Below are 115,343 nucleotides of genomic sequence, written 5' to 3'. Positions count from 1 at the left end.
TTCGAGTCGCTGAAAGCTGAAATCGGCGTGTTGAAGCAGCGAATTGATGTCTTTGATAACAATGCGCAGACGCTCTTTTTCTTCGTCTGGAATCATGGTGCTTTTGAGCAGAGAGGATACTACCCGCTGTTTGTCTATGATGCTTTCGCGGATAAGGATGGTGTTTTCTTGCAGTTCGGTAAGTTTGAGCAGTATTTCTTCTTGATATTCTTTGTCTCGGATGATTTTCTTACTGATGTGGTTGGTTACTCGGCTCAAATACTCGATGAAGTCAGCATCCAAGTCGATGCGTGTTTCCAGTATCATCATCCAGATTTGTGTGCCGCGGGTAATATAACCGGGCGACATGGTCTTGAGTCGGCGCACCACGTCGGCAAAGGCTTTGAAGTCGTTGTTGCGCAGGGTAAATAAAATGCCGTTTTTCAAGATGAAAGACACCTGCCGTGCTACGTAGAATTTGTTTTCATAGACCACGAAGGTGTTGTTGGCTTCTATGACTCGTTGGTCTTCATAGTAACGCGAGCTACTTTCGATTTCGGCGGCTTCTTGAGGGGTGAAAAATTCAATTCCGTAGAGCTCTTCTACTGTGCGTTTTTCCTGCTCGCTGGGCGATTGCAGGTCAATCCATATAACGTTTTGAAAGTCTTGGATTTCAGTTTCTGGATTGTTGAGCTTCACCCATTTGATTTCTTGTGCTTCGTTGAGGTAAAAAATGCGAATCATCCCCCTCGTTGTTTTAAAGATTTCACTATGCGCAAAAAAGGCAGCGGCAATTTAACACGAATTTAGTTGTCATCATAACGGGAGGTCGTGTTTGTTTTTGCTTTTGGTTTTTCAACGCCGCCTATTACCAATACAAATTCGCCTTTGATGGTGCCGCCTTGCGCATAGTGGGCAAGCACCGAATCGATGCTGCCGCGCACGGTTTCTGCAAACAATTTACTGATTTCGCGCACGACGGCTATGGGACGCTCGCCCCCAAAGTGCTCTTTGAGCTGCTGTAGGGTCTTGAGCAGGCGATGCGGCGACTCATACAGCACAATGGTGCGGCTTTCGTTTGCCAGCTCTTGCAAGCGCGTTTGGCGCCCTTTTTTGTGAGGCAAAAAACCCTCAAACACAAAGCGCTCACAAGGCAGCCCCGATTGCACCAGCGCAGGCACAAAAGCGGTAGCCCCGGGCAGGCACTCCACAGACAGCCCCGCTTGCACGCAAGCACGCACCAGCAAAAAACCCGGGTCGGAAATGGCTGGGGTGCCTGCATCCGAAACCAAGGCAAGCCGTTCGCCCTGCTGCATGCGGGCAATCAAGCGGCTGATTTGGGCGTGCTCGTTGTGGGCGTGGTAGCTCTGCACAGGTTTTTGAATATCGAAATGCTGCAACAGCTTTTTGGTGTTGCGCGTGTCTTCGGCAAGGATGGCATCTACACTCTTGAGCACTTCCACAGCTCGGAAGGTCATGTCTTGTAAATTGCCGATGGGCGTAGGCACCACTGTAAGGGCGGCAAGAGCGGGTTGCTGTTCAGCCATAAGATGCAATTGCTTGAATGTTTTTGCAAAGGTAGGGCTTTCTTTGCGTGAAAAGAAGTCTTTTTCGAAGCCTACTTTGCTTTTTGCTGCCAAAAGCTTGCGCAAACGTTTTTCTTAGCCTGTCGAAATGTTGTAGATTTGAAGGCTTGATTTTTTGAAATCGCAGATTATGAAAACAGGTGTTTGTACTATAAGAGCCGCCATGCTTGACGATATGCCGGCAGTGCATGCCTTGATTGCCGAGCTGGCAGCCTACGAAAGGGCTGCCCACGAGCACACCAACACGCTGGAGCAGCTCAAGCACGACTTCGTTCATGGTTATTTTGGCTGTTTGGTGGCAGAGCAGGCAGCTGAGGTCGTTGGCATTTTGCTGTATTGCTTTCCTTATTCCACTTGGAAAGGGCGTGTGTTTTATATAGAAGACATCGTGGTAAAAGAAAGCGCACGAGGGCAGGGCATTGGCAAACGGCTTTTCGATGAGGCGTTGCGTCTGGCAAAAGCTGCCCATGTGGGGCGCGTGGCGTGGCAGGTGTTGGCATGGAACGAGCCCGCCATTCGCTTTTACAAACGCATGCCAGTAACCTTCGATGCCGAGTGGGTGAACTGTCGCATGACCCCCACACAGGTAGAGGACTATCTGAAAGGGCTCGAAACAGCATAAGCAACTCACATTCATCAATGTTTATACGTTATGAAAGACATTCAACCCAAAGTAGGCATCATCATGGGCAGCAAGTCCGATTGGCAGGTGATGAAGGAAGCAGCTTCTTTTTTGGAAGAAATGCAAGTGCCTTATGAAGTGCAAATTGTGTCGGCACATCGCACGCCCGAACGCATGTTCGATTATGCTCGCCAAGCCCGTGGGCGTGGCATTCGTGTGATTATAGCCGGTGCCGGTGGAGCGGCTCATTTACCGGGCATGGTGGCTTCGCTCACTACTTTGCCGGTCATTGGGGTGCCTATCAAATCACGCAATTCCATAGACGGATGGGATTCGGTCTTATCTATTTTGCAGATGCCTGCGGGCGTGCCCGTAGCGACGGTAGCCCTCGACGGCGCACGCAATGCAGCTATTTTGGCAAGTCAGATATTGGCTGCTTTTGATGAAACCCTTGCCCGCCGCCTCGAAGATTTTAAAGCGGCTTTGAAAGAAAAAATTTACCGTCAGCAACAAGAATTGGACGAAGAACTGGATGTTTAGTTTGCTGGAAGCGCTCTTTTGTTTATGCAAACCAACAAGCTTTTGGAAATAGTAGTCTTGGATAGTCATCCGTTGGATGTGGGCGACTTGGATTGGTCTGAGCTACGCAGCTTGGGAACACTGACCCTCTATGAACACACTGCGCCCGGTGAAGTAGTTGCTCGTGCGTCTTCTGCCGAGGTGGTCTTGGTCAATAAAGTGGTGCTCGACCGCCCCATCCTCGAACAACTGCCCCGCCTCAAATACATAGGGCTGCTGGCGAGTGGCTATAACAACGTGGACATAGCCTATGCCCGGGAGCGGGGCATCGTGGTAACCAACGCTTCGGGGTATGGCACCATGTCGGTAGCACAGCACACGTTGGCGTTGATGCTGGCTGCTTGCAATGAAATTCCTTTGCACAACAGCAGCACCCACGAAGGCGAATGGAAAGGTGGCTGGTGTTACTGGAAACGCCCTATTGTGGAGCTTGCAGGCAAACAACTGGGCATCGTAGGTTTGGGCAATATAGGTTATCAAGTCTCGCGCATGGCACGGGCATTGGGCATGTGGGTAGTGGCGCATCACCCCGACAAAGCAGAGGTGCAGCGCAAAGGTGCCCGTTGGGTGCCCCTCGATGAACTGTTTGCCACCAGCGATGTGGTGAGTTTGCACTGCCCGCTGACAGCCGAAACTGAAAAGCTGGTGAATGCCCAGCGCCTGTCGTTGATGAAGCCCACGGCTGTGTTGGTCAATACCGCACGCGGTGCCCTCATTGATGAGGAGGCTTTGTTCGAAGCTTTGAAAAACCACCGCATCAAAGCCGCCGCCTTGGATGTGCTCACACAAGAACCACCGCCGCCCGGGCATCCGCTGCTTACTTTGCCTAATTGTATTGTAACGCCCCACAATGCATGGAGTAGCTACGAGTCGCGCAGCCGTTTGCTGGCTATTGTCGTGGACAACTTGCGTGCCTTCATAGAAGGGAATCCTAAAAATGTGGTCAATTTCTGATAAGGAGGTGGTTTTATACTATGCCAAGGGCGTGGATGGGGGGATGTGCATAGCTCGTTTTATGCCGTTGAGCGCTATCTGAGGACTACCACTGTACATTGGGTGAGCAATCAGCACCCTTTGGAAGTGCTTTTGCTCAGACTTGTGAAGCTGTTTGTGTTCCCGTCTTTGGGCAAGTGCCTTATCGTTTGTTTATGGAAAAAGCAGATGGTTGGGGGGTGGCAGAAGGCTTCAACACTATGAAAGCACTTGCGCCTTTTTAGGATGAACCTCCTTTGTTGCTTCTTGCCCGACAGTATAATGTTCCGTTTGGGTGTTGGGCACATTGTTGGTTGGGCAACGGCTGCTTTCTCGGTAGTGTTTGAAGTGGGTCCATGCCAGCATGACCGAAGAGAAGTAAGAGACATAATCAAAGAAAAGATAGCCAAGATGCCCCATGATAAGCGCCACAGCAAAAACACTTGCCCAAAGCCACAGGCGGCGCACAGTGGGAGAGGGGGGCACTTTTCGACTGGCTCGATACACGGCAAAGTAACTGATGGCAATAAACAGCAGGTCCAGCCAAAGGCTTTCGAGCAGTAAGCTGCTTATGTTTCCTATGGTTGCCAGCATGGGCAGTGCCAGGCAATGTATCAGACAAATGAAAGCATTGAGCATTCCCAAGCGGTCTGCCCAGTGCGAATCGGACGCAGGAGAAGAGGGTGCAGCCATGAACGATAAAAGTTAAGCGTTTGATGCCATTGGGGGCACTTGCATAACCATTTTTTTTGCAACAAAGTTGCAAAAAAAGGAGACAATGAGCAAGTGTCTCAGGAAGAAGTGAGGAAATAGCCCTGTAAATCAATGAGTTTTTGCATGGGGAAGCGTCGAAAAAGCGGATGCTTTTCTTGCGAAGGCAGGCGGCTGAGCGCTTCGTGGTCAAAGAAGGCAAGGCGGTCTATGAGCGGGCTTTTTACTTCCGGGTCGTAGCCTACTTTCAGATTTTCGGTAGAGTAGCGTGGGGCGCTTACCTCAAAAAACAATTCCACGCCGTGCAAGGGAGGCAGCAACAACTCATGTACAAAAAGAAAGCGGCAGAAATCCACTTCCAATCCACATTCTTCTTTAAATTCACGCTTAAGGCACTCTTCTGCCGTTTCGCCAAAGAGCATACCGCCGCCGGGGGGTGTCCAAAGGTAGCGCTCTTTGCCCATACGGTGCCGTATAAGCAGCAGTTTGTTTTCTTGGAACAGCAAACCACAACAGCGTACACGCAGACGGTTGCCAAATGTATCGACGACTTCTTGTGAGAGCTCAGACATAGTGAATGATTTTCTTTGCTTTCAATGCTTCTAATTGTGCTGTGTCTATGCCCAGCGCTTGCAATACACTTTGGGTGTGGGCGCCCAAGTCAGGGGCGGGAGCAGGTGGTGGCAGTGGGTGGTTGCGGAAACCAATAGGTAAGGCAATGCTTTTGTAGCTGCCCAGCACGGGGTGAGGGATTTCCACAAATGCCTGACGTGCCTGTAAATGAGGGTCTTGTTCCAGTTCATCGAGGCTATAGATGGGACTGATGAGCAGCTCGTGTTCGGCATCAAGGCGCAACCACTCTTCTCGGCTTTTACTTTCAAACAAAGCAGCCAATTGTGCTCGGCAGTGGGCTTTCTTTTCGGCAGAGGTGTTTTGGTCCAGCCCCAAGCCCAGCAGTTCGGGTTTGCCTATAGCTTCACAAAAGCGCATCCAGAATTTGGGTTCAAGTGCGGCAAAGGCTATCCATTTGCCGTCTTTGCAGCGATACACCTCGTAGTTGATGAGCCCACCAGCGAGAGGCATGGTTTCGCGCGTGGGCAGCTGTCCGTTTGCCCAGTATTCTGCCATTAAGAGGTGGAGCATGGGCAGCGCCCCTTGAGTCATCGACACATCGACATGCTCGCCTTGTTGGCTGCGGTGGCGTGCCAGTAGGGCGGTAAGCGTGCCCATGACTGCCATATAACTACCGCCCGCAATGTCGGCAATTTGCACAGGGGGCAAGAGGGGTTTGTCTTGGTGTGTGTTCAATCCCAGAATGCCGCTGTAGGCAAGGTAGTTGAGGTCGTGCCCTGCCCGGGAGGCGTATGGTCCGTTTTGCCCATATCCGGAAATGGAAACATAAATAAGGCGGGGGTGGATTTGTGCCAATGACTCATAATCCAAGCCATATTGAGACAAATAGCCGGGACGGAACTGTTCTACCACCACATCGGCAGTTTTGATGAGCTCTATGAGTAGCTGCCGTCCTTCGGGGCGAGTGTAGTCAATGGCTACATTTTTCTTCGAACGGTTGAGGGCAAGGTAGTTTGCCGAAAAACTCTCGCCTTTGTCTGTGGTGTAAAAAGGTGGGTAGTGGCGCACATAGTCGGGCTGTTGAGGTAGCTCTACTTTGATGACTTCTGCGCCCAAGTCTGCCAGAAACAGGGTTGCCAGCGGACCGGGCAGCAGCCGGCTCAGGTCTATCACGCGGATGCCACGCAGGGGGGCTTCGCTCATAAGGTATCAGATTTTTTCTTTAACATTGCTTTGAAAATACAAAAACGCATGAAGTGCTGCTACTTTTTGCCCTTGTTGTTGTTTGCTTGCCTTGCTTTGTGGGCGTGCGAGGACTATGAAGCAAGTGATGACCGTATGTATGGTGTGCCCAACGAGGCGGCTATAGGCAACGTGAAGATAAAGGAGTTGTTGGAAGAAGCGGCTGAAGAAGAGCCTTCGGCATATGTATATACCAAGCTGGCACAGTGGGTGTGGCACAACGAAAGACGTCTACCTTTGGCTTTGAGTTATACCAGTCAAGCCTTGCGCTTGGATTCTACCTATGCTTGGGCGTGGTACCTGCGTGGACGCCTGCTCTTGGAACAGAAAAAGCCGCAAGAAGCGCTCATTGCCTTAGAGAAAGCGCGTGATTATGGCTATGCCGATGCTGCACTCTGGCTGAGTCTGGGAGAAGGCTATCGCAGAACGGGCGACTCGGCAAGGTGTATGCAAGCTTTGTTGGAAGCTCGCCGTCGCTTGCCCTATAGCCCACTCACTTTTTTAGCCTTAGGCAAGGCATATTTTCAATTTGGTGCACCAGCAGAAGCCGAACAGGCACTGCGCACCGCCTTGGCAAAAGAGCCCCGGCAAGTAGAAGGGTATTATTTCCTGTTGAAAACATGGGAAGCACAAGACAAGCAGCAAGAGGTAGATAGCTTATTGGCAAGGGCGTTGCGCCGTTTGCCCGCTTCCGATACATTATGGTACTACCATGCACAGCGGCTCGCCGGCAAACGCATGACAGATAGTGCTTTGGTATGTTATAGAAAGACCTTGCAGCTAAATCCACTGCATGTAGCAGCACGTTATCAATTAGCAGAACAGCTCACTTTGCGTTACGCTTGGGATGAAGCCTGCGAGCACTTCCGTTATTTGGCAAACCACGACCAACTGCCAGCACGCACGGCTTATTATTTGGGGCTTTGTGCCATCAAAGCCAAGGAGTATGAAGAGGCTGTCGAATGGCTGGAAAGGGCAGTAAAAATCAATCCGGGCGATACGCAAGCCAAAAGTTATTTGTATTATGCCCGCAGTTTGCGCGATGGCACTTGGGTGCCCCCTGCACAAGATTCGACCAGGGCTACTGGCAGCGAAACAGAAATATTGCGCACGCCCATCGTGCCTTCTGTGGAGATGCCCAAGCCTAAAATTCAATTGCCGGCACTAAGCAAAGACACACTACCCTAAGAGGCGCTGTGGCTTGACCAAACTCGGCAAATAAGTTCATTTTTGCGCATTTGAAGTGTTTTTAGCATTGAAGCTTTCTTTCGGCGATGAAAATAGACCGGAGCGGCATCAATAAGAAGTTGAATGTGAAAACTGTGTTTTGTGTTAGCATTCGCGAGGGAGGCGTGCTCGAAATGAAAGCTTGGCTAAAAAAGACGGGCATCAGCTTCGGTGCTTGTTCCTTATCCAGTTGTGTTCGAAAAAAGCTTGCCTAAGTCGTGCTTCGTTGCCCGATGCTTTGGGCAACTCCTTTCGCTTCTTTCGCACTTCTTTCATAAAATTTTTAGCTTTGCAAACCAAAGACAAACGAAAACAGGAATCCTGCAATGGAAGAAAAAATAAAAATCACACTGCCCGATGGCACTGTACGGGAGTATCCCAAAGGAGTTACCGGCTTGGAAATAGCCCAGTCGATTAGCGAGGGCTTAGCCCGCAATGTATTAGCCGCTTTGGTAGATGGTGAAATATGGGATGCTACCCGTCCTATTGAAAAAGATGCCCAAGTACGTTTGCTTACATGGAACGATGAAGGAGGTAAATATGCCTTTTGGCACTCATCGGCGCACTTGCTTGCCGAAGCGCTCGAAGCGCTGTATCCGGGCGTGAAGTTTGGCATTGGACCGCCTTCTGAGCGTGGCGGTTTTTACTACGACGTGGATTTGTCGGCAGTGGAAGCGCTCAAAGGGCGGGGGCTTTCCGAAGAGGACCTGCCCAAGATAGAAGCCAAGATGAAGGAGCTGGCACAGCAGAAGAACCCTTATGTTCGTAAGGAGGTACCCAAAAAAGAAGCCATAGAGTTCTTCCAGAAAAAAGGCGACCCCTATAAGTTGGAGTTGCTCGAGGAGCTCAACGATGGGGAAATTACCTTCTATCAACAGGGCAACTTTATTGACCTCTGCCGTGGTCCCCACATTCCACATACAGGATTGATTAAGGCGGTGAAGCTGCTCAACGTAGCCGGTGCCTATTGGCGCGGCGATGAAAAGCGTCCGCAGCTTACCCGTATTTATGGCATTACTTTCCCCAAAGAATCGGAGCTGAAAGACTATTTGCACAAGCTGGAAGAAGCCAAAAAACGCGACCACCGCAAATTGGGCAAAGAGCTGGAGCTCTTTACCTTCTCCGACAAGGTGGGGGCTGGTTTGCCTTTGTGGTTGCCCAAAGGGGCAGTGATGCGCGAGCGACTGGAGAACTTCTTGCGGCGGGCACAAGTAAAAGCAGGCTACCAGCAAGTGGTTACCCCGCATATCGGAAAGAAAGATTTGTACGTAACCTCGGGGCACTGGGAAAAATACGGTAAGGATTCTTTTCAACCCATACGCACCCCCGAAGAGGAAGAGTATTTACTCAAACCGATGAACTGCCCGCATCACTGCGAGATTTACAAATCGCGCCCGCGCTCGTATCGCGACTTGCCTCTGCGCTTGGCAGAGTTTGGTACGGTATATCGTTATGAGCAAAGCGGCGAGCTGCATGGCTTGACCCGTGTGCGTGGCTTTACCCAAGACGACGCCCACATTTTCTGCCGCCCCGACCAAGTGAAGGAAGAATTTGGCAAGGTGATAGACCTTGTGTTGTATGTGTTCAAAGCTTTGGGATTCGACGACTACACGGCACAAATATCTCTGCGCGACCCCAACAACAAAGAAAAGTACTTCGGCAAGGATGAAGACTGGGCGCGTGCCGAGCGTGAAATCATAGAGGTAGCTCAGGAAAAAGGGCTCAATACCATTACAGTGGAGGGAGAGGCTGCTTTTTATGGTCCTAAACTCGACTTTATGGTGAGCGATGCGCTGGGGCGCAAGTGGCAGCTGGGCACCATTCAGGTAGATTATCAATTGCCGGCGCGCTTTGAATTGGAATACATCGGTGCCGACAACCAGCGCTACCGTCCGGTGATGATTCACCGTGCGCCTTTCGGTTCGCTGGAACGCTTTGTGGCGGTCTTGCTGGAGCACTGTGCTGGCAACCTGCCGCTTTGGCTGGCTCCCGAACAGGTGGCTGTGTTGCCTATATCCGATAAATATGCCGACTATGCCGACCAAGTCATGAGCCGTCTGATGGAAGAGGACATACGCGGTTTTGTGGACCACCGCGCCGAAAAGATAGGGCGCAAAATCCGCGATGCCGAAGTGAAGAAGATTCCTTATATGCTTATTGTGGGCGAAAAAGAAGCAGAGGAGGGAAACGTAGCGGTTCGCCGACACGGTGAAGGCGACAAGGGAACTTTCAGCTTGGAAGACTTTATCAAGCATTTTAAAGAAGAAACCAAAATCGCAGACTAACCCATGAAGCTTTATTTCCAAGAAGTAGGGGCGGGAACGCCCCTCTTGATTTTACATGGTTTGTTTGGCTCGGGCGACAACTGGATGACCATTGCTCGGCGTTTGGCAGAGGAAGAAAATTATCACATTTATCTGTTGGACCTGCGTAACCACGGGCGTTCCCCTCACAGCGAAGAGTGGACCTACGAAGCTATGAGTGAAGATGTGCGCCAGTTTATTGAGGAGCATGGCTTGCAGCGCCCCATTGTGTTGGGGCACTCTATGGGAGGCAAGGTGAGCATGTGGTTGGCTTGCCGCCATCCTGATTTGTTGCGAGCCCTTGTCGTTGCCGATATTGCTCCACGGGCTTATCCGATTCATCACGATGTCATCATAGAGGGATTGCTGGCTATTCCTGTGGAAATCATCAAAAGCCGCGGGGAAGCCGACCAAATACTGAGTCGCTATGTGCCAGAGATGGGCGTACGCCAATTCCTTCTGAAGAATCTGTACCGCACGGAAGAGGGGGGCTATGCTTGGCGTATGAACCTCAAAATCATAGCGAGTCAGCTGTCCAATGTGGTGGAGGGGTTGCCCAGCGATTGTAGGGTCGATTTGCCGGCACTTTTCATCAGAGGTTTAAACTCCGCTTATGTGCGTGACAAAGATATCGCTGTGATTCAGCGGCATTTTCCACATGCACAGATTGCCGACATAGCCGATGCGGGGCACTGGTTGCATGCCGAGCAGCCCGAGTTGTTTTTACAGCATCTGAAAAGTTTTTTACGAGAGTTGGACGCCTAAAACGAGCACGTCGTCTGTTTGCGGCTGAATGCCTTTCCACTGAAAGAAAGCCTCTTTGATGTAGTCTTTATGCTCATTGAAAGGTTTGCCGAAAAGCCTTTCAATGAGCTTTACGAAGCGCCTGCGTTTGAACCGGCAATTGGCTTCAGAGCCTATTTGGTCAATATAGCCGTCACTGCTTAAAAAAAGCTCTGTACCTTGAGTGTAGGGGATGCGCTCGCTTTGATAGCCCGTTCCATTATTGAAGATACTACTGATACCAGCTTGTTGGGGGCGAATCATCGATACCTTACCTGCATGCAGTAGGTACAAGGGGATGCCCGCTCCGGCATACTCAATGTATTGCTCTGATTGGTGAATACGCAGTACTGCCAGCTCCATGCCATCACGCACGACTTTGTCGGGCGAGCTGTTTTGGGTGTGGTCGAAAAGCGAATGTATGTTCTCGTCTATAAGCTGAATAAGTTGGTGCGGGGGGATGTCTGGGTTGAGAAGCAATGCCTGACGCAGTGCCATGATGCCTATGCTGGTCAGTATGCCACCGGGCACGCCGTGCCCAGTGCAGTCACCTAAGATTATGTAAGTAAAGTCTTTGGAGTAATGCAGATAATAAAAGTCGCCGCTGATAAGGTCGCAAGGTTGCCAAAAGACAAAGAAAGGGAACGGCATTTGTTGTAGTGTTTGTTGTGAGGGCAGCAAGGCTTCTTGTATGCGTTGGGCGTAGTTGAGGCTTTCAATGATTTTGCGTTTTTCTGCTTCTGCCAAGTTTTTTTGCTGCTGTATTTCTTCAATCTTTTTACGGATGTTTTCTTTTTGTTGCTCTTTGGTTTTTTGTAGCTCTTGCAGTTCTTTTTCTATGAGGGCTCTGTTTCTTTCGTTTTGTACCTGAAACAGATAGTAGTTCTGGTCGGAAGTGTCTGTAATGGTGCAGAGTATAAGGGGTTCACCCTCTACCCACTCGGCATGAAAGCTATAGTCATAGATGCCTTTTTCTTTGCCCAGGTGGGTAGTCTCTACTCTGGGAAAGAAGATAGGAGCATCACCGGGTGTCAGATGCTCAAAGATGCTTTGCAAACTGCCTATGAAAGGGTCAGCGTCATAAATAGACACTGCCTTTTGCAAGCATGCTTGAAGGTCGGGAGTTACTTCTACGATGCTGCCATCTGTTTTGAACAGAATGCCGCTGCTATAATAAGCCTTGTGTGTATGTTTCAGAAGATGCTCCAAGTGGCTATATGTTGACTTTTTTTCCATCTTGTTCTAATAACTTTTGTGCCATGCTCCGGAACATAGCTTCGACATTTTCGCCAGTTTTAGCACTGGTTATGAAATCACAGGGCACTGGGGCTTCCTCTACGAGGTCTTTTTTGTTGCCAACAATCATATATACCGCTTCGGGCAGTATGTTTTTTACATAGGCTAAGTCTTCTTCTATGTGTTCATAGGTAGAGGGGCGGGTCATATCAAACACATAAAAGACGCCCTTGGACCCCAAATAATAAGATGGAGGTACTTTTTCTTGACGCACTTCGCCAGCTATATCCCATATCATCATGTTGAGTATGCAGTGGTCGAACTCCACTACCTTTTTGTCTACCTTTACTCCCAAGGTGGTGTGGTATTGCTCAGAGAAACGCGAGTGCACGTATCTTTGCACCAGTGATGTTTTACCAACGCCAAAATTGCCAATCAAAATGATTTTTTTGCTGTAGCTTTTCTTGGATGTCATGGTATTTGCCTTTTAGTTTGTAAAAGTAGTCTTCCGATTTTTCGCAGTGTTCTATAAATGCTTCTTTTAATTGCAGCCCGTCTATTGTTTCTTTGGGTTTACCAGCCAGATGCCTGCGTTCAAACTCTATCAGGTAGTCCAGCAGCTGCTCTTTGTACTGAGTCGTTACAATGCCCGACACAACCACTGCCAGATAATAGCTGAATGAGTCTTTCAGTATGATGGTCGTATCGCCGTATTCGATGGAACCCAGCTCGCCTTTATCTTTATGAAAGGCGTCTTTCACAAAGCTTTTGATGGCGGTGAGCATGCCGGCAATCAAATCTTCGTCCACGGTATCGTTGCGGGTATAGTGTGCCAACAAAATACCCGATTCTTGTTCTATAATAAAGCCCTCTTCTATGATAGGGCGCTGTGCTTGTGCCAGTAGTACGTCTTTCTGTTTAATGCCAAATAAGGAAAGGAACTCACGTTTGATGCTGCTCCACGAAAAGGTGTCGTTCAGCTGTTTATCTATCTTTTCCGAGAGCTTGGCAAGCTCTACCTGTATGTACTTACGCACCAGCTTGCCAATGATGGGGTAGAGGGCATCTACCATTTCGTGTTGAGAGTTTTTGATTTGTTGGCGGATGGCTTGGGCTACGTTGCTGCCAGACATCTCTGCCAAGCGCTGCTCTATGACTTGTATTTTTCGCTCAACCACTGGCTCCAGCACTTTGGGCAATTCTTTTTCTTTGAGCAAGCGAAGCTCTTGAAATATCATCTGTTTTACCGCTTCGTTTTGCCGCTCTATGACCTCTTCGAAGAGGCTGAAAAATATGTCTACTTTATGTTCATCACTCATTGCGGTTGCTGTTTTGTAGTAGCTTATGCATAAACTCTGAGTCGGCTATGCCGGAAGGATACATGCCCCACTGGCTTTGTAGCTCTTTAATCGCTTCTTCGGTTTCTTGGTTGAAGATACCATCGATTTTTATGGGGCGGTGCTGTTTCGAAATCAGTTTTTGCATCTGCCATACGGTTTCGCCTGTGTCGCCGCGGCGCAGTACTTTACCATTTAACAAACGATGTGCCCTGTAAAGTTGCGGTGCTATGCCCTGTTCTTCTATGTATCGAATGGATTGATTATCAAAGCCTTTTCCTTTGAGCTCTTTGGATTGCATAAGGCGGCTTTCTAAGATGTTTAGTTCTTTGAGTAGTTGTTGGTAATGAAGAGATGCCTGTACACTCTGAGGGTTTGACTCGTCGGGGAAGCGCACATCGATGTCGTGGTTATACCACGCCTGACGGGCAAAGCGTCCTACTTCATAGCATAGCTCAAAATAGCGCTCCACCACTTGCCTGTCGTAGTAGTTGACGTCGATGGCTTTTGTTTTCGCCTCGTAGTCGTAGTCGTTAGGAGGCGAAAATTTACGCAGTTGCCGATATTGATTGTATCCGATGGTGCCCAACACAATGAGAATTAAAGGGAATAAAATTCTTTTCATGTTTCCTTGAATTTAGAGGATTGACAAACCAATAATAACAAAAGTCGATGAATTTACTCATCGACTCGACGAACGAATGGACAAACTCTTTGAACGAATTGCGAAACTCTTTAAATGAAGTACTGTTTTACAGCTTGTTGAGCTGGTTAAGGAAGTCTTCACGGTAGGTTTTGCCTATGGGGATGTGCTTCTTGCCAATGATGACGCTATTGTCTTCTATGGCTTCGATTTTTTCCTTGTCTATGATATAGGAGCGGTGAATGCGACGAAAACGACCGGGGGCGTGCTTTTCTAGTTCCGTCTCGAAGTTTTTCATGCTGGAATAGACCACCAACTGCCGCCCAGTGGTGGTATGAATCACCGCATAGTCTGCCATAGCTTCTATATAGAGAATGTCGTTGAGGCGCACTTTTACTAGCTTCTGGTCTATCTTTACAAATATCTCCTGCTCACTGCCCTCTTCGTTGCTTGCTTGCTTGTTTTTGTTGGAGGCGCCTTTCAAAAAAGCGTGTGCTTTGTTCAGCGCTTTCAGGAAGCGGTGAAATTCAGGCGGTTTTACGATGTAGTCCACGGCATCCAGCTCGAAGGCTTCTACGGCAAAATCGGGATTGGCAGTAACCAAGATGGTTGCCGGTGGATTTTTGAGCGATTTGAGTAGTTCAATGCCTGATAGTTGTGGCATTTCTATGTCTAAAAACATGATATCGACCGACTCCTCGTGGAGAAAGCTGTATGCCTCTTGTGGATCGTTGAATACTTGTTTGCATTCGACTATGCCAGACTTTTCTGCAAATCCCCGCAGGATGGTAGTCATTACGGGATTGTCGTCTACAATGATGCAACTGAGCTTTTTCATATCGGATATGTGTAGTTTATACGTATTTTGGGTTATACTGCTTCTATTGGGTAGTGGTTGCTTCTAAGCGAGAAGCGGCTTTTTTCCTTATTTTTTCTATTTTATTTTTCAACAAACTATCAGCTTTTTTCGGTTCTCTAAATACAGGGCGAGGTTTTGACTTTTGTGTAGTGTTTTGTTTCAAGTCCCACAAATCGAAGCGTTGAGTGTTGGCGCGTAAGTTCAATGAATCGACTACCGCGCTGTATATTTGGTTCATGTGAGAGAGGTCGTGCTCCATATAGTAGTTATAGGTACGGTAAAACTGTGTGGAATCGGTGTGATATTTGGCAAGTAATTCGTTGCGTAGGGCTTTAAATGCCGCTTTGGCGGTATCGTTGTTGGGCTGCGAAAACAGATAAGGTGTAATGGCGTCGAGGGTGTGTAGGTCTACGAGTATGCGTATCATGGTAGAGTCGTCCAAGAGTTCAAACTTGCTTTGTTCGGGCTGTTGTGGGCTTGTGCAAGCAAAGAACGTAAATAGCCCAGCTTTCAATATAAAAAAAAGATTGATTTTGTTCATCTTGCGTATCAATGTGTATGAAAGCGATAATTGAATAAGATGCAAGAAAGCCTTTATTACATAGTTGCGAAAATAAAAAAAATAGAGTTATCTATTCGGCGCAATGTGTTCAATGAGTTGAAGGGCAATTATCGTTCCTTTTTCAAAGGAAGCGGTTTGGAATTTAGTGCTCTGCGCGAATATCAATATGGCGACGACGTGCGCTATATCGACTGGATGGCATCGGCAAAAGGGCATGGGGTGTTTCTGAAAGAGTACAAAGAGGAGCGGGAGTTGAGCGTATATATACTTTTAGACATGAGTGCTTCGATGGCTTATCCTGGCATGTGTAAATGGGTAACTGCCCGTGAAATAGCTGCCGTGCTGATGTGGCTGAGTTTGCGCGAACGTTGCGAAGTGACGCTGTTGGGTGGGCAAACGAGCACCCCCATCGTGTTGCCAGCCTTGCGTAAACACCATGCCCTGATGGCTGCACTCGAGAAGCTGTGGACCTATACCCCCGTACAGGAAGATGCTTATTTCTCTTGGCGGCAGGCTTGCCGGCGCCTGCGTCGTCATTCGGTGGTCATTGTCATTTCCGATTTTATTCATCCGCAACGTCAATTCCTTGACTTGGGGGCTTTGCTTTCTTTCCATGAGCTGTATTTGGTGCACCTGTTCGATGAGAGTCACTATTGCCTGCCCCCGCTGGGTTTGGTGTCCGTCGAAGCAACGGAAGCCCCCGGGCAGTGGCTTTTGCCTTTCAATAAGCAAGAAAGCGAGAAGTACCGCCGCTTCTTTGAACAACGCTGCCGCCAGCTGAATGCCTTGGCAAAACGAGGACCTGCCCGCATTGCGCATGTGCATATACGCCGCCCTTATGAGCGGGCACTCTCACAGTTGTTTATTCAGCCTTGATGGTACTTTACAGACTAAATCTTTACCTTTGCAAAGAATTTTTGTTTAAAAAAGCGCTTTTCAAAACAAAATGCAAACTATATGAGTGAACAGACATCTACGCCCATTCCCCCTCTGGGTATCGCCCTTATTCCTATTTTCTTTTTGATAGCTTTGCTTGCCATTAACATCAGCATTTTTGGTGATGATGGTTTGAGTGGCTCCAATCAGATAGTCTTGATACTGTCGGGTGCGGTGGCAGCTTTGCTGGCAGGCTCACAAGGGGTATCTTGGAAAGTAATGCGGGCAGGGGTGCTCAAAAGCATCGATTCCTCTATGGGCGCGATTCTTATCCTTTTGCTGATTGGCTCGCTGGCAGGCACTTGGATGATTAGCGGCGTAGTGCCTACCATGATATATTACGGCTTGAAAATACTGAACCCTACCATCTTTTTGTTTGCTGCTTGTGTAATCAGCGCAGTGGTTTCTTTGGCTACTGGTAGTTCGTGGTCCACGATTGCCACGGTGGGCATCGCGCTCTTTGGTATTGGCAAAGCTTTGGGTTTGGAAGAAGGCGTTATTGCTGGTTCTATCATATCTGGTGCTTATTTTGGCGATAAAATGTCGCCTTTGTCCGATACAACCAACCTTGCACCAGCAGTATCAGGTACCGATTTGTTTACCCACATCCGCTATATGACCTATACCACAATACCTTCTATGCTCATTACTTTGCTTATTTTCTTAATCTGGGGGCTTAACTTAGACCTTGCCAACGAGTCGGTAGATGTCAGTCATATACTGCATGCCATTGAGCAGAAGTTTTGGGTACATTGGAGTTTGCTTGTTGTGCCACTCATCGTTATTTTCATGATAGTGAAAGGAGTAGCCGCCTTGCCTGCTTTGTTGGCAGGTACTTTGCTGGGCATAGTGGCTGCTTTGCTTACTCAATCGCCGCTGATTGTGGAACTGGGAGGGGGCAATGCTGTTTGGCAAACCTACTATGAAGTGTTGATGAAGGCTGTTTACACAAGCACAAAGATTACTACTTCTGAGCCAGTGGTAACCGACCTTTTGAGTACCAGAGGGATGGCAGGCATGTTGCCCACCATATGGCTTATTCTGTCGGCTATGGTCTTTGGTGGGATTATGGAATCGAGTCGAATGCTTGAAGCCATCACCCGGCACATCGTGCGTATGGCTCACTCTACGGGTGCGCTGATTGCTTCTACCGCAGGTACTTGTATCTTTTTCAATATTACAGCTTCCGACCAATACCTCTCTATTGTGGTACCCGGGCGTATGTTTGCCGATACGTACCGCCAACGGGGTTTGGCGCCCGAAAACCTGAGTCGCACCCTCGAAGACTCGGGTACGGTTACTTCGGTCTTGGTGCCTTGGAATACCTGCGGTGCCACGCAATCGTCAGTTTTGGGCGTAGCTACACTCACCTATGCGCCTTTTACTTTCTTCTGCTTGCTAAGCCCGCTGATGACCATGCTTTTTGGTTTTCTGAACATTAAGATACGCTATTTAAAGGAAAACCAAACGCAGGCAACAGAGTCCCAAGAAACAGAAGGTTACGTGCTGAAGTCATAAAGGCTACATCAAAAAAGCTTCGCTGCAAGACCGGTTCATAGAAGCCGGTCTTTGTTTTTTGCATACGTTCTACCGTTTCCATTGGTAGAGCTGGTAACTTTCTATAACTTTGCTTTGTTGTTATAGCAAAAAATTTAAGACTATGTTTCGAAAAAAAATCAGACTTGTTTTTTTGGCATTGGCACTGACAGCCTGTGGGGTAGAGGGGGAGCAGCACGATAAAAAAGAGGTAGCAAGCCCTGTAGAAGCAGCCCGTGAAAGTGTAGAACAGCTGCACGACAGCATCATGATGCGCATGGGGGAAATACACCGCTTGCAAGAGCAGTTGGCATACTTTCGCGATTCCCTGTCTGTGGACAGCAGCCGAGTGGCGTCGCAGCTCAAGATGCTTGATGAAGCCGAAGAAGCCATGATGCGCTGGATGCGCGAATACAAAAAGCCAGAAGATGCCACAAAAGAGGAGCTCTTGCGCTTTTTTGAACAAGAAAAAGAAAAAATAGAGCAAGTAGGAAAACAGATGGCAGAGGCTATTGACAAGAGCCGTGCTTTCGTGGATTCCGTTCAACAAAGCAAACAGAAGTAAAACTATGTATCGTCAATTGAATCTGTACCTTTTCATTTGGGCGCTTGTCGTGGTGTTTTATGCATGCAAGCAAGAAGAGCGTCGCTTGCCCTATCTGGGGGAAAAGCAAGTAGTAAGCCGTACAACTGCCGACGGACAAACCATAGTAGATACGGTTTACCATCGTATTCCGCCCTTCCGTTTTATCAATCAAGAAGGAGACACCATTACTGAGAAGAACTTTGAAGGCAAAGTATATGTTGCCGACTTCTTCTTTACTACCTGCCCGACCATCTGCCCAAAAATGTCGGCAGAGATGCTTAAAGTATATGAGCACTTTCAGAATGACGACCGTGTACTCTTCCTTTCGCACAGCATCGATACCAAGTATGATTCAGTGCCAGTATTGAAAGCTTATGCAGAAAAATTGGGCGTAACAGCACCCAAATGGCATTTCGTGACAGGCAACCGCAAAGATATTTATGCTATTGCAGAGCATTATATGGTTACTGCCAGCGAAGACCCCGCTGCTCCCGGAGGCTATGTTCATAGCGGTGCTTTGCTACTGATAGACGGTCAGCGCCATATACGGGGCGTTTACAATGGCACTGACCCACAAGACACAAAAAAACTGATAGAAGACATCGAACTGTTGCTGAAAGAAACCGCTTCTACCCATGATGAAAAATGAAATATGGTGGTGGAGCCTGATACCCCTGCTTTTTGGCGCTCTGTTCCTGCTGAACTTGTATGTATTCAGCGGAGAGCATAAAGGCAAGGCACTTTATACACGGCATTGCGCAAGCTGTCATGGAGAACGGGGCGAAGGCTTGCGCCAATTGATTCCACCACTTAACGCCTCTGACTTTGTGCAGCGATACCCCGACCGAATCGCCTGCATCATTCGCTATGGCATGCAGGGCGAGATGGTGGTCAATGGCAAAACCTTCAACCAACCTATGCCGGCAAATACGCAACTGTCGGAGGTGGAGATAGCCAACATCGTGAATTATGTGCTGACGGCTTGGGACAACGACCTGCCCGAACGCTCGCCAGCACAAATAAAAAAAGACTTGCAGCAGTGTAAAGAATAAAGCCAGAAATGAAAGTTCATACCTCACAAGCAACAGCAGTCTGAGTAGGCTGCTGTTTTTGCTATTTTGTCCGTTGTTTTATGGTTAAAACCTGTGTTTATTATGAATCTTCAGCAAATACACTACTTGGTAGCCTTAGACGAGCACCGGCATTTTGCCAAAGCTGCCGAAGCCTGCTGTGTGACTCAGCCCACACTGACCATGCAGCTGAAAAAACTGGAAGAAGAAATCGGCTTTCAAATTTTTGACCGTAGCAAGCGCCCCATAGAGCCTACCGAACATGGGCGCATGGTAATAGAAAAAGCCAAGCACATATGGAATGAATTGAATCAACTAAGGGCATGGTTGTCCGAAGAACGCAGCCGCTTGGAAGGGCGCTATAAGGTGGGGGTGATTCCTACGCTGGCGCCCTACTTGCTGCCGCCCTTTTTGAAAGCATGGAGTCGTCAACACCCCGAAGCTTACTTTGAAATCAGTGAAATGACAACCGAGCGCATCATCGAGGCACTACGCAGTGGCGACTTGGATTGGGCTTTGGCAGTAACTCCGCTCGATGAAGCAGACTTGCGGGAAATACCGGTGTTCTATGAGCCTTTTTTGCTCTATTTACCCCCTAAAAGTCCTTTGCTAAACAAAAAAGAAATAAGCTTAGAAGAGCTGAACAATCAAACGCTTTTGTTGCTGCAGGAAGGGCACTGTTTTCGAGAGCAAGCATTGCGCTTATGCGGACAGGACCGCCCTCAAACGGCAGCCTCTTTTGAGTTGGCTGCCGGAAGCATAGAAACCCTAAAAAACATGGTGAAAGAAGGGCTTGGTTATACGCTGGTGCCTTATTTGAGTGTACAGCATGAAACAGATGTGGCTTTTGTGCGTCCGTTAAAAGGACTAAACGCCGTGCGGGAGGTGAGTCTTGTTGTGCATCGCTCTTTCATTAAAGAGCAGCTTTTGGCGTCGGTGCATGCGCTCTTGCGTGCTTTGGTGCCTGCCGAGTTGATGGAAGCCAAGGCTTACCGGAAAGTTGAGTGGCGATAGGGGCGAAGCGTTGAGCGCAAAGACTGTGATTCATCAAGCGAGCGTGCGCCCCTTAATGAAAAGCGCTGCCTCGCCTTCGATGGCTTGTCTGCTTTCAACAAAAATACTAAGACGTTTTTTTTACAGAGTTGTAAACTACTTTGCCGGGCAGTTCTTCTCAACTTTTGTGCTTGTCAAGCATGATGGAAGCAACCCCAAGCCGGCATTGTGTAGGTGCAGCCGCGCCCGTTGGTTTCAATATTTCGTACTCAAGCTGGAACCGCCGCGCTGAATATTTGTCAAAAGCTTGTGGCGAAGAAGTTCGCTCGAGGCAGCCTGAGCATGTTTTCCAATAAGAGATATTTGAAAAAATAGCTAAAACTTGTTTTTTTTTTTTGCTTATTATATTTTTCCCAAGTTGAACTAAACGCTACAGAGTCATGAAAAAAGTAAAGCAAATTACCCGCAGTTTACTCTTGCTTACAGCAACATTCGTTTTATTGCTGTTGCTGTCGCCTACTACTAAACCTCTCAAATCACAAATCTCACTTTGTGAGATTAAGGGGATTAAGGAAGAAGGCACTGGTAAGGTTTACTGCTTAAACGTGGGCGAAAGCATCTGTGTGATACCCTGTTCCGGTGACGGTGGAGGAGGAAGACCACCTGTTTTGAGCGGACAATGACTTGAGGGGCTGTTTTATTTATAGTCTTTCGGGAGGGGTAAAAAATAGACATTTAATGCCCTTCTCTCTTTTTATTTCTACAATTTTTTAAATTACGCAACAACAATACTTGCTAACACTAAAAAAATAAAACTATGATGAGGTACTTTACTCTCCCCGTACTTTGCTCTGTCTTTTTATGCCTTTTTCTGCTCTCTTGCGCTGGTCTGGAAGGCACGAAAGAAGAGTCGCGGCTCTACAAGTGGCGTCAGGGCAAGACGTATGTCATCGAAGAGTCAAATCTAATGCCCGAAGGCTTGCGCAACGGGCGTCTTTTCTTGTTTAGAAACCCACAGGCTCAAAGCGTTACGGTGTTTGATTTGGAGAAGCAGAAAACCTATACCTTTAAAAAACAAGGCAATACACCCGACGCTTACCCTTTCCTCTTTCAAAACATGGGCTTTTTTAATGACACTTTAGTGGCAGTGTCTCATATTTCAAAGCTCTTACTCTATGACTACCGGAAAGGCGATTTTGCAACTTCTATACCCGTAGAGCGCAGGCGTCAAACTTTTGCGCCGTTTCTGTGGCCGCGCGTCATAGGGCAGCAAATAGTAGCTATCGACCCACCACAAGGCGGTTGGAGTGACCCGCAACTGTATCAACAAAACACCCCTTACCTATGGGTTTATGACCTTTCCACAGGACAAGCCCATTGGTTAGGAACCTTCCCCGAAGAAGGTAGCTTGCTTAAAGGTGGAAAGTTTTACTATCTAAATGCCGGCTTGTATTTGTTCGATGGAAATGAACGCTATCTCTATGTGGTGCCGGTAAGCGAGCCTTTATTGGTGATATTTGACTTGCAAAGCAAGCAAAAAGTAGCAGTAGAACGGCTGCCAATAGATGCTTTCACGGTGCAGACCTATAAGACCGGTAGTACCGAGTTTATCATAGACGACTATGCTGACCTTTATCTGACCAGCCGCTTTGTGCGTGTGCAGTTGTTAGGAAAAGATACCTTGGCACTCATTTACCGTAAAGCATATACCAAGGAGCGATTACAGCAATTCATAAAAGAACATCCGGGCTTTCCAGAAACGGAACAGCCGCCTTTATTTTATGGTATGGTGTATTATCGTCTGTCTGACAAGCGGGTGGTCTTAAATGTTGACCTGCCCGAAGATATAGACAAGCCGGTAGCTTTGCTTGGTCCCGATAAGCTGGCGGCTTTGTTGTCCCCCACAGAAGAATCGGAACAGAAAAATCATAGCTTGCTGAAAATATATACCTTGAGCAGTGAATGATACCACGCTCAATAAGAAGAGAAAAGACAGCGCAGGCAGCTGTCCTTTCTCTTCTTCGTTTCTTAACAATCGTCCTTCAAGCTTAACAAAACCCTAATGCTTTTCTCATAGTGCGGTGATATGCTCTCTTTACTTTTATGCCAGAACCAACAGAGGCATGACTATGAGAAAGCCTGCCAAGCAACACTTCAAGACCATTGTGATTTCAGACGTGCACTTAGGTTCTTCGGGGGCTAAGTCCAAGGCATTGGTGCGCTTTTTAAAGCAATACAGTTGCGAAACCCTCATCCTGAATGGCGACATCATCGATGCATGGCAGCTGAAACGCTATGGGCGCTGGCGCAAACGCCATACTCGCTTCTTCAAGCTCATCTTGCGTATGATTGAGAAGCATAAAACAAATGTGATTTATCTGCGTGGCAACCATGACGACTTCCTAGATCAGATTTTACCCTTGCACATCGGCAGTTTGTCTATTCTGCGCGACTATGTTTATGAAAGCCATGGGCGTCGTTTTTACGTTACCCATGGCGACGTATTCGACAGCATCACCTCCAACTTGCGTTGGCTTGCCAAACTGGGCGACATAGGATACACTTTCCTGCTGTGGCTCAATAAAAAATACAACCACTATCGGGCAAAACAAGGCTTGCCTTATTACTCTCTTTCTCAAAAGATAAAAAGCAAAGTAAAGACAGCGGTCAACTACATCTCTGACTTTGAAGAGCAGCTGGCTGCTTTGGCAAAAAGCAAAGGCTGCGACGGCGTCATTTGCGGGCATATTCACTGCGCGGCTATCCGTGAAATTGACGGTGTGCTTTATATGAACTCCGGCGACTGGGTCGAATCTTTGACCGCCCTTGTAGAAGACGACAGAGGCAACTGGCAAATTCTTCATTATGCCGATGAGCAAAGCATCGCAAAAGAAGTGATGCAAGAAAGCGTAGAGGAAACCGATGAGCTCGATGAAGTAGAATCCTTTTATGTAGCCACTTGGCTGGACAAGATGACTGCCCCTTCGAACTTTTAGTGGCTGTCTATGGCACGTTTTTTATTTATTGTGCAAGGCGAGGGCAGAGGGCATATGACACAAGCTTTAGCCCTGCGTAGCATGCTTTTGAAAGCCGGTCATACCGTAGCCGCTGTCTTGGTGGGTAGGGTAGAAGGAAGGGCGCTGCCTGCTTTCTTTACTGCTGCTTTAACCGAGCCCCTGCATTTGTTCGATAGCCCTAATTTCTTGAAAGACAAAGAGAACAAAGGCGTAGCTTGGGGCGATACTCTTTCGCATAACCTATGGCGGCTCAAGCACTTTTTGCACAGTGCCCAGCAAATAAGGCAATGGGTGAAACACTACCGTCCCGACCTGATTGTGAATTTTTATGATTTGCTTGCTGGCATAGCTCACGGACGCCGTTCCTTGGGGGTGCCTATGGTTTGTATCGGACACCAATACCTGCTCGAACATCCCGACTTTCGGCACCCGTATTGGGGGCTTGACCGTCTGGGGCTTACCCTCAATACGCGCATGACCGCTCGCGGGGCACTGCTGCATTTAGCCCTTTCTTTTGATGACGCTTATGCCGATACTGGCAAAATTAAAGTAGTGGCGCCCCTCTTGCGCCCCGAAGTATATGAGCAGCAGCCGACAGAAGGCAATTTCATTTTAGCCTATGTAAACAATGCCGGATACGGCAAAGAAATTATGGAATGGCAGCGGGCAAATCCTCACATAGAAGTGCACTGCTTCTGGGACCGCCCGGGAGCACCACCCCGCTATTCTCCGCAGCCCAATCTCACGCTGCACCGTCTGGACGGTACTCTTTTCCTGAAAATGATGGCTTCGTGTCGGGCGTTGGCAACTACCGCCGGTTTCGAGTCGGTGTGTGAAGCCATGGTGATGGGCAAGCCTGTTTTGATGGTGCCTATCCGCAGGCAATATGAGCAGGTGTGCAACGCCCTTGACGCCGTGCGTGCCGGTGCCGGCATCTGGGCAGAGCGTTTCAATTTAGACCTGCTGTTGCAATACTTGCCCCAACACCAAGCCCGCATCAAAGAAACCCGTGCATGGCATATGCAGGGACAGCAAAAACTGTTGCAACTATTGGATGCAGCGACCGGAGGAAGTCTTATGGCTGCCAACGCTCAGGCATCAGGCGCCAACGGTTCAATAATTGCCGAGTAGCTTCGTCCATACCTTCCTGCTGCGCATAGACTTCTATGATTTGATTATAGTCGGTGAGTGTATAATAAGTAATGCCTGCCTGCTCGAAAGCTTCGTGGGCATGCTCAAAACCATAGGTAACAACAGCAATGACGCCCAACACCCGGGCACCGACAGCCCGCAGCGCTTCCACAGCTTTCAAGCTGCTGCCACCTGTGGAGATAAGGTCTTCGACCACCACAATAGCTTGCCCTTCATCGAAACGCCCTTCTATTTGATTGCCCATGCCGTGCTCTTTGGGCTTGGAGCGCACGTAACAAAAAGGCAAGTTTAGGGTGTCGGCTACCAAGGCGCCTTGTGGAATGCCGGCAGTGGCAACCCCAGCTATCCCTTCTGCCTGCGGAAAATGCTTGCGCACAAGTCCTGCCAGCCCTTCTTTTATCTGACTGCGCAAAGCAGGATAGGAAAGCGTGAGCCGGTTGTCGCAGTAAATAGGCGAGAGCCAGCCGGAACTCCACCGGAAAGGCTCATGGGGGCGTATCTTTACAGCACCAATGTGCAGCAATTCATGAGCAATGCGGCGTGATAAGCTATTTGAGTCCATGTTGTTGTTTTTTTGCTCCTCCTGGGGCAAAACTACTAAAAAAACTACTTGGGCTTCGTTTACTTTGTTTGCCAGTAAACGTATATATATCTGCAATATCATAGGGGAGCTTATGTGTAAGAAAAGAATCCACCGTCTGCTTTTTTTGCAGCTATGTCTTGCCTCTGTATTTTTACATTTCGCCTGCAATTTGTCTTTTGAGCGGGTGTCCAAAGTGGCTACTTTGCCTACGCTGCGCGCTACGCCTCGTGAAATTGAACTGCGGGGCGCCTTGATGGATGTAAGCCCTGCTGATACCATCGTAGAGTATGGTTTTTTGTTGGCTATCGACAAAGACCCGACAGCATTTGAGCCCGATACGGTATTGAAGGTAGCACAAGGTGCCTTCACTGAGCCGCGGGTTTTTAGCAAGCGGTTTCCGGTAGCTGCCCTCATAGGTGTCAAAGAGAAAGCCATAATTGCACGTGCTTATGCTGTCAAGTCGTCGGGTGAAATTCTCTTGGGAGGGGTAGAACGCTATGTGCTTTCCTTTGCTTTTGTCAATAATGTAAATCTTACACCGACGTCTTTGAGTTTCGATATAGTGCTTTTCTTTGGTGATTCCTGCAGAGCAAATGTACTCGAACTGTTTGGTTCACCTTATGGGGTATTGTTGGGTAGCGGTCGTGAAGTAACCTTGCTAAATGCCTTGGATAAACGAGAGTTTGTGATAGGAGACGATGAGTTGAGTGCTTGCTTATTTGCTTCTGCTTTGGTGAAACAAGTGAGTTTTAATAACTTGAAGCCCGCTACGCTCTATTTTCTGCGTTTTTACTGGGTGGATTCGTTGCGTGTGCCGCACTATGGCGAGCCGTATCCATTGGTAACTCCGAAGCAATGAGTCAGGCAAAAGTCTCTTTGTTGAAAACATTGTTTTTTACACCCGGCAGAGCAAAGTTACTAAAAAAAGTACTTGTGTTTCTTTCACTTTGCTTGCCAGTAAACGTATATACATCTGCAATATCATAGGGGGAGCTTATGTGTAAGAAAAGAATCCACCGTCTGCTTTTTTTGCAGCTATGTCTTGCCTCTGTATTTTTACATTTCGCCTGCAATTTGTCTTTTGAGCGGGTGTCCAAAGTGGCTACTTTGCCTACGCTGCGCGCTACGCCTCGTGAAATTGAACTGCGGGGCGCCTTGGTGGATGTAAGCCCTGCTGATACCATCGTAGAGTATGGTTTTTTGTTGGCTATCGACAAAGACCCGACAGCATTTGAGCCCGATACGGTATTGAAGGTAGCACAAGGTGCCTTCACCGAGCCGCGGGTTTTTAGCGAGCGGTTTCCGGTAGCTGCCCTCATAGGTGTCAAAGAGAAAGCCATAATTGCACGTGCTTATGCTGTCAAGTCGTCGGGTGAAATTCTCTTGGGAGGGGTAGAACGCTACGTGCTTTCCTTTGGTTTTGTCAATAATGTAAATCTTACACCGACGTCTTTGAGTTTCGATATAGTGCTTTTCTTTGGTGATTCCTGCAAAGCAAATGTACTCGAACTGGTTGGTTCACCTTATGGGGTATTGTTAGGTAGCCGTCGTGAAGTAACTTTGCTAAATGCCTTGGATAAACGAGAGTTTGTGATAGGAGACGATGAGTTGCTTGCTTGCTTATCTGCTTCTGCTTTGGTGAAACAAGTGAGTTTTAATAACTTGAAGCCCGGTACGCTCTACTTCCTGCGTTTTTACCGGGTGGGCTTGTCGGGTGTGCCACATTATGGCGAACCGCATCCATTGGTAACTCCAAAGCAATGAGTCAGGCAAAAGCTTCTTTGAAACCAGAGCAAAGTAAACTCTCTTGGCACGAACTGCAGCAGCTAACCCGTGGATTTGAACATTGGCTGTGCTCTTTCGCCAATGCAGCCCATACGCCCGAGTATCCTTATGGGCGTTTTCGGGAACTCTTGGCAGTAGGGGCACGCCGTGTCATAAAGTTGTCCCGTCCCGACAGGCAGGCGCTGCATCGCTTGCAAGAAACGCTTGCCGGCAACTGGTGGTTTGGTGTGATTGCTTATGACGTGAAGAATGCCTTCGAGCGGCTGCATAGTCGTAATGCCGACTTCTTGGGTTTTCCTGACCTTTATCTGTTCAGTCCGGAATGGGTATTTGAGCACCGCAACGATGAAGTCGTTTGCCTAAGCGGCTCACTTGAAGACTTCTTAGCACAAGCTTACTGCCTGCCGTCTGCCGGGCAAGCCACAGCCGCTTACGTAGGAGCAATACATGCCACCACTTCGCAAGAGCGCTATGAAAAGACGGTGGAAGCCATCCGCTGCGACATCCGCAATGGCGAAATTTACGAAATGAATTATTGCATAGAGTTTCAAGCCGAAGCTTACCTACCAGACCCCTTTGCTCTGTTTCAGGCATTGAACCAGCGTTCACCCATGCCCTTTGCTGCCTTTGCACGCTTGGGGCAATACTATGTGTTGTCGGCTTCGCCCGAACGTTACATGAAGCGGCAAGGAAATCGCCTTGTTTCACAGCCTATCAAAGGCACCGCCCCCCGAGGACAGACGCCCCAAGAAGACGAAAAAATAAAGCAAGCATTGTTTTACAGCGAAAAAGAGCGTGCCGAAAACATGATGATTGTGGACTTGGTGCGCAATGACTTGGCACGTGTGGGCATAGCAGGCACGGTAGAAGTAGAAGAGCTTTTCGGTATTTACACCTTTCGGCGCCTACACCAGATGGTATCGACCATCTCGGTGCAGCTGCCTGCACAAGCCACCTTTATCGACTGCCTGGCAGCTACCTTTCCTATGGGCAGCATGACCGGTGCGCCCAAAGTCAGAGCTATGGAGTTGATAGAACATTACGAAACACAAAAAAGAGGCTGGTATTCTGGAACTTTGGGCTACATCACCCCCCAAGGCGACTTCGATTGGAACGTACTCATACGCACCATTTTTTACAACGACCACAGCCGCCGCCTGTCTTTCCAAGTGGGCAGCGCTATTACCTACGATGCTTCGCCGGCACAAGAATGGGCAGAGTGTTTGCTCAAAGCCGAAGCCATGCGCGAAATCTTAACAGGCATATGAGCACTATTTCTTAAATTGCCTGCCCTAATTTTTTCAAATCAGAAGCAGTACTCCCTTATGGCAGAAATAAGACCCTTGCGTGCTTGGCGCTATCATCCCCGTTTTGCAAAGCAAATAGAAGACTATACCTCGCCTTTGTTCGATGTGATTTCAGAGGCGCAGTGCCGTATGCTCTACCAAAACCCTTACAACAGCATCCATCTATCGGTACCGCAAGACGTACCCCCTTACGAAAATGTAGCCCGCCGCCTGGAGGCATGGAAGCGGGAAGGTATATTGGTACACGACCCCGTGCCTGCCATTTATGTGTATTATCAATACTTTTCGTTGCCCGGCATCGATAAGACTTTTTGTCGCAAAGGTTTTATTGCTAACATTAAAGCCTATGACTGGGAGGAAAGAGTGGTGTTGCGTCATGAAAACACCATACCGCAGTCGGTAGAAGACCGTCTGGAAATGCTGCGGCACACACGCCTCAACGTGGCGCCCACTCACGGGCTCTATACCGACCCATCGCACTGCCTCGAGCCCCTCATGGATGAAGCCATGCAGGCACCCCTCTATGAAACCGAAGACTATCAAGGAGTAGTGGACAAGCTGGCAGTCATTCATGATGCCGAAGCCATTCGTTGTTTTATCGACCTCATGCGCGACAAAGCTGTAATATTGGCAGATGGGCACCATCGCTATTCGGCTTCTCTGGCATACAGGAAAGAGCGTATGCGCCAAAACCCACACCACAGCGGGCACGAGCCCTACAACTACCACCTAATGTATTTCACCAACACCGAAGCCGATGATATCCGCATTCTGCCCACCCATCGATTGATTTCAGGTTTAGAAAACTTTGACCCACAAAGCTTCTGTGCGGCACTTGAACCTTATTTTACCATAAAGCCCGTCGCTGACCCTTACACCTTGCAGGAAATCATCACGGGCAAACCTTGGGCGTTTGGGGTGATATTGCCCGGACGCTATTTGAAAATCCGCCTGAAAGCCGAGCTCACCGACAAGCTGGAGGACTTAGTACCTTGGGATTTCCCTGACCTCATCAAGCGTTTAGACTTGACGGTATTGCATGCTTTGGTCATAGAAAAAGCCTTGGGCATTCCCGGCAAGGAACAAGCCAAGAGCAAAAGCATACACTACACACGCAGCTTGGGCGAGTGCGTTGATAAAGTGCGCAGCGGGGAGGCACAACTTGCGCTCATCAATCGCGAAATCAGCATAGAAACGGTTAAGGAAGTGTGCTATAGTGGGCATACTTTGCCGCAAAAATCTACTTACTTTTATCCAAAAGTAGTGTGTGGCTTTTTGTTTGGCAGCGTACACGACGACGAATTTAACGCCCTTGCTGACCGTTTGTTCTCATAGCAGGCAGCCGCTGTCTTGCTCACCTTGCAAAGGATGCTTGTGGTCTTGAAAAAACAAAGCAAGAGAGATACCCAATCAAGGCATGTTGTAGGGAGGATTGTATTAAAAATATGAAAAAAGAAGCTTGATTTTATGGATATTACAGCAAAAATCAAAGGAATTGAATACGAGCCGAAACTGACAAGCCAATTGAAAATGTTTGACTTCAGCGGTTTTGACATAAATAGATTGCCAGCAAATTGTTTAATCAATTTTGACGGATTTTCGTTTGGTTTATCAAAATGGGTTTCACCTAAAAGAACCCGGTCTTATCCTTATGAAAGAGTCTATAACACACTTGGAACTGCCAAACGAATTACAGTTATTCCAATAATCAAAGATGAAGGCAAAAACGGCGACAGAGACTTTGTTCAATGGGATACTATTTCATTGATGAGTTTGCTTGACGTTTTTGTGGTTTTTGCCTACTATAATGCAGCTGAAAAGCACAAAAAACAAGAAGATAAAATTACCAAACAACAATTTGATAATGAATTAGTAAAGCAAAAAATTGCTGAAATCAAAAACTATCACAGTTCGGCTTTGCATTGGAATTTAAAAGAAATTGAGCAATCGTTTCCATATTTAATTCAGAGGGTAAAAGAAAGTTACAATGAAATCGGAAAACGATTAAATGTGGCATTTCACAATGAACAAGGAATTGACCGATTTGCCAATCAATTTATTAACGGTGTTAAAGACTTTATGCAAACATCACGACAAAAAGCACAAGAAGCACAAAAACGTGAAATGCAAACTATTCAACCGAAAGAAGCTTTATCAACTTTTACAAAAGCAACTATCACCATTGAAAACTATCTTGGCGGAAAATATTATTTTACCACAGATGAAATTAGAATAGAAAACGATAAAATTTATTTGATTGAAGCCAAACATTCTCGAACCTCTATTTTGCCAAGCATTGGCGACATTAAAGACGGTTTGCTAAAAATGATGCTTTATACGAATTTGAAAAACGTATCTGTAAATGACAAAGAGTATGATGCAATCCCTGTTCTAAAACTCACTTCGTCAAAATTGACAAACGATATTTACCTAACTGATTTTGAGACAAATCTTGAATTGAACCACAGACAAAAAGAAATGCTAAAACGACTATTTGACGAAGCAAACGAAAACAATTTTAAAATATTGATTGAAAAAGCCGAATAAAAATGATAAAAAGTCCGTTAAGATATCCCGGTGGAAAAAGTCGAGCCATAAAATTCATTGCCCCTTTAATTCCTGAATTTGATGAATTTAGGGAGCCTTTTGTAGGTGGTGGTTCTGTTTTTGTATATCTCAAACAAAAATTTCCAAATAAAAAATTTTGGATAAACGATATTTATGAAAATCTATATCATTTTTGGAAACAAACACAACAAAATCCTAAAAGACTCATTGAACAAATTCAACATTGGCGCGATAACGCAACTGCTGGTAAAGAATTATACAAATATTTACTTGACAATATTGATAAGTTTGATGCCTTAAATAAGGCAGCAGCATTTTTTGTTATTAACAGGATAACATTTTCAGGAACAACCGAAAGTGGTGGTTACTCAAATGCAGCGTATAATAAACGCTTTACGCAATCCAGTATAGAAAGAGTGAAAGCATTATCAAAGATTTTAGATAATACAAAAATCACAAATCTTGATTATCAAGAAGTCATCGAAGCAGAAGGTGAAAATGTTTTTATCTTTTTAGACCCACCATATTATTCGGCAACAAAATCTGCCCTTTACGGTAAAAAAGGTAATTTACATAAAATCTTCGACCATAAAAGATTTGCAGAAGTATTAAAGCGCACCAATCATAAATGGCTTGTTACTTATGACGATAGTGAATATATCAGAGATTTATTTTCGTTTGCCAATATCAAAGAATGGAACTTGACTTACGGAATGCGAAACATAGGAAATAACGGAAACCAAAAAGGAAACGAGCTGTTTATTTCCAACTATCCGTTAGAAACAAAAAAACAAAAAATCAGAACATTATTTGATGAATGTGAAAAAAGAAATACTACCCAGAAAAGTTTATAAATAATGCCGAGTAATTGCAAATATTAAAGCTTATGAATTTTTTACATTTTTAACAAGAAACAAATGGCACTATATAAAATCATAGGGAATCATTTAGAATACATTAAAGAAAAGCCGTTTCGCCTTGAGAAGGAGCTTCAGGAATTGACTGAAAACAACCTGAAAACAATATTCGGGCTTGAACTTGTAAAATCTGAATTTGTATTGAAGAACTTCCGAATCGATACCCTTGCTTTTGACAGAGAGTCCAATGCTTTCGTGATAATCGAATATAAACGGGATAAAAATTTTAGCGTAATAGACCAAGGATACGCTTATTTATCTTTAATGCTGAATAATAAAGCAGATTTCATATTGGAGTTTAACGAAAACCTCGGCAAGACATTAAAGAAAACCGATGTCGATTGGTCGCAGTCGAGGGTTTTGTTTGTTTCACCATCTTTTACCGATTATCAAAGGGAAGCGATAAACTTTAAAGATTTGCCTATTGAATTATGGGAAGTTAAACGCTATGAGAATGGAACTGTATCGTTTGAACAAATACGAAAAGCCGATGCAAAAGAAAGTATAAAGACCATTTCAAAATCTGATGCAAACATTGACACAGTAGCAAGAGAAATTAAAATTTATACAGAAGAAGAGCATTTGGCAAATGCAACCCAAGAGATAAAAGAGCTTTATGAGAAATTAAAATCTGCTATTTTGAATTTAGACAATCTTGAAGTTAAGCCTACAAAGCTTTATATAGCATTTGTTTCTGGAAGAAATGTTGTTGATATATTACCGCAAAGAAAGGCATTAAAAATTTGGCTCAATTTGGCTAAAGGCGAACTTGACGACCCAAAAGGAATTGCAAAAGACGTTTCAGGTATTGGACACTGGGGAAATGGAGATTATGAAATAAAAATCCAAAATGATGACGATTTAGAATACATTTTGAGCTTAATAAAACAATCTTTGAAAAAGAACAAAAAATAACGGATGTCAACAAAGTGTGTAAAAAAATAGCTTCCTAATGTCGGCTACTTTTTTCATGCACTCACCAACATTGCAGAAAGGAAACCAATGTGGGTTTAAGAATGGAAAGAGAACTAACTTGAAATGGTTGAATTTTTTAGTGCTTGTGGGTAGTGTTGTTAGCTTATTGCTTGCGATAGGAAGTTACTAAAACTGTCCTTGATAATAGCCAAATTGGTTTTTCTGTTCAAAAAAAAATTACGTCCCTCATTTCGAAAAGCGTAGGCTGCCGCTTAGAGCGTAGCGAGTAATTTTAAGCTAAGCGACAAAGAAATCGAAAAGAACTTGCTCGCTTGCGCTTGAAAAAGCAAGGGCAAAGAAACAGAAACACAAAAAGCACAAACTTAGAAAGAAGCCTGTGGCTTAAAAAAGCAAAAACCGATGCAGCAAGCATCGGTTTTTTAGTACCCGAGGCGGGACTCGAACCCGCACGGTGTTGCCACCACCAGATTTTGAGTCTGGCGCGTCTACCAATTCCGCCACCCGGGTTTTTTGTTTTGCTCTTGGGTTTTCCGTGAATTGGTGATGCAAATTTAGAGAGCCTTTTCAAAACCGCAAAATATTTTTGAGAAATTTTTTTTAGAAAAAACAGCAACTGCTTTGCTTTCAAATAGATAAAAGAGCTTTTTTCTTTGGGTTTTGCTGCTGAAAATTAAGGCAGGCAGTGGTGTCGTTTGAGGCTCCAGGCTTGCGGCTGCCGGTTGAAATACTTTTTGGTTTCGCCCCATACCTTACGAAAGAGTTCCGACTGGCGATAATTCTCTAAAGCAGCCTCATCGCGCCAATGGCTGTAGGTGAAAAAGACCGAAGGGGTGCTTTCTTGTTGCAGCAGCTCTAAATGCAAACAGCCGTCAAAACTGCGTATTTGCTCTTTGTAGCTGTCGAACAGCCGCAAGAAAGTGTCGATATGGGCTTCGTCAAAGCTCATGCAAACGATGCGAACAATCATGCTTTTTTTCGTGTTTTCTAATCAAATCACTGTTCAGGAATCAAAAATAAAGAATAAATTTGCTTGTGTAGTCCAAAATATTCATCACAAAACCTAAAACAAGAGAGCGCTTGATAGAGAAAGTAATTATTTTAGAAAACGTATCCTTGGTTGACTTTTTAGGCGTAGGCAACGCCAACATCAAAGAAGTAGCAGCGGCTTTTCCTGCCAGCCGCATCATATCCCGAGGCAACGAAATCCGCATTCAGGGACGACCGCCCGAAATCATCAAAATCAACGCCATCATACAAGCTCTCTTGGAGCACTACCACCGTTACGGTCATCTGAGCGTGGACAAGGTGCAGACCTTGCTGCGCGAAGACCATTCCCACGAGCGGCAAATAGAAGAACTAGAAGACTTTCGCGACGAAATTTTGTTGTATGGCGTGCAAGGGGCACCCATCAAGCCACGTACGCTCAATCAAATGCAGCTGGTCAAAGCTTCTTTTGAAAACGATTTGGTATTTGCTTTGGGTCCGGCAGGGACGGGCAAAACCTACATATCGGTAGCTTTGGCAGTGCGTGCTTTGAAAAACAAATTGGTGAAAAAGATTATCATCACACGCCCTGCCGTCGAGGCTGGCGAGCATTTGGGTTTCCTGCCCGGCGACCTCAAAGACAAAGTGGACCCTTATCTGCGTCCTATTTACGACGCTTTAGACGACATGATACCCGCCGAAAAATTTAAATTTTACGAAGAGAACCGGGTCATTGAAATTGCCCCGCTGGCATACATGCGGGGGCGCACCCTGAACGATGCCTTTGTGTTGCTGGACGAGGCACAAAATACAACCCCCATGCAGATGAAAATGTTCTTGACACGCATGGGACCCAACTCGAAAGTCATCGTAACCGGTGACCAATCGCAAATAGACTTGCCACCAAAGCAGCGCTCCGGGCTGGTCGAAGCCATGGAGGTATTGCGTGGCGTAAAGGGGATTGGCTTTGTGGAGCTGAACACTCAAGACGTGGTGCGTCATAAGTTGGTGCAGTCCATCATCAAAGCATATGAGAAATACGAGGGTAAAGAAGGCAACAACAGTGCATAAGGCACAAGTCGTTTTTGTTGTAAATTGCGCCCTCGTAAGAAAACAAGATACACCGTACTTCTTAATACACAATTTATCAAAGCTATGATTACAAAAGAACAAGTGTTGCAAGCCTTGAGCACCGTGCCGGAGCCTGATTTGAAGGGAGACCTGGTTTCGCTCAATATGATACGAGATGTAGAGATAGAGGGCAAGCAAATACGTTTTACCGTAGTGCTGACCACGCCCGCTTGCCCCTTGAAAGAAAAAATAAAAAATGACTGTGAAGAAGCTCTGCGCCGTCATTTGGGCGACGACCTGAACATCGACATTCACATGACTGCTGAGGTGGCACCTTCAGCCAAAGCTCCCTTGATTCAGGGGGTGAAGAATGTGATAGCCATTGCTTCTGGTAAAGGGGGCGTTGGCAAATCGACCGTTACGGTCAATCTTGCTGTAGCATTAGCCAAAACCGGTGCCCGTGTGGGTATCGTAGATGCCGATATATTCGGTCCTTCTATCCCTACCATGCTTGGCGTGGAAGGGGAGCATCCGCCCGTGCAAGACATCGATGGCAAGCAATACATCATCCCCGTGCAGGCACATGGAGTGAAAGTCATTTCTATGGGCTTTCTTGCCCCCGAAGAGAGTGCCATTGTGTGGCGCGGACCTATGGCAAGCAAAGCGCTGATTCAATTCTTTGGCGATGTATATTGGGATGAACTCGATTATCTGCTGGTTGACCTGCCGCCCGGCACCAGCGATATCCACCTCACTTTGGTGCAAGCCATTCCCTTGAGCGGGGCAGTGGTGGTAACTACCCCCCAAAAGGTAGCTCTCGCCGATGCCATCAAAGCCATTGCCATGTTCCGGCAGCCGCAAATACAAGTACCTCTTTTGGGCTTGATTGAAAACATGGCTTACTTCACGCCTGCCGAACTGCCCGCAAACAAATACTATATCTTTGGAAAAGACGGCGGCAAAGTGTTGGCAGAACGCTTCGATATACCTTTCTTGGGCGAAGTGCCTTTGGTGCAAGCCTTGCGTGAAGGCGGTGATGTCGGCACGCCCATTGCTATCGAAGAGGAGCATCCCGTAGGGAAAGCTTTTGCCGCCATAGCGGCTTCTTTGGCACAACAACTGGCAGTGCGCAATGCTCAAGCCGAAACAACCGTCTAAAACAGGAACAGCCTCATTGGAAATAATGTTATCCTTGTAACTGACTTACAGGCAAACACTATGTCTATCATTGAACGAATAGAAGCTGCTCTTGACAACATCCGCCCCTATTTGGAGACCGATGGCGGCAATATACGGGTAGTGGAAGTAACCGACGACCTAGTAGTAAAACTGGAACTATTGGGGGCTTGTAGCTCTTGCCCTATGTCTTCCATGACTTTCAAAGCAGGCGTAGAGGAAGCTATTCGTAGGGCTGTACCAGAGGTGAAGGCAATTGAGGCGGTCAATGTGAGTATAGGCTAAAGTTGCTTCACTGGCACAACGATACCTCAAAAAAAGCGCCCTGCAAGGGGCGCTTTTTTGCTGTAGGGGGAGGATTCGAACCTCCACGGGGCGGTTAGGTGCATCTGCCATGGCACAGACTGCCCAAAAGCACCCGGCAGACGACTTTCTCCCTTATCCCCACCCGCGAGACCGGCGGGCATGGCTGCCAATTTCATCACCCTACAATTTTGTGTCTTTGCTTGTTGCAAATATATAACAAAGTTTATTTTTGCTAAAAATTATTCATTTAAATTTTTAAAAAAATAGATTTTATTGTGTTTGTGCGCTGTTTTAGTAAATAATTTTTAATTTTTTGTAAAAAAAGGAGCCGCTTATGAAAAAATATTCAATAGATGAGGTCGATCGTGCCATCCTGAATCTGCTGCTGCAGAACAGCGACTTGTCGTATCAGGAAATAGCTGAACGTGTGTTTATCTCACCGGGTACGGTGCACCTGCGCATCAAGAAAATGAAACAAGCGGGCATCATATTGGGCAGCCGCCTCCAAATAGCTGAAAACCTGCTCGGCTTCGACATCACCTGCTTCATAGGCATATTTTTGGAAAAAAGCGCCTACTACGAGACTGTAGCCGACGCGCTGGAGGCAATGCCCGAAGTGGTAGAAGTGCACTATACCACAGGAGCTTACAGCATTTTTCTGAAGGCGATTTGCCGTGATACGGCGCACCTACGCACTTTCCTGCACGACCGCCTGCAAAAACTGCCGGGTGTGCAGCGTACCGAAACACTCATATCGCTCGAAGAGCGTTTCAATAGACCGCATTTATTATCTGATAACTAAGATTTTTCCAATGTAGAAGAAACATTATCGGAGAATTTTTGTTAATTTTGCAGTGATTGAAATTAGTCTAAATAAGAAAGATACTCTATGAGTAAGCCTCATTCAACCGACGACGTTTTGCAAAAACACATCAACTCGGACTATAAATATGGTTTTACGACCAATGTAGAGATAGAAGCCGCCCCCAAGGGCTTAAATGAGGATATTATTCGTTTGATTTCGAATAAGAAAAACGAGCCCAGCTGGATGCTGGAGTGGCGTCTAAATGCCTTCCGGCAGTGGCAGAAAATGGAAGAGCCCCATCATTGGGCAAATATTCAATATCCTCCCATCAACTACCAAGATATTATTTACTATGCGGCGCCCAAACAAAAAAAGCGCCCCAAAAGCCTCGACGAGGTAGACCCCGAACTACGCCGCACTTTTGAAAAGCTGGGCATTTCGCTCGAAGAGCAGAAGCGCCTTACCGGCGTGGCAGTAGATGCAGTCATGGACAGCGTATCGGTCATTACTACCTTCCGCGAAAAGCTGGCAGAGCTGGGCATCATCTTTTGTCCTATCAGCGAAGCTATACAAGAATACCCCGACTTGGTGCGCAAGTATTTGGGCAGTGTGGTGCCAGTCACTGACAATTTCTTCGCTGCTCTCAACTCGGCGGTATTTAGCGATGGCTCTTTTGTGTATATTCCCAAGGGGGTGCGTTGTCCTATGGAACTCTCTACCTATTTCCGTATCAACGCACAAAACACAGGACAGTTTGAGCGCACGCTCATCATTGCCGAGGAAGGGTCCTATGTGAGCTATCTGGAAGGATGCACTGCCCCCATGCGCGATGAAAATCAGCTGCATGCTGCCGTGGTGGAGTTGATTGCCTTAGACAATGCCGAAATCAAATACTCCACGGTGCAGAACTGGTATCCGGGCGATAAAGAGGGCAAAGGAGGGATTTACAACTTCGTAACCAAGCGGGGCATCTGTGCCGGCAAAAACTCTAAAATCTCTTGGACACAAGTAGAGACCGGCTCTGCCATCACTTGGAAATACCCCTCAGTAATACTCAAAGGCGACAACTCTGTAGGCGAGTTCTACTCGGTGGCAGTAACCAACAACTACCAACAGGCAGATACCGGCACTAAGATGATTCACATAGGCAAGAACACCCGCAGCCGCATTGTGTCGAAAGGTATTTCTGCCGGTAAGAGCCAAAACTCATACCGTGGCTTGGTGCAGGTGCACCGCCGTGCAGAAAATGCCCGTAATTTCTCTCAATGCGACTCGCTGCTCATTGGCGACAAGTGCGGTGCCCATACCTTCCCCTATATAGAAGTAAAAAACAACACAGCCATAGTAGAGCACGAAGCAACCACCTCGAAAATAGGCGAAGACCAGCTGTTTTATTGTCAACAGCGAGGCATAGACCCCGAAACCGCCGTGGCGCTGATTGTCAATGGGTATGCCAAAGAGGTGCTCAAGCAGCTGCCTATGGAATTTGCCGTGGAGGCGCAAAAACTACTGGCTATCTCTTTGGAAGGCAGCGTGGGTTGATGCCGCTTGTCTTGCCCTTTTGTTTATCTTTCTTTCTTGTTGAATCAAACCAAATCTAAACATTGAACATCCTATGTTGTCTATAAAAGATTTAAAAGCGCGCGTAGAAGAAAAGGAAATCCTCAAAGGTCTGAATCTGGAAGTGAAACCGGGCGAAGTGCATGCCATCATGGGACCCAACGGTTCGGGCAAAAGTACTTTAGCCAATGTGTTGGCGGGGCGTGAAGACTATGAAGTAACTGGCGGCGAGGTGTTGTTTATGGGAAAAAACCTTTTGGAACTGGAGCCCGAAGAAAGAGCTGGCGAAGGTATCTTTCTTGCTTTCCAATATCCGGTAGAGATTCCGGGCGTTACCACTGCCAATTTCCTAAAAACAGCCCTGAATGCTGTGCGTGAATACCGTGGATTGGAGCCGCTCGATGCCGTGCAGTTCTTGAAACTGCTCAAAGAAAAAATGAAACTCGTGGAGATGGACAGCAGCTTGGTCAACCGCTCGCTCAACGAAGGCTTTTCGGGCGGAGAAAAGAAACGCAACGAAATCCTGCAGATGGCTTTGCTCGAGCCCAAGCTGGCTATCCTCGACGAAACCGACTCCGGCTTAGATATCGATGCTTTGCGCATTGTGGCAGAGGGTGTAAACAAACTGCGCTCCAAAGACAACGCTTTTATCGTGATAACCCACTATCAGCGCCTGCTCAACTACATAGAGCCTGACTATGTGCATGTACTTTACAAGGGGCGCATCGTGAAGTCCGGCACCAAAGAGTTGGCGCTTGAACTCGAAGAGCGCGGATACGATTGGATTAAAGAAGAAGTAGATGCCAACGCTTCATTTTAATTGACGCAGATTGAACTATGACAACAAAAATAACAACCGGTATAATTGACCAACAATTGGCAGCTCAACAACGGCAGTTAGCCGCTGACGTGCCCTTGATGGCAGAATGGCGCAAAGCCGCTTTGGGCAAACTCGAACAACAGGAAGTGCCTGCCTCCCGCCATGAAGAGTGGAAATATACCAACATACGCAGCGTGTGGAAAAAATTGGGCGAGGTAGCGGGCGAATCTGTGGCGTCAACCCTGCCCCAATGGCAGGGCGATGCTTTGAATGTGCGTTTTGCCGCTGGACAGGCAGTCGAGCTGCCCGAAATAGAAACGGCAAACTATATAGTATGCAGCTTGCAAACGGCTTTTGAAAAATATCAAGAAAAAATACAGGACCATTTTGCCAAGCACACCCACTTGCAAGACGACTATTTTGTTTTGTTGAACGAAGCACTGTGGACCAGCGGTTTGTTCGTCTGGGTAAAGCGTGGACAGGTGCTGCCGCAGACCTTGGCGGTGTACTTCGAAGAAGGTCAAGAAGTATTAGAAAACACACACCACCTTTTTATCTTGGAAGAAGGCGCACAAGCCGAATGTGTTTATTTCTTTCATGGCGAGCGCAACCTATACAGCCTGCATAACTGTCTTACAGAGGCTTATTTGGCAAAGGATGCTGTATTGAAGCACTATATTGCCGAAGCCGAAGCTTTCCATCACAGCCGTGTGCTGCGTACCTTTGCCGATGTAGAGCAAAATGCCCACTACCACAATGTAACTTTCGTACTGGGGGGCAATATGACACGTCATGATTTGTGTGCCGCTTTGAAGGGACACCATGCCGAAGCGCATTTTTACGGCTTGAACTACCTTCGTGGGCATGCCCACGCCGACCACCATACGATAGTGGACCACATCGCTCCCAAAACACAGAGCAACGAATTGTACAAAGGGGTGTATGATGAACAATCAGCCGGAGTATTCAACGGCAAGATATACGTACGCCCCGATGCGCAGCAAACCAATGCTTTTCAGTCGAATCGCAGCATACTGCTCACACCAGAGGCAAGCATCAACACCAAACCCCAGCTGGAGATATGGGCTGATGATGTGAAGTGTTCGCATGGGGCTACCATCGGGCAAATCGACGAAGATGCGCTTTTTTACCTGCGGGCAAGAGGCATTCCCCAATCACAGGCGAAGGCGCTGCTGCTGCAGGCATTTGCTGGTGAAGTGCTCGAGCATGTAGGCAACGATTCGTTGAAAGAATATTTGCTTGCACGTCTCCAAGAGCGATTTTCTTGAAACTATAAGCCCTTTTTTTACGTTGGTTTTTTAAATTGAAGGGCTATTTTCAACCTAATATGAAAATTTAAATATTTGAAGCCATGGAAAAACTAACGGAAAAAAAAGCGCTGGAAATCGAGCGTATCCTCAAGGAAGCGGTGATGCAGTGCACCCGTGCCGATGGCTGGGCAAACCTTGCCGAGGTAGGAGGGGTGTTGCGAAGCAAAGGGATACAGTACGGCAAGCTGTCGCGCTTTGTAAGCAACTATCCGCATTTGGTAGAGCTGAAACTGGACACCTCCATTTCACCGCCTGCGGTGTATGCTCGCTTAAAGAAAAAATAAGGTGCCTTGGCATTTCTTTCTCTCATAAAAGCATAATTTTGCCCCACGGGCTTGGCGCTCGTGGGGTCTGTTTTGCACTAAGCGTTGGAGAGATTAGAAGAACAATAAGCTCATGAATAAAAAATATGCACGCAATCCCGTGCGGGCAGTGCTCATAACTTTGCTTGCCTTGCCTTTGTTGGTATGGGGCGTGTGGAATCCTGTCCATCACCCGCAGGCAGATGTTTTGTGGATGACAGCCGTCCTGTTTTTGGTATATGCCTTCTGGCTTTATGCCGCTCCTTTGGTGGTTTGGCAAGATGACCGCCTATGGGTCAATACCGGCTTACTTTCAAAAAATGATTTAGATTTGAACCGGGTAACCGAAGTGGACATTACGCCACATATGGTTACTTTCATCGTGGACAAATCCAAAAGGCTGTGGGTGCGAGTGCCGCTGCGTCTGTTGAGTCCGGATGACCGGAATGCCTTCTTGCGGGATGTGGAAAAGTACATGCGCGACAACAAGGGCATAGATGTACTGTAAGGCGAAAAGAAGAGCACTCTGCTTGCTTTTTTTTCTGGCAGCGGCTTTTGGGGGGTATGCACAGGCTCCAGCACTTTCTTTTGTTTTCGAAGAAGAAAAGGAAGGCATCCGTTTATATACTGCTTATGATGCACGCCATCAATTGGTGGTTGTTAGAGGAGAGGTGAGCGTAGAAGCCTCTTCACAAGCGGTTTTGAACCTCTTGCGCGACAGTAAGCGCGGACATCTGTGGGTGAATGAAGTGTATCGTATGGAAACACTTGCCGTGCAAAGTGATTCGGCATGGGTGAGTCGGGCTTTTATTCACTTCCCTTTTCCATTCAAAGACAGAATATTGGTGTTGAAAAATATTTTGAAAAAGGAGCCGAAAGGGGAGGAGGTGGTGGTTCAGCGCGTAGAGCGAGATTACTATTCCGCAAGTACTGGGTATGTCGAAATTTTAAATGCCTATGGCTGGTGGAATATACAAAGTAGGGGTAATGGCATTTCGAAAATCATATACACCTTTGCCGCTGATGTACGGGTATCGCTGCCTGCGTATGTGGAGAAAAAAATGGCGCTGGCGGGTATGTATGGTACGCTGAAAAGGATGCGCTCTTTATTGGAAAAGCCACGCTAACCTGTGCCTGTGTGTTGTGCGAAATAGCTCTAAATAAAACTTTTTACTCGATTTGGGGTTGTATTATGAAAGCATCTCAGGTAAAAATCATTCGGCTTCTGTGTCTCTGAATAGGAAAGCTTGTAGTGTCATGAGTCGTATTTGCGTTTTTCCCTTGCTTGTTTTTTTACATTTTAACACGTTTTTTATGAAACTGCATCTTGTCTCGAGGGGGAGGAAGTGAATCTGCTACTTAATGAAATACAATCGTCTTACCACAAGCAAATGCCGGAAGGCATGCTGTCTTCATATCGAAAGGTAACCAATAAAAAATTGCACAAAATGGAGATTCAATCACTTGTTTCGTGGTGTTCCGAACACCTAAGTCCGATGGCTTGGCAACGGGTAGCTACCGAGTTGAGCCCTTATTTTCAGAAGAAGTATGGGTGGAGCATTGCGGCTCTTTTCAAACCTCAAGCGAACATGCACCTCGACGATGAAGATTTGATACATATCAATGAGGTGCTGCAATCGCTTTACGGACAGACTGTAGAGGGATAGCTGTAATCGCCTGTATGAACACAAATAGGGCGGGAGGTCTCTTTCAAGGGGGGCTTCCCGCCAACTTTTTTCTGGCGCCTTTGTTTTACTTTTAAAATCAAGCAACAAAGATGAAACAAGCAATTGCCATTTGCTGGCTGCGCCGCGATTTGCGCCTGCACGACAACGCAGCCTTGTATCATGCACTGCGTAATCACTCTGCGGTATTACCCGTTTTTATTTTTGACCGCAGTATTTTGGATGCCCTGGAAAAACCATTCGACTTGCGTGTGCAATTCATTCACGAGCAGCTCAGACACTTAAAAGGACAACTGCGTGCCTTAGGGAGCGATTTATGTGTACTTTATGATTATGTCGGGCAAGCATGGCGGCATATATTAAATGTCTATGAAGTGGAAGCCGTATATACCAATGATGACTATGAACCCTATGCGCGCAAGCGCGATGCTCAAGTAGCGGAATTACTGAAAACACACCATACTCCTTTTTACAGATTCAAAGACCAAGTGATATTCGAGAAGTCGGAGGTAGTGAAAAGCGACGGCACCCCCTATGTGGTTTTTACACCCTACGCGCATAAGTGGAAGACACAGCTCAATGATTTTTATTTGAAGCCTTACCCCACAGAAAAATACTTTTCTTCTTTTTTGAAACTGAGCGAGGAGCTGCCTTTCCCTTCTTTGGAAGCCATGGGGTTTCGGGCAAAGCCCTTTGTTTTTCCCCCTTGCGAAATTCGTGAAGATATTATACGCAATTACCATCAAACGCGTGATTTGCCGGCACTTGATGAAGGCACAAGTCGATTGGGTGTGCATTTGCGCTTCGGTACGGTCAGCATACGGGAACTGGCACATAAAGCCAAAGAATGGAATGCCACTTATTTGAATGAGTTGATTTGGCGCGAGTTCTTTATGATGATTTTATGGCATTATCCAGAGGTAGTAACGCATGCATTCAAAAAAAACTACGACAATATCCCCTGGAGCCACGATGAGGCAGCGTTCCGGCGTTGGTGCGAAGGCAACACAGGCTACCCGTTGGTAGATGCAGGCATGCGGCAACTCAATGAGACGGGGTATATGCACAACCGCTTGCGTATGCTTACGGCTTCTTTTCTTTGCAAACACCTGCTGATTGACTGGCGTTGGGGAGAAGCCTACTTCGCTTCTAAACTGCTGGATTATGAGCTGTCGTCTAACAATGGTGGGTGGCAGTGGGCAGCGGGCACCGGCTGTGATGCTGCACCCTATTTTCGGATTTTTAACCCATGGACACAGCAAAAGAAGTTTGACCCGCAGTATGAATTTGTGAACCGCTGGGTGCCCGAATGGCGAAGCAAAGACTATCCCAAGCCGATTATAGAGCATGCCGCTGCACGCAAGCGCGCCATAGACTACTATAAGCGCTACATTGGTTAACAAGAAGTGGTATTTGCCGATAGCTATTTTTATGTTTATATTTCAAGGAAAGTAACTTATTGCAACAGAACATCTGAAAGCGAATATAAACACTATGCAACAGCAAGAAGAGTCTATTTCTACCTTTTTCCGGCGGGTAGGTTTGCAGCAAGAGCAACTAGACCTACTTTCCTTGCAGTGGTATGTAGCTACTCTTGGCTTGTTGGTATCGATAGAGCGAGGGGTAAGTTATTGGTATTTGAAGCAAATACCTTCCCCTTTTCTTTTTTTAACTATTGGGTTGGGATGGGTACTGGTGTTCATGTTGCTTCGCTACGATTGGGTGAAGCTCTCATCTGTGTTTATTGTATTGCTGCTCTATGCCCAGTCGGTAGACCTACTCAATGGAAGTATTTTTTTTACTCATTATGAAGAGGTTATAAGTGCAGTTTACGCCTTAGTTGCCTGCTTTTTTTCTTATTTTCTGTTTTCTTTTGTCGAAGATAGAAGGAAAAAGCGTATTCTTTATTTTTTACTCACCTCTGTGTGGGTAGCGACGCTTGTTTTTTTGACCAAAAAATATTTACCTGTTTTAGTGTTCGCATCTTATTTTATGATTGTGTGGGTGGACAGACTCAAAGAAAATTTTTTAAAACGAGAAGCAGATGCATTCCAGCGCGTGGCTGCGCTTACTTCGGAGGTAGAGGCACTCAGAATGCGCTTGTTGCAAACAAAGCAAACTTTTTCACTGCAGCAAAAGAAAATAGAAAATCAAAAGGAGTTGCTTGAGCGGCAATATGAAGATACCCTGAGACGTAGCAACCGTATTCGGTTCTATAGTCAGGTACTGTGGGCGATGGCACATTACAAATACGTGCGGGAGGGGATGTGGCAAGAAGGCATGGAGTACTTACTGCCTACATCTGCCGAAGCGCTGAGTGTAACCCGCATTTCTCTTTGGAAATGGCATGAAGAAACAAACATCCTTCACTTGATAGCTGCTTATGAAGAAAGTAGCGGAAAGGTATCTTTTGAAAAAGAGCAAGTTGTTTTGCATGCTTTGAGCGAGCGGATACCTCAATTGTTGATTGAGCAACATTGGTGTGTAGAGGATGTAGAAAGTGCTGCCATTCCAGAAGGCGATGTGGCATTTTTGGACTACCTCAAACGGCATCACATCCTGTCGTTTATGTGGTTGCCTGTGGTGCGCAAAGACCGTCTGTACGGCTTACTTTGTTTCGAAAATCAGGGGCAGCGGCGCGGTTGGAAGCCCGAAGATGTATTGTTTGCTCGTTCGGTGGTCGATGTTTTAGACATGGTAAGTCATGCAGCCGAACGGAGGGTGTTTCAGGAAGAAATCAAGAGACAAAAGGAAGAGATAGAGGAGCAAAATGAGTTGCTCAAACGCCAACAGGAAGAGATATTGGAAATGAACCGGCGCTTGGAGGCATTGGTGCAGGAGCGCACCCGGCGCTTGGAAATTCAAAACAAACAATTGGCTGAGTATGCTTTTGTGAACGCCCACTTATTGCGTGGTCCGTTGTGTAATATATTGGGTATAGTTCACATTTTAGAGCAAGAAGAAAATCAAAAACCAGAGCAGTTGGCTATTTGGTTGCCCTTACTGCGCGAGGCAAGCAACCGATTAGATGAAATTGTGCAAAAGATAGCCCACTTTTTAGACGACAAAGGCTATTTTGACCGCTACGACCTGAAACCGGGAGATTATCACCAATTTTGATGTAATTTTTTTGATTTTTTTTGTGTATTTTATTACACTTCCTTATCTTTCAAAAAGATTGAGCAAGTATAACGCTATCATTTTAAGCAAGCAGTATGGTTAGAGGGAAATATTGGTTGGTCGTAGTATGGAGTGTAGCCTTGAGCCTGAGTGCACAAGCCCAGCAAGACAAACAGCTCAAGCGTTTGGGCGATGAGTTGTTTCAGCTTTCTATAGAAGAACTTATGGACATACCGGTGAGTGTGGCTACCAAAAAGGAGTTGAGCATACGTGAAACCCCCGGGATAGTGAGCGTCATTACTCAGGAGGAGATTCGCAACAGTGGTGCCCGTGATTTGATAGATGTGCTTCGTTTGGTACCCGGATTTGAGTTTGGCGGCGACGTGCAGGGGAGTGTCGGTTTGGGGGTGCGTGGCATCTATGCCTTTGAAGGCAAAGCCTCGGTCTTTTTAAATGGTACCCCCATGAACGATTTGTTGTTTGGTAATGTGCTATTTGGGCATCGTTTCAATCCGGACCAAATCAAGCGCATTGAAATCATACGTGGACCCGGCTCGGCTATTTATGGAGGTACTTCTGAGCTTGCCGTTATCAATATAGTAACAGTAGATGAAGAGCTGAACGGGGCAGAAGCTACCCTTATGCACGGGCAAATGCAGGAAGTGCCCGGGCGCAGTCGCCTTACCCTTTCTTGGGGGCAGCCCTTGGGAAAAGATTGGGAGGTGTCTCTTTCAGCGTCCTACCTGCAGGGGGTGCGCAGCGACAAAACTTACCGCGATGTGTATGGCAACACCTTCGAAATGGAAGACAATTCGGCTATTCGGACAAGGAATGTTTTCGTTGGCGTAAAAAAAGGTAATTTTCAACTGAATTACCTAAACGACAGCTATCATTTGCGCCACCGCAACGGTTATGGTAGGGCTCTGAGCGAGGATACCGACCATCTGACCGACTATCACCACTTGCAGGCAAAATATCGCTGGCAACTCTCTGAAAGGTGGGAATTGCGTCCGTTGTTCCAGTATCTTTGGCAGCACCCTTGGGTATCTAACGACCCGAATGTGTTTGAATGGAGCAACCGCACCGCTCGCCGTACGCTGTTGGGCTTGGAAAGCAATTTCCAAATCGGTAAGGAAAGAAACGGTTGGGACATTACTTTTGGCGGGCAAGTTTACCAAGATTACGCCAAAGTACTGTATTATGGACCCGACCCCTCGCTTTCTACCCAAATACCCAGTCCCGACGATACCTCTCGCTTGCCCAAAGTAACTTATTATAACTACACTGCTTATGTACAAGCCATCTGGCAACGTAACCAATGGACCTTCACTTTGGGGGCGCGTGACGATTACCACACAGGCTACGGCAATGCTTTCGTGCCTAGGGTAGGGCTTACTTTCGTGGATGCTAAATTCCATTCTAAGCTCTTGGCTTCGCGAGCATTTCGAGCACCTAATATCTGTTCTACCAACCCCACAGTGCAGCCCGAATATGCCACCGTCTTAGAATTGGAGTTGGGTTATCAGCTAATGCGTTCTTTGTTCTGGACTTTGAACCTCTACGACATCACCATTGACAAACCGCTGTACTATACCGGAGGGCTCTATGGTTATGAAAACGGTAACAAACTGGGAACACGCGGTTTTGAAACAGAACTCAGATGGGTACAGTCCCATTTGAAAGCTTCGTTGAATTATTCGTTTTATACTACCGATGGTAAAGAAAATGACAAGCTCTACAATGTGTTGCCGGAGTATTTTGCTAATCCTACTACAGATGTACCGGCAGCCATGCAGGCATTTGCTCGCCATCGTATCGGCTTGACTTTAGACTATGCCCTCAGCCGAAAAATAAATCTGCATATAAATAACCTGTATTTGGGTGAGCGCTATGCTTTCGATTATTACGATGGTATTGAATACCGCATGCGCCGCTTCGAGCCTGTCTTGTTGACCAATGTATATGTGCGTGTCAAAGAGATACTCAAAGGCTTGGAGTTGGGGGCAGGCGTATACGACCTCTTGGGTTCCAACTATGCTTTTTTAGTGCCATATGATGCGGGCGGTATGGCACCCACACCTGCGCCTTCGCGTGAGTGGGTCGTGAAGCTACGCTATGCTTTTACAAGGAAGTAGGGAAGTAGCAATAAAAAAGACGGGCAAACTCCCGTCTTTTCTGTTTTATTTACTGTGTCGTTTGCTGTTTAAATCGAAATTTGAGGTAATGAATTTTGTGTCCTTGTGCAGTAAACTCTTCTTCGTAGCGGGTGCATATGCCGTAATGCTCTGCATAGAGAGGGCTGTTATACAGGTCGTCGGTATGTTCAAGGTCACGAATAGGATACTGGCTTAGCACTTCAAGGGTATATTCGTACAGCAGGGCGCTATCTGTTTTTAACTTTACCCACCCGTCTGCTTTCATAATCCGGCGATAAATATCCAAGAAGCGGGGATTGGTGAGCCGACGCCGTATATCACGCTTGCGCGGGCGCGGGTCTGGGTGTATGAGCCATATTTCATCTACTTCATCCGGTGCAAAAAACTTATCCAAGTCATGAATGAAAGTGCGTAAGAAAGCTACATTCTTCAAGCCTTCGTGTAGGGCAATAGAAGCACCCTTCCAGAGGCGCGCCCCCTTGATGTCGATGCCTATATAGTTACGGTCGGGAAACAAGCGCCCCAAGCCCACCGAGTATTCGCCTCGTCCACAGGCAAGCTCAAGGCATATAGGGTTGTCATTTTTAAAAAAATCGCTGCGCCATTTGCCTTTACAAGACTCAAAAAAAGGTTTTCCGGCTTGTATTACCAAAGGATTTTCTTCGTTTTCTTTGAAACGAGCTAATTTATTTTTTCCCACTGCAATGCTGTTTTTTGCCTGCAAAAATAGATATATTTTTTGTTAGACCATTAAGAAATGCAGCAGTCATATCCTCAGCATCATCAGCATGGGCACAACTACGCCGAAGCTGCTGCCCGGCGCAGACGGTCATTGATAGCTCGTCCTAATTGTTCTTCGGGCAGAAGAGGAGTGACCACTGCCTGCACTGGTAGTTGCTCTATGTCGCGTAGGGCAGCGAACAACCTATGAGCTGCTTCGAGGTAGCTACCCTTAGACGATAGAATGAGTTGGTGCTTCATGGGGATTTGCGGTATTGGCTCCCGGAAAACGATGGCACCCAAATCTTGAGGGGAATGGTGTTGCAAGGCTTCTGTAAGTGAGAGAAACACTTTCTTTCGTGGGGCGTAGTGTGCCGACAACATGCCCGGTGCTTTGGGATTGGAAGAAGAGTGGGTTTGCAGCATCACCTTGCCGGCGACCGCTTCGATGTCTTCAAGAGAAATGCCCCCCAAGCGTAAGATGATGGGCTGCTGAGCCTCATGGTGCCAGCCTACAATAGTAGACTCAATGCCTACACGACAGCTGCCCCCATCCAGGATGTAGGGGATTTGCTCGCCCAGTTGGGCATTTACATGCTGGGCAGTGGTAGGGCTTACATAACCGAAAGGGTTGGCACTGGGAGCTGCCAAAGGAAAATCGAGCGATGCTAAGAGTTGGCGCGTGAGCGGGTGGTCTGGCACCCGTACGCCCACAGTAGGCAAACCGGCAGTAACGATATCTGGGATAAGGGCTTTTTTGGGGAGGACAAGCGTCAACGGACCGGGCCAAAAAGCCTCTGCCAGCTTTTTTAGCGTTTCCGGGATATGTTCAACCCACTGGAATGCCTTTTCCATTCGGTCGGTGTGTATAATGAGCGGGTCGAAATGAGGGCGCTGCTTTATGGCGAATATCTGTGCTACTGCTTCGGCATTCAGGGCATTGGCAGCCAATCCATAAACGGTTTCGGTAGGAATGGCTACCACCCTGCCCGATGCCAAGTAATTGCGTGCTTGTTCTATGTCGCTTCCTATCTTTGCCATCGCTTGTTTTTTTCTTAGCGAATACAAAGATAGGGGATTCCATATGAAAAAGAGGGTGCTTTGTGCAAAAGGCGTTTTTGCGGGGCTGTCATTCTGTTGTAGCCTTGCGTTTTATGGCTCAAATCGAAAGCCGAGCACAGTCACGTCGTCTGTCTGTTGGTAAGCCCCTTTCCATTGCTCGAAGGTGTCGGTTAAGCGAGCTTTTTGGGTGTCGAAGGGCAGGTTATGGATTTCCTGAATAAGCGATACGAGGTTTCTGCTATAAAAACGCTTTCCTCTTTCGCCTCCAAATTGGTCTTGAAAGCCATCGGTATAAAGGTAAATATGCATGGGTTCATAGGGCAAGATAATTTCCTTAAAAAGGGTGTCTTCTTGCTCGTACCCTCCTATAGTCTGCTGGTCGCCTCTGAGTATTTCAACTTCTTCTTGGCGGATGATAAGCGCTCCCAAGTTGCCGCCTGCCAATTTTACTTTTTTCGCTTTGCGGTCAATACACAGTACTACGCCATCCATTCCGTCACGAGATACATTTTCTTCCTGTCGCAGTCTTTCTATGATGCCTTGGTTTACAAACGAGAGTATTGCGGCAGGCGAGTGAATTTCACGGTCATGGACAGCTTGAGCAATCAGGTTGATGCACACCATGCTCATCATAGCACCGGGTACGCCGTGTCCTGTGCAGTCGCCTACAACCAAAATGATTTTATCCTCTCCCTTTTCGGTTTTGTGCGCTACCCAGTAGAAGTCGCCCGATACGATGTCACGAGGACGGTAAAAAAGAACATGTTCACCAATGATTTCCCGAAGCTCTTCTGTTGAGGGAAGCATGGCTTTTTGTATCCGTTGCGCATAACGGATACTGCTTTGTACTTTTTCGAGTAGGTTTTCTACTTCGGCAGTGCGTTCACGCACTTTTTCTTCAAGCGAGGCATTCAACTGGCGCAGCTCTTCGATGAGTCGTTCGCGCTCTTCTTTGAGACTGAGCGTTTCAATGGCTTTTTCAATAATCATTTCCAGTTCGCCGCGGTCCCAAGGCTTGGTGATGTATTGATAAATACCACTTTTATTGACTGCCCGCACGATGGCTTCTATGTCGGCAAAGCCGGTGAGTATCATACGAATCAGGTTGGGGTAGCGCTCTACGGTGTATTCGAGCAGTTCCACCCCAGACATCTGCGGCATTTTGTAATCAGTAATGAGTATGTGGATGGGGTATTCTTTGAGGATATCGATAGCCTCTTGCGCTGAAGTGGCGGTATGTATCGTATATTTGCGTTTGAAGGCTGTTTTGAATATGCGCAGGTTACTCTCTTCATCATCCACATACAAAATGTGAATGTCTTTGTGTTTGTTGTTTTCTTCTTGCATAGGTTATACTTTTTTCTTCATTCAAAAAGCTTGCAGAAAAGGATGTTGTGAAAGGTGAGCTGGAGGTGTGCCTTCTCGACTTATTCATGTTGAATGAGTGTTTTCATGCGGTTGTGCTCGTTTGCTTGTTACAATTCTTGTTTGGGTAGCGTAATAACAAACTCGGTTCCTTTGCCCACTTCGCTGTGTACTTCTATTTGTCCGCCATGTTTGTCTATGATAGAATGCACAATAGCCAAGCCCAAGCCGGTGCCCACACCTACGGGTTTAGTAGTGAAAAAAGGCTCAAAGATTCGCGGCAGTTTGTCTTCGGGGATGCCCGTACCGTTGTCTTTCACGCGGATAACCACGTTTTCCTGCAAATCTTCGGTGAATATTTCTATTTTACCATCGGTTCGGTCTTCCGGGATGGCTTGTATGGCATTGCTCAGCAGATTCATGAACACTTGGTTCAGCTGCCCGGGGTAATGAGCAAAAGGCTTTAAGTTAGGGTCATAATATTTCTTGATTTCGATACGGTTCTTGTATTTGTTTTGCAGCAAAATGAGTGTGGCGTCGATGCCTTCGTGTATATTAGCCATTTTGCGCTCTTCTTCATCGAGGCGAGAGAAGGTGCGCAATCCTTTCACTATTTCCATAGTACGGGTGGCGCCTTTGGCTATGTCGCTCACCAATGCTTGAATATCTTCTTTTAGTTCTTCGAACTCTATTTCTTCTCTTAGACGCTCCACCTTTTGAAGCTGAGCGAGCAATTGCTCGTAGTGCTCTTTTACAGGGTGCAAAGCTTCGTAGGCATTTACCACTTCGAACAGGTCTTGCAGTAGCATGCGTAGGGTATCGATGCCGTTGTAAACAAAATTGATAGGGTTGTTAATTTCATGCGCAATGCCGGCGGTGAGTACCCCCAGCGAAGCCATCTTTTCGGATTGAATCAGCTTGGTTTGGGTTTCTTGCAGCTGTTTTACTAATTGTTCGAGTTTTTGTTTGCTTTCCTGTTCGGCTTTTAAGGCACGTTCCAGCTCTTCTTTGGTGAGCATTAGCTGCTCACTTTTTTCGAGCGTTTCTGCCAGCAGTTCTCGCATCTGTTCTTCGCTTTCTTTAAGGCGTTGGGTGTAGAGATAGTCATTTGTGATGTCTTGGATGACGCCCCACCCTTTGATGACCCCTATTTGCTGGTTGCGTTTGGCGTGAGCAGTAGTTCGGGTGTAGCGCACTTCGCCTGTGTCGGCACGGCGGATGCGAAACTCTACGGTGTCTTCATATTCATCGGAAGTGAGTGCTATAGAAAGTTTTTCAAGCACATGAGGATGGTCTTCGGGGAGCACAAAGCGCTGCATCCACTGCATGAAGGTGAGGCGGTAACCGCCTTCTACTTCTGCACTTGTACCCACCAGACGGTAGTACTCATCGGTAAGCGTAAAGTATGCCTCCTCGCCCTTTGCTTCAAAGCTCCATGCTCCTAAGTTGGCAATTCCAAAAGCTTCTTTTAATTGGCGCTGAGTATGATACAGCTCCTCGCTGACTGCCAGCTGCTCGCTCATCAGTTGCAGCAGCTGCTGTTCCGACTCCTGCAGCTTGCGGTTCTTTTCTTCCATTTCTTGGCGTGCCAACAGCAATTGCTCAGTAGTTTCGAGTTGTTTTTGAAGGGCGGTGCGTATCTGTTCTTCGGTTTCTTTCAAGCGCCTATTTTGAGTTTCAATCTCTTCTACCTGACTTTCCAACGTACTTACTACCGGACGGAAAAAGGCATATGCCAAAAAGGGCAATACTGCCAAAATCATGGCGCCTACCCCATAGGTGGAGAACCGCAGGGGATAAAGCTGCTGGTCGGGTTTTATGCCCTGTGAAATGAGGGTGTTCTCCAAATCGTTCACAGTAATTTGCACGATGACTTCTGCCAGTACAACCAGACCGGCAACCACCCAAAGGGCTATTTTATAGGTTTGTCGTAGTTTGCTGTATTGTTTCATATAAATGCGTTTTTAGAAAAAAATATTGAAATAAAAGTTGTAGCTTTATGCGAGCATAAATATATGCTACTTTTTTTTCAAAAAAAGAGCAGTTCTATAAATGTGAAAAATTTACTTACCAAAGCTTCTTTTTGCTCGACCAAAGAAATGTTGTAGAAGCGCTGCTATAAAAGTTTTATCACCGAGCTGCTTTCTTTGTGTTAATAAATCTTTATCTTTGACAGGTGTAAAAAAATAAAGAAAAAATGCCAATGGTTAAAAGAAGTGTAAGCATGCTTGGGCTAAGTTTGTTGCTGGCAGCCTCTGCCCAAGCACAATCGGCGTATCCGCCTATGAAAGCAGCGGTTCAGATAAAGCAAGATGAGCCTCCCAGAAACTGGTTTAACTTAGATAATGCTCAAGACAATGTGAAGGGGATGAGTGTAGAGCGCGCTTATGCCGAGCTGTTAAAAGGAAAGAAAGGACGTACGGTCATTGTTGCGGTTATCGACTCGGGTGTGGACATAGAGCATGAAGACTTGCAAGGGCACATATGGACCAACGAAGATGAAATCCCCGGTAATGGCATCGACGACGATAAAAATGGTTATATAGACGATGTGCACGGCTGGAATTTCATTGGTGGCAAAAACGGTGAAAACGTGCACCAAGATACTTATGAGCTTACCCGCCTGTATGCTGCTTATAGCAAGCGTTTTAAAGATATTGACCCCGCCACATTAAAGGGGAAAGACAAAAAAGATTACGACGATTATTTAAAAATAAAGCAAGCCTATAAGGAAGCCTATGCAGAGGCAGAGGAGGGATATCGCCGTTTTATGAGTATTTATGAGCCTTTTAGCGAAGCTTGTAAAAGACTGAAGAAGCGTCTGAAAGTAGCAGAGTTGACCCCTGAGGTGCTCAATCAGCTTGAAGAAGGAGAGCTCTCCGAAGAAAAGGGAGTGTATTTGTATATAACCCAGATTCGTGGGCTTTCAGAAGAGGATTTGGAAGAGTATAAAGACTATTTCGAAAGCCGCGTAAAGTATGGGTATAATGCTGATTTCGACCCCCGCGCCATCGTAGGCGATAACCCCGAAGACATCAACGACCGCTATTACGGCAACAACGATGTGAAAGGTCCTGATGCCACCCACGGCACGCATGTGGCGGGCATCATAGCCGCAGTGCGTGGAAACGGTATTGGCATGGATGGCGTGGCTGACAATGTGCTGATTATGCCTGTGCGGGTAGTACCCGACGGCGATGAGCGCGACAAAGACGTAGCCCTTGGCATCCGTTATGCTGTGGACAACGGCGCTCATATTATCAATATGAGCTTTGGTAAAGCCTACTCGCCTCACAAAGAGTGGGTCGATGAAGCCATTCGTTATGCCGAATCTAAAGGTGTTTTATTGGTACATGCCGCTGGTAACGACGGGAAAAATACAGACGTAGAACCCAATTTTCCCAGCAAATTTTTCGGCAATGAGCGCAACGAAAAACAGCAGGCCCAAGCATGGTTGGAAGTAGGGGCTTCTTCGTGGTCCAATGACACCAAACAGTTTGTAGCTTCTTTCTCTAACTATGGCAACAAAACTGTAGATGTGTTTGCCCCGGGTGTAGCCATCTATTCGACCGTGCCCAATAACGAATACAAGAGCCTGCAGGGAACCAGTATGGCATCGCCGGCAGCGGCAGGAGTCGCTGCGCTCATCATGTCGTACTATCCGGAGCTGACAGCCCAACAGGTGAAAGACATCATCATGCAGTCGGTGGTGAAGTATGAAGGGGTAGAGGTGAACAAACCCGGAAGCCTCGATGAAATGATTCCTTTCGATAAACTTTGTATATCAGATGGTATTGTAAATGCCTATAAGGCAATACAGCTGGCAGAAGAAATGAGTCGGGGTAAGAGTAAAAAGAAAAGTAAGAAGAAGAAATAACAAAAGTGTAAGGCAGGCTTTGTTCTTTGAAGGACAAGAGAGCCGGGCTAAGCAGCCCGGTTTTCTTGTTTTTGCTTCGTTTCGTATGGCTATTTTTCTCTCTTCGTAAGAACTGCTATTTGTATTGCTTTGATTGAGGTCTCTCACTGCGCTTACGCTTCGTTCGAGATGACAGGTCGCATTGAATTGAGCCGCATTTCGCTACCAAATAAAAAAGGGCTGCTGTGGCAACCCTTTTTCGTTATCTTGTTTTTTTTTTACTCTCCACTTCCTTTTTGCTTGTCAAACGCCACGCGTAGGGTGAAACGCAGTGTTTCCGCCAAGGGGTGGTTCCGCTGAGTGGGAATCAGATAGGCAACATCGATGCCAAACACCTGATAGCGTGCCCCCAAGCCTACAGAAAAATATTTTCGGTCGCCTTTGTTTTTGTGTTCAGTGGCGTAGCCAGCGCGGGCAAAAAACAAATCTTGATAGCTATACTCCACACCGAAGTTGCCTACAAATTCTTGCATTTCTTCTTGGAAGCCGTTGGGAGCATCGCTAAAAGAACGGAAGATGCCTTGCAGGAGCGTCAGGTTTCTGGGGTCTTCTCCTTTTACTATGTTGCCTTGTCTATCTACCAGGGGTGGGGTAGGCACCAGCAATTTGTTGGCATCTATTAGGAAAGTCATTTTGTTGTAGGGGTCTAAGTGCAAAGCCACAGCAGTACCTAAGCGTAAGTTGGTAGGGATGAAGTCCTTTACGTTGTTATCCGAATAAGACATCTTAGCCCCTATGTTGCTGATGTTGACACCAAAAGCCACATCTACTTCTTGGTTGGCTATATTCAGCCCTTGACGGCGGTAAAAAGCCGCCACATCGGCGCCGGCGCTGTTGCCGGGCTTGGCTTGTGCTGTTTGGGAAGTACTTACATTACCGGCTATGTTCGAATGAATGAAGAAACCACCCACTGCCATGGAAAAATACTCCGACAAAAGCACAGAATAGTGTGCCCGTATGGCAAATTCGCGTGGACGGTAGTCTCCCAAAGACTGGTTGTTTTGGTCGGTGAATTGTATATCGCCTAAGTCGAAATAAGTGAGCGACAAGTCAACCGCTTGGCGTTCGTCCCATTTGTAGTATCCCGACAAGAAAGTGAGCGACATATCGTTGACCAGCTTGCGCAGCCAAGGCGAATAAGAGAGCGACACCTCCGCCTTTTTCTCTGCAAAAGCAATGCGCGCAGGGTTCCAATAAGCAGCGTTGGCGTCGGCATCGAGCAGTGCTACACCGGCATCGCCCATGCCCGACGAGCGGGCGTCGGGGGCTATGTTCACAAAAGGAACGGCAGTAGTGATGGGGCGTTTGGTGGTGTCTTGCCCTGTAATGACGGGTGCCGGGCTTCCTTGACCATAGCTGATGTAGAGGCTCCCTGCTGTCATTAAAAAGCTAATCCATAGTTTTTTCATCTGGTTCTTCCTGTTTTGTTTCACCTGTGTGTAAACTGTGTTGCATAAGCAAATAAACGTCGTTTACTCATTTTTTATGATTTTAGCTGAATAGCTGCTTTGTCCTTTGGGGGTATATAAGCTAAGTCGGTAAATATACAAACCATTTTGCAGATTTGATAAATTCACGGGACCTAATCGCCAGCGTTGGGGGGCTCTGGGGTGATAATCAGCGAGGGTAGCTACTTTTTGTCCCATACTGTTGACAAGCTCTATTTGAGCATACAGCGGCTCACCGGCAGCATCATGAGCTACTACCCAGCTGACTGACTCGCTGAAGGGATTGGGGTAGGTTTCTACCGCATGAATGTGTATACTTTGTTTGTCGCCTACCACGAAGCGGGTGTTGGCTTCGGCAGGATTCATGTAAGTATCCCAAGCCAAGAGGCGTAGAGTATGCTCGCCCGGAGGTAGCTCGGGCAAGGGGTAGCGAAGTGTGCCGCGTGTGTAATTGTCGCGGTCGGCAACATAGTAATCACTGACAGTGAAAGTAAGCGAATCATCGAGGATGAGCACGATGCCTTGCCCTTGGGCACTGCCCGTCAAGTTGATGCCGTGTTTGTCATAGAATCGAGCCACTACTACCGAAAGTGCAGGCACCATATCGCCGCTGCGAAAGGTGCTATCGTTCAGATAGAGCGCAATTTGGGGCGGGGTATTGTCTTCGGGGTAGGTGGCAGCCGTACCGCCTATGCGGATATCACCAGTGCCACCGCCGGCGTCTATGTTTCGCGCAGTATCGGCAGCATATAAACTCAGCTTACCGTTTCCTTCGTAATAGGCAATGCCTTTGGGCACAACAAAGCGAAAACCGAAGGTGCCGTTTACTACACTTGCTTTCCCCTGGAAAATCAAATTTTCATAGGCATAATAACTCATTTTGGGGTTGCCCTGCGAGCCTCGCGTTTCCTTTCGAACAGGCTTGTCAAAGAAGCGTACGCTCAACTCACCGTCGAAGGCAAGAGGCTGTCCGTTCTTGTCGGTGATGTTTCCTTCTATGTGCACTTCTTCAAGAGCAGAGAGTACCTCGTTCTGCAGGGCGGTGGCGTAGTCTATGCCATTGATACGTGTAATGTTGATTTGATAGCTTGGATAAGCAAGGCGCAGCGCAGGGTCGCCCAGCAGGCAGAAGTTGCGATTCACCACGCCCGCAAGGCTGTTGTTCTTTGTGATTCGTACCAAATCGCCCAAGCGGGGCATCTCGCCGTCTATGTCTGCAAAGAGTGTTTGGTATAACTGCTGATTAAGCAGGAAATTGGTGCTTGCATACACGGGGCGGGTGGTGGTCAACAAGCCGATAGCACCGCCTTGCGTGCGCAGCATAGCTTCTTCGGCAGCCGATTTGAGCGAGGGGTTGTCGTAGCGCCCAAATTCACAGGTGGCAGTAACCAAAAAGGGGTAGTGGTCTTGCCAATTCCATCGGTCGCGTATGTCGTTGTAAGTAAGCACGCCTTCTTGTGTCCATCCAAATTCGCTGCCGTGTCCACTGTAATTGAGTAGCAGGCAGCCGCGCTGCAGCAGGCTATGTAACTCCTGCCGGGCTTGGGGCGATACTTCGCCCGAAGGGGTGCTTTGCTGCTCGAAGGCATCGAGCAACAGGCGGCGGGCAAGATAAGCCGGGTGATTGCTTTCGATATAACTTGCTAGTTGGTCGGCATCGCGTTGGTGCTGGTTGTTGTCGCCGTCGTCGCCTACCAATACAAACTGCTGTCGCCAGTCGCCCAAAAAACGGCTTTGGGTGGCATAAGCTATTATCTTTTCTACTGCTGCTTCGGCTTCGGCAAGCGTATAGCACGGAATGCGCCCAATCCCTATTTCCAGTGTGTGCTCATTGCCGAGATTGAACAAAAAGTCTTCCTTCCATTCGCCTTCGTGGCTTTCGAGGAAGCCGAAATAGTCGTCCGAAGAAAAACTATAAACAGGATGCAGCGACTGCCGCGACTCATAGGTAGGTACCATGCTTTGCATGTTGGTGTTTTTGAGCAGGTGGCGGTAGTCATATGAAGCATCCCCCATCAGTAGGAGGTAGCGCAAGGTGTTGGGGCTACGTTCATACAGCATACGCACGAAATCACGTAGAGCAGTGGGGTCTTGTTTGCCTCCCGAAAACTCGTTATACACTGCTTGTACAGGGACGACTGCCACATGCATGTTGTCGTGTTGGCGGTGGTGCTCTGCTAACTTTTCGGCTGCGGGCAGAAAGTTCTCATGGCTCACAATGAGCAACTCGGGGGTGGGGAGGGCATGCAGGTTTTGGTTAGCGATGCTTTGGATGCTTGTCGCGCTGCGGAATGGGCTGCCTTGCCAGACGTAGAAAAAGCGTGGGGTGCCCCCTGCAAAAACGAACGACAATTGCCCGTCTTGGTAGCTTGCTGCCATCTTTTTCACTTCAAAGGCATTGCTGACGTCCCACACTTCGGCATTACTTTTTGCTCCTTCTATTGCAAAGCGGTAATTGCCACTGGATGTGCTTTGCCGGTTGAACAGAAAGAGCGTGTCGTTGTCGGCATACAGACGACTTGCTCTTTGGGCTCGCAACTCTATGTAGTTTAAGTAAGCTTTGAATCCATAGTTGGGATAAGACAAGGTAAGCGTCAGCTTGTTGTTGAGCAGAGAAGCAGGAATGGTAAAGTCGCTGATATTTTCCTTGGCTTTGAAATCATACTTGCTGCCCGAGATGGGGGGCAGGGCAAGGCTTGCCACACTTTGCCCATTGGCACGCACTTCGAGTGAGGTATTGGTGGTAGCTGTGCCGGCGGCGGCTACGCGCAGTTGCAGGTCACTGTTTAAGCCGGGTAGCTCAAAATTCCACGAGTATTCCCGTGTAATATAGAACATTTCGCCATACCACTCCCTGCCGGAGCCCGCTCCAAATTCATTTCTCAGTATGTTTTGTTCATCTTTTTCATAGTGCAAAAAATAATCATAACTAGTAAGGGTTTGTGCGCCTGTACTTGGTTCGGCAGTTTCGGTAATGCGTTTACCATTGCCTTGTGAGTGAGTTAGGAAGTAAAAATTGAGCTTGTCGTAGAGGTGTTGCTCATAACGCAACAGGGTGGTTTCCGGGTCGTAATAGATACGCGAAGGACCATCGCCGTAAAACAAAATGTAATCGTCGACATCGAAGCGCCCGTCTGCCTCGCCTACCACACGAATGGCTATTTCCTGCAGGTCATCGGGACGGGGGGCGCTGTTGGCTTGCGGGAGCATGCCGCTGCTGTGGGCATACAGGCGCAAGCTGCGCGGGTCGAGTTGGTCTATGGGTAAGCCTGCTTCTTTGAGTTGTCGGTAGGAGAGCTTGTAAATACCGCGCCCTGCAATGCCTATTTTGAACCACTCGCCTTGGGCAAGCACCGAAGTGGAAGCAAACTGCGCCCGGCTGTGGGGCATGCTCAAAAACAACATAAGTATTGCAAGGAGGGAAAAAATAGGTTGGCTTGTCATGAGTACCGTTCTGTGTTTTGTGGGTAAATACAAGGAAGCTTGCATGAGGTAAGTCAAATTTACAAAACGGAAGCGGTTATTCTGGAAACCAGAAATGAAAGACATAGTTTTCCTTTTCGGTTTGAAAGCCTTCTTTTTTATAGAAGCGCATCGCCTGTTGATTGTGGTATTGGGTGTTGAGGCGAATGTAGCGGCAACCTGCCCCCCGCGCACAAGCATAGGCTTTGTGCATGAGCTGCTTGCCTATGCCCCTGCCCCATTCCGAAGAGGTTACGGCTATGAGTTCGACATAAGCCGTGGGGGGCGCTAAGCGCAAAGCCAGCAAAGCTTCTGGCTGATGTTCGTTGCCACAAATCCATACTTGGGTGTCTGTTGACTTCAAGCATTGGGCAATCCAGTGGTAGTAAAGGCGTTCAAATTCTCGATTTCGGAAGTGCTTATCTCTGCAAAAGCGGGAGTGGCTGCCGCTCAGCAGCGCGAGCGATTCCAAGCCGGCAGTAGGATAGGGCAGATTATATTCCCTTACCTTTTGAGTGGAGAGAAGCGGAGCGTTGTTTTCCAAAGCACGGCAAAGAAAAACCTTACGGTCTACCCACAAGCCGCCGTTTGTTTCCATCGTTTTGATGATGCCGGGCTGAACCGGCGTATAAACATACAGCAAGCGAAGCTGTGCCCTCTGGGCTTGGTCGAGGAGTCGGGGCAGCAGGAGGGCAATATCATCGTTTGGAGAAAAAACGCAACGTCCCACGAGATAACCGAAAAAATCACTGTCCCACGGTAATATTTCTATGTTCACTTGTTGGTACATTCACAGATTCGGAAATGATATACAAAGGACGTCCCTGGACAGCTTCAAATATTTTGCCTATATAAAGCCCCACCAATCCCATGCATGCAAGCAATACTCCCGCCAAAAACCATATCGATATCATGAGGCTGGCATAGCCCAGAACGGTGATATATCCTAAGAAGTAACGAATCAAAGTAATAAGACTGAAAAGAAAAGCGAAGCCGGCAAAGCCGATGCCTAACTGAACAATCAGCCACATAGGACGTGCCGACTGTGTAAGCATTACGTTGATGGCAAGGCTTAGTAGCTTGTGCAGGTTATAGCTGCTGTGCTGCCCGTCAGGGCGGCGTTGGTGCACGATGTCTATAGTTTTGCTTTTGAAGCCGGTCCATTGCACCATAGCAGGAAAGAAACGGACAGGTTCGCGCATGCGGCGCAGCGTGTCCACCACTTTACGGTGATAAATGCCGAAGTTGGCAATAGCAGGGTCGTAGCGGCGCCCACTGAGCCAGTGAAGCAAGTGGTAAAACAAGCGCCCTCCGGCTTGCTTGTAGAAGGCATGGCGGCGGTATATGCGTCGGGCAAGTACCATGTCGCAATCGCCTACCATGGCAGCCTCCCAGAGCAAGGCAATGGCTTGGGGGGGGTCTTCCAAGTCGCAGTCCATGACTACTACCCATTCGCCCCGGGCTATGTCCAGTCCGGCGGTGATGGCATGGTGTTGTCCAAAGTTACGGCTCAGGCGTATGGCTTTGATGTGTTCATGGCAGCGGGCTTGTGCCTGCATATATTGCCATGAACCATCGCTGCTGCCGTCATCTACCAAAATTATTTCATAAGAGCAGCCTAATCCCTCAACTGTCGCATGTACTTGTTCCAGCAACAGCGGCAATACCGCTTCGGCTTCATATACAGGGCTTACAATCGATAGTTGAGGTGTTTGTGTCATGAACAGTGCCAAAAGTTGCTTTCAAAAAACGAAGATACAAAAAGCAAATCTTTGGTGCAGTCTCTTGTACCGAGTACCTCGGTGTTGGTGTGAATTGTTTTTATGGGGTGAATACGCCTTGTTTCAGAGGTGGGTAAGTTCTTTTTCGTGTGTTCCTGATTTTTTGCTCTTTGTCATTTCGAGCACTAAGGAGAAATTTCATGGCTTCTTGTGATATGATTTGAGGAGATTTTTCACCTCACTGCGTGAGCTTCGAAATGACAGGGTTCGTTTATGTTAAGTGGAACTTTCTCTTTTTTGTCATTTTAAGTCTTGTGCCTTACTTTTTGAACACTTTGACTTTGTTTGCAAGAATCATAGTGTCGAATAAGTTTGTCTTTTATACAGCTTTTTCTGTGTACAAACTTAGGTGAAGTTTAAAGTGTATTTTTGTTTTTTGTTGATTTTTTTTAAAAAAGTACTTGTGCATTATTATTATTATTGCGCTGTCAATCTGTGAGTACAAGATATGCGATGCTAGCTAAGCATGTCCTTTGTGCTTTGCAGCTTGACCCGGTACCGGTAACTGTTGCTAAATCATGTTAAACTTCAAAAAAATTAAACTCATGAAAAAAGTATTGGCTTCATTCTTGATTCTTGCTGCTACATCAGTTCTCTTGGCTGAGAACGGTGGGGGAAAAGGAAAGAAAGGCAATGAGGAGTTAAAAGCTACCAAAGAGGTGGTAGTGTCTAATGATGCAAAAGAAGAGGCAAACGCTTTAAGTTGTAAAGTGAGATTATCGAACGGGACGGTCATTACATGTACCCTCTGTAATTGTAGAAAACTGGCAGAAACTGTACTGGAAATTAGCGATTAAGAATAAGCAATAAGACTGTTGTGAGTATTGGCTTGTTTTATCCAATACTTGCAGCAGTCATTTTTTTTATTTGAAAGGTTACAAAAAGACAATGGCATATGAAAGGAAAAAATTTTTTCTTACTGGCAGCGGTGCTTTTTAGTGTAAGCTTATTTGAAGCGTTTGGGCAAACAACCTCCTCTTATTTACATCTTGTGTATAAGATACAAGACCTGAGGTATTCGTTACCTTATGAGGCTCATGCCTATCTTACGGCTGACAGGGCGCTTTTTACTTTGAGAAGACCGGCGAGAACTTATAAGGCTGAGTTGCCAGAGTTCCCCAATTTGGAGGTGGATGAGCCTTTCAATGCATTTGACGTGTGTGTGAATTATCTCGATAAAAAAGTAACTTACCGGCGCAAATTCAAGGACTCTTCTGCTATTTATGCTGTGGAGCCTGTGCTGGAGCTTCGTTGGCAATTTACAGGTAAACAGAAAGAAATCTTGGGTTATCCTTGTCAAGAAGCTGTACTTACGGTGCAAGAAGTAGCGCGTCATCCGCTATTGGAGTATGAGCAAAGGAAAATCAGAGTAGTTGATTATCATTTTTGGTACACTACTGCTATTCCTGCCAGAGATGGTTATTTGTTTTATACAGGCTTGCCCGGTGTGGTGCTGCAAGTAGTAATTAGTTCTTCGAGAGGGGAGCATGTACTTGTAGAGGCTCAAAAAGTAGAAAAAGCAAATGGATATGTGCTGAGCTGCGATTCACTTCAAGAAGGGGAAGCGGTGGAGTCAATTAAAGAGGCTCATTATTGGGAGTTTTATAGTAGATACGAGAAAGAGAAAAGAAAACGTAAAAAATAAGCATTTAAAAGCAAGCTAATAGTCAATATGCAATATGTTATGCTTGTATCGAGAAGCCCCCAGGGCTTCTTTTCATTAAATAATCTTCAAAACCGAGAGGCAGGGATATGAAAAAGAATTGCTCTTTTATTCTTTTAATACTCTTGTTTTTCTGTGTAGCAGCTCGCCTACATGCCCAGTATCAAATAAAAGGAGAGGTAATGGATGCTCAGACGGGTGAGCCTGTACCTGCTGCCATGATATTGTTGTTGGCGCAACAGAGCGAGCAGCCACTTGCCTACACGCTCACAGACCAAGAGGGGCGCTTCGCCTTGTCTTATACAGGCGAGCTGCGTGTACTGCGTGTGCTTATACGTCATTTAAGCTACCGAGAATATACGCAGTTGCTGGTGTTGGCAGAGGAAAACACGGCGCCGGTGGTCATACGGGCAGCTCTGCAGCCGCAGGAGCTCGAACTGGGCGAGGTGGTAGTGCAGGAAGCTCCACCTATTATTGTCAAGCAAGATACCATTATATATAACATAGAGCACTGGCAACAAGCCGGTGACCAAACGCTGGAAGATGTGTTGCGCAAGATGCCCGGCTTTGTGGTGCTGCCCAATGGCGATATTCAGTACAATGGTAAGATTATTCAGAAAGTATTGGTCGATGGCAAGGAAGTATCGAATGTGGGAACAGCCGTTGTTACTCGTTCTATAGACCCTTCGAAGGTGGAAAGTGTGGAAGTGCGCACCAATGAAAAAAATCATAAGTTGAAAAACAGCCTGCTTGACCGTAATGAACTACTGGTTTTGGATGTTAAGTTGAAAAAAGATATTAAACAGTCCTTTTTTGGAAGGGTAGGTGTCGAGGCGAGCCTTCAGGAAGAAGAAATTAGCGGTGGTGGATTGGCTAATATGATGCATATAGGCAAGCACACAGCCGCGCAGTTGATTGCTGAGCAAGAACCGCTGGGAATTACTGAGATTTCTATCTATAATGTGCGCAGCATTGGTGCAGAAGCTATGCAAGAATTGTTTGGTTCGTTGGGTATGGATTTTGAAGAAATAAAGAATAGGGATGCTTATGCTGCTGAGTTGTACGGTGTGAACGATTATTTGCGCAACCCAAACACCATTGTGGGAGGTAGTTTTAAATGGCAGCTTACTCCGCACTCGGAATTGACCTTGGCTTCTTTTAATCAATACAATGAGCTGACTACCAGTATGAATAGCTCTTGGAGTTTGGCAGGAGGGGGGGATAACCAATGGCGCAATGAAGTTTTTCAGCTGGACTTTAAAAATAAGACTAAGTTGCTTTGGAGTTTAGATACCGAAAATACCAAGAGCCGTTTAAGCTTGAATATAGATTATAATTCCCTATCTCCTCATGAGTTAAACTACGAGCGTGTTGCTGGTTTATCGTATGACTTTCGCCGTTGGCAGTCAAGTTTTGCTCTTTTACCCTCTTTATTTTATGAGCGTCTCATTGGTCGCTCTTGGGCTATACAATTAAAGGCTGGTTATATGAAGCAAACTCATAATGCCGATGACCGGCTCCTGCACAATGATTCAACCTATATCGTCTACCTTCAGGATGATAAAGGCAGCCTCATTAGAAATTTTCGACAAGTGCGTGCTTATAAGCACAATTTATGGCGCACTTCTTTGCTTGTGCAATATGCCCATGAGCGAGGAGGCGACTTTCGCTTGGGTGCCGATATGGAGAGACACGGCTTGGATGCTGAAAAGCAAGCTTTTTTGGATACAGGAGCTAAGTGGCAACCTCTTGCAGCTCATACGTTGAGTGGAGCTGTTTTCGGCTTGCAATCTTGGAGACTGAGCCCTTTCCTTTCGCATCAGTGGAGGTGGGGAGCACTGAAGCTCAAGCATACATGGCGTTGGGCTCATGTATGGTATCCTTCGCTTGTGGAAAGCACATACAACAACACCAATAACTTGGAGGTGGAAGTAGAGCTTTCAAGCAACATCCTTGATTGGCAGCTAACGACTGGCTATGAACGTCGTTTAGTAAGCTTCCCCTTACTTGCGCTATCGCCCGGCGATGAGTTGGAAGGGTTTCGTAGTATCCGGCGCACGCGTGTCGTAGATTTGAAACCACGATTGGGTGAGGCTTTCTCTTTCACGCTTTATAAAGACTGGTATAACCAATGGGATTGCTTTATAGTAATAAATTGGGGAAAGATTTATAATGCTCCAATTTACAATACGCAAAACTTGCCTTTTATTGAGCAAATTTATGCCCAGCAATTAAGTAGTTATCTGCTTGCGGAAATACAGCTGAGTAAAAACTTTATCGACCCGGCAGCAAAGTTTGAGTTCGTGCAGTCTTTTCTACAAAACGGGCAAGAAAACATAAACGGAGCCGACAGCACTACCTACCGCTCCGATGCCCTGCGCTGGATGACGGAACTGAATTTTTATTATGGAGGCATGGGCAGCCGATGGAAGCTCACCTGTAAAAACAAGCTGTCGAACTATGCTTTTCGCAATGAATTGATAGAAGGCGTGCCAGTGCAGCGTATGTTTTCTTCTTCTCTGGGTGCAGACTATGAGTTGATATTGGAGCGCCTGCTGGTATCCACAAGCAGCCGATATGTTTATTTCTACGATGCCCAATCTGCCACTTTTTGGGAGCTGAACGCCGCACTAAAATATATTACTCCAAAGTGGCAGTTAGAGTTGTCGGCAGGCAATCTTTTGAATAACCGTGAGTTTGTGATGCAAGACGTAAGTCCTTTGCTTATCAATACGAACTACAGGCGTGTGTTGCCACGCTATGTGAAAATAGGGGTAAGACGGACGTTTTAAGGATTTTGTTTGTTTTGGGAAGTGTCTTTGGTTACTGCGGGCACTTCCTTTTTTTCTTTCTGAGCCTTTTTGCCTTTCTCTTTTACTCTGTCTTTCCTTTTCTCCTTTCGATGGCAAGCGATGAGCCTTATTGATTTTTGTGATATGCTTTGTCTGACGCCTTTCACTCGCTTCGCTTTTTTGAGATGACAGGCTATGTGTGAGCTTCGAAATGAGGTGAAATTATTTACGCTTTCTAGAATGGTAAGAGTATTTTAAGCATAAAAAAAGACCGGGCTGCTTTTTCCGGTCTTTTATTAGCTTGTACTCCTTAAACTGTTTTTAATACTGTGCCAGTCGCTCCATACAAAGCGTTTCATTTTCTATTTTCAGCATCTTGGGGGCTTCATGACGCAGATTGCTTTTCCATTCGACACTCCAGGCGGCAGGTTTGAGTTCGCACAACTTGGCAGTAGGGATGTATATTTCAAAATAACCTTTGGTAAGTTTAGGGCGGAACTCTCCTGCCTCGCTCACCGGTTGTGTTTGGGTAATCATGTCGTTGATTTCCTTATCTTCATTGAGCAGGCGGAAATAAAGGCGCAAGCTTGTGCCCCAATCTGCCAATACCAAATCGGGCATTTCATAATGGAAGCGCAAGACGGTATGTTCTGTGCCTTCTATTTTTTGTTTGCGGCTATCTACGAAATCGACACGCATCAAGTGGGTTGAGGGTAAAGTAGCAGGCAGAGGCACGCGAAGCATCGCATGCATAAAATTCGCTTCTTTGTCTTTCAGCGCCACTCTTATGTGTTTGCCTTCTTCTACGGCATAAAGCGGCAAGAAGAATTTCCATTCTCCGGTGCCAGCTTCCAGTTCATATCCTTCATGCTGGATTTTGGCTTTCCCCTTGATAAGGTGGATATAAGGAATATTTTTTTTGCCTGTGAAGGTGCTGTCTTCATAATCCACAAAAAGAAGAACTTGCGACTCATCGAAGTTACGCGTGCGCAGCACTACACTCACCTCATAGCCTTGCACTTCTTGATAGAAGGTAGGCGAAAGCGTGAGGTTGCGTGCCATCACTTCTATGGCAGGTTTGCTTTCTATTTTCAGGCTACCCGATTCTGCCACCCCTTGATTTAAAACAATTTCTTTATGATTGTTTTGGGCAGTCCATTCGTATACTGTCAAGAGCATATGTTGCCCGGAAGGGTCAGCATGCCATATTTGCCATTGCAAGGCATCGCCTTCGGCAGCATAGGTTACAAACGACTGGGCAGGTACCTCGCTGGCTTCGGGGTAAACCACACTTTGCCCGAAGATGTCTTTGCCTATGACTGCCTGCACAAATACATTGGGCGCTTTTTTTCGGATGTACTGCGGATAAGCAGGTATGTTGTGGCGCTCGTTGCTCCATGCCGAATAGGGGCGCAGTATCAGCCGGCTTTGCTGCGTCTGCACTCGGTAGCGGGCAGGCTGTTCGAATGATATTTTTTGCCGGTGGATGACTTTTTTATGTACCTTACCTTGTAAATCGGTGAGATGAAGCACCAACCATGCCTCTTGCTTCCCTTGCGGCAGGTCTATGTCTTTGTAGGGAATAAGCCAGTCGCCGGAAAAGTGTAGCATCGATTCCGACGGCTTGGTGATGAGATAATGATAGCTTGTGGCTTGGTTAAAATAGTAATCGGGGGTATTTCGGGGTTCATAAAGCAGCTGCCCGTCTTCGGTTTCCAGTGTGGCATACAGACAGTAATACGCCAGGGCAGGGTTGCTACCTGCTCCCTTTATGACCTCATACCCGTAACGGAAGCTACCTTGTGCCGACACCACCAAGCCGTGGAGCCCTTGTTTCTTTTGTTTTTCATCGACCGAAAGCCTGCTGAAATTGACCTCTTGGGCGCTATAAGGATACATCTTGGGCTTGAATACTATGAGCGACTGCTCGCCGGCTTTATAGCGGTGGCTGCGGTCAAAGTTGTATGCCACTACTTGGATGTTTACTTGGTGGTTGCCGGGTTCGAGGCGGAGACGCTCATAGGGCACGAACAACTCGATTTCTTCTATGATTTGACGGTCAAATTTGGGGTTCTCGATGGGTTGTATCTTAGCCCAGCGCTCAAACCAACGTTCACCCTCGTTGGTTTGAAACACTACCTGTCCGCTGCTGTCAGTAATGATAAGTCCCACCAAGAAAGTACCTGCCTCGGCAGGGCGGTCGGGTGCTAAGAAAGCGTCATGCGGGTGTGCCGCTTTTAAATTAAAGCGGACATTGAATCCTTTCGTACCGCTTTTGGCATCGGCTTGCAGCAACAGATGGTCGAAGCTGAACGACTGCTCGGCGAAGTCCAAAGACCGCTTCCCTTGCTCTTTCTCTATGCTAAATGGCTTCTGGTAAATGCTACCAAAATCTTTGGGATTTTCAAACTCGCCGCTGAGGGCATGTAGTTCAAAGATGAGGCTATTTTTGCCGGGTGGCAATGTCAGCTCATTGTGCGGTACACGCAAGATAAGCCCCTCGGCAAAAGCTTTGCCCGGTTGAGAAAAGCTTTCGGTAGCAAGAGCCGCTACATAGTTTTTAGGGTTTTTATATACTACCTTGCCAGATGCCGCTTCTTTGATTACCGCATAAAACTTATAGCGAGAATGGCTCAAGTCTTTTATCGGAAACTTGAAAGAACAGTCGAAGGTAGCTTTGATAAAACGTTTCCCTTCATGTACATCCTCGTGATTGAGCTGAAAAGCCCGGATGGTAAACTGCTGACGGTGATGTATGGGCTCATTTTGTGCCCATACTATATGCATGAAGGCAAAGAGAAAAAGCAGGCATATAAGGTGCAGGCGAGGTCTCATAACATTGAGTGTTAGTTTTGTTTTTTGCTGTAATAAAACAAGCACATTCATGGCTTTAAAGCGTAAGCAAGGGTTATTTTAATCTACAATTTCAAAAAAAGGCGGTGGATTGTCAAATAAAACAGTACGACAATGTGTAAGCTTTAGTTGATTTGTGTGTACTTATTTTTGCCGCGGTTATGTATTTTCTTTTTGAAATAAAAAGTCTTTACGTATTGTGAAATACAAAAAGCCTTGTAGTATTCCTTGCTCAGAGATGTAATACTTTCTTTTAAAAACTCTATAATTTAGTCTTGCCAAAATTGCATTTTCTTAATTTTTGAAATTTTGCCTATTTGATGAGGAAGTAGTATGATGGCATGCAGTGCGTGCTAAAAAAGGCTGCCTTTGAGGGCAGCCCGCAAGAGGTATTTACTGCTCATCGTCGTAAATCATCACTTTCAGCTGCCCTTGGGTGTCGATATAGCCACGATACATCCCTTTGGTGTTGAAGGGCATGGCTATGTTGCCTTGACGGTCCATGGCTATGACGCCCCCGTCGCCACCCAATTGCCCTACCTTGTCTATGACGGCTTGGGCTGCTTCCTGCACACCCAAACCTTTGTATTTCATCAAGGCTACGATGTCGTGTGCTACGGCAAGCCGTATGAAAAATTCACCCCAGCCGGTTGCCGATACTCCGCAGGCTTCGTTGTCGGCATAGGTGCCAGCGCCTATGATGGGCGAGTCCCCCACACGTCCGAAGCGCTTGAGCATCATGCCTCCCGTAGAGGTGCCCGCTGCCAAATTACCCTGCTTGTCCAGTGCTACACAGCCTACTGTACCGTGTTTTTCTATTTCTTCATAGTCAAGACTTTGTTTACCACTTTTCTGTTTTGCCCGCAGGTACTGCTGGTAGCGTTTTTCATCTTTGAAATAATCTGGCTTTACCATCTCTAAGCCCACCGAACGGGCGAATGCTTCGGCTCCCTCGCCGGTCATCATCACATGGGGCGAGCGTTCCATCACTGCACGGGCTGCTTTTATGGGACTTTTGATGCGCCTGACGCCTGCCACAGCGCCGGCATTCAAGGTTTTGCCATCCATGATGGAGGCATCCAGTTCGTTGGTGCCGGCATCGGTGAATACCGCCCCGCGACCAGCATTGAACAGGGGCGACTCTTCTAATACCTGTATGCTTGCTTCTATAGCATCTAAGCTGCTGCCTCCGTTTTGCAAGATTTCATAGCCCTTGCGCAGGGCTTCTTCCAGCTTTTGACGGTAGGCTTTTTCCAGCTCTGGGGTCATGCGGTCACGCGAGATGGTACCTGCACCGCCATGTACCACGATGGCTATGGGCGATTGCGCGTAGCTTGCAGCAGCAAGTAGCAGCATGCAAAGGGTGATGAGTAAAAAAGTACGCATAAGTTGTGAATTTATATTGGGTTCTACATGAGCATAATGACAGAGGCGAAACGTCCGCTTTTGATGCCCTCGCGGCGGGCAGAATAGAAACGGTCGTTGGCTGCATAAGTGCATAACGCATGGTATTGAATATTTTCGGGCGGTACGCCTGCTGCCATGAGTTGAGCACGTGCTACAGCCAAAAGGTCAGCATGATAACGTCCACTTGCGTTTTTTCGTATGTATATCTTGTGCCGTAAGTCGGCGGGTACGCTCCGCTGCAGTGCGTTTATGACTTCTTCGCCCACTTCGTAATGTTGGACAGAGATATGCGGACCGATGCCTACCAAGATTTGCTGCGGCAAAGCACCATAGGCTTCTTGCATTTTCTTGAGGCTTTGAGCAATGATTTGTTGAGCCAAGCCGCGCCATCCGGCGTGTATTACACCCACAGCGCCTACTTGAGGAGCATAAAGCAGTAAGGGCAGGCAGTCGGCTGTGAGCACGCACAATGCCAATCCCTTTTGCTGGGTGAGCATGGCGTCGGCGATGGGGGGTGTTTCGTTCTCCTTATCAATAAGTGCCACGGTGTCGCCGTGTACTTGTTCCATAAAACAAAGCTGTTCGGGAGCAATATCCAGTTGGCGAGCTACCAGCAGGCGGTTCTTTTGCACCCGGACAGAGCAGTCGCCTACATGCATAGCCAAATTGAGTGAGGCATAGGGCGCTTGGCTGTAGCCACCGCAGCGTGTGGTAATCAGGTGTTTGACTTTTGTACCGAAGTGAAAGGGGCTAATCGATAGGGGGGCTTGCATACACTGCCGCTCTTTTGCGTATATTCGTCCATTAAATTCAACAATTGTGAGAAGGAATGCAAGTGCTTGTTTGCTTTTGTGCCTGTGTTTGAACGGATACTTGGGCATAGCGCAAAATGCTTCCTGGCAGGGGCAGTGGCTGCTTCATGAGTCAGCTTGGTTCACGCAGGACACCTTTTGCTTAGATTCCGTTCCCAAAAGAGAAGGGGCTTATCTCTTGCTTTCTTTCGAAAAAAATCGCCACTTACGCTTATTCATACCCGAAGGCTCTGCCATTTGCGAGTCACCGGAAGTGCCCATAGCTACAGGCAATTGGTGGATAGAAGATAATACCCTGATGGTTTACGTAAAGGGCAGATGGAGCGACGGGCATCCTTTCGAATACAAGATACGCTATGCATGGGATGTCATACCGGGAAAACGTTGTTTGAAAGTGCTTCAGATATTGCACTTGTCCGAATAGCACTTGCAAAGGAATGTATTGATTTTTTGCTCAAAATGCTTTTGGAAGGTATCTTTGATTCTCAGTAAAATAACCGAAAAATATACTCAAATTGCAGAATAATATGCTGCACTCTCATTTTCTTGCTTAAAAAATTTTATTTTTTTGTCGAAAAGCAAATTTCTGTTATTTTTAAAAGTAGGAAACAAACAAATACGGTTATGAAAAGCGATTATCCATGGTTCAAAAGCTACCCTGCGGGGGTGCCACATGAAATCAACCCAGAACAGTACAGCTCTTTGGTAGATATGCTGGAAGAAAGCTTCCGCAAGTTTTCTGATTTACCGGCGTATGAATTTATGGGATGTGTGATGAGCTACCGGGAGGTGGAAGAGAAGTCGAAGCATTTTGCAGCTTACCTGCAAAGTTTGGGCTTGAAGAAAGGCGATAAGTTTGGCATTCAGATGCCCAATGTCATGCAGTACCCGGTGGCTTTGTTTGGTGCCCTGCGTGCAGGCTTGACGGTGGTCAATGTGAACCCCCTCTATACCGAGCGGGAAATGGAACACCAGTACAATGACGCAGAGGTAAAGGCAGTCATCATTTTGGCAAACTTTGCCGACAAACTGGCACACATACTGCCCAAAACACAAATCAAGCATGTAATAGTCACAGAAATAGGTGATATGCTGGGCTTCAAACGCTTCTTGGTCAACTTTGTAGTGAAGTACGTCAAGAAGATGGTGCCCAAATATAACATACCGGGGGCAGTTGGTTTTTTGGATGCTTTGTCTAAGGGAGAAAAAGCGCAGTATGTGCGTCCGGAAATCAATAATCAGGAATTGGCTTTTTTACAATATACAGGAGGAACCACAGGCGTATCGAAAGGAGCGATGCTTACGCATCGTAACATGGTAGCCAACCTGTTGATGATTAAAGCGTGGATGTTGGGGCTCGAAGAAGGCAAGGAAATAGCCATTACGCCATTGCCCTTGTATCACGTGTTTGCTCTTACAGTGAACTGTTTTCTCATGTTCAATGTGGGCGCAAAGAATGTATTGATTGCCAACCCGCGTGATATCCCCGGCTTCATCAAAGAATTGAAAAAACACAAGTTCACTACGATGACGGGCTTGAATACCCTGTTCAATGCCTTACTCAATCATCCCGAATTCAAGGAGGTAGATTTTTCGCGGGCTAAATATGTGGTGGCTGGTGGAATGGCTACGCAACGCCCGGTAGCCGAGCGCTGGAAAGAAGTAACTGGCACCACCATAGCCGAGGGGTATGGATTGAGTGAGACCTCGCCCGTGCTGAGCTGCAATCCTTTGGATGGCACCGCCCGTATCGGTACTATTGGCTTGCCCATGCCCAGCACTGAGATGAAAATTGTCAAAGAAGATGGAACAGAAGCAGTTATTGATGAGCCGGGCGAAATCTGGGCAAGAGGTCCGCAGGTGATGAAAGGCTACTGGAATCGCCCCGATGAGACCGCCAAAGTGATGACCGAAGATGGATGGTTCAAGACAGGCGACATCGGCGCGATGGATGCCGACGGTTTCTTCCGCATCGTGGACCGCAAAAAAGATATGATTTTGGTATCTGGATTCAATGTATATCCTAATGAAGTAGAAGAGGTGGTGGCAGGACATCCGAAAGTGCTGGAGGTAGCAGCTATAGGAGTGCCTGACCCGCAGTCTACGGAGCGTGTCAAACTCTTTGTAGTGAAAAAAGACCCCTCACTTACCGAAGAAGAATTGATGGCTTATTGCAAGGAAAATCTGGCGGGTTACAAGCTGCCCAAATACATAGAGTTTCGCGATGAGCTGCCTAAATCCAATGTGGGCAAGATTTTGCGGCGCAAACTCAAAGAGGAAGAGATGAAAAAAACAGAGGCTTCTGCCTAAGAAGAAAAAAATCAAGGGAAGGGCTGCCTTTCAGGTGGCTCTTTCTTTTTTTACTGGGAAATAAAAAGTTAAGAGAATGAAAAACGAGCATTTACATTTTTTGCAATTGGCAGTGGAAGAAGCCAAAAAGGGGGTATTGAGTAATGACGGAGGACCTTTTGGAGCCGCGATTGTACGCCGTGGCGAACTCATAGCCCTTGCTCACAACGAAGTATTGAAAACCAACGACCCTACGGCACATGCCGAAGTAGTAGCCATCCGACGTGCTTCGGCTATCTTAGGGCGCTTCGATTTGTCTGACTGTGTGTTGTATGCCACCTGTGAGCCTTGTCCTATGTGCTTGGCAGCCTCTTATTGGGCAAAGATAAAAACTTTGGTGTATGCTTGTAGTCGTCATGATGCGGCTCGTGCCGGCTTTGACGACGCCTTTATTTATGAGGTCTTGGAAGGGAAAGCCGAAGATAAGCGTATGGAAGTACTTCAAATGGGGCGAGAAATGGCTTTGTCAGCCTTTGAGTTGTGGCAGCAAAAAGGAGATAAGACGCTTTATTGAGTGCTCATGATGAGATGCTTTTTTAAAAGCAGAGTGGTGCCGCACGACAGCAGCAGATTGTGAAGTACTACTAAGCTTGATTATGGCTTGCGTTTCGTCGGGTACCTCACTGGAGTTGTGGCAAGGAGGTTGGTGGCTCGGTTTTATGTTTCTCAATATGAGTAAGCTATGCCCGTGTTTTCTGATGAAAGCAAAAAGCGACTCCATGTTTTTCGGAGTCGCTTGCATGATGTTGGGGTAAGCTAAAACAAAGCTGTTTTTTTATTGTCTATTCCTTTTGGAAGGGGTAGTAAAAATCCAGTTTACTATCAATGGCAAGGTGCAAACTTTCGGATGGATCAAATTGGTATGTCTGAAAGCGCCAGATACCTGCTTTGCCCAGTAAATGGATGGCTTTGTCGGAAGCTTTGTAAACCTTGTAAACTGCTAAAGGCTGCTTGGAGGTATAGTAGTTGCGTCTTGTGAGATTTCCCGATTTGGAGCTGTATTTTACAGTAAACACATTGGTATGGTGCGCCAAGTTATTGGCTTTACTTAATTCCTTTTCGCCATCGGGAAAGCTGATTTCACTGAAGTTGCCTACCACCACATAGCCGCGTTCTACGGGTACTAAATCCACTACGTTGCCCAAGAGACGGAATTCTTGCTGCCAATTGAGTTGCCCATTGCTTGCTTGGGCTTCTATCAAAAGCACTTTTTCATTGTCAGTAGCCGGGTCAAAGAGGCTTTGCCCTTTGCTCAGCAGAGCCCAATAGCCAAAAGCTTCATTGTAACGGATGAAACGAGGACATTCAGTAAAAGGAAGTGGGAGCATTTCGATGCGCTTGCCTGCGTTATTAAAGCGCTCGACCGATGCTTTTTGTACAGTGTAACTACCTGTTTGGCAAGCAACGGAGGTAACAAGGCAACCGTCGCCGGTAAGAGTAAGTGAGGTATAGGCGATGGAGATGCCTTCTTCCTTGCTTTTTTCTTTGTGCATCCAAACGACTTTTCCTTCAGATATTTTGCCAACAAAGCCGGAAAGCTGGTCATTGGCTTCGCGCCTGAAGCCACACACGTAGTAATTGCCAGCACCGTCTTTTTGTGCTTCGGTAACGACCCATTCACCCTCTTTTACCTCCTCGAGTGGGCGCCAGGTAGCAGCAGCAGTCAAAGGGGCGTTTTCATAGGAGGTTGCAGGGGCACTTGTCAGCAAACGGCTGATTTGGTCTTTTACGTCTCTTGTCAGAGGTTGCACCTCTTGACTTATCCAAACTTCTTCTTGCGATAATGTTTGACGCAAAGCGTTGAGGGAAGTGTATCGTTCGGCAAGCAATTCTTGGTATTTTTTGAAGTTTTTCTCATTGACAGCATTCTGACTTGCCACGAGCGCTTCTTTGGCTTTGCTTCCATAGTAGAGCAAGTTGCTGAATCTTTGGAATTGTTCGCGAGCGCTTAAATTACTTTCAATGGCGAGCAGTTGCTTTTCCTGCCTATAGGCTGCTTTTTGTGTATAGTATTCAATAAGATTGGCAATGAGGGAGTTGTAATCATACCGGTTGAGTTTTAAAAGCAAAGGAAGGTTTGGCTCGTAGCTTTGTTTGTTTTCTGCTGCTTGTACGGCTTGCTTGAATGCTGCCGCTAGTGATTTCTTCAAGGGAGTGATTTCTTTTTGTATTAGTTCAATGCTTGCCCGTGCCCATTGGGCGTAGTTCCACAAGCGGATAGAGGGGCTTAAGAAGTCCACAAAGGGCTCTACGCCTTCTATCCGGAAATCGACAATGGGGTGTACAGTGTATTGTTGATTATATCCCTTAATCGGATACTTTTCGATGTCTTTTCTGTAATTATCGAGATAATACACCGTAGAATCGTAGTGCATTGCCAGTCGGTTCAGCTCTTCAAGTACCTGCTGGTCGGCAAGCATGAGTAGTTCTTTGTAGGTATAAAACCGCTCGGTAAGTCCATTGTACAATTTGATGCTTGCTTCATAATGCTCTACAGCTTTGCTAAAATGATGCAGTATCTTGCTTAGATTTTCTTTCAACTGCCGATAGTAAGTTATCTTTTCGGATATGACCGGCTTCACTTCGGATATCTCTATTTTAGGCTTGCCGCTGGCTTTGTCTTCTTCATCAAAGAAATCTTCGTAATACTCTGCATTTTTTCGCAGTTCCTTTTCGGTCAGACGTTTATCGAATTCCGAGAAATAATAAACGCAGCTGTCGGCATACCTGAGGACAATATGCCCTTGCAGCAGGGGGTCGAAGCGGTTGGCGCGCAGCTCACTAATGCGTGCTAATTGGTAATAAGCATTGATGGCGTCAGGGTCTTTTTGAAGGTAAATATGCAGCATACGATAGGCTTGCAGGTAGTTGCCTTCTTGTATCAAAGGATAGATGTCGCGGCTGTATTTTATCTTTTGACTATAGCTGGGTGCCAAACTTGCGCACCACGTAAACAAAAGAAGCAAATATTTATATACAGGTTTCATAGTTTTCAAATTTTGAGAGGCTTAAATGGAAATTACAATCAGTTCACAACGTCGGTTTTTGGCTCGGTTTTCGTCCGAGTCGTTGGGTACGACAGGCTGAGACTTTCCGTAGCCTTTGGGCACCATGCGCTCTTCGGGGATGCCAAATTTTTTCAGATAATTGAATACACTCTGCGCACGTGCTTTGGATAGTTGTAGATTGAAGGCTTCGGAGCCTCTGTCGTCGGTGTGGGCAGCCAGTTCTATTTTAAGTGTAGGATTCCGTTGCATCAGCTCTATTACCTTTTTTAGTTCATTTTCCGAAGCATCGGAAAGTTCAGCAGAGCCTGTTTCAAAATAAATGTTGTTGAGTGTCAATTTGGTACCTACTTTCAGCGATGCCAGCTCTATCACTTTCTTTCTGTTGGGGTCCTTGGCACTGATGACTGGGTTTTTATCTGAATAGAAGGTGTAGCCGACAGGGTTACGCACCTCTAATTCGTATTCATCCGATTCCCGGATTGGTAATTTGTAATAGCCGGGGGTGCTGCTGCTGTTTTCGTCGAGCGTAATGACCTCATTGCGGTTGCGGTTTACCAGTACCACTGTGAAGGGCAAGCCTTCGCCCGTTTCCAAGTCTTTGACCACAATTTCATATTCTTTTGTTTTTGGGCGCAAAATAGCGTCTTTTTCTACCACATTGTACTGCACTTTTTTATTGAGGTCGATAACAAAGGTAGTGTCTATGTAGTTGTCGGCTTGCACTTTGATTTGGTAAGTACCTCCAATGGGCAGTTTGAGGGAGCTTCTGCCATTTTTAGTTTGTTGTTGGGCTATTTGCTGTCCTCCTCCTCCTTGTTTTAAAGCAATTATTTGGGCATCTATTGGCTCGAATATGAGGCGGTCGATGGTGTTGATGTACACCTCTGCGGTGGGGAATAGCTCGATATTTCTTTCAAATTCTTGGTATTTATCGAGTTTTCGCAAATCAAATTCGAAAAAATAGACGGTATATCCGGGCTTTTCTATCTCTATGGTGTAGCGTTTGCCTTCTGACAATACAATAGTGTAGCGCCCGTCGGAGGGGTTATTTTCCAGACGCATGAGGCGCTCGGTCGTCTCTGCATTATATACATTGACATGAGCACTTAATGGCTGTTTCGTTTCTCCGTCGCGGATGTAGCCTTGAATGGTGATATTGCGGTTTTGACGAAATTTAGGGGGGATTGGAACAGTATAAATGTCGTCTTTAGTAACAAAATAAAGCAAGTCGCCGGAAGCTGACACACTGGCAAACTGGTCGCGTTCGGGGGTGCTGGCAAAATCCATCAAGATAGGCGTACTCCAGTCGCCCTCTTCATTGCGGCGCGAGAGGTAGAGGTCAAACTCTCCGATACCCCCCTCGCGTATGGAAGAAAAAATGAGCGTTACATTGTCGGACATGATGCGAGGGGCTTTTTCGCAGCCTAAGTTGATGGGGATGGGCAAAGGGTAGGGCTTTTGCCACTCTCCGTCCTTTCCTTTTTCAGAGACAAAGATGCGGTAACAAATCGCATCCCCTCGTGTGATGATTTTGTTGTCTTCGTTGGTGCTTTCGCGTATGAAATACAAGGTCTTGCCATCGGCAGAGATACAAGGAAAGCCCTCATATGCTGGTGTATTGATGATTGGACCTATGTTTTTGGGTTTACTCCACTTGTTGCCGATACGCTGGCTGTAGTAAATGTCTTCACGTCCGTATCCGTTTTTGAAAGAGGCAAAAAAGTAAAGGGTGTTGCCGTCGTAGCTGATGGAAGGACCACCGATAAGGTCTGTTTCTGAGCCGTAGGCATTGACGGAGTCGATGGGTTCGGGTGTAGTCCATTTTCCATCGCGCAAGTAGCTTACATACAATTCCCATTTGCCGTTGTTGCGGTTGGTTTCAAAAATCATGGTACGCCCGTCGGCACTCACTGTGGGAGCATACTCTATGGCTGCGGTGTTAATGGGCGGTGGTAACGGTTGCTTTTGCGCCCAGAGCCATGCGGGCAACCATGCCAAGCAAAGCGATAGGTAAATGTTTACTCTCATAGTTGTGCTATTTAAAAAAGGAAGTTTGCTTTTTTATTTTCTTTACTCCATACCTGTGATGATAAAACTGCCCCAGAAGTAAGGGTGGGGATATTCTTTGCGCATGCGCTGCTGCGCTTGACGGAAGGCAGCATGGGCATCATTCGTTTGCAAATAGGCTTCATAAAAATAACTCATTAGCTTTTGGGTAGCCTCGTCATTAACTTTGAAGAGACTCATAATGACGCTACGGGCACCGGCTACCAAGAACGCCCGTTGTAATCCATAGACGCCTTCGCCTGCTTGCACATCCCCCAATCCTGTTTCACAAGCAGAGAGCACTACCAGCCGGGTGTTGTCCAAGGGCAAGTTTTGGGCTTCGTAGGCGGTGAGTATGCCCTCGCCGGTATTGATGGCAGCAGCGCCTTCACTCAACAAGCGCCCGCCGTCTTTGAGCAACAGCCCTGAGCGAAGCATAGGGTCATTGGCTAAAAGATTTTCGAAAGACCTCTCCGTAGCTTTTGAGCTGCTGCCTTGGGCAAAAAAACCATGGGTGGCAAAGTGAAGTATACTCGGAGATTGACGAAGGTTTTTGATTTGTTGTTCGGTGGCTTCTATGCCCATGAGTGTTAGAATCTGCCAGTTGAATTGCCTGAGCAGCTGGGCAATCAAGCGTGCTTCCAATTCAGCGCCGGGCAGCGGTGGCACCTCGCCCCCAAAGTCAGGGTTACCCACGATGAGCACTTCGCCTTGTTTATTTGCCGGTGTTGTATTGCTGGGCACACCGCGTTTCAGTAGCTCTTTGCTGTTGCTGAGGTAGCGTATGTCGTAGCCATCGAATACATAGTCTTGGGTGGAGGGGCGATAGAGCGCCGCTATGTTGATTTGATTGTACACGCCATCGGGAGAAATATAGACGCGTTTTACTCCGGCAGGCAAGCGTGCCTCTATTGCTTGCCAGAACTGTTCGTAAGAAAAGCGGTCGCGCAGTTTGAAGCGGGTAGCATTGCAGTAGTAGTTGTAGTATTTGGACTCCATTGCTTTGCCTTGACTTAATATTATCGGTATGGGCTGATTGGCAGCAGGCAATATCAAATAAGCAACGTAATAAACCGAATCGGTGAATGCATTTTGTTCCGTTGAAAAATGCTCCACTTTGAGGATTTCTATGGCTGCTTCGTCGCTGCGCAGTTGTTTTTGCACTTGTTGCCAGTTGACTCTTTCTATTTTCAGTTTTTCGAAAAGAGCAGCGCGTTCAGACAGTTTTTTTTCCAGCCGGTTGATGTCTGACTCTAAGGCTAACAGGCTAATGCCGAGGCGTGCCTGCTCTTCTTTGCTTAGGTTCAGAAGGGCTGCCAACTGTTCTTTTTTCCTTACCCACTGACTGTAGAGGTCAACCAAGACACTGTCTTTGTTTTGAGTGAGTTGCTGCCGCGTTTTTTGTCCGGCGTTGAGCAGTAGGGCTTTGGTTGTGAGTGTATAGTTGAGCAGCACTGGATGCAAGGGGCTGTCAGCTGGGCGACTGGTTGCCAAAGACTTGAACAACTGGAAGTGAGGCTGAATACTTGCCCAGTATTTGGCTTTTTCTCGCTCGCTCAGGCTGGGAAAGTACTTTTCGATGAACAGAAGGTAAGCGTCCAAGCTTTGCTGGTAGAGCAGGGCTGCTGAATCGACCTGCCCTTTGATATAAGCCAATCGTGCCAAGTAAGTAACTTGCTGTGTATAGGCAGGGTGTTGCTCTCCAAAGGTAGCTGCATAAATATCTTTAGCTTGCTGGAAGTAGCTCTGTGCGTCATTGTAGGCACTTTCTTTTAGACTTACTTCGCCCAATAAGCTTTTGACATAAGCCACTTGGTGGTGTTTTGCTCCGAACTTATTGCTGTAAATTTCTTCGGCTTGCTTCAAGAGACGGACGGCATCGGTATAGCGGCGTTCTTCTTTATAAAGAGTGGCAAGGGCAGTGATGAGCTGGGCATAAGTAGGGTGTTGCTTGCCGAAGGTGCTTTCTGCCAAGGCGATGCCTTCCTGTAGCAGGGCTTCGGTTTCTTGGGAGCGCTCGGGGTGCAGGCTGTATTCGATGAGTGCAGCTTCACTCAGTATATCTGCCATTTTGATGTGCAGCTTGCCTAATTTTTCTTTTTGTATGCGGCGGATTAAATCAACTTCGGCTTCGGCTTTTTCGATGTCGCCTAAGTCTATGTGCATCTTGACTTGCTGAGTGAGCACATCGGCGTATTTGAGTGATTGTTTGCCATAGCTTTTTTCTGCGATGTCAAGCGCTTCATAAACATGCTTTTGTGCGTCGGTGTAGTTGCCTTGTAGGATAAGTACGCTTGCTGTGGCTTGATGGGGGCGAATTAGCCGGCGGCTGCCAGAACCATATTTGTTTTGTTTTTTATCGAGTATGTCAGACAACAGCTGCAGGGTGCTTTCAAACTCTCCTATGCGGGCATATACCTCCGCCAGTTCTTCAATGGAACTTGCTTTAAGAGCGATGTAATCGGTAGGTATGCCTTGCTTCTTTTGTTTCTTGGCTGCTTTTTGTTCTATGGTTGCAATGGTGGCATTGGCTTGGCTCAGCAGTTGTGTGGCTTGGTTGTAGTCGCTGATGGCAGCATATATCTTGGCTATCTGCATGAGTGCCAAGGCATAATCTACGCTTTCGGGCTCGCTGTTTTTTTCTACAATTTGTAGGGCGTCTTCTGCTTCGTTGCTGGCTTGTTTGAATTCTGCATTTTCTTGAAGTATTTCAGCAAAGAGTAGCTTAGCACGTGCTACTTTAATATGACGTTTGCCATAACGGCGGTTGAGCTGCTCTACGGTTTGTTGCATGATGCTTTTGGCACGTGCATACTGGTCGTTCAACAAAAAGAACTCGGCGTACAGTCTATGATAATCGGGCGAGAGATAATGCCCGAAGTACATTTTTTCTTCAAATAGTTCTATGGGTAATTCTTTTTCGAATACGGTTTTGGCTTTCAAGAAGTCTTCGCCATAGTTGACATGGAAGGCTGCATAGTCCAATAAGGCGCGTTTGTAGGCAAAAGTCTCAGGGATAAGACGCTGCTGCTGTGCTTTCAGATAAAGTTGATTTAATCCTTCGGCTTTTTGTATAGATACATCGTTCTGCACATACAAGTCTGTCCATACACGCAGCAAATCGGCATAGATGGGATGGTCTTTGGGTAGTTTTTCATTCTGGACAATGCCGTTCAAGATGTTTTCGGCTTCTTTGAAGCGACGTTCTCGGATGGCACGTTCCATCTCGATGATTTGTGCACGGAAGTAATAAGGCGATTGTTTGCCGTAATACTGCCCTGCCACACGTTTCATTTCACGTATGTTGGCATTTTGAACAAAGCGCAGCTGTCGCCGCTTTACGCTGTTACGGGCAATGCCTTCGAGCAGACGTAGGTATGTTTTACTGGATTCTTTGAAAGCAAAGTCGTAATAGAGTTGTGCCCGCTGTGCCATTTTGTAGTAATAGGTAGCTTTGGGATATTGCTCTTGGGCGTCGTAGTTTTCGCCAAAGGCGATGAGGTGGGCGGCATAGTCGGGGTCAGTAACGCCTACTAGGCGGCGCACAGTGCTGTTGTGGATAGTAAGTAGCGAATCGGCAGCTTCGTAATTGCCATATACGGTTTGCGCACGTGCCATCAAGGTGAGGTCGCGCGCCAATTGCCGCTTGACGAAGCGTTTTTCTGCCCCAGACAGCTTTTGCTGTTTGCTTTTTAGTTGTTCGAGGCGGCTTCGTACCGTCTCTTGCGCCAGCTCATAGGCGGCAAGTGCTTCTTGGCTTTGCAAAAGTAAATTAGCTCTGTATTCTTTATATAGACTCTTGATGAGCGGGTTTTGAATACGGCTGGTGTCAATGCTTGTCAGTATTTGCTGCGCTTGATTCAAGTTGCCATATTCGAGCCATGTTTGAGTAAGCACCAAGTAGCCCAAGGCAAAGGCATCGCCTTGCTGGCTTGTTTTACTCAATATTTGCTGGCTGGCTTCTATGTTTTGTTGCATCTGCTCAAAATGAGCCAAGGCTTCTTGGTTGCGCGCTTGCAAAGCTTGTAACCAGCCTCTTTGAAGCTCGCTTTTGGCTTTTTTTAGTTTCTTTTCGGTCAAAGCTTGGGCACGCTTGTAATCGCCCATGCGATAGTATTTTTCAATATTTTTGCTTAGTTTCAGATATTGGCGCAGTACTTGAGCTTGCGAAACTGGACAAGCAAGAAACATTGAAAGGAGAATAAGGATAAACCGTTTCATAAGCGTTTCTGTGTAAGTTTTTTTCTTTGTAGTAAGTTTACAAAAATTACACCATTTTAGCATGTTGTTTGCATTTACATATTGCAAAAAAAGATATGCGTAATTGGCATTTATTATTGCTTTTTCTGTGCCTTTCTTCCTTTGCTCAACCTGAGGTGATAGGTAAATGGCGCTTGGTAGAAATCCGCATGCATCAGATAAGCATCACAGAGGCAGAACTGGAGGCGAAACGATTGGGCAACGTGATGGTGTTTGCCGAAGGCGGTGTATGTCAGGTCTATCCCGACAACCCCAGAGCGAAGGTGATTACTAGCCGTTGGTATTGGGAAACTTCCAAAAAGAGTCCCCAGCAAAAGTATCTGATTATAGAAGCGCGTGACCCCATGGGTAAGGTCGTCAAACAGCGTTTTGAGGTGGAAAAACCCAATCGGAAAACCATGATACTACACATAGGCGAGGGGATAGACCGGGAGAGTTATGTGTACCGGGCGCTAAAATAGGTTTTGTTGGGTGTCGAAACGCTGGGGCTCTTTTAACTTCAACTTGAGTCTTTGATTCAAACGGTGGATAAGATAGGCAGCCAGCTCGGGGGCTTGCACGTTGTCAGGTTCATGCACAAAAAAGAACACCTGTTTTACCCCTTGGGCTTGCCACTGTGCCAGGCGTTCAACCCACTCATCTATGCGGCTGTAATCAGTAGGATGCAAGTCGTTGCCTACAAACCGAATCATGGCAGTATGGTTCGATAAGCCCATGTGAAGCACGTCTCGTCGCCCCGCTACATCGGTAATTACTAAGCCGGCACCATAGCTGTGCAGCTTGTCGGCAGTGCGTGAGAGGTACTTAAACCATGAAGGGTGGCGAAATTCTATCGACAGCGGCAGTTTGTCGAAAGGATAGAGGTCTAGAAAACGAAGCAAAAAAGAAGAATCACGAGTGGAAAAGCCCGGAGGCAATTGCATAAAAGGAGTGCCCAAACGATTACCTAAAGCACTACAAAAAGCAGCAAAAGCCTCTATTTCTTTCTTTAAGAAGGGTCCATTCAGTTGATGGCTTATGCTTTGTGGTACCTTAGGGCAAAAGCGAAACCCTTCGGGGCTTTGCTCTACCCATCGTTGCAGGGTACCTGAAGCCGGCAGAGCATAGTGGGTACTGTTGAGTTCAATGGTATTGAATTGGCGGCTGTAATACTCTAAATATTTTTGTGAAGGAGTTTGAGGTGGGTACCATCGCCCCACCCACTCTTTTTGCACCCAAATGGGGCAGCCCACGTACCATGAAGTGCTTGTATGAGCTGCCGCCGCTTTCGACAAGTAATAGCGGTTAAAAGCTGCATCCGGAGGCAAAGAGAAGTCGATGCTGCTTATGTCGTTTACCTTGCCAAATTCCATCGTTTAGTACATCGATTCTCGTATCTTGTCAAATATTTTTTTGGCAGGGGCTGCCTCATAAAGAATACGGTACACCCCTTCCATGATGGGGCAGTGCACACCATAATGGCAGCTGATTTCATGGATGCCTTTGGCTGCATAATAACCTTCGGCAATCATCTTCATTTCCATTTGGGCAGACTTGACACTATAGCCTCTGCCTATCATATTGCCGAAAGTGCGGTTGCGGCTGAATTGAGAATATGCCGTTACCAGCAAATCGCCCAAGTAAGAGGTGTGGGTAAGTTCTCGGTGGAGCGGATAAATTGCGTCGATGAGGGCTTTCATCTCGCGCAGCGCATTGGCAACCAATACGGCTTGGAAGTTATCGCCAAACCCCAAGCCGTGAGCAATGCCGCAGGCAATGGCTATGATATTTTTCATGATGGCACAGTATTCCACACCGTACAGGTCGTCAAAAGGGCTTGCTTTTACATAACGACAGCTCATCAGCCGAGCAAACTCTTCGCTAATAGCTAAATTTAATGAAGCGATGGTTAAATAAGACTGCCGTTCCAAAGCGATTTCCTCGGCATGGCATGGTCCGGCAATGACTGCCATATTTTCTTCGGCAAGCTCAAATTCGCGGCTTATCCATTGGGTTACCAAAAGGTGCTCTTCTGGTATAACGCCCTTTACACCCGATACTACTTTTTTAGAAAGCCAATGCTTGGCGGTCGTAGAAGAAAGTGCCTCTTTAACAAAGGCGGCAGGAATGGCTACTACTACCCAGCGGGCAGGGGCGAGCACTTCCGGCAGCGAGCTGCTGACGTGCACGACCCGTGCCGGATTGATTTCTACATCGCTCAGATAGTTTGGGTTGTGCCGATAGGTGCGTATATGTTCAGCAGTTTCCGGGTTACGCACCCACCAATGAATGGCAACTTGCTCGTTTTCCGACAATATTTTGACAATGGCGGTTGCCCAACTGCCACTGCCCAAAACAGCTATTTCTTGTTTCTGTGTACTGTTCATAGGCTTTCGGGTGGATAGCCCCAAGAGCACAAAAGCTGGGGAAGGAGGTTAGTCATTGACGCGAATAAGGAAGTACTTCTTTTTGCCCTGTTGAACCAACAGATACTGCCCTTGCAACAGCTCGAATTGTGGTTTAGCCTGCGGGTCAGTCACTTTTTCTTTATTCACGCTAACGCTGTTGGCTTGAATGGCTTTGCGAGCTTCTGACTTAGACTTGAAGATGACGCCTTGCGTGAGGATGGACAGCAGGTCTGTCATTGTTTCGCAGGCGTCGTACTCGCCCCGGCTGATGCTTACTTGGGGCACCCCTTCGAGTATCTCGAGCAGGGTTTGCTCGTCTATTCTATTAAGGGCTTCCACGGCATCTTTTTTAAAGAAAATTTCGGTGGCTGCCTGTACCTTTTCCAAGTCTGCGCGCGAGTGTATCCGTTCTGTAAGCTCTTCTGCCAAAGTATTTTGCAAGACTCGAAGATGTGGTGCTTGCCTGTGTTGCTCTATGAGGCTTTCTATTTCTTCGCGTCCTTTCAGGCTAAACACTTTGATGAGCCGCTCGGCGTCTTCGTCGCTTACGTTAATCCAGAATTGATAAAATTTGTAAGGCGAAGTCATGTTGGGGTCGAGCCATATGTTTTCGCCTCCTTCCGACTTGCCGAACTTGGTGCCGTCGGCTTTGGTAATGAGTGGGGTAGTGAGGGCAAAAGCTTCACCCCCGGCGATGCGGCGAATGAGTTCTGTGCCGGTAGTAATGTTGCCCCATTGGTCGGAGCCACCCATCTGTAGCTTGCAGTTTTTGTGTTGGTATAAGTAAAGGAAATCATAGCCTTGCATGAGCTGATAGGTGAATTCGGTGTAAGAGATGCCTGATTCCATGCGGTTCTTCACCGAGTCTTTTGCCATCATGTAGTTTACCGTGATGTGTTTGCCCACCTCGCGTAAAAACTGCAGGAAGCCAATTTCTTTGAACCAATCGTAGTTATTCAGCAACTCTGCCGAGCTTTTGCCCGCATCGAAATCCAAGAACTTAGCCAGCTGTTGTTGTATGCACTGCTCGTTGTAACGTATGGTTTCTTCTGAAAGGAAAGTGCGCTCGGCGCTTTTACCGCTGGGGTCGCCTATCATGGCAGTGGCACCACCTACCAAAGCAATGGGTTTATGCCCCGCCAGCTGAAAGTGCTTCAGAAGCATGATGGTAGCCAAGTTACCTATATGCAAAGAAGGAGCGGTAGGGTCAAAGCCTATGTAGGCAGTGGTTAACTCCTTATTGAGTTGCTCTTCGGTGCCCGGCATTACGTCGTGAAGCATGCCGCGCCACTTGAGCTCTTCTATAAACGATTTTTTCATGCTTGCTTTGATTTTTGTTGCGTGATTTGGGTGCCAAAACTAATGAATCGCGCCTAAAAAAGCGAACGGCATACGACAAGCTATTCGTCGAGGCTTGTGTTTGCTTGGTCTTTGAAGAACGCTCTTTTGTCGAGAAACAACTTTGTGAGTCATTCGTTTTTACTTATATTGGAACTATAACGAATTTCAGGGTATACTATGAAAGTCAATCTTCCTTTATTAAAAAGCTGGTGCGAGCAACAGTTCTCCCCGATGGCATGGCAGCGGATAAGCTTGCATGCCTATGAGCAGCTTAAAGACAAATATAGCCTGAAGGAACTACAAACACCAGAGCCGGACATGACTCTGGAAGGCAATGACTTGGCAGTAGTATGCGATGCTATTCGAGAGTTATATAAAGTGGAAGTACCACTCAATGATTTTTCTTAATCAAGGCAAGATATACATTGAACTAAAGGAGGAAAAGGTTATGTTGCGCATTGTGAAAATCAAAGAGACTTGTGAAAAGAAATTGTCGCCTTTGGCATGGCAGCGCATAGCTACACATTTGGCACCGTATTTTATGAAGAAATACGGCATTGGTTTGAAGGCGCTCTTCATGCCTTCAGAAGACCAACTCTGCGACGAGGAGGACTGGCAGCACATTGAATCTGTAGTGGAAAAGTTGTATCAATGCGCCCTTTCTAAAGAAGATTTCCTCATGTGATTGAAAGCAGCAGCTGTTTGTTGTTTTAATTCACAGAAAAGGAAGATTGACTTGTAGCCTTTCTCCTCATAAAACAAAAAAGCTCCCACCGGCAGGGAGCTTTTTTGTTTTCTACATACCTTCGCCGCCATCAAAATCGCCGCCGCCGTCAAAATTGTTATTCCGTCGCCGGTTCTGCCGGGTTTTCATTTGCTTGCCGAAGTTATATTGGAAACTAAACATAATGGTACGCGTATTGCCCCTGAACTCAAAGTAGTTGTAGAGGGCATCGGTACGGCGCTCACTACCAAAACGCATGCTTTGGGCTATGTCACGCACATTGAGGCTGAGCGTGCCTTTTTGCCGGAGTACTTTTTTGCTTACGCCTATACCATTCATAAAGAAAGCAAAGCGCGTGCCCTGTGCTGTGACTAAAGGCGAGCGGTAAAACAAATTGCCTTGTAGGCGCCAGTCGCCGGGCAGTGAAAGCGTCAGCATCGTGCGCACATCCCAGGCATAGTTATCGTTGAGCACTGACTCGTCGAGGTTTCTGCCGTCGATGATGAGCCGATAATAGGAACCACTAATGTTCCAATTGAGTTGGCGCGAAGGCTGGAAGTTGAAAATAAGTTCTCCGCCGTAGTTTTTTGAGGAAGCTACGTTTTGAGGGAAGTAAACGACAGTGTCCCCCCTTTGCTGCCCCAGTATGTCTTGAATAACATTTTGCGTGTACCTATAGAAAGTGTTAACTGTGATGTTGAATTTATTCCAGTCTTGCTGATAGCCTATTTCTACCGAGTGTGTCAATTCAGGACGCAGGAAGGGGTTGCCACTTCTTTGAATCAAGGGATTGCTGAAGCTGCGGAAGGGGTTCAGGCTTCCGAAAGAGGGGCGGTTGATGCGCCGGCTGTAGGTGGCTTTCACTTTCTTTGCGCCATCTATATTGTAAACCAAAGCGGCGCTTGGAAAGAGGTTGAAATAATCTAAGCGGAAGGTTTCCCCTGTATTGAGCAATTTCGATTCGGTATAAGTTTGTTCTGCGCGCAAACCCGTTTCCATCTCCCACTTGCCCAGCTTGGCAGCCCATAACGCATAGGCGGCATGCACTTGCTCTTGATAGCGAAACTCATTAGAAAAGTTGAGGTTGGTAGTCCATTCGTTGTTGATTTGGTCTTGTAGCAAGAAGTCGCGATTGATGAGACGTATAATACTTTTGGCACCGCTTTCGAGTTTCATGTTTTTCTGCAAGGGGCGTTTATAGTCTACCTGAAATACCCACATGCTGTTTTGGTTATCGTTGCTCGAGCGCTGCAAGAAATCTTCACCCTTGGGAGTGCCATCAGCCAAGAAGCGGTTTTCTTCAAAATTGCTGCCTTGGGTTTCCATGTTTTGATTGTATGAAGCGTAAGCCGTCAGGTTGTGTTCGCTTCCTTTGAGGCGCCAGTCATAGTTGAGTGAAATACCATAGTTGTTTTCGTTTTCATTTTCCCACGAGTAGCGGTAAAAGTAGTCAGTCATTTGCCGGTTGGCATCGAGGCTTGCATTGTATAAGTTTCGGTTCTGATACGAATCTTCCAGCCCGTAAACCCCTTCCAAGCGCAGTGAGTGTTTGTCGTTGATGAAATACTCGATGCCAGCGGTGGCAGTCCCCGAGCGTTGCATGCGGTACGAGTTTGTGTTTTGGTTTAAGAAAGGAGTGGCGTTCGGTAGGAAGTTTTCTCTGCGTACAGTGATTTTGCCAATGCGGGTGTCTTGGCGCCCATTCAAGCTGCCGTAAATGTTCCACTTAGGGGTTTGGTAGTTGAGGTCTATCCCTGTATTGTAGCGGTCATAATTACCGATGCTGAGCTGTGCTGTTCCATTGAGTCCTCTGTTTTGGGGACGCTTCAATATGATGTTGATGATGCCGGCACCGCCGTCGGCATCGTAGCGTGCCGAAGGATTGGTGATGACTTCGATGCGCTCTATAGAAGAAGCCGGAATGCGCTCGAGCAGCGCTTGCCTTCCGGTGCCTGTGAGCGCAGATTGTTTCCCGTTAATCAATATGGTTACATTCTGGCTGCCCCGTAAGCTAAGAGCGCCGTTTTCATCTACCTGCACCGAAGGGATATTGCGCAGGACGTCGGTGGCTGACCCGCCAGCATTGACCAAGTCTTTGCTTACCTCATAGGTGAGTGTGCCTATGCCTGTCTGCATCGTTTCCTTTTCGGCAACTACTTGCACTTCTTTCAGTGTTTTTGCATCTTGTCGCAGGGTGATGGTGCCCAATGAAATATCCTTGCCTGCAATTTCTATGGTTTTCTTGTAGGTTTGATAGCCAATAAATTCAATGCTGATTTCATATCTCCCATTGCGGGGAAATGAAAGGGTGAAGTTGCCTTCTTCATCGCTGCTTACCCCCGTAAAGGCTTGTGCTTTTTGCGGGATGCTGCCAACAATGGTAGCAAAAGGAAGGGGTTTGCCTTCGCTGTCTACCACTTTACCACTTACCTTGCCTTGTGCCCACAGGTTTGCTGTACTCAGCAGCAAACCCATCGCCAATAATACTCGTGTGTACATGCTCTTTTTTAGTTTGTTTAAGAATCACTACTCAGCAGTTAAGTTCTTTAAGCCAAGATTTGTTTCTATAACGACGGATGGGCAGCGTTTTGTATATCGCTTGCATCTTTTGTAGGCAATTATGTAGTTTATACTGCTGGAGCAATAAAAGCCCCGGAGGGCTTTTACTTATTTAATGATATTTGGCTTTAAAAAGTTTATTGTTTGATGCGGGGGCGTCGTTTTTTCTTGCTGCCTTCCGACACTTCAATGTTTACCCTCTTGCCTTTAATTTGACGGTTTTGCATCTGCCGTACAACCAGCTGGGCAACCTCTTGGGGCACTTCCACGAAAGAGAAGTTGTCGAGCAATTCTATTTCTCCGATGCTTTTGCCCGGAATGCCGGTTTCTCCGGCAATGGCGCCTACAATATCATTGGGGCGGATGCGGTCTTTTTTGCCTACGCTTAAAAACAGGCGGGTCATGGGCGCACGGTTGTGCTGGCTTTTACGCTTTGGGTGGCTGAAGTCTTGGTCGTAGTCATTGGACAAAAACGATGTTTTTTCCGGCTTGAAGTGCAGCGCTTCCTCTGCCTTGAGTAGGTGTCCCAACTGTTTTTGCAGAAACACCATTGCGAGGTCTTCGGGACGGATGCCTGTCTCATAAAGCTTATGCAGGGCGGTTTGTAATGCTTCCTGTGGTCTTTCTACCCGAAGGTTTTCTATCTCGGACTGTAATTTCTTTAAATGAAAGGCAAGAACGTCTTGGTTGCTGGGTGGCTCTATTTTGTTGATTTTGCCTTTAGTGTATCGCTCAATCTCACGCACTCTTTGTTGGTCTTTGCGCGAAGATACGAGGTTGATGGCTACGCCGTGGCGTCCAGCCCTACCGGTGCGTCCTATACGGTGCACATAGTACTCTTCATCCAAAGGCAGGTCGTAGTTGAAAACGGCTTCCACATTTTCCACATCAATGCCGCGTGCGGCTACGTCGGTGGCAACCAATACTTGGCAGTTGCCATTGCGGAATTGTTGCATGACTTTGTTTCTTTGGGCTTGCGACAGGTCGCCATGGATGACTTCGGCGCGTATGCCCAGACGACCGAGCGAGTCGGCTACTTCATCGGCTGTGCGTTTCATGTTGCAGAAAATCACACTTAGCTCGTAGCCGTGGGCTTGAATAAAACGGGCGATGAGTGGAGCCTTGAGTGCTTCTTTTACTTCGCAATAATATTGCTCAATACGCTCTACGGTCAGTTCTTTGGAGGCAATTTTTACTATCTGCGGATTTTTTTGATAGCGTTTGGTGAGTTCCATGATGGGGCGGGGCATGGTTGCCGAGAAAAAAACCGTTTGCTTTTCTTCGGGCACACGCTGCAAGATGTGTTCTATATCATCACGAAAACCCATATTGAGCATCTCATCGGCTTCGTCGAGCACAACCATATGCACGTGGTCGAGTTGGAGCGTGCCGCGATGCAGGTGGTCAATGACTCGCCCCGGCGTGCCTACAATGATTTGCACCCCTTTTTTAAGCGCTCTGATTTGTTTGTCGATGGACTCGCCGCCATAGATAGCCACGCTGTGAATGCCTTTTTGGTATTTGCTTAGCTTGTAGATTTCTTTTTCTACCTGTACGGCAAGTTCTCGGGTGGGGCAAAGCACAATGGCTTGCGGCGCTAGCAGTTCAGGGTCAATGCGTTCGAGTAGGGGAATGGCAAAAGCGGCGGTTTTGCCAGTGCCTGTTTGAGCCTGTCCTATGAGGTCTCTGCCCGATAGCAGAAAGGGGATGGCTTGCAATTGAATGTCTGAGGGGGTTTCATACCCCATGTCGCACACAGCTGAGCAAATCGCTTCGGATAACCCAAGCTGTTGAAAGTTGTGAATTTGTTGCATACTTTGTTTCCTTATCTTCCTTGCCGCTGTCTTTCCCTATGACAACAGCAAGTGACCAATAAGGAACGCAACGGCTTGGAATGATTCTATTTTTGAAAATATTAAAGCACAAAGTTAATGCTTTACTTTTACATGCGCAAACCAAATAACTTTTACAGCTTGAAAAAACATTGAGCATGCTATATAACTCCCCATTCCCCATTCTCCATTCCCCATTCTCCATTCTCAATTATCCATTCTCAATTATCCATTCTCCATTCTCAATTCTCCATTCCCCATTGGAAACACCCCCTGCACCAGCCCCTTTTTGTGCTGCTCCAACAATTCAATTTTTTCCGTTTGGGCAGCGATGAGGTCATCTAAGGACGAGAGGCAAGCGGCGATTTTTTGTTGTTCGGCTGGGTTAGCAACAGCAATTTGATGATGCTTGTAATCAGAGTAATATATGTGGGGTATTCCAGCACCTTTTACATAGCTAGAAAAATTAACAGTGTTTAAAAGATAATAAGCCCACACTAAGTTGTATTTTTTCTCATCTTTAGTTTTCAGAGCAGACAATGTCCCCAAAATAGAGGTTTGTGCTTTGCATAGATTTAGTCTGCCAACCCCTGAACCGTCCTTCACAATTGAAATGTATGGCTCTTTTTGTTGAAAATCGTCAATATATCCTACTATGCCATCAGCACCATAAACTGCATATCCGGTTGTTTTTAGTTCCAGTTTATTTAATGCTAAATCGGAACTTTCAACCGCAAGTATGTCCCCCAACCTCTTCACCTCCCACTCCTCTGCATTTTGAAATTCGGGGAATCGGAGGCGGGGCACGGTTTCGCCCTCTTGTGGGAAGAGCTGTTGCAGCAGTCCTTTTTTGTGTTGTTGCAGCAGGGCTAACTTTTCCCGCTCGCCTGCTATCACTTCATCTAAAGACGAGAGGCAAGCAGCGATTTTTTGTTGTTCGGGGAGGGAGGGGAAGAGAAATTCAACTTGAAGAAATTCTTTTGGGTGAATTCTTTTCGACCCTGTTCCAGTTGATAACTTTTCAAGATTAGTGTAAATTTTTTCTTGCCCTAAATAATAAACGAAGTAATAAGGGTCATAACCACTATTAAAATCGAAGGCTGGAATATCCTGAGAACTTTCAAAACCATCTAACTCATCTGGGATTATTCCAAATGCACCTTTGTGTAAATTTTGCTTTCCATAAATGAACTGACCTTTTCTTCTTTTGAAGAAAATAGTTGCATCTTCTGCTTCAGTTCCTCTATATTCACGTTTCTGCACTCCCTTTTGATTAAGGCGAACAGTTATCCTCTTTCGAGGGTCATTTTCCTCTGAACGGATACGACTTTCTACCAAAACCTCCCCCAACCTCTTCACCTCCCACTCTCCTGCATTTTGAAATTCGGGGAAGCGGAGGCGGGGTAGGCGGGGGCTGTCGTTAGGCGTTTTCATGGTGTCGATTTTTCGTATGTGCTCACTAAATCATGGATTTTATGCCAAAAAAGTTGTGAAGTGTACAAATAGGTGCAAAAATATTGCAAAAATGCAAATGGGAAAATAGGGGATAAAGTAATGCCAGTCTATTGGGAAGGCATGTAAAAAGATGATAGAAGACATGTGAGCATAACCCATTGCCTGCTTTCTTTCGAAAAGAAACGGAAACTTATCTATATTTAGCGCTGGCAAAGTGATTTAAAAAACAACAGCTATGAGTGTGAAAAACAAAAAAAAGATTCTTTTCCTTGACCGCGATGGTACTTTGATAGTAGAACCACCAGAAGATTTTCAAGTGGATAGCCTTGAAAAACTACAATTTGTGCCTAAGGTCATTACTGCCCTGCACAAGGTGGTAACCCACAGCGACTACCTGCTGGTGATGGTTACCAACCAAGATGGCTTGGGTACTGATGCCTTTCCCGAGCAGGCTTTTTGGGCACCGCATCAAAAGATGATGCAGACCTTTGAACAGGAAGGCATTCGCTTCTTTGGTGTTCATATAGACCCTACCTTTGAACACGAAAATGCCCCCACGCGCAAACCGCGCACGGGCATGCTGACCCACTACATGGAAAGCGAAGACTATGATTTAACAGGCTCTTTTGTAGTAGGCGACCGCCTCAGCGATGTGCAGTTGGCTGCCAACTTAGGGTGCCGGGCTATTTTGTACACAGCAGACGAGGAAAAGTACCGCCGTTGGAAAGCAGAAGAAGAGGCATTAAAAAAGCAGTTTCCTTGTTTGTGTCTGGTTTGTAACGATTGGCATCAGTTGGCTGACTATTTGCTGATTCACAAAAGCCGTAGGGCTCAGGTGTGGCGCCAAACCAATGAAACGAAAATATCCATTACTTTGGACTTAGACACTCCTGCCGAACCTTCCATCCAAACCGGCATCCCTTTTCTCGACCACATGTTGCATCAGCTGGCGCGGCATGGGGCGCTGGGCTTGGAGGTCCAAGTAGCAGGCGATTTGGAAGTAGATGAGCACCACACCATCGAAGACACTGCCTTGGCATTAGGACAGGCTTTTGCCCAAGCCCTGGGTAAAAAATGGGGAATTCGCCGCTATGGGCACTTCCTCCTGCCCATGGACGAGTCTATAGCACAAGTAGCTGTTGACTTTTCCGGGCGCCCTTATTTGAACTTTCATGCCGTCTGGCACCGTGAGCGGGTAGGGGGCATGCCTACCGAGATGGTAAAGCATTTCTTTGCTTCTTTTTGCCATACGGCTGCTTGCAATCTCTATATGAAGGTAGAAGGCGAAAATGACCACCATCAAATAGAGGCTCTTTTTAAGGCTTGGGCGCGTGCCTTGCGTATGGCAATAGAAATTACAGATACTGGCTTGCCTTCTACCAAGGGAACCCTTTAAAAACTTTATATTTGCCCGCGTGAAATCAACGCAACCATAAAAAAGCTTTTCATGATGACTTCTTTCCAAATACTTGGGCACGAAGATACCCGTTCCGGCTTTGGTGATGGGCTGCTTGAGGTCGGCAAGCAAAATCCAGAGGTGGTAGCCCTGTGTGCCGACCTCACCGGCTCGCTTAAAATGACAGCTTTTCAAAAAGCATTTCCCGACCGCTTTTTTGAGGTAGGTATCGCCGAAGCCAACATGATGGGGATTGCCGCAGGATTGAGCATCGTCGGTAAAATACCTTATACCGGCACTTTTGCCAACTTCTCCACCGGGCGCGTATATGACCAAATACGCCAGTCCATTGCCTATTCTCATAAAAACGTAAAAATATGCGCTTCGCATGCCGGCATCACACTGGGCGAAGACGGCGCTACCCACCAAATCCTCGAAGACATCGGCATGATGAAGATGCTGCCCGGCATGGTGGTTATCAATCCTTGCGATTACAACCAAACCAAAGCCGCTACCATTGCCATTGCCGAACACTACGGACCCGTTTATTTGCGTTTTGGGCGCCCGAAAGTACCTGTGTTTATTCCCCCAAACACCCCCTTTGTCATTGGCAAAGCGCTGCATCTGTTGCCCGGTAAAGATGTAACCATCTTTGCCACCGGACATATGGTATGGAAGTCCATAGAAGCAGCCGAGCAGCTGGCAAAAGAAGGCATATCGGCAGAAGTAATCAATATACACACCATCAAGCCGCTCGACGAAGAGGCGGTTTTGGATGCCGTAAGCACCACAAGAGCCGTAGTTACTGCCGAAGAACACCAGCGCAACGGTGGTTTGGGCGATAGCATCGCTCAATTGCTGGCACGTAAGCTACCGACACCCATGGAGATGGTGGCGGTCAACGACTCGTTTGGCGAAAGCGGCAAGCCCGAAGAGCTGATGGAAAAATATGGTCTTTCGACTCGCCATGTGGTGGAAGCTGTCAAACAAGTACTTGAAAGAAAAAAATAAAGTCATAGACAATTAAACCTTCGCTGCCCGGCGGTATCTAAAAAGCGGCATGAAAAAAGACCTGTGCAAACAGGTCTTTTTTGCCTTGAAGTAACCACGTATTGCTAATGGAAGACAAGGATATTCTGGCTTTGATAAAAAAAGAAGAGAGCCGGCAATATGGATTTCAACGGTTGGTGCGCAAATACCAAAAACAAGTATATTATCACATTCGCCGCATGGTGGTGAGCCATGAAGATGCCGACGACCTGACGCAAGAAACCTTCGTAAAAGTATGGCAAAACATAGATAAGTTCAGAGAAGACGCCAAGCTTTACACTTGGATTTACCGCATTGCCACGAACGAAGCCCTTCGTTTCTTGGACAAAAAAAAGCGGCGTTGGGGCTTGCCGCTGGTCAATGTGGAAGAGCAGCTCGAAAAACTGCTCGATAAGGGCACCCACATCAGCGCCGATGAAATCAGCCTCAAATTACAGAAAGCCATGCTTCGCCTGCCCGAAAAACAGCGCCTTGTGTTCCAGATGAAATATTTCGACGACATGAAATACGATGAAATAGCCGAAGTGTTGGGTACGACCGTTGGCAATCTGAAGGCAGCCTACCACTGGGCAGTGAAAAAAATAGAAGCCTATTTAATGCAAGATTAAACCTTACATGTGCCAAGTGTGTCTAAAATACGTTGAAAGGAGAAACCGCTTAAAACAAGCAGAAGATGAACTGGTATGAAGAAGGCAAAAAGCCGCTCTTCGAAGTACCAGAAGGATACTTTGAAGAGCTGCCACAACGCATACAAAAAAGGATAGAAGCCAGCAAAAGGCGCCCGGCTTGGTATGTTTCCATCGTACGTGCTTTAAAACAACCGCAGTGGGCTGTATCGGTGTCGGTGGCTATGCTGGCGGCATTGGTGTTTTGGTTTTCGCCTCGTGCCCCCAAACATGAACGCCTCATTGAGCACGTAGGCGATGAAGTACTCATGGAGTATTTGTCTCATGTCTTGCCTTCTTCTCATTTGATTGAAGAGTTGCCCGAAGACGAGTGGAAAGAAATTATGGATGCGTTGGAGCTGGAAGCAGAAACATGGAAATACGAAGACAAGCTGCCGGCAGAAACGCAAGATGAAGCCTCTTTTGATTCACTGGAGAAGTCTTCCACTCGGCAGCTATAATTTAGACAAACTGTTCAATGAATGCTATGAATCGCTTTTGGAATGCTTGTACGCTTGCATGTGCGTTGTATCTTTTGCAAGGAGTGGGCTGCTTGCAGCCGGCAACAGCACAAGGACAGACCGGTGGCAGATGGCAACAGATTGTAGAAGCGCGCAAAGAGTTTATCAAATCACGCATACGCTTGAAAGCAGAACAAGAAGAGCGCTTCTGGAAAGACTATGAAGAATATATGCGGGCGCGCCAACAATTGCTTGTGGAGCGTCGCCGTCTGAGACCTGAAGCAGTGAGCCGTACCGCCACCGATGCCGAGTTGTATGCTTTCATAGAACAGCACACAGCACTCAAGAAAAAAGAAATAGAACTGGAAGAGCTGTATTATCGTCGCTTTAAGTCGTATTTGACTGCCGCCCAGCTCTTCGAGCTTTACAAAACAGAGGAGGACTTCATGCGGTGGTTGTTACAGGAATTGCGCGAGCGCAGGCGTTGAATCACAGAAAGGCTTCCCCTTGTCTCAGGGCAGTTGTCTCGCGGTTTTAATCTTTTTATTGCAAGGCATTGCTCTACGCCTTGTTTCTTCAGTATCCAGTTGAGTGGACATCCGCTGACTTCGCTTTTTTATTGAAATAAGGCGTCTGCGACTGAAAAAACAAACCTTCTGCAGAGATTTTTCATGCTTCTGCAGAAGGTTTCTCGTGTTTGAGCTGGGGAATAAGCCCAATGCTCCACAAATAAGCCTTATTGCTTGTTGGCTTTGAGTGTAATGCTCAGGTTTACCTCAGAATTGATGATTTTGTCTTCTACGGTTTGCCCTTTACCGTAGTTGACGTTCCAATCGTAGCGGTTGATGTTGAACTTAGCTACTGCTTCCACGTTGTTGTCCGATACAGTGACTTTGGCAGGGAATGTAATGCCTTTAGTTACACCTTTGATGGTCAAGTTGCCGCTTACTTCATGGGTGGGGTCGGCAATGCTGAAGTTGGGGTCTACCTCGCCGCGCTCTTTGGTGTTGTCCCATGCTTTGATTTCAGTGATTTCGAAGGAAGCTTCGGGGTAAGTCTCTACTTCAAAAAAGTCAGCACTTTTAAGGTGCCCCGTCAACTTTTGATTTTCCTTGCTGCCCTCAGGCAGGTCAATAACTGTCAGGCTGTTCATGTCCACTACAAACTTGCCGCCTACCAATTCGTTGTTTTTTACATACAGTTCGCCGCTTTTGAGCTTCAGGAAGCCTTCATGACGGTTTCCTACTTTTTTACTGCCAATCCAGCCTATACGGCTATTTTCTAAATCTACACTGTAAGTAATCGCTTGTGCCTCAGCTTGGGCTTGTTCTTCGGTTTTGGCTTGTGCTTCACCGGTTTCAGCTTTGTCGCTTTCTGGGGTGCTTTCGCAGCTCAAAAGCAAGCCGCTAAAGGCTACTACGCTCAGTGCATAAAACAGTTTTTTCATGGCTTATTTTGGTTTTAGTTTTACAATGCGAATATAAAAGGGAATCAATGCAATACAAAATCAATGTACCAACATTGATTATTATTGTTTGCAAAACTTAAAACATGAAGCGTTTTTGTTTGGTTCAAGTTGCCAAAATATAAGGTATTCACTGCTGCCCTTATTGTAAAAAGAGTGCTACTTTTATAGTATGATTTTTACCGGCAAAAAATTCCGTCTTTCCTATGTCTTCTTACTATGACGAACAAAGTCAGGAATCGTTATCGACTCGTCTGCAGATGATTATTGAAAGTGCTGTGGACGGCATCATCACCATTGACGAACACGGCATCATCGAAACGTTTAATCGTTCGGCAAGTCTCATTTTTGGTTATGAGCCCGCCGAAGTCTTAGGAAAAAACATAAGTATCTTGATGCCAGAGCCTTACCGCTCGGCACATGACAGTTATATTACCCGTTACCTGAAAACGGCTGAAAAGCGCATCATAGGTATCGGGCGTGAGGTGTTGGGGCAGCGAAAAGACGGAACCGTTTTCCCTTTTTTCTTGAGCGTGGGCGAGGGGGTAGTCAACGGGCGGCGCATTTTTACCGGTATTGTACGTGATATGAGCGAGCAAAAAGCAGCTGAACAAAAAATACGGGATTATGCCAAGGCATTGGAGCAAAGCAACCGCGAGCTGGAAAGCTTTGCTTACATCGTGTCTCATGATTTGCAAGAGCCCTTGCGCAAGATACAGGCTTTCGGGGAGCGTCTGCTCAAGAAAGAAGCAGAGCGCCTTTCTGAGCAAGGAAAAGATTACCTGCAGCGTATGTTGAATGCCGGAGAGCGCATGCAACGTCTTATAGAAGACTTGTTGCGTTTTTCGAGGATTACCTCTCGACCCCAACCCTATGAATCTTTGACCCTCGCCGCAGTGATAAAGGAGGTACTGGCTGACCTAGAGTGGCAAATAGAGCAGCGACGTGCCTCGATAGATATTGAAGGCGGAGAACTGGTTTTTGAAGCCAGTAAACACCAGATGCATCAACTGTTTTTGAACCTGCTAAGCAATGCTTTGAAATTTCAGAAAGAGGAAGTTCCCCCACACATACACATTCGTGGCAGCAGCTATGAGGCAGATGGCAAAGAATGGTTGAAAGTGGAAGTTGCCGATAATGGTTTGGGATTTAATGAGCAATTTGCCGAAAAAATATTTGTAATATTTCAACGGCTGCACCACAGCTACGAAGGTACAGGCGTTGGACTTGCCATCTGCAAGAAGATTGTGGAGCAGCACGGCGGCAGGATAGAGGCACACAGTCGCGAAGGCGAAGGAAGCACTTTTATCATCTATTTGCCGATTAAGCAAACTATGGTATGAACACAAAACAACCGCGCTCATGATAGAACAACAAATCAGTGTGTTGCTTATCGACGATGATGAAGAAGACTACCTTATTTTGCGTGAAGTAGTGCAGGACATCCCTTTTCGCGGTACACGCTATACCGTAGACTGGACTCCAGACATCAAGCAGGCATGGGAGGCTGTGAAAAATGCTGCCTATGACGTGTATCTGGTCGATTACTTGTTGGGCGTGCATGATGGGCTTTCGTTTATACGTAGAGCGGTGGAAGAAGGCTGTATGCAACCCATGATTTTGCTTACAGGGCAAGACAATCCTATTATTGACGAGCAAGCTATGTTGGCAGGGGCGGCAGACTATCTAGTCAAAGGACGCTTCGATGCCGACCAACTCGAGCGGGCAGTGCGCTACTCTATGCAGCACGCCAAAAATATGTATGAGATTAAACTGCTGAACGAATACCTTGAAAAGCGGGTGGAAGAGCGTACCAAGCAGCTGCGCGAAGCCTATCAGCAGGTAAAGCAGGCTCTTGATAAAGAGAAAGAACTCAACGAATTGAAGTCCCGCTTTGTGGCAATGGCTTCCCATGAATTTCGCACCCCTTTAAGTGCCATCCTTTCGTCTGCTTCGCTGATTGCCCGTTATGACAAAACAGAACAGCAGCCGCAGCGCCTCAAGCATGTGCAGCGCATTCAGAAGTCGGTGCAGAGCCTCAATGCCATCTTGAATGAATTTTTGTCTTTAAGCAAAATAGAAGAAGGGCGGGAAAGCGTGCAGCCCAAACCAACCGATTTGGTATCCTTGGTGCAAGACCTGTGCGAAGAGCTCAACCCTCTGTGTAAAGAAAATCAGCACATCCTTTGCAAACTTCCCGGCAGCTCCTTGCCTTGGGTACAAGATGAACGCATCTTGAAAAACATATTGACCAACCTTTTGAGTAATTCCCTGAAATATTCTGACAAAGAGGTGGAACTGATAATGCAGCCCCTCGACAACAAAACACTGCGCATCGAAGTGAAAGACTATGGCATTGGCATACCCGAAGAAGAACAAAAATATGTGTTTACGCGCTTCTTTCGGGCAGGCAATGCCACCAATGTATCAGGCACCGGCTTGGGTTTACACATAGTGAAAAAATATGTAGATTTGATTGGCGGCGATATCTCTTTCCAAAGCCGCGAAAACCAAGGCACAACCTTTTATCTAACTATTCCACACCTATGAGCAAAAAAATACTAGTAATTGAAGACCATGACGACATCCGCGAGAACATCATAGAAATATTGTCCTTATCGGGATATGAGGCAGAGGGTGCCCGTAATGGCAAAGAGGGACTGGAGAAAGCGCAAAAGCAACTGCCCGACCTGATTATTTGCGACATCATGATGCCAGAGCTTGACGGTTACAGCGTCTTGAAAATACTGGCGCAGAAGCCCGAAACGGCTTCCATCCCCTTTATCTTTCTGACTGCCAAAACCGAGCGCAGCGACATCCGCAAGGGCATGAGTCTGGGCGCCGACGACTATCTGACCAAGCCCTTCGAAGAAAGCGAATTGCTCGAAGCAGTAGAGGCTCGTTTCCGCAAGCAGGAATTGCTGCAAAAGCACTACGCCAACACTGTCCAAGGAGTGAAGTCTTTTGTGCAGGATGCTAAGCACTGGATAGACCTATTGCATCCCGAAGACTACAAAACCCAAACATACAAGAAAAAAGAAACCATCTATTGGGAAGGTGAAGAGCCGCATTTCATCTATCTGGTAGAAAGCGGCGAAGTAAAAACTTTCCGGGTGAGTACCGACGGCAAGGAATTGATAACTGCCGTGTATAAGCCCGGGGACTTCTTCGGTTATCTGGACGTAATGTCCGGCGATAAACACAACGACACGGCAGAAGCCTTACAAGACACCGAATTGCTGCTGATTCCCAAGCGAGACTTTTTGCATCTTATATCGAGCAACCCCTCGGTAGCTGTCCGTATGGTTAAGATGTTGGCAGGAGCAGTCAAGGAAAAAGAAGAAAGCTTGCTGCAGATGGCTTATGACTCGGTGCGTCGGCGTGTAGCCAAAGCATTGGTGAAACTTGCAGAAGACGATTTCAATGCCGAAGTGCACCTCTCACGCGAAGAGCTTGCCAACCTCGTGGGGATTGCCAAAGAAACCTTGATTCGTACCCTTTCCGATTTGAAAGCAGAAGACTTGATTGCTGTGAAAGGCAATACCATCCGTGTCGTAGAACCAGAAAAACTCCTGCGCATATAGTACCTCATGCTCATCATAACTACATAAAGAGATGCACGAGCAACCATCAAGCGAACGTAAGCAAATAGGAGGGTACTGGTTTGTCCGTTATGAAAAAGAGACTTTCTTGCCCGAGCAGATGCTTCAGCGGGCAAAAGAATTCTTTGAATGGGCAAACAGCCGCCGCACCGTCCGCGATTTCTCTGACAAGCCAGTGCCTCGCGAGGTGATTGAATATGCCATACGTACAGCTTCCACAGCACCTTCCGGCGCCAATAAACAACCATGGACCTTTTGTGTGGTAGAAAGCCCCGCACTGAAAAAAGCCATACGCCAAGCCGCAGAGCGTGAAGAATACGAGAACTATCATGGGCGCATGAGCGAAGCTTGGCTCAAAGACTTGGCACCTCTGGGCACCGACTGGCAAAAGCCTTTTTTGGAAACGGCTCCCTACTTAATAGTTGTCTTTAAGCGAATATATGAAATGGATGATGAAGGCGCCAAGCGGCAAAATTATTATGTAACGGAGTCGGTAGGTTTGGCTTGCGGCATGTTGCTCTTGGCGTTGCATCATGCCGGTTTGGTAGCGCTTACCCATACCCCAAGCCCCATGAACTTTCTGGGCAAGCTGCTGGAACGCCCCGACAACGAGCGTCCTTTCCTGCTTATCCCCGTGGGCTACCCGGCAGAAGAAACATTTGTGCCCGACATTGAACGCAAACCTTTGGAGCAAGTTTGTGTTTGGTATTCTTAAAAGGATAAATTGTATCTTTGCCCGAAAACGAATCACTGACCCTTATGGAGCGTATTTTACCGGATGATGCATGGAATTGGGATTTTCTCGACGATGAGCAAACAACAGAAACGCCCTCTTCCCAAAAGTGGAAAACAGCCGAAGGCATCCATATAAAATCAATTTATGCACTTGACGACATAGCTTCTTTGCCTAACCGGCATTTTATTGCGGGGGCGCCCCCTTATCTGCGCGGTCCTTATCCAAGCATGTATGTTCAATCTCCTTGGACTATTCGGCAGTATGCTGGTTTTTCTACCGCCGAAGAATCCAATGCTTTTTATCGTCGTAATCTGGCTGCTGGGCAAAAAGGCTTGTCTGTTGCCTTCGACTTGCCCACCCACCGCGGCTATGACTCTGACCATCCCCGTGTGGTAGGCGACGTAGGCAAAGCCGGCGTGGCAATAGATACCGTCGAAGATATGAAGATTCTATTCGACGGCATTCCTTTAGACCAGATGTCAGTTTCTATGACCATGAACGGCGCCGTCTTGCCTATTATGGCGTTTTATATTGTGGCAGCCGAGGAGCAGGGCGTAAGCCAAGAGAAACTGTCGGGCACTATACAAAACGACATCCTCAAAGAGTTTATGGTGCGCAATACCTACATTTACCCGCCCGAAGCAAGCATGCGCATCATAGGCGATGTCTTTGCTTACACGGCAAAGTATATGCCCAAATTCAACTCCATCAGCATCAGCGGCTACCACATGCAGGAAGCAGGTGCCACCGCCGACCTCGAGCTGGCTTATACCTTAGCCGATGGTTTGGAGTACATACGTACCGGTCTGAAAGCAGGGCTGAACATCGACGATTTCGCCCCGCGTCTTTCTTTCTTTTGGGCAATTGGCATGAACCACTTCATGGAGATAGCCAAGATGCGTGCCGGGCGCTTGCTGTGGGCAACCATCGTCAAGCAGTTCAACCCGCAGAATCCCAAGTCGATGGCATTGCGCACCCATTGCCAAACCTCGGGCTGGAGCCTCACTGCCCAAGACCCTTTCAACAACGTGGCGCGCACCTGCATCGAAGCGTTGGCTGCTGCGCTGGGGCATACCCAGTCGCTGCACACCAACTCGCTGGATGAAGCCATCGCTTTGCCTACCGACTTTTCGGCACGCATCGCACGCAACACGCAGTTGCTGCTTCAACTCGAAACCGACATTACGTGCAGTGTAGACCCCTTCGGTGGCAGCTATTACATAGAAGCACTCACCATGGACTTGTGCCGGCGGGCATGGGCGCACATACGCGAAATAGAAGCCTTGGGGGGCATGACCAAAGCCATAGAGACCGGCTTGCCCAAGATGCGTATAGAAGAAGCCGCTGCCAAAAAACAAGCACGCATAGACGCGGGTAAAGACATTATATTGGGCGTGAATAAATTCAGAGTGGAAGAAGAGCCCGACATAGAGATTTTAGAGGTGGACAACACCCTGGTGCGGCAAAAGCAAATTGAGCGTATCCAGCAAGTAAAAACCCAACGCGACGAAGCCGCCGTGCAACAAGCGCTGGAATCACTTACACGCTGTGCCCAAACCGGCAAAGGCAATTTGCTCGAGCGAGCCGTAGAAGCTGCCCGCCGCCGTGCCACTTTGGGCGAAATATCCTACGCCTTAGAAAAAGTCTTTGGACGCTACAAAGCCATGATTCGTTCCATCTCGGGCATCTATGCCGCCGAAGTATCCGACGATGAGCACTTCCGAACAGCACAGCAAATGGCAGACCGTTTTGCGGAATTGGAAGGGCGGCGTCCCCGCATTATGATTGCCAAAATGGGACAGGACGGGCACGACCGCGGTGCTAAGGTCATTGCGACCAGCTTTGCCGACTTGGGGTTCGATGTGGATGTAGGACCTCTCTTCCAAACCCCCGAAGAGGTGGCGCGGCAAGCCGCCGAAAATGACGTGCACGTGGTGGGCGTGTCGAGCCTTGCCGGTGGACACAAAACCTTGGTACCACAACTCATCGAAGAGCTGAAAAAAATAGGACGTGACGATATCCTTGTGGTCGTGGGCGGGGTCATTCCGCCACAAGACTTTGACTTCTTGTATAAAGCCGGTGCCACAGCCGTCTTTGGACCCGGCACCATCATTGCCGTGGCGGCTCAGCGCATTCTGGAAATCCTATTGGCTGACATAGAGCAAGAGCAAGCCGATGCATGATTTGTTCAGCCTGCTCAAAGAGTATAAGTCCTATCTATGGCGCATCAGTGTCGGCATGGTGGGGCTTATGCTCTTTATTTTAGCCATAAACTATGGCGAAGAGTACTTTTCGCCAGCGCCGCGCCTGATGGAGCAGCCCCGTGCTCAGCAGTTGCAGTCTGTCAAGCGATGGCTTCGCTGTCGCTGCCTCACCACACATGCCCCGCAGGGCGACACGCTTGTGGAAGAGTACCTTCTGGGCTATGATGGGGCAGGGCGCCTGCGTGCGCACAATCAGCATATTTTTTTCCATTATGATTCCTTGAACCACCTCCAGAGTATCGACATCTACCACGATAATCAGGGATACAGTGGGCGCCGTCTGCACTTCCGTTATCTTTCGTTGCCGCCAGCTACACCTTTTTCATTGGTAGAAGCCACACTGTTGAAAATCCGAGACAAGCAAATCCTCTCTACTTCTTACTTCGTGGCATTGCCCTGCCCGCCGCAACAAGCGGCATGGTACGAATATTTACCTTCGGAAGAACCCCTCACAGACTTGCCCAAAAAACAAAAAGAAGAAATATGGCTTATGCAAAAAGGTGAAAAGCAGCTGTATTGGCTTTTCGATGACTATGCGCGTTTAACCGAAGAAATAGAGCTGGACCCTTATTTGCCTACTGCCTATGCCCTGCTGCGTCGTCGTTTTGCCTACGATGCCAAAGGCTTGTTGAGCGAAATCATACAAACGGATTCCATCATTAACCCGGGACGAAATATATTCAGACAAACAGGCAAGCACCTGTATCGATATGAGTATGAAACGCCAGAGCGCCCTGTGCTCTATGAGCAGTTGCTCTGGAACGGGGTGGAGTGGAAGCTCGAAGTGCGCAGAAAATGCCGCTACGAGCCTGTAGAAAGGCAGACCGTTCCGCCAGAAGATTAGCAATTTTAAAAGTCATATTGTAGTTTTGTGCGTTGCGAAATAATGAACTCATGGAGTATATCAAAGGATTGATTGGTATTATCGTACTTTTGGCATTAGCCGTTCCTTTTTCTAAAGACAGAAAAGCTATCAATTGGCGCTTGGTCATCATCGGCGTTTTACTGCAAGTGTTTTTTGCCTTCATGATATTGCGGGTCGAATGGGTAGCGCTCATGTTTAAAGCGGTCAGTGAAGCCTTTGTAACCTTTCTGAACTTCTCTTTGAAGGGCGCCGAATTTATCTTTGGCGACCTGGCAAAAAACAGCGACAGTATGCCGGGTACTCGACACTCCTTGGGTTTTATCTTTGCTTTTCAAGTGCTGCCTACCATCATTTTTTTTTCTACGGTTTCGGCAGCACTTTATTATTTGGGCATTTTGCAAAAAATCGTTTATGGCATCGCTTGGGTGATGAAGCGTACCATGGGGCTTTCTGGTCCCGAAAGTCTTGCGGCTGCTGGTAATATATTTTTAGGACAAACCGAAGCACCGCTTTTGGTGAAGCCCTTCGTGGAGAAGATGACCATGTCGGAGTTGATGTGTTTGATGACCGGCGGCATGGCAACCATCGCTGGTGGGGTATTGGGTGCTTATGTTTCGTTTTTGGGGGGCGATAACCCTGCCGACCAAGCCCGCTTTGCCGCTCATTTGCTGAGTGCTTCTATCATGAGCGCTCCAGCTGCCATCGTCATGGCTAAAATACTGTATCCCGAGCTGGAGCCCGAAAAGGTAAATCAGAAGCTGGAGGTGTCCAAAGAAAGCATTGGCGTGAACCTTATCGATGCCATGTCGAACGGTGCTGCCGACGGGCTCAAACTGGCACTGAATGTAGGAGGCATGTTGTTGGCTTTTATTGCTGTGATTGCCCTGCTCAATGCAGCCTTAGGACAGGTGGGCGCTTGGCTGGGCATAAATGATGCCATTGCTCAGTCCACCCATCAGTTGTTCCCAGGACTTTCGCTTGAGTACCTCTTAGGGCAAATAGGGCGCCCCTTGGCTTTCTTGATGGGGGTAGATTGGAATGAATCTTTGTTGGTAGGCAGTCTTATAGGACAAAAAACAGCTATAAACGAATTCGTAGCCTACGTGGAATTGGCAGCTGTGAAAGACAAACTCAGCGAGCGCGCTTTGCTCATTGCTACTTATGCCCTGTGTGGTTTTTCCAATTTTAGCTCTATAGCCATCCAAATTGGAGGCATAGGGGGGATGGCTCCTGCTCGTCAAAGTGATTTATCTCGTTTGGGTATGCGTGCCCTTTTGGGTGCCAGCTTGGCTTGTTTTATGACGGCTACCATTGCCGGTGCTATTGCCGGTTAAGCGGGATTCTTTTCAAAAGAAAAAAACCAAAGCGGCAGGTGTTTCATCACTTGCCGCTTTGGGTTGCTTAGGCTTTCACTTCTTGGGCAGGGTTCCCAAATACCATAGCACCTTCTTTTACATCGCGCAGCACCACACTGCCTGGCGCTATCTGTGCCCCTTCGCCTATTTTTACCTTAGGCGCAATGGTGGCACCGGCACCCACATACACACCAGAAGCTATTTCGGCGTGGTGCCCTACCACCGCGCCAGCACCTACTTCTACGTGGTCATGCAAGTGGGCATGGTGGTCAATTACTGCCCCCGCATGAACAATGTTATAGCTACCCATCTTGGCAAAGGTATTGAGTATAGCACCGGCAGCTACTAAATTGCCATAGCCCAGCTCTAAAGGGCTGCTCAGCACCGCCAAGCGATGAATAGCATTGACAGGCACTACCTTGCGCCGTTCACGCAGCATCTGGATGCGTGCTTTGCGTTTAGCCAAATCGTCTTCTGCAACGAAGGCTTCGCATTTGGCACCTATGAGCTTCAAAAAGCCGTGGTCATCGGGGTGCCCCATGACCGCTACATAGTTGATTTCGGTATTGTGCAGGCTTTTGTCTTCATCCAGAAAACAATATACGACAATGTCGTTGCTGTTGAAGATGTCCAAGGCGAGTGCACCCAAGTTGCCGGCGCCAAATATGATTACAGGATTCTCCATAAGTCTTTTTTGCAGGCAAAGGTCTTAATTTTTCTCATAGACTGCAAAGTATGCATTGGCATACACAAGACGGCTGCCATCGATGGTTGATTTGTCCCGAGGCATGAGGCAAAGGGCAGGAGTTGGGCAGGGCGCTTGTTGAGGAGGGTAGGCAACTTGCGCGGGCATCTGTTTCGTGTGCTTTTGGTAAAGCAAAGTGGTATATACCCAGTCGTCGCGGGTCTCTATGCAGCGAGTCTCTGCCGGAATTGCCGCTATGGCTTCGTGTAGAGCAAAGTAATTTGCCCATGACTTGCGGAAAGTCCATGCGTTGTGCAGCTGTAGCCACAAGGCAAGCAAAGCATACAGCAGGCACAACTGCCATTTATAGGTGCTGAGGCGGGCAAGCATCCACCAGAAAGGCAAGGCAAGAAAAAGCCACACACGCGTCGGAGGCATGAAGCCCTGCAGGGCAGCCATTGCCCAAGGGATGCCTATAAGGCAGAGCGCTGCGCAGTCTTCTTCTTTCAAAGAAATAACTTTGAAGCTCAATGTAATCATGTATATCATTCCTATGCTCAGCCACAGGATGGTTATGAACGCATTTTTAAAAAGAAAGAGCAGCACCGACCAGAGGTAGTTAGGAAAGAGGCGGAGCCATTCCGTATGCGATACAGAAGCAATAAAAGGCGATTGCCAGAAAAACACCCCTTGCGTGAGTACGAAGGGCAGATACAAAAGAGCCGTGAGGCATAGTATCTGCAAATGTAAGCCCCAGACCCATCGCTTTTGGAAGCCGTATGACCACCCACAAGCCACTGCCAAAGCAAAGTAGGCGTAAAGATGCGTGGGCAAAGTGTAGAATGCCATACCTTGCGCAATAAGGAACAGGCGGCGTGCAAGTGCTGAAGCCTCAAGAGCAGGAAGTGTACGCAAAGCCAACATCAACCAAAAGCATTGCAGCAGGTAGCCACGTCCCAAAGTAGCATACACGGCAAGCCCTTCTATGCTGTGAAAACCTACCGCCAGCAAAGTAGCCGTGGCTGCGGGCAAGCGCAGCTTGCGCAGGGCGGTGTCCATCAACAGCGCGTGGAGGGCAACGGTTGCCAGCAAGGTAGGCAGTTTGATAGCCCAAAAAGCGGGGAGCAGTTTATCGAAGCAGGCAGCCAGCAGGTAGTAGAGTACATGGTGGTTGGGTCCCGGATAGTAGGACATACACACAAGCACTCCCCGCCGGATAAGGTGCACATACCCAAAAGCTTCATCTATATGGGGCAGGGGAAAGCGCGCCGTCTGAAAGGCATACCATATGCCTATGCCCAAAGAAGTTACGGCTAAGGTGTAGCGGGCAGTTGTGTTTTGTTGGTAAAAAAATAAAATACTTTTAAGTTCAAAGTTTGTTTCTTTTATCAATAGCAAACTATTTTGCCATACACGCGGCAATAAGAGATAAAGCAGTGCCGGGCAGCTTGCCACAACAAAGCGCACAGCATGCCAGCGCCAAGCTGGAAACAGTTCTTGCAGCTTCTGGCTTTGTGTGTGTGAGAGGGCATAATGTTCAGAAATCCATCCTATCAATTGCTCATAAGTACAGCTCTGAAGCAGTAGCAAGAGGAGGATAAAAATGCCCCCTGCCAAGCATAGCCTTTTCCCGAGTAGCTTCTGCATAAGCTTTGGTTTAAGATGCAAGATATGAAATTGAAGAAAGCCATTGGGCGCTGATGCCCTGTGCAGGCTTTTGGTCATGCCTGCCAAGCCAAAGTTGCCCTTTTCTGCTTGCTTGGGTCTTTCGTAGCATAGCAAGCGGCTTTTGGGCACATGCCGATATTTTCTTGGGCTGGGCGCCACGGGCAGTAGCCCGCAAGGTAATGAAAGAGCTCATTGTGGACTGGCACGGCGAAGCCATAGCACAAAGCAACGGCAGCGTGGTTTACCGCTTCGAGCAGCCAGCTTTTGAGCTGAAAGAAGCCAAGCGCCTGCGTGCCCAGCGCAACGACGACTTCGACAGCGAAAATACCTATATAGAACTAAAAAGCTGATTATCAACATCTTAAACAAATTCAAGTCGTCGATCGCCTTCTTTTGGGAAGAAAAAAGCACAGAATCGCGAGTGCTTTTCAGAAAAAACAGCAGGTAAATAGCTGACTATCAACGAATTAACCAAAGTCGTCGAACTCCAGGCAAAATTACACTATTGCCGTTCGACGACTTTTTACATTTCTTTCAGAAAAAAAATACCGCTTACGCTTGACTTATTCGCATATTTCCTCTATATTTACCACGAGTTTTAATCGCACCAATGTGGAATTGAAATGAGATGTTGGGGTGCACGATGGGTAGCGGCGACGGGCGTTTTAATCGCACCAATGTGGAATTGAAATCTGCTGCGCGGGTAGATACGTGCAAGCGCCAATAGTTTTAATCGCACCAATGTGGAATTGAAATTACTGCTTTTCCAGCACTTTCCGTCCAAACGCATCCAGTTTTAATCGCACCAATGTGGAATTGAAATATCTGATACGGTGGACTATTTTCTAATGGAGTACTGTTTTAATCGCACCAATGTGGAATTGAAATCGTCGTCATAGCTCTCAAACCAAACATGCCTTAGGTTTTAATCGCACCAATGTGGAATTGAAATTAAGGCGTCCTTTTTTCTGTTAAAACTCGCTGCTCGGTTTTAATCGCACCAATGTGGAATTGAAATTTCAAACCCTGCGCTATCAAACTTTGTGCGTACTGTTTTAATCGCACCAATGTGGAATTGAAATTTTTATACTTTTCGGCGTCTATTTGCTTTATTTGCGTTTTAATCGCACCAATGTGGAATTGAAATAGCGAAAATAAAGTCTTTGACCACCACGCAGGAGGTTTTAATCGCACCAATGTGGAATTGAAATTTCAGGAGCTGGAGGCAAAGGTAGACGAAATAAGCGGGTTTTAATCGCACCAATGTGGAATTGAAATTTGCGTTTGCGTACCGATATCTTTCGATGCTATTCATGTTTTAATCGCACCAATGTGGAATTGAAATTCGCACGTAATCAATTTAGACACGCTGCAAGAATAGTTTTAATCGCACCAATGTGGAATTGAAATGCTTCAAGTACGCTAAAACCGGTGATGCGGCGAAAGTTTTAATCGCACCAATGTGGAATTGAAATGCTACTCTTCAAAAACATGAAAGATGTAACACTTGAGTTTTAATCGCACCAATGTGGAATTGAAATCTGGTTAGACGCAAGACTAAATTTTGTGCGGAAATTGGTTTTAATCGCACCAATGTGGAATTGAAATTGTTAACATCATTAAACACAATAATTCATACAAGGTTTTAATCGCACCAATGTGGAATTGAAATCTCGGGGATTGGCAAGACACGCCAAACCCCCCCGAAGTTTTAATCGCACCAATGTGGAATTGAAATTCTCGTATCGTGTCGCTATTTCCTGCCTCCGAATAGTTTTAATCGCACCAATGTGGAATTGAAATTAATGTCCAGACCCATTTGTTTTGCTAACTGCTCTAAGAGTTTTAATCGCACCAATGTGGAATTGAAATATGACTGACTGAAGAGCACGACATTTCACAATGAGTTTTAATCGCACCAATGTGGAATTGAAATTGCAAATCGCTTGCCGATACGCCGCTCACCACGTGGTTTTAATCGCACCAATGTGGAATTGAAATCGCGCAAGCGAGCGCCTGCGCGCGGTGGTGCTTACATAGTTTTAATCGCACCAATGTGGAATTGAAATGAATGAAATAGATGGTAGTCGGTACACATCAGGCGGTTTTAATCGCACCAATGTGGAATTGAAATCTGGTTCTCTTTAACCGCCTTTGGCTCGTTTAAAATGGTTTTAATCGCACCAATGTGGAATTGAAATTACCTTTTGTTTTTGTTTAACTCAAAGATAGCAATGTTTTAATCGCACCAATGTGGAATTGAAATGTGTTTCCAGCCACAGGGAAAACAGCCCCGCCCCCTCGTTTTAATCGCACCAATGTGGAATTGAAATCTTCTGTCAGGTCGCTATCATGTGATGCGTCATAAGTTTTAATCGCACCAATGTGGAATTGAAATGGCTCGACAAGCTCGCTAACCACTGCGTTTCGTAATGCTCTGTCTAATGGTTGCCATCGCACCAATGTGGAATTGAAATGCATACAACGATACATCTAAGCCTTGCTCTAACCCAAACCGTTTTAATCGCACCAATGTGGAATTGAAATTGCGTATCCAAAACATTTGCTTTTCGTCAAAGCAGTTTTAATCGCACCAATGTGGAATTGAAATTAGCTACTGCAGCAACTTTTGACATCAAAAAGCCGTTTTAATCGCACCAATGTGGAATTGAAATGATTTCGTGAACGTTACTTATTTAGAAAGCATGCAGTTTTAATCGCACCAATGTGGAATTGAAATGCTTCTGGGGCTTGGTGCGCCCCACTGATCTCTTAACTCGTTTTAATCGCACCAATGTGGAATTGAAATGGCTCGGCAAGCTCGCTAACCGCTGCGTTTCGTAATGCTCTGCCTAATGGTTGTTATCGCACCAATGTGGAATTGAAATGGCTCGACGGGCTCGCTAACCGCTGCGTTTCGTAATGCTCTGCCTAATGGTTGTTATCGCACCAATGTGGAATTGAAATGGCTCGACGGGCTCGCTAACCGCTGCGTTTCGTAATGCTCTGCCTAATGGTTGTTATCGCACCAATGTGGAATTGAAAAAAAATGTGGAATTGAAAAAATTGAAATGAGTAGCATTTGCCGGAAGAAGCCCCTGTGGTTTCTTCTGGTTTTTTTTATCAGATGCCCGCCGCTATTGCTACCTCTTCCTTCTTCTTTACATGATTTTAGCTAATTTGCTTTTGCCTTCAATGCTTTTGTGCTATGCGTGCTTTTCTGCCCAAGAAACGGTGGCTTTTTTGGATGCTTTACTTCTTGCCTTTCGTGTTGATGCGGGATGTGTATCCTTTTTTTCGCTTTGCTATGTTTGCTACCCCTGTGTCGCGGGCTGCTTACACCGAACGCTACGAATGGTATGTGTGTTATCGGCAGCGGCAATCATGGCAATTGCTTTCAACGGGAGAGATAGGCTTGGATGAAAGTTTTTTTTATTACCGGGCAAGGAAAGCCAACATCACCAAACAGGGCGATGCTTTCTTGGCAATGCTCATGGAAGTGTATCGTCAGAAGAAAAAAGAACTGCCCATAGCAAGTTTGCTGGTAGAAAAGCGCTTTAGGCAGGGGCAATGCCTCGATTCGTTGGTGGTGGCTCAATGGACAAAACCATGAAAACTACATACCTGAAAAATAGCTTATGGGTTTTGTCGGTTTTGCTTGCCTTGGGGGGTATGTATGGATGGTGGCTGCGTCCGCAGGTGCAGGCATTTTTATGGACAGGTGAAGCGAATATAGTATCCTACTGGGTTGCTGTTTTTTATCCTCGTTTTGCCATAGAGCGCCATCGTTTCGATGCCTCGTATTTTCTTTTCTTAGCCGACCAAATCGTTTTGCGTGCTGGCTTGGTGATTACAGCCATTGCTATATGGGAGGCTTGGCAAAGAAGGGGGCAGCGTGCTTTTTGCAGGATTATTCCTTTGTCAGAGGTGGGCTATTTTGTACGTTACTTTGCTTTTGTGCTGCTGTTATATACCTATGACTGGTGCTACCTTTTCTATAATCTCTCTTTCTTTGTAGCTTTCTTTGAACCCTTGGGGTTCGTGCATTTCTTGCCCGCCTTTTCTTTGCCTTGGCTGTGGTCGCTGTGGGGTGTGATGATATTGACCGCCCTACGCGCTTTGTACTTGGGTAGAGGGAGTTTTTTGCCTGCCTCTTTGTTTTTGGTGTTGCAAGCCTACTTGTATAGTTTTGGTAAGCTGGACCATACCTTTGCGCCTTTCACGTATGTGTGCCTGCTGATGCCTTGGTGGGAAGTCGCATGCTGGAGGGCACAAAAAAAAGGCTTTTCTTTCTGCAGTGCAACGCCTTTATTGTATATGCAGGTAGCCATCGCTTTTTGCTATGTGCAAGCGGGTATGGAGAAGCTACTGCTGGGGGGGAGTGCTTGGTGGAATGCCAACCATTTGCGTACTTTTTTGCTGGTGCATGGACAAGCTACAGGGCGTGCTTTGGCAGCTTCGCCCGACTTGCTTCTCGAGGCTGCTTCTGTGCTTGTGTTGCTTTGGCAGCTTGCTTTTGTAGGGGTATTGCACCCCAAAAGCCGTTTGTTTTTTATTTTTACTGGCTTTTTGTTTCACCTTGCCAATTATCTATTTTTGGGGGTGGGGTGGTGGTTACATACTTACGTATGGTGTTATCCTTTCTTCTTTGACAGTCTGTCGGGGTTGCGGCAGTTTGTACGATTTTTGAAAATAAATGCTTATAGACAAAAACAATGACAATCATCAGTAGTAGATGGCTTTTTTATCTTAGATTTGTCGCAAACAAAAAAACAGGAGCTTATGGAAAGCCTTTTCTGGCACATACTGGATGGCGGCACGGCAAAGACCGCAGCTGCTGTTTCCTACATCATACTCATAATCATAGAGATTATCATTGCAGTTCGCAAGAACCTGAAATTATATAGCACCCAAGATACTTTTAACAACCTGATGCTGGGCGCTATCACCTCTTTTGTGAAAATTTTTATTAAGGGCGTTACACTTGCTTTCTTTGCTTATTTGCATCAACAGTATGCTTTGTTCGACATCCCTGCCGATGCATGGTGGAGCATTTTGCTTTTGTTTTTACTCAACGATGTTACTTTTTACTGGTACCACCGCTTGGGGCATGAAAGCCGCTTTTTCTGGGCTACGCATGTAGCGCATCACTCGTCAGAGCTGTTCAATTTCTCTACTGCCATTCGCGGCAACTTTATTCATTTCTTTTACCGCTTTTTGTTTTGGGCACCCTTAGCCATTTTGGGTTTTGACCCCCTCATGATTGTATTGATTGACGAAATCGGTTTTTACTATCAAATGTTTATCCATACCAAAACCATCGGCAAGCTGCATCCCGTGATTGAGTTTATTTTTAATACGCCCTCGCATCACCGCGTGCATCATGGCAGCAACCCCGAGTATATAGACAAAAATTATGGCGCAGTGCTTATCCTCTGGGACCGCTTGTTTGGCACCTTTGCCGAAGAAAAAGAGGAAGTGCGCTACGGTTTGACCAAAAACCTGAAAAAGCAAACGGTGCCAACCATCCTGTTGCACGAGTTTCAAGCAATAGCACAGGATGTGGCTCATGCCCCCGACTGGAAAAGCAAATGGCGCTATGTGTTTGGGCACCCGGGTTGGCGCCATGACCAACAGGAAGCCGACGAGTCGAAGTTCGTTAGCTCTCACTGAGGTCTTCAGAAAGCAGGTTCCTTGACAGAAAGAGAGCGGCGCCGCTCTCTTTTTTTATTGCTTAAGCAAAGCTGATTATCGTGAGGAGAAGACGGGAAAACAAATTAAGCAAAACAGCTCAGCATCTCTAATAAAAAAGCTCTCTTACATGAAAGAGAGCTTGTATTACAAACATCAACTCAACCATGCTGCCAGCAGAAGCATCAGCAACAAGATAGCCATCAGCAATGGGCGGTCTTTCTTTTTGGCTTTTCCCCAAACTACTTGGTCTAAGCTGTACTTGTAGCGTTTCTCATACAG

At 46.9% G+C, this 115,343-nt stretch carries 100 protein-coding genes, 1 tRNA gene and 1 CRISPR repeat array (2 of these 102 cut by a window edge); of the genes, 63 read left to right on the top strand and 38 right to left on the bottom strand.

Annotation, left to right across the window (positions count from 1 at the left end; genetic code table 11):
• On the bottom strand, positions 1 to 723 hold the 5' portion of the coding sequence (gene corA / locus FHS56_RS02720) for a magnesium/cobalt transporter CorA (protein WP_166918341.1). It extends 237 nt beyond the left edge of the window; the window shows 723 of its 960 coding nt (coding positions 1-723); it begins with the start codon at positions 721 to 723; its stop codon lies off the left edge, out of view.
• Between the two features lie 62 nt (positions 724 to 785).
• Complete coding sequence (gene rsmI, locus FHS56_RS02715) at positions 786 to 1,526, bottom strand: 16S rRNA (cytidine(1402)-2'-O)-methyltransferase (protein ID WP_166918340.1); 741 nt, start codon at positions 1,524 to 1,526, stop codon at positions 786 to 788.
• Positions 1,527 to 1,695: 169 nt separating this feature from the next.
• Between rsmI and FHS56_RS02710 the strand changes: the two genes are divergently transcribed.
• From FHS56_RS02710 to FHS56_RS02700, 3 genes are read left to right on the top strand one after another with little or no spacing between them, the layout of a single operon-like run.
• A complete protein-coding gene (locus tag FHS56_RS02710) occupies positions 1,696 to 2,187 on the top strand; it encodes a GNAT family N-acetyltransferase (protein ID WP_166918339.1) in 492 nt (163 codons plus the stop codon).
• Positions 2,188 to 2,217: 30 nt separating this feature from the next.
• Positions 2,218 to 2,727: a 5-(carboxyamino)imidazole ribonucleotide mutase gene (purE, locus tag FHS56_RS02705; RefSeq protein ID WP_243844131.1), complete on the top strand. Its 510-nt coding sequence runs from the start codon at positions 2,218 to 2,220 to the stop codon at positions 2,725 to 2,727.
• 24 nt (positions 2,728 to 2,751) lie between these two features.
• On the top strand, positions 2,752 to 3,720 hold the full coding sequence (locus tag FHS56_RS02700) for a D-2-hydroxyacid dehydrogenase (protein ID WP_243844130.1): 969 nt from the start codon (positions 2,752 to 2,754) through the stop codon (positions 3,718 to 3,720).
• A 237-nt stretch (positions 3,721 to 3,957) separates the two neighbouring features.
• Here the strand turns inward: FHS56_RS02700 and FHS56_RS02695 are convergent, their stop codons facing one another.
• The 3 genes from FHS56_RS02695 to FHS56_RS02685 form a co-directional block, all read right to left on the bottom strand.
• The gene (locus FHS56_RS02695; protein ID WP_166918338.1) at positions 3,958 to 4,431 is read right to left on the bottom strand and encodes a MerC domain-containing protein; all 474 of its coding nucleotides are present in this window, start codon (positions 4,429 to 4,431) and stop codon (positions 3,958 to 3,960) included.
• 98 nt (positions 4,432 to 4,529) lie between these two features.
• A complete protein-coding gene (locus FHS56_RS02690; protein WP_166918337.1) occupies positions 4,530 to 5,021 on the bottom strand; it encodes an NUDIX domain-containing protein in 492 nt (163 codons plus the stop codon).
• Positions 5,014 to 6,225: a CaiB/BaiF CoA transferase family protein gene (locus FHS56_RS02685; RefSeq protein WP_166918336.1), complete on the bottom strand. Its 1,212-nt coding sequence runs from the start codon at positions 6,223 to 6,225 to the stop codon at positions 5,014 to 5,016. Before FHS56_RS02685 ends, FHS56_RS02690 begins: the two co-directional genes overlap by 8 nt.
• A 48-nt stretch (positions 6,226 to 6,273) precedes the next feature.
• Here FHS56_RS02685 and FHS56_RS02680 point away from each other — a divergent pair, with 48 nt between their 5' ends.
• The 3 genes from FHS56_RS02680 (at position 6,274) to FHS56_RS02670 (ending at position 10,559) form a co-directional block, all read left to right on the top strand.
• Positions 6,274 to 7,452, top strand: a complete 1,179-nt coding sequence (locus FHS56_RS02680) for a tetratricopeptide repeat protein (protein WP_166918335.1) — start codon at positions 6,274 to 6,276, stop codon at positions 7,450 to 7,452.
• Positions 7,453 to 7,817: 365 nt separating this feature from the next.
• Positions 7,818 to 9,776, top strand: coding sequence for a threonine--tRNA ligase (thrS, locus tag FHS56_RS02675; protein ID WP_166918334.1), 1,959 nt, complete (start codon positions 7,818 to 7,820; stop codon positions 9,774 to 9,776).
• A 3-nt stretch (positions 9,777 to 9,779) separates the two neighbouring features.
• Positions 9,780 to 10,559, top strand: a complete 780-nt coding sequence (locus FHS56_RS02670; RefSeq protein ID WP_166918333.1) for an alpha/beta fold hydrolase — start codon at positions 9,780 to 9,782, stop codon at positions 10,557 to 10,559.
• On the opposite strand, the gene FHS56_RS02665 is transcribed toward FHS56_RS02670, so the two are convergent.
• The 6 genes from FHS56_RS02665 to FHS56_RS02640 all read right to left on the bottom strand — a co-directional run bounded on the left by FHS56_RS02665 (position 10,539) and on the right by FHS56_RS02640 (position 15,193).
• Positions 10,539 to 11,813: a PP2C family protein-serine/threonine phosphatase gene (locus tag FHS56_RS02665; protein ID WP_166918332.1), complete on the bottom strand. Its 1,275-nt coding sequence runs from the start codon at positions 11,811 to 11,813 to the stop codon at positions 10,539 to 10,541. The genes FHS56_RS02670 and FHS56_RS02665 overlap by 21 nt on opposite strands.
• Entirely contained in the window at positions 11,791 to 12,216 is a 426-nt protein-coding gene (locus FHS56_RS02660) for a Rab family GTPase (protein ID WP_317165651.1), read from the bottom strand. Before FHS56_RS02660 ends, FHS56_RS02665 begins: the two co-directional genes overlap by 23 nt.
• A gap of 10 nt (positions 12,217 to 12,226) precedes the next feature.
• Positions 12,227 to 13,132, bottom strand: a complete 906-nt coding sequence (locus FHS56_RS02655) for a hypothetical protein (protein ID WP_166918330.1) — start codon at positions 13,130 to 13,132, stop codon at positions 12,227 to 12,229.
• Positions 13,125 to 13,775 carry a peptidoglycan-binding domain-containing protein gene (locus FHS56_RS02650; RefSeq protein ID WP_166918329.1) on the bottom strand — a complete coding sequence of 217 codons (651 nt, stop codon included), beginning with the start codon at positions 13,773 to 13,775 and terminating at the stop codon, positions 13,125 to 13,127. Before FHS56_RS02650 ends, FHS56_RS02655 begins: the two co-directional genes overlap by 8 nt.
• 127 nt (positions 13,776 to 13,902) lie before the next feature.
• Positions 13,903 to 14,631, bottom strand: coding sequence for a LytR/AlgR family response regulator transcription factor (locus FHS56_RS02645; protein ID WP_166918328.1), 729 nt, complete (start codon positions 14,629 to 14,631; stop codon positions 13,903 to 13,905).
• A 43-nt stretch (positions 14,632 to 14,674) separates the two neighbouring features.
• Positions 14,675 to 15,193, bottom strand: coding sequence for a DUF4296 domain-containing protein (locus FHS56_RS02640; protein WP_166918327.1), 519 nt, complete (start codon positions 15,191 to 15,193; stop codon positions 14,675 to 14,677).
• A gap of 39 nt (positions 15,194 to 15,232) precedes the next feature.
• On the opposite strand from FHS56_RS02640, the gene FHS56_RS02635 reads away from it, so the two are divergent.
• From FHS56_RS02635 to FHS56_RS02590, 10 genes are all read left to right on the top strand, one after another.
• The gene (locus tag FHS56_RS02635) at positions 15,233 to 16,090 is read left to right on the top strand and encodes a DUF58 domain-containing protein (RefSeq protein ID WP_166918326.1); all 858 of its coding nucleotides are present in this window, start codon (positions 15,233 to 15,235) and stop codon (positions 16,088 to 16,090) included.
• 81 nt (positions 16,091 to 16,171) lie between these two features.
• A complete protein-coding gene (gene nhaC / locus FHS56_RS02630; RefSeq protein ID WP_166918325.1) occupies positions 16,172 to 17,668 on the top strand; it encodes a Na+/H+ antiporter NhaC in 1,497 nt (498 codons plus the stop codon).
• Positions 17,669 to 17,810: 142 nt separating this feature from the next.
• Positions 17,811 to 18,251, top strand: a complete 441-nt coding sequence (locus FHS56_RS02625) for a hypothetical protein (protein WP_166918324.1) — start codon at positions 17,811 to 17,813, stop codon at positions 18,249 to 18,251.
• 4 nt (positions 18,252 to 18,255) lie between these two features.
• The gene (locus FHS56_RS02620) at positions 18,256 to 18,921 is read left to right on the top strand and encodes an SCO family protein (RefSeq protein ID WP_166918323.1); all 666 of its coding nucleotides are present in this window, start codon (positions 18,256 to 18,258) and stop codon (positions 18,919 to 18,921) included.
• Entirely contained in the window at positions 18,908 to 19,324 is a 417-nt protein-coding gene (locus FHS56_RS02615; RefSeq protein WP_166918322.1) for a c-type cytochrome, read from the top strand. The genes FHS56_RS02620 and FHS56_RS02615 overlap by 14 nt, the downstream gene beginning before the upstream one ends.
• 102 nt (positions 19,325 to 19,426) lie before the next feature.
• Complete coding sequence (locus FHS56_RS02610) at positions 19,427 to 20,356, top strand: hydrogen peroxide-inducible genes activator (RefSeq protein WP_166918321.1); 930 nt, start codon at positions 19,427 to 19,429, stop codon at positions 20,354 to 20,356.
• A 419-nt stretch (positions 20,357 to 20,775) separates the two neighbouring features.
• Positions 20,776 to 21,018, top strand: coding sequence for a hypothetical protein (locus FHS56_RS02605; protein ID WP_166918320.1), 243 nt, complete (start codon positions 20,776 to 20,778; stop codon positions 21,016 to 21,018).
• A gap of 134 nt (positions 21,019 to 21,152) precedes the next feature.
• A complete protein-coding gene (locus FHS56_RS02600; RefSeq protein WP_166918319.1) occupies positions 21,153 to 22,301 on the top strand; it encodes a hypothetical protein in 1,149 nt (382 codons plus the stop codon).
• Between the two features lie 157 nt (positions 22,302 to 22,458).
• A complete protein-coding gene (locus FHS56_RS02595; RefSeq protein WP_394352634.1) occupies positions 22,459 to 23,331 on the top strand; it encodes a UDP-2,3-diacylglucosamine diphosphatase in 873 nt (290 codons plus the stop codon).
• 9 nt (positions 23,332 to 23,340) lie between these two features.
• Positions 23,341 to 24,483, top strand: a complete 1,143-nt coding sequence (locus FHS56_RS02590) for a glycosyltransferase family protein (RefSeq protein WP_166918318.1) — start codon at positions 23,341 to 23,343, stop codon at positions 24,481 to 24,483.
• On the opposite strand, the gene pyrE is transcribed toward FHS56_RS02590, so the two are convergent.
• Positions 24,428 to 25,066 (bottom strand): orotate phosphoribosyltransferase, encoded by a 639-nt coding sequence (pyrE, locus tag FHS56_RS02585; RefSeq protein ID WP_166918317.1) that lies wholly within the window; start codon positions 25,064 to 25,066, stop codon positions 24,428 to 24,430. The two genes, FHS56_RS02590 and pyrE, sit on opposite strands and share 56 nt — an antisense overlap.
• A 112-nt stretch (positions 25,067 to 25,178) precedes the next feature.
• On the opposite strand from pyrE, the gene FHS56_RS02580 reads away from it, so the two are divergent.
• The 7 genes from FHS56_RS02580 to FHS56_RS02550 all read left to right on the top strand — a co-directional run bounded on the left by FHS56_RS02580 (position 25,179) and on the right by FHS56_RS02550 (position 32,579).
• Positions 25,179 to 25,946, top strand: a complete 768-nt coding sequence (locus FHS56_RS02580) for a hypothetical protein (RefSeq protein WP_166918316.1) — start codon at positions 25,179 to 25,181, stop codon at positions 25,944 to 25,946.
• Positions 25,947 to 26,083: 137 nt separating this feature from the next.
• A complete protein-coding gene (locus FHS56_RS02575; RefSeq protein ID WP_166918315.1) occupies positions 26,084 to 26,851 on the top strand; it encodes a hypothetical protein in 768 nt (255 codons plus the stop codon).
• Positions 26,848 to 28,140 carry an anthranilate synthase component I family protein gene (locus tag FHS56_RS02570; RefSeq protein WP_166918314.1) on the top strand — a complete coding sequence of 431 codons (1,293 nt, stop codon included), beginning with the start codon at positions 26,848 to 26,850 and terminating at the stop codon, positions 28,138 to 28,140. Before FHS56_RS02575 ends, FHS56_RS02570 begins: the two co-directional genes overlap by 4 nt.
• 57 nt (positions 28,141 to 28,197) lie before the next feature.
• The gene (locus FHS56_RS02565; protein ID WP_166918313.1) at positions 28,198 to 29,514 is read left to right on the top strand and encodes a DUF1015 domain-containing protein; all 1,317 of its coding nucleotides are present in this window, start codon (positions 28,198 to 28,200) and stop codon (positions 29,512 to 29,514) included.
• A gap of 132 nt (positions 29,515 to 29,646) precedes the next feature.
• Complete coding sequence (locus tag FHS56_RS02560; RefSeq protein WP_166918312.1) at positions 29,647 to 30,726, top strand: hypothetical protein; 1,080 nt, start codon at positions 29,647 to 29,649, stop codon at positions 30,724 to 30,726.
• A 2-nt stretch (positions 30,727 to 30,728) separates the two neighbouring features.
• Positions 30,729 to 31,601, top strand: a complete 873-nt coding sequence (locus FHS56_RS02555) for a DNA adenine methylase (RefSeq protein ID WP_166918311.1) — start codon at positions 30,729 to 30,731, stop codon at positions 31,599 to 31,601.
• Positions 31,602 to 31,664: 63 nt separating this feature from the next.
• Positions 31,665 to 32,579, top strand: coding sequence for a DUF5655 domain-containing protein (locus tag FHS56_RS02550; protein WP_166918310.1), 915 nt, complete (start codon positions 31,665 to 31,667; stop codon positions 32,577 to 32,579).
• A gap of 444 nt (positions 32,580 to 33,023) precedes the next feature.
• Here FHS56_RS02550 and FHS56_RS02545 read toward each other — a convergent pair.
• Both FHS56_RS02545 and FHS56_RS02540 read right to left on the bottom strand, forming a co-directional pair.
• Positions 33,024 to 33,107: transfer RNA gene (locus FHS56_RS02545), tRNA-Leu, on the bottom strand.
• Positions 33,108 to 33,270: 163 nt separating this feature from the next.
• On the bottom strand, positions 33,271 to 33,567 hold the full coding sequence (locus tag FHS56_RS02540) for a putative quinol monooxygenase (protein WP_166918309.1): 297 nt from the start codon (positions 33,565 to 33,567) through the stop codon (positions 33,271 to 33,273).
• Between the two features lie 110 nt (positions 33,568 to 33,677).
• On the opposite strand from FHS56_RS02540, the gene FHS56_RS02535 reads away from it, so the two are divergent.
• From FHS56_RS02535 to FHS56_RS02470, 14 genes are all read left to right on the top strand, one after another.
• A complete protein-coding gene (locus tag FHS56_RS02535; protein WP_166918308.1) occupies positions 33,678 to 34,655 on the top strand; it encodes a PhoH family protein in 978 nt (325 codons plus the stop codon).
• A gap of 84 nt (positions 34,656 to 34,739) precedes the next feature.
• Positions 34,740 to 35,813, top strand: coding sequence for an Mrp/NBP35 family ATP-binding protein (locus FHS56_RS02530; RefSeq protein ID WP_166918307.1), 1,074 nt, complete (start codon positions 34,740 to 34,742; stop codon positions 35,811 to 35,813).
• A 60-nt stretch (positions 35,814 to 35,873) separates the two neighbouring features.
• Complete coding sequence (locus tag FHS56_RS02525) at positions 35,874 to 36,116, top strand: NifU family protein (protein WP_166918306.1); 243 nt, start codon at positions 35,874 to 35,876, stop codon at positions 36,114 to 36,116.
• Between the two features lie 355 nt (positions 36,117 to 36,471).
• Positions 36,472 to 36,939 carry an Lrp/AsnC ligand binding domain-containing protein gene (locus FHS56_RS02520; protein WP_166918305.1) on the top strand — a complete coding sequence of 156 codons (468 nt, stop codon included), beginning with the start codon at positions 36,472 to 36,474 and terminating at the stop codon, positions 36,937 to 36,939.
• A gap of 87 nt (positions 36,940 to 37,026) precedes the next feature.
• Positions 37,027 to 38,484, top strand: coding sequence for a Fe-S cluster assembly protein SufB (gene sufB, locus FHS56_RS02515; protein ID WP_166918304.1), 1,458 nt, complete (start codon positions 37,027 to 37,029; stop codon positions 38,482 to 38,484).
• A 73-nt stretch (positions 38,485 to 38,557) separates the two neighbouring features.
• Entirely contained in the window at positions 38,558 to 39,322 is a 765-nt protein-coding gene (gene sufC, locus FHS56_RS02510) for a Fe-S cluster assembly ATPase SufC (RefSeq protein ID WP_166918303.1), read from the top strand.
• 17 nt (positions 39,323 to 39,339) lie between these two features.
• A complete protein-coding gene (sufD, locus tag FHS56_RS02505; RefSeq protein ID WP_166918302.1) occupies positions 39,340 to 40,611 on the top strand; it encodes a Fe-S cluster assembly protein SufD in 1,272 nt (423 codons plus the stop codon).
• An 83-nt stretch (positions 40,612 to 40,694) separates the two neighbouring features.
• A complete protein-coding gene (locus FHS56_RS02500; RefSeq protein WP_166918301.1) occupies positions 40,695 to 40,937 on the top strand; it encodes an OST-HTH/LOTUS domain-containing protein in 243 nt (80 codons plus the stop codon).
• Between the two features lie 112 nt (positions 40,938 to 41,049).
• The gene (locus tag FHS56_RS02495) at positions 41,050 to 41,463 is read left to right on the top strand and encodes a hypothetical protein (protein WP_166918300.1); all 414 of its coding nucleotides are present in this window, start codon (positions 41,050 to 41,052) and stop codon (positions 41,461 to 41,463) included.
• Positions 41,464 to 41,485: 22 nt separating this feature from the next.
• Positions 41,486 to 42,082 (top strand): START domain-containing protein, encoded by a 597-nt coding sequence (locus tag FHS56_RS02490; protein WP_166918299.1) that lies wholly within the window; start codon positions 41,486 to 41,488, stop codon positions 42,080 to 42,082.
• 321 nt (positions 42,083 to 42,403) lie between these two features.
• Positions 42,404 to 42,622 carry a hypothetical protein gene (locus FHS56_RS02485; RefSeq protein ID WP_166918298.1) on the top strand — a complete coding sequence of 73 codons (219 nt, stop codon included), beginning with the start codon at positions 42,404 to 42,406 and terminating at the stop codon, positions 42,620 to 42,622.
• A 110-nt stretch (positions 42,623 to 42,732) separates the two neighbouring features.
• Positions 42,733 to 44,040 carry a cryptochrome/photolyase family protein gene (locus FHS56_RS02480; protein ID WP_166918297.1) on the top strand — a complete coding sequence of 436 codons (1,308 nt, stop codon included), beginning with the start codon at positions 42,733 to 42,735 and terminating at the stop codon, positions 44,038 to 44,040.
• 94 nt (positions 44,041 to 44,134) lie between these two features.
• Entirely contained in the window at positions 44,135 to 45,760 is a 1,626-nt protein-coding gene (locus FHS56_RS02475; RefSeq protein ID WP_166918296.1) for a GAF domain-containing protein, read from the top strand.
• A 95-nt stretch (positions 45,761 to 45,855) separates the two neighbouring features.
• A complete protein-coding gene (locus FHS56_RS02470; protein ID WP_166918295.1) occupies positions 45,856 to 47,895 on the top strand; it encodes a TonB-dependent receptor plug domain-containing protein in 2,040 nt (679 codons plus the stop codon).
• Positions 47,896 to 47,944: 49 nt separating this feature from the next.
• Here FHS56_RS02470 and trmB read toward each other — a convergent pair whose 3' ends face one another.
• The 4 genes from trmB to FHS56_RS12025 all read right to left on the bottom strand — a co-directional run bounded on the left by trmB (position 47,945) and on the right by FHS56_RS12025 (position 53,015).
• On the bottom strand, positions 47,945 to 48,616 hold the full coding sequence (trmB, locus tag FHS56_RS02465) for a tRNA (guanosine(46)-N7)-methyltransferase TrmB (protein ID WP_166918294.1): 672 nt from the start codon (positions 48,614 to 48,616) through the stop codon (positions 47,945 to 47,947).
• A 98-nt stretch (positions 48,617 to 48,714) separates the two neighbouring features.
• Positions 48,715 to 49,677: an L-threonylcarbamoyladenylate synthase gene (locus FHS56_RS02460; RefSeq protein WP_166918293.1), complete on the bottom strand. Its 963-nt coding sequence runs from the start codon at positions 49,675 to 49,677 to the stop codon at positions 48,715 to 48,717.
• A gap of 111 nt (positions 49,678 to 49,788) precedes the next feature.
• Complete coding sequence (locus FHS56_RS02455) at positions 49,789 to 51,045, bottom strand: response regulator (protein ID WP_166918292.1); 1,257 nt, start codon at positions 51,043 to 51,045, stop codon at positions 49,789 to 49,791.
• Positions 51,046 to 51,173: 128 nt separating this feature from the next.
• A complete protein-coding gene (locus tag FHS56_RS12025) occupies positions 51,174 to 53,015 on the bottom strand; it encodes a sensor histidine kinase (RefSeq protein WP_317165650.1) in 1,842 nt (613 codons plus the stop codon).
• A gap of 272 nt (positions 53,016 to 53,287) precedes the next feature.
• On the opposite strand from FHS56_RS12025, the gene FHS56_RS02445 reads away from it, so the two are divergent.
• A complete protein-coding gene (locus FHS56_RS02445; protein ID WP_243844129.1) occupies positions 53,288 to 54,940 on the top strand; it encodes a S8 family peptidase in 1,653 nt (550 codons plus the stop codon).
• Between the two features lie 257 nt (positions 54,941 to 55,197).
• Here the strand turns inward: FHS56_RS02445 and porV are convergent, their stop codons facing one another.
• From porV to FHS56_RS02425, 4 genes are all read right to left on the bottom strand, one after another.
• Positions 55,198 to 56,388, bottom strand: coding sequence for a type IX secretion system outer membrane channel protein PorV (gene porV / locus FHS56_RS02440; protein ID WP_166918290.1), 1,191 nt, complete (start codon positions 56,386 to 56,388; stop codon positions 55,198 to 55,200).
• Between the two features lie 63 nt (positions 56,389 to 56,451).
• Positions 56,452 to 59,871, bottom strand: coding sequence for a type IX secretion system sortase PorU (gene porU / locus FHS56_RS02435; RefSeq protein ID WP_166918289.1), 3,420 nt, complete (start codon positions 59,869 to 59,871; stop codon positions 56,452 to 56,454).
• Between the two features lie 76 nt (positions 59,872 to 59,947).
• Positions 59,948 to 60,667 (bottom strand): GNAT family N-acetyltransferase, encoded by a 720-nt coding sequence (locus FHS56_RS02430; protein WP_166918288.1) that lies wholly within the window; start codon positions 60,665 to 60,667, stop codon positions 59,948 to 59,950.
• Positions 60,636 to 61,610 (bottom strand): glycosyltransferase family 2 protein, encoded by a 975-nt coding sequence (locus FHS56_RS02425; RefSeq protein ID WP_166918287.1) that lies wholly within the window; start codon positions 61,608 to 61,610, stop codon positions 60,636 to 60,638. Before FHS56_RS02425 ends, FHS56_RS02430 begins: the two co-directional genes overlap by 32 nt.
• A gap of 605 nt (positions 61,611 to 62,215) precedes the next feature.
• Between FHS56_RS02425 and FHS56_RS02420 the strand changes: the two genes are divergently transcribed.
• The 3 genes from FHS56_RS02420 to FHS56_RS02410 all read left to right on the top strand — a co-directional run bounded on the left by FHS56_RS02420 (position 62,216) and on the right by FHS56_RS02410 (position 66,125).
• A complete protein-coding gene (locus tag FHS56_RS02420) occupies positions 62,216 to 62,467 on the top strand; it encodes a hypothetical protein (protein WP_166918286.1) in 252 nt (83 codons plus the stop codon).
• A 98-nt stretch (positions 62,468 to 62,565) separates the two neighbouring features.
• Positions 62,566 to 63,315 (top strand): GLPGLI family protein, encoded by a 750-nt coding sequence (locus FHS56_RS02415; RefSeq protein ID WP_166918285.1) that lies wholly within the window; start codon positions 62,566 to 62,568, stop codon positions 63,313 to 63,315.
• Positions 63,316 to 63,422: 107 nt separating this feature from the next.
• Complete coding sequence (locus FHS56_RS02410; RefSeq protein WP_166918284.1) at positions 63,423 to 66,125, top strand: peptidase associated domain and porin domain-containing protein; 2,703 nt, start codon at positions 63,423 to 63,425, stop codon at positions 66,123 to 66,125.
• Positions 66,126 to 66,446: 321 nt separating this feature from the next.
• Here FHS56_RS02410 and FHS56_RS02405 read toward each other — a convergent pair whose 3' ends face one another.
• The 3 genes from FHS56_RS02405 to pgeF form a co-directional block, all read right to left on the bottom strand.
• Positions 66,447 to 68,960, bottom strand: coding sequence for a hypothetical protein (locus FHS56_RS02405; RefSeq protein ID WP_166918283.1), 2,514 nt, complete (start codon positions 68,958 to 68,960; stop codon positions 66,447 to 66,449).
• Positions 68,961 to 69,371: 411 nt separating this feature from the next.
• Positions 69,372 to 70,364 (bottom strand): isoaspartyl peptidase/L-asparaginase family protein, encoded by a 993-nt coding sequence (locus FHS56_RS02400; protein ID WP_166918282.1) that lies wholly within the window; start codon positions 70,362 to 70,364, stop codon positions 69,372 to 69,374.
• A 23-nt stretch (positions 70,365 to 70,387) separates the two neighbouring features.
• Complete coding sequence (gene pgeF, locus FHS56_RS02395; protein ID WP_166918281.1) at positions 70,388 to 71,158, bottom strand: peptidoglycan editing factor PgeF; 771 nt, start codon at positions 71,156 to 71,158, stop codon at positions 70,388 to 70,390.
• A gap of 46 nt (positions 71,159 to 71,204) precedes the next feature.
• Here pgeF and FHS56_RS02390 point away from each other — a divergent pair, with 46 nt between their 5' ends.
• From FHS56_RS02390 to FHS56_RS02380, 3 genes are all read left to right on the top strand, one after another.
• Positions 71,205 to 71,621: a hypothetical protein gene (locus FHS56_RS02390; RefSeq protein WP_166918280.1), complete on the top strand. Its 417-nt coding sequence runs from the start codon at positions 71,205 to 71,207 to the stop codon at positions 71,619 to 71,621.
• A 200-nt stretch (positions 71,622 to 71,821) separates the two neighbouring features.
• Entirely contained in the window at positions 71,822 to 73,507 is a 1,686-nt protein-coding gene (locus tag FHS56_RS02385; protein ID WP_166918279.1) for an AMP-binding protein, read from the top strand.
• 76 nt (positions 73,508 to 73,583) lie between these two features.
• Positions 73,584 to 74,060 carry a nucleoside deaminase gene (locus FHS56_RS02380; protein WP_166918278.1) on the top strand — a complete coding sequence of 159 codons (477 nt, stop codon included), beginning with the start codon at positions 73,584 to 73,586 and terminating at the stop codon, positions 74,058 to 74,060.
• Positions 74,061 to 74,328: 268 nt separating this feature from the next.
• On the opposite strand, the gene FHS56_RS02375 is transcribed toward FHS56_RS02380, so the two are convergent.
• Genes FHS56_RS02375 through FHS56_RS02365 form a run of 3 tightly spaced genes read right to left on the bottom strand, consistent with a single transcriptional unit; the run spans position 74,329 to position 82,821 of the window.
• The gene (locus tag FHS56_RS02375; RefSeq protein WP_166918277.1) at positions 74,329 to 76,533 is read right to left on the bottom strand and encodes a hypothetical protein; all 2,205 of its coding nucleotides are present in this window, start codon (positions 76,531 to 76,533) and stop codon (positions 74,329 to 74,331) included.
• A gap of 21 nt (positions 76,534 to 76,554) precedes the next feature.
• Positions 76,555 to 78,582 carry an OmpA family protein gene (locus tag FHS56_RS02370; protein WP_166918276.1) on the bottom strand — a complete coding sequence of 676 codons (2,028 nt, stop codon included), beginning with the start codon at positions 78,580 to 78,582 and terminating at the stop codon, positions 76,555 to 76,557.
• Positions 78,583 to 78,624: 42 nt separating this feature from the next.
• Positions 78,625 to 82,821 carry a CHAT domain-containing protein gene (locus FHS56_RS02365; RefSeq protein ID WP_166918275.1) on the bottom strand — a complete coding sequence of 1,399 codons (4,197 nt, stop codon included), beginning with the start codon at positions 82,819 to 82,821 and terminating at the stop codon, positions 78,625 to 78,627.
• A 95-nt stretch (positions 82,822 to 82,916) separates the two neighbouring features.
• Between FHS56_RS02365 and FHS56_RS02360 the strand changes: the two genes are divergently transcribed.
• On the top strand, positions 82,917 to 83,321 hold the full coding sequence (locus FHS56_RS02360; protein ID WP_166918274.1) for a hypothetical protein: 405 nt from the start codon (positions 82,917 to 82,919) through the stop codon (positions 83,319 to 83,321).
• Here FHS56_RS02360 and FHS56_RS02355 read toward each other — a convergent pair.
• The 3 genes from FHS56_RS02355 to tyrS are packed head-to-tail and all read right to left on the bottom strand — an operon-like array spanning position 83,313 to position 86,567.
• Positions 83,313 to 84,212: a DUF72 domain-containing protein gene (locus FHS56_RS02355; RefSeq protein WP_166918273.1), complete on the bottom strand. Its 900-nt coding sequence runs from the start codon at positions 84,210 to 84,212 to the stop codon at positions 83,313 to 83,315. The two genes, FHS56_RS02360 and FHS56_RS02355, sit on opposite strands and share 9 nt — an antisense overlap.
• Before the next feature lie 3 nt (positions 84,213 to 84,215).
• Positions 84,216 to 85,226, bottom strand: a complete 1,011-nt coding sequence (locus tag FHS56_RS02350) for an NAD(P)H-dependent glycerol-3-phosphate dehydrogenase (protein WP_166918272.1) — start codon at positions 85,224 to 85,226, stop codon at positions 84,216 to 84,218.
• A 48-nt stretch (positions 85,227 to 85,274) separates the two neighbouring features.
• Positions 85,275 to 86,567 (bottom strand): tyrosine--tRNA ligase, encoded by a 1,293-nt coding sequence (tyrS, locus tag FHS56_RS02345; RefSeq protein ID WP_166918271.1) that lies wholly within the window; start codon positions 86,565 to 86,567, stop codon positions 85,275 to 85,277.
• Positions 86,568 to 86,819: 252 nt separating this feature from the next.
• On the opposite strand from tyrS, the gene FHS56_RS02340 reads away from it, so the two are divergent.
• Both FHS56_RS02340 and FHS56_RS02335 read left to right on the top strand, forming a co-directional pair.
• Positions 86,820 to 86,996 (top strand): hypothetical protein, encoded by a 177-nt coding sequence (locus FHS56_RS02340; RefSeq protein ID WP_166918270.1) that lies wholly within the window; start codon positions 86,820 to 86,822, stop codon positions 86,994 to 86,996.
• A gap of 40 nt (positions 86,997 to 87,036) precedes the next feature.
• On the top strand, positions 87,037 to 87,273 hold the full coding sequence (locus FHS56_RS02335) for a hypothetical protein (protein WP_166918269.1): 237 nt from the start codon (positions 87,037 to 87,039) through the stop codon (positions 87,271 to 87,273).
• 111 nt (positions 87,274 to 87,384) lie between these two features.
• Here FHS56_RS02335 and FHS56_RS02330 read toward each other — a convergent pair whose 3' ends face one another.
• The 3 genes from FHS56_RS02330 to FHS56_RS02320 all read right to left on the bottom strand — a co-directional run bounded on the left by FHS56_RS02330 (position 87,385) and on the right by FHS56_RS02320 (position 93,137).
• Entirely contained in the window at positions 87,385 to 89,811 is a 2,427-nt protein-coding gene (locus tag FHS56_RS02330) for a TonB-dependent receptor domain-containing protein (RefSeq protein ID WP_166918268.1), read from the bottom strand.
• 197 nt (positions 89,812 to 90,008) lie between these two features.
• Positions 90,009 to 91,685: a DEAD/DEAH box helicase gene (locus tag FHS56_RS02325; RefSeq protein WP_166918267.1), complete on the bottom strand. Its 1,677-nt coding sequence runs from the start codon at positions 91,683 to 91,685 to the stop codon at positions 90,009 to 90,011.
• A gap of 243 nt (positions 91,686 to 91,928) precedes the next feature.
• Entirely contained in the window at positions 91,929 to 93,137 is a 1,209-nt protein-coding gene (locus FHS56_RS02320) for a restriction endonuclease subunit S (protein ID WP_166918266.1), read from the bottom strand.
• A gap of 256 nt (positions 93,138 to 93,393) precedes the next feature.
• Here FHS56_RS02320 and hisB point away from each other — a divergent pair, with 256 nt between their 5' ends.
• The 5 genes from hisB (at position 93,394) to FHS56_RS02295 (ending at position 97,218) form a co-directional block, all read left to right on the top strand.
• Positions 93,394 to 94,554 (top strand): bifunctional histidinol-phosphatase/imidazoleglycerol-phosphate dehydratase HisB, encoded by a 1,161-nt coding sequence (gene hisB, locus FHS56_RS02315; RefSeq protein WP_166918265.1) that lies wholly within the window; start codon positions 93,394 to 93,396, stop codon positions 94,552 to 94,554.
• Positions 94,555 to 94,608: 54 nt separating this feature from the next.
• On the top strand, positions 94,609 to 95,565 hold the full coding sequence (locus tag FHS56_RS02310; RefSeq protein WP_166918849.1) for a transketolase family protein: 957 nt from the start codon (positions 94,609 to 94,611) through the stop codon (positions 95,563 to 95,565).
• A 107-nt stretch (positions 95,566 to 95,672) separates the two neighbouring features.
• Positions 95,673 to 96,212 carry an RNA polymerase sigma factor gene (locus FHS56_RS02305; protein WP_166918264.1) on the top strand — a complete coding sequence of 180 codons (540 nt, stop codon included), beginning with the start codon at positions 95,673 to 95,675 and terminating at the stop codon, positions 96,210 to 96,212.
• A gap of 65 nt (positions 96,213 to 96,277) precedes the next feature.
• Entirely contained in the window at positions 96,278 to 96,730 is a 453-nt protein-coding gene (locus FHS56_RS02300; protein WP_166918263.1) for a hypothetical protein, read from the top strand.
• 26 nt (positions 96,731 to 96,756) lie between these two features.
• The gene (locus FHS56_RS02295; RefSeq protein ID WP_166918262.1) at positions 96,757 to 97,218 is read left to right on the top strand and encodes a hypothetical protein; all 462 of its coding nucleotides are present in this window, start codon (positions 96,757 to 96,759) and stop codon (positions 97,216 to 97,218) included.
• 248 nt (positions 97,219 to 97,466) lie between these two features.
• Here the strand turns inward: FHS56_RS02295 and FHS56_RS02290 are convergent, their stop codons facing one another.
• Positions 97,467 to 98,177 (bottom strand): YceI family protein, encoded by a 711-nt coding sequence (locus tag FHS56_RS02290; protein ID WP_166918261.1) that lies wholly within the window; start codon positions 98,175 to 98,177, stop codon positions 97,467 to 97,469.
• A gap of 224 nt (positions 98,178 to 98,401) precedes the next feature.
• Here FHS56_RS02290 and FHS56_RS02285 point away from each other — a divergent pair, with 224 nt between their 5' ends.
• Genes FHS56_RS02285 through FHS56_RS02255 form a run of 7 tightly spaced genes read left to right on the top strand, consistent with a single transcriptional unit; the run spans position 98,402 to position 106,996 of the window.
• Positions 98,402 to 99,538, top strand: a complete 1,137-nt coding sequence (locus FHS56_RS02285) for a sensor histidine kinase (RefSeq protein ID WP_166918260.1) — start codon at positions 98,402 to 98,404, stop codon at positions 99,536 to 99,538.
• A 19-nt stretch (positions 99,539 to 99,557) separates the two neighbouring features.
• Positions 99,558 to 100,745: a hybrid sensor histidine kinase/response regulator gene (locus FHS56_RS02280; protein WP_166918259.1), complete on the top strand. Its 1,188-nt coding sequence runs from the start codon at positions 99,558 to 99,560 to the stop codon at positions 100,743 to 100,745.
• The gene (locus FHS56_RS02275; protein WP_166918258.1) at positions 100,742 to 101,779 is read left to right on the top strand and encodes a response regulator; all 1,038 of its coding nucleotides are present in this window, start codon (positions 100,742 to 100,744) and stop codon (positions 101,777 to 101,779) included. The genes FHS56_RS02280 and FHS56_RS02275 overlap by 4 nt, the downstream gene beginning before the upstream one ends.
• Before the next feature lie 31 nt (positions 101,780 to 101,810).
• On the top strand, positions 101,811 to 102,512 hold the full coding sequence (locus tag FHS56_RS02270; protein ID WP_166918257.1) for a nitroreductase family protein: 702 nt from the start codon (positions 101,811 to 101,813) through the stop codon (positions 102,510 to 102,512).
• Positions 102,513 to 102,556: 44 nt separating this feature from the next.
• Complete coding sequence (scpA, locus tag FHS56_RS02265; protein ID WP_166918256.1) at positions 102,557 to 104,716, top strand: methylmalonyl-CoA mutase; 2,160 nt, start codon at positions 102,557 to 102,559, stop codon at positions 104,714 to 104,716.
• Positions 104,709 to 105,641, top strand: coding sequence for a hypothetical protein (locus FHS56_RS02260; RefSeq protein ID WP_166918255.1), 933 nt, complete (start codon positions 104,709 to 104,711; stop codon positions 105,639 to 105,641). Before scpA ends, FHS56_RS02260 begins: the two co-directional genes overlap by 8 nt.
• 50 nt (positions 105,642 to 105,691) lie before the next feature.
• Positions 105,692 to 106,996, top strand: a complete 1,305-nt coding sequence (locus FHS56_RS02255) for a NupC/NupG family nucleoside CNT transporter (protein ID WP_166918254.1) — start codon at positions 105,692 to 105,694, stop codon at positions 106,994 to 106,996.
• Positions 106,997 to 107,063: 67 nt separating this feature from the next.
• Here FHS56_RS02255 and FHS56_RS02250 read toward each other — a convergent pair whose 3' ends face one another.
• Both FHS56_RS02250 and FHS56_RS02245 read right to left on the bottom strand, forming a co-directional pair.
• Positions 107,064 to 107,702, bottom strand: a complete 639-nt coding sequence (locus FHS56_RS02250) for an LbetaH domain-containing protein (RefSeq protein WP_166918253.1) — start codon at positions 107,700 to 107,702, stop codon at positions 107,064 to 107,066.
• A gap of 24 nt (positions 107,703 to 107,726) precedes the next feature.
• Complete coding sequence (locus tag FHS56_RS02245; protein WP_166918252.1) at positions 107,727 to 109,349, bottom strand: hypothetical protein; 1,623 nt, start codon at positions 109,347 to 109,349, stop codon at positions 107,727 to 107,729.
• A 53-nt stretch (positions 109,350 to 109,402) separates the two neighbouring features.
• Here FHS56_RS02245 and FHS56_RS02240 point away from each other — a divergent pair, with 53 nt between their 5' ends.
• The 4 genes from FHS56_RS02240 (at position 109,403) to FHS56_RS02225 (ending at position 115,043) form a co-directional block, all read left to right on the top strand.
• Positions 109,403 to 109,720 (top strand): hypothetical protein, encoded by a 318-nt coding sequence (locus FHS56_RS02240; RefSeq protein WP_166918251.1) that lies wholly within the window; start codon positions 109,403 to 109,405, stop codon positions 109,718 to 109,720.
• Positions 109,721 to 109,965: 245 nt separating this feature from the next.
• A CRISPR array of direct repeats spans positions 109,966 to 112,416; the repeat unit is 30 nt; unit sequence GTTTTAATCGCACCAATGTGGAATTGAAAT.
• A 162-nt stretch (positions 112,417 to 112,578) separates the two neighbouring features.
• Positions 112,579 to 112,983 (top strand): hypothetical protein, encoded by a 405-nt coding sequence (locus FHS56_RS02235; RefSeq protein WP_166918250.1) that lies wholly within the window; start codon positions 112,579 to 112,581, stop codon positions 112,981 to 112,983.
• Positions 112,980 to 114,089: a hypothetical protein gene (locus FHS56_RS02230; RefSeq protein ID WP_166918249.1), complete on the top strand. Its 1,110-nt coding sequence runs from the start codon at positions 112,980 to 112,982 to the stop codon at positions 114,087 to 114,089. The genes FHS56_RS02235 and FHS56_RS02230 overlap by 4 nt, the downstream gene beginning before the upstream one ends.
• Positions 114,090 to 114,152: 63 nt before the next feature.
• Positions 114,153 to 115,043: a sterol desaturase family protein gene (locus FHS56_RS02225; RefSeq protein WP_166918248.1), complete on the top strand. Its 891-nt coding sequence runs from the start codon at positions 114,153 to 114,155 to the stop codon at positions 115,041 to 115,043.
• A 174-nt stretch (positions 115,044 to 115,217) separates the two neighbouring features.
• Here the strand turns inward: FHS56_RS02225 and FHS56_RS11970 are convergent, their stop codons facing one another.
• On the bottom strand, positions 115,218 to 115,343 hold the 3' portion of the coding sequence (locus FHS56_RS11970; RefSeq protein ID WP_262886439.1) for a hypothetical protein. 9 nt of this gene lie beyond the right edge of the window; only the last 126 of its 135 coding nucleotides appear in the window; the start codon falls outside the window, past its right edge; it ends in the stop codon at positions 115,218 to 115,220.

It is taken from the genome of Thermonema lapsum, from assembly GCF_011761635.1.
Classification (GTDB): Bacteria; Bacteroidota; Bacteroidia; order Cytophagales; family Thermonemataceae; genus Thermonema; species Thermonema lapsum.
This window is presented reverse-complemented; position numbering and strand designations above follow the sequence as displayed.

What these genes read in the sequence shown, in the direction of transcription:
- FHS56_RS02710 (WP_166918339.1), top strand. Translation starts at nt 1,696, where the DNA reads ATGAAAACAGGTGTTTGTACTATAAGAGCCGCCATGCTTGACGATATG.
- hisB (WP_166918265.1), top strand. Translation starts at nt 93,394, where the DNA reads ATGAGTGTGAAAAACAAAAAAAAGATTCTTTTCCTTGACCGCGATGGT.
- FHS56_RS02300 (WP_166918263.1), top strand. Translation starts at nt 96,278, where the DNA reads ATGAACTGGTATGAAGAAGGCAAAAAGCCGCTCTTCGAAGTACCAGAA.
- FHS56_RS02665 (WP_166918332.1), bottom strand. Translation starts at nt 11,813, where the DNA reads ATGGAAAAAAAGTCAACATATAGCCACTTGGAGCATCTTCTGAAACAT.
- FHS56_RS02600 (WP_166918319.1), top strand. Translation starts at nt 21,153, where the DNA reads ATGATGAGGTACTTTACTCTCCCCGTACTTTGCTCTGTCTTTTTATGC.
- FHS56_RS02540 (WP_166918309.1), bottom strand. Translation starts at nt 33,567, where the DNA reads ATGATTGTTCGCATCGTTTGCATGAGCTTTGACGAAGCCCATATCGAC.
- FHS56_RS02475 (WP_166918296.1), top strand. Translation starts at nt 44,135, where the DNA reads ATGCAACAGCAAGAAGAGTCTATTTCTACCTTTTTCCGGCGGGTAGGT.
- purE (WP_243844131.1), top strand. Translation starts at nt 2,218, where the DNA reads ATGAAAGACATTCAACCCAAAGTAGGCATCATCATGGGCAGCAAGTCC.
- porU (WP_166918289.1), bottom strand. Translation starts at nt 59,871, where the DNA reads ATGACAAGCCAACCTATTTTTTCCCTCCTTGCAATACTTATGTTGTTT.
- FHS56_RS02590 (WP_166918318.1), top strand. Translation starts at nt 23,341, where the DNA reads ATGGCACGTTTTTTATTTATTGTGCAAGGCGAGGGCAGAGGGCATATG.
- FHS56_RS02350 (WP_166918272.1), bottom strand. Translation starts at nt 85,226, where the DNA reads ATGAACAGTACACAGAAACAAGAAATAGCTGTTTTGGGCAGTGGCAGT.
- FHS56_RS02245 (WP_166918252.1), bottom strand. Translation starts at nt 109,349, where the DNA reads ATGCAGAAGCTACTCGGGAAAAGGCTATGCTTGGCAGGGGGCATTTTT.
- FHS56_RS02700 (WP_243844130.1), top strand. Translation starts at nt 2,752, where the DNA reads ATGCAAACCAACAAGCTTTTGGAAATAGTAGTCTTGGATAGTCATCCG.
- FHS56_RS02410 (WP_166918284.1), top strand. Translation starts at nt 63,423, where the DNA reads ATGAAAAAGAATTGCTCTTTTATTCTTTTAATACTCTTGTTTTTCTGT.
- FHS56_RS02580 (WP_166918316.1), top strand. Translation starts at nt 25,179, where the DNA reads ATGTGTAAGAAAAGAATCCACCGTCTGCTTTTTTTGCAGCTATGTCTT.
- FHS56_RS02340 (WP_166918270.1), top strand. Translation starts at nt 86,820, where the DNA reads ATGGCATGGCAGCGGATAAGCTTGCATGCCTATGAGCAGCTTAAAGAC.
- FHS56_RS02320 (WP_166918266.1), bottom strand. Translation starts at nt 93,137, where the DNA reads ATGAAAACGCCTAACGACAGCCCCCGCCTACCCCGCCTCCGCTTCCCC.
- FHS56_RS02495 (WP_166918300.1), top strand. Translation starts at nt 41,050, where the DNA reads ATGAATAAAAAATATGCACGCAATCCCGTGCGGGCAGTGCTCATAACT.
- sufC (WP_166918303.1), top strand. Translation starts at nt 38,558, where the DNA reads ATGTTGTCTATAAAAGATTTAAAAGCGCGCGTAGAAGAAAAGGAAATC.
- rsmI (WP_166918340.1), bottom strand. Translation starts at nt 1,526, where the DNA reads ATGGCTGAACAGCAACCCGCTCTTGCCGCCCTTACAGTGGTGCCTACG.
- FHS56_RS02365 (WP_166918275.1), bottom strand. Translation starts at nt 82,821, where the DNA reads ATGAAACGGTTTATCCTTATTCTCCTTTCAATGTTTCTTGCTTGTCCA.
- FHS56_RS02270 (WP_166918257.1), top strand. Translation starts at nt 101,811, where the DNA reads ATGCACGAGCAACCATCAAGCGAACGTAAGCAAATAGGAGGGTACTGG.
- FHS56_RS02290 (WP_166918261.1), bottom strand. Translation starts at nt 98,177, where the DNA reads ATGAAAAAACTGTTTTATGCACTGAGCGTAGTAGCCTTTAGCGGCTTG.
- FHS56_RS02360 (WP_166918274.1), top strand. Translation starts at nt 82,917, where the DNA reads ATGCGTAATTGGCATTTATTATTGCTTTTTCTGTGCCTTTCTTCCTTT.
- FHS56_RS02325 (WP_166918267.1), bottom strand. Translation starts at nt 91,685, where the DNA reads ATGCAACAAATTCACAACTTTCAACAGCTTGGGTTATCCGAAGCGATT.
- scpA (WP_166918256.1), top strand. Translation starts at nt 102,557, where the DNA reads ATGGAGCGTATTTTACCGGATGATGCATGGAATTGGGATTTTCTCGAC.
- FHS56_RS02420 (WP_166918286.1), top strand. Translation starts at nt 62,216, where the DNA reads ATGAAAAAAGTATTGGCTTCATTCTTGATTCTTGCTGCTACATCAGTT.
- FHS56_RS02230 (WP_166918249.1), top strand. Translation starts at nt 112,980, where the DNA reads ATGAAAACTACATACCTGAAAAATAGCTTATGGGTTTTGTCGGTTTTG.
- FHS56_RS02690 (WP_166918337.1), bottom strand. Translation starts at nt 5,021, where the DNA reads ATGTCTGAGCTCTCACAAGAAGTCGTCGATACATTTGGCAACCGTCTG.
- nhaC (WP_166918325.1), top strand. Translation starts at nt 16,172, where the DNA reads ATGAGTGAACAGACATCTACGCCCATTCCCCCTCTGGGTATCGCCCTT.
- FHS56_RS02655 (WP_166918330.1), bottom strand. Translation starts at nt 13,132, where the DNA reads ATGAGTGATGAACATAAAGTAGACATATTTTTCAGCCTCTTCGAAGAG.
- FHS56_RS02255 (WP_166918254.1), top strand. Translation starts at nt 105,692, where the DNA reads ATGGAGTATATCAAAGGATTGATTGGTATTATCGTACTTTTGGCATTA.
- FHS56_RS02335 (WP_166918269.1), top strand. Translation starts at nt 87,037, where the DNA reads ATGTTGCGCATTGTGAAAATCAAAGAGACTTGTGAAAAGAAATTGTCG.
- FHS56_RS02570 (WP_166918314.1), top strand. Translation starts at nt 26,848, where the DNA reads ATGAGTCAGGCAAAAGCTTCTTTGAAACCAGAGCAAAGTAAACTCTCT.
- FHS56_RS02605 (WP_166918320.1), top strand. Translation starts at nt 20,776, where the DNA reads ATGAAAAAAGTAAAGCAAATTACCCGCAGTTTACTCTTGCTTACAGCA.
- FHS56_RS02650 (WP_166918329.1), bottom strand. Translation starts at nt 13,775, where the DNA reads ATGAAAAGAATTTTATTCCCTTTAATTCTCATTGTGTTGGGCACCATC.
- FHS56_RS02250 (WP_166918253.1), bottom strand. Translation starts at nt 107,702, where the DNA reads ATGGAGAATCCTGTAATCATATTTGGCGCCGGCAACTTGGGTGCACTC.
- FHS56_RS02385 (WP_166918279.1), top strand. Translation starts at nt 71,822, where the DNA reads ATGAAAAGCGATTATCCATGGTTCAAAAGCTACCCTGCGGGGGTGCCA.
- FHS56_RS02520 (WP_166918305.1), top strand. Translation starts at nt 36,472, where the DNA reads ATGAAAAAATATTCAATAGATGAGGTCGATCGTGCCATCCTGAATCTG.
- FHS56_RS02355 (WP_166918273.1), bottom strand. Translation starts at nt 84,212, where the DNA reads ATGGAATTTGGCAAGGTAAACGACATAAGCAGCATCGACTTCTCTTTG.
- FHS56_RS02565 (WP_166918313.1), top strand. Translation starts at nt 28,198, where the DNA reads ATGGCAGAAATAAGACCCTTGCGTGCTTGGCGCTATCATCCCCGTTTT.
- FHS56_RS02670 (WP_166918333.1), top strand. Translation starts at nt 9,780, where the DNA reads ATGAAGCTTTATTTCCAAGAAGTAGGGGCGGGAACGCCCCTCTTGATT.
- FHS56_RS02260 (WP_166918255.1), top strand. Translation starts at nt 104,709, where the DNA reads ATGCATGATTTGTTCAGCCTGCTCAAAGAGTATAAGTCCTATCTATGG.
- FHS56_RS02500 (WP_166918301.1), top strand. Translation starts at nt 40,695, where the DNA reads ATGGAAAAACTAACGGAAAAAAAAGCGCTGGAAATCGAGCGTATCCTC.
- FHS56_RS02595 (WP_394352634.1), top strand. Translation starts at nt 22,459, where the DNA reads ATGACTATGAGAAAGCCTGCCAAGCAACACTTCAAGACCATTGTGATT.
- FHS56_RS02295 (WP_166918262.1), top strand. Translation starts at nt 96,757, where the DNA reads ATGAATCGCTTTTGGAATGCTTGTACGCTTGCATGTGCGTTGTATCTT.
- FHS56_RS02615 (WP_166918322.1), top strand. Translation starts at nt 18,908, where the DNA reads ATGATGAAAAATGAAATATGGTGGTGGAGCCTGATACCCCTGCTTTTT.
- FHS56_RS02685 (WP_166918336.1), bottom strand. Translation starts at nt 6,225, where the DNA reads ATGAGCGAAGCCCCCCTGCGTGGCATCCGCGTGATAGACCTGAGCCGG.
- FHS56_RS12025 (WP_317165650.1), bottom strand. Translation starts at nt 53,015, where the DNA reads ATGAAACAATACAGCAAACTACGACAAACCTATAAAATAGCCCTTTGG.
- FHS56_RS02550 (WP_166918310.1), top strand. Translation starts at nt 31,665, where the DNA reads ATGGCACTATATAAAATCATAGGGAATCATTTAGAATACATTAAAGAA.
- pgeF (WP_166918281.1), bottom strand. Translation starts at nt 71,158, where the DNA reads ATGCAAGCCCCCCTATCGATTAGCCCCTTTCACTTCGGTACAAAAGTC.
- FHS56_RS02305 (WP_166918264.1), top strand. Translation starts at nt 95,673, where the DNA reads ATGGAAGACAAGGATATTCTGGCTTTGATAAAAAAAGAAGAGAGCCGG.
- FHS56_RS02380 (WP_166918278.1), top strand. Translation starts at nt 73,584, where the DNA reads ATGAAAAACGAGCATTTACATTTTTTGCAATTGGCAGTGGAAGAAGCC.
- FHS56_RS02480 (WP_166918297.1), top strand. Translation starts at nt 42,733, where the DNA reads ATGAAACAAGCAATTGCCATTTGCTGGCTGCGCCGCGATTTGCGCCTG.
- pyrE (WP_166918317.1), bottom strand. Translation starts at nt 25,066, where the DNA reads ATGGACTCAAATAGCTTATCACGCCGCATTGCTCATGAATTGCTGCAC.
- sufD (WP_166918302.1), top strand. Translation starts at nt 39,340, where the DNA reads ATGACAACAAAAATAACAACCGGTATAATTGACCAACAATTGGCAGCT.
- FHS56_RS02560 (WP_166918312.1), top strand. Translation starts at nt 29,647, where the DNA reads ATGGATATTACAGCAAAAATCAAAGGAATTGAATACGAGCCGAAACTG.
- FHS56_RS02370 (WP_166918276.1), bottom strand. Translation starts at nt 78,582, where the DNA reads ATGAGAGTAAACATTTACCTATCGCTTTGCTTGGCATGGTTGCCCGCA.
- sufB (WP_166918304.1), top strand. Translation starts at nt 37,027, where the DNA reads ATGAGTAAGCCTCATTCAACCGACGACGTTTTGCAAAAACACATCAAC.
- FHS56_RS02610 (WP_166918321.1), top strand. Translation starts at nt 19,427, where the DNA reads ATGAATCTTCAGCAAATACACTACTTGGTAGCCTTAGACGAGCACCGG.
- FHS56_RS02285 (WP_166918260.1), top strand. Translation starts at nt 98,402, where the DNA reads ATGTCTTCTTACTATGACGAACAAAGTCAGGAATCGTTATCGACTCGT.
- FHS56_RS02640 (WP_166918327.1), bottom strand. Translation starts at nt 15,193, where the DNA reads ATGAACAAAATCAATCTTTTTTTTATATTGAAAGCTGGGCTATTTACG.
- FHS56_RS02525 (WP_166918306.1), top strand. Translation starts at nt 35,874, where the DNA reads ATGTCTATCATTGAACGAATAGAAGCTGCTCTTGACAACATCCGCCCC.
- FHS56_RS02330 (WP_166918268.1), bottom strand. Translation starts at nt 89,811, where the DNA reads ATGTACACACGAGTATTATTGGCGATGGGTTTGCTGCTGAGTACAGCA.
- FHS56_RS02460 (WP_166918293.1), bottom strand. Translation starts at nt 49,677, where the DNA reads ATGGCAAAGATAGGAAGCGACATAGAACAAGCACGCAATTACTTGGCA.
- FHS56_RS02415 (WP_166918285.1), top strand. Translation starts at nt 62,566, where the DNA reads ATGAAAGGAAAAAATTTTTTCTTACTGGCAGCGGTGCTTTTTAGTGTA.
- FHS56_RS02635 (WP_166918326.1), top strand. Translation starts at nt 15,233, where the DNA reads ATGCAAGAAAGCCTTTATTACATAGTTGCGAAAATAAAAAAAATAGAG.
- FHS56_RS02645 (WP_166918328.1), bottom strand. Translation starts at nt 14,631, where the DNA reads ATGAAAAAGCTCAGTTGCATCATTGTAGACGACAATCCCGTAATGACT.
- FHS56_RS02405 (WP_166918283.1), bottom strand. Translation starts at nt 68,960, where the DNA reads ATGAGACCTCGCCTGCACCTTATATGCCTGCTTTTTCTCTTTGCCTTC.
- FHS56_RS02240 (WP_166918251.1), top strand. Translation starts at nt 109,403, where the DNA reads ATGCCCTGTGCAGGCTTTTGGTCATGCCTGCCAAGCCAAAGTTGCCCT.
- FHS56_RS02280 (WP_166918259.1), top strand. Translation starts at nt 99,558, where the DNA reads ATGATAGAACAACAAATCAGTGTGTTGCTTATCGACGATGATGAAGAA.
- FHS56_RS02625 (WP_166918324.1), top strand. Translation starts at nt 17,811, where the DNA reads ATGTTTCGAAAAAAAATCAGACTTGTTTTTTTGGCATTGGCACTGACA.
- FHS56_RS02575 (WP_166918315.1), top strand. Translation starts at nt 26,084, where the DNA reads ATGTGTAAGAAAAGAATCCACCGTCTGCTTTTTTTGCAGCTATGTCTT.
- FHS56_RS02425 (WP_166918287.1), bottom strand. Translation starts at nt 61,610, where the DNA reads ATGACACAAACACCTCAACTATCGATTGTAAGCCCTGTATATGAAGCC.
- FHS56_RS02310 (WP_166918849.1), top strand. Translation starts at nt 94,609, where the DNA reads ATGACTTCTTTCCAAATACTTGGGCACGAAGATACCCGTTCCGGCTTT.
- FHS56_RS02530 (WP_166918307.1), top strand. Translation starts at nt 34,740, where the DNA reads ATGATTACAAAAGAACAAGTGTTGCAAGCCTTGAGCACCGTGCCGGAG.
- FHS56_RS02620 (WP_166918323.1), top strand. Translation starts at nt 18,256, where the DNA reads ATGTATCGTCAATTGAATCTGTACCTTTTCATTTGGGCGCTTGTCGTG.
- FHS56_RS02275 (WP_166918258.1), top strand. Translation starts at nt 100,742, where the DNA reads ATGAGCAAAAAAATACTAGTAATTGAAGACCATGACGACATCCGCGAG.
- FHS56_RS02225 (WP_166918248.1), top strand. Translation starts at nt 114,153, where the DNA reads ATGGAAAGCCTTTTCTGGCACATACTGGATGGCGGCACGGCAAAGACC.
- tyrS (WP_166918271.1), bottom strand. Translation starts at nt 86,567, where the DNA reads ATGAAAAAATCGTTTATAGAAGAGCTCAAGTGGCGCGGCATGCTTCAC.
- FHS56_RS02235 (WP_166918250.1), top strand. Translation starts at nt 112,579, where the DNA reads ATGCGTGCTTTTCTGCCCAAGAAACGGTGGCTTTTTTGGATGCTTTAC.
- thrS (WP_166918334.1), top strand. Translation starts at nt 7,818, where the DNA reads ATGGAAGAAAAAATAAAAATCACACTGCCCGATGGCACTGTACGGGAG.
- FHS56_RS02375 (WP_166918277.1), bottom strand. Translation starts at nt 76,533, where the DNA reads ATGAAACCTGTATATAAATATTTGCTTCTTTTGTTTACGTGGTGCGCA.
- FHS56_RS02680 (WP_166918335.1), top strand. Translation starts at nt 6,274, where the DNA reads ATGAAGTGCTGCTACTTTTTGCCCTTGTTGTTGTTTGCTTGCCTTGCT.
- FHS56_RS02485 (WP_166918298.1), top strand. Translation starts at nt 42,404, where the DNA reads ATGGAGATTCAATCACTTGTTTCGTGGTGTTCCGAACACCTAAGTCCG.
- FHS56_RS02455 (WP_166918292.1), bottom strand. Translation starts at nt 51,045, where the DNA reads ATGCAAGAAGAAAACAACAAACACAAAGACATTCACATTTTGTATGTG.
- porV (WP_166918290.1), bottom strand. Translation starts at nt 56,388, where the DNA reads ATGAAAAAACTATGGATTAGCTTTTTAATGACAGCAGGGAGCCTCTAC.
- FHS56_RS02695 (WP_166918338.1), bottom strand. Translation starts at nt 4,431, where the DNA reads ATGGCTGCACCCTCTTCTCCTGCGTCCGATTCGCACTGGGCAGACCGC.
- FHS56_RS02445 (WP_243844129.1), top strand. Translation starts at nt 53,288, where the DNA reads ATGCTTGGGCTAAGTTTGTTGCTGGCAGCCTCTGCCCAAGCACAATCG.
- FHS56_RS02470 (WP_166918295.1), top strand. Translation starts at nt 45,856, where the DNA reads ATGGTTAGAGGGAAATATTGGTTGGTCGTAGTATGGAGTGTAGCCTTG.
- FHS56_RS02555 (WP_166918311.1), top strand. Translation starts at nt 30,729, where the DNA reads ATGATAAAAAGTCCGTTAAGATATCCCGGTGGAAAAAGTCGAGCCATA.
- FHS56_RS02400 (WP_166918282.1), bottom strand. Translation starts at nt 70,364, where the DNA reads ATGCGTACTTTTTTACTCATCACCCTTTGCATGCTGCTACTTGCTGCT.